The organism is Salmonella sp. 5800 (assembly GCF_046558195.1).
Lineage (GTDB): Bacteria > Pseudomonadota > Gammaproteobacteria > Enterobacterales > Enterobacteriaceae > Salmonella > Salmonella enterica.
Genome location: NZ_JBGDOX010000004.1, coordinates 243,771 through 359,113 on the forward strand (window position 1 = coordinate 243,771; position 115,343 = coordinate 359,113).

98 protein-coding genes and 1 pseudogene (2 of these 99 cut by a window edge) are annotated in these 115,343 nt (G+C 54.3%); 61 read left to right on the top strand and 38 right to left on the bottom strand.

Annotation, left to right across the window (positions count from 1 at the left end):
* On the bottom strand, positions 1 to 693 hold the beginning of the coding sequence (gene pitA / locus ACLJZ5_RS10460) for an inorganic phosphate transporter PitA (RefSeq protein ID WP_000902764.1). The gene continues 804 nt to the left of window position 1, outside the view; 693 of the gene's 1,497 nt are visible here — the first part of the coding sequence; the start codon lies at positions 691 to 693; the stop codon falls past the left edge of the window.
* Positions 694 to 923: 230 nt separating this feature from the next.
* On the opposite strand from pitA, the gene ACLJZ5_RS10465 reads away from it, so the two are divergent.
* From ACLJZ5_RS10465 to ACLJZ5_RS10480, 4 genes are all read left to right on the top strand, one after another.
* Entirely contained in the window at positions 924 to 2,120 is a 1,197-nt protein-coding gene (locus tag ACLJZ5_RS10465) for an NAD(P)/FAD-dependent oxidoreductase (protein WP_024797728.1), read from the top strand.
* Between the two features lie 305 nt (positions 2,121 to 2,425).
* A complete protein-coding gene (locus tag ACLJZ5_RS10470; RefSeq protein ID WP_410958921.1) occupies positions 2,426 to 3,493 on the top strand; it encodes an HlyD family secretion protein in 1,068 nt (355 codons plus the stop codon).
* Positions 3,490 to 6,231: a ribosome-associated ATPase/putative transporter RbbA gene (gene rbbA, locus ACLJZ5_RS10475; protein ID WP_000202924.1), complete on the top strand. Its 2,742-nt coding sequence runs from the start codon at positions 3,490 to 3,492 to the stop codon at positions 6,229 to 6,231. The genes ACLJZ5_RS10470 and rbbA overlap by 4 nt, the downstream gene beginning before the upstream one ends.
* On the top strand, positions 6,231 to 7,355 hold the full coding sequence (locus ACLJZ5_RS10480; protein ID WP_001214750.1) for an ABC transporter permease: 1,125 nt from the start codon (positions 6,231 to 6,233) through the stop codon (positions 7,353 to 7,355). Before rbbA ends, ACLJZ5_RS10480 begins: the two co-directional genes overlap by 1 nt.
* A gap of 102 nt (positions 7,356 to 7,457) precedes the next feature.
* Here ACLJZ5_RS10480 and nikR read toward each other — a convergent pair whose 3' ends face one another.
* From nikR to ACLJZ5_RS10495, 3 genes are all read right to left on the bottom strand, one after another.
* The gene (nikR, locus tag ACLJZ5_RS10485) at positions 7,458 to 7,859 is read right to left on the bottom strand and encodes a nickel-responsive transcriptional regulator NikR (protein WP_001190057.1); all 402 of its coding nucleotides are present in this window, start codon (positions 7,857 to 7,859) and stop codon (positions 7,458 to 7,460) included.
* A 91-nt stretch (positions 7,860 to 7,950) separates the two neighbouring features.
* A complete protein-coding gene (gene acpT / locus ACLJZ5_RS10490; RefSeq protein WP_000285375.1) occupies positions 7,951 to 8,529 on the bottom strand; it encodes a 4'-phosphopantetheinyl transferase AcpT in 579 nt (192 codons plus the stop codon).
* A gap of 51 nt (positions 8,530 to 8,580) precedes the next feature.
* Positions 8,581 to 9,630, bottom strand: a complete 1,050-nt coding sequence (locus ACLJZ5_RS10495) for an AI-2E family transporter (RefSeq protein WP_000179588.1) — start codon at positions 9,628 to 9,630, stop codon at positions 8,581 to 8,583.
* 89 nt (positions 9,631 to 9,719) lie between these two features.
* On the opposite strand from ACLJZ5_RS10495, the gene ACLJZ5_RS10500 reads away from it, so the two are divergent.
* On the top strand, positions 9,720 to 10,979 hold the full coding sequence (locus ACLJZ5_RS10500; protein WP_077905455.1) for an MFS transporter: 1,260 nt from the start codon (positions 9,720 to 9,722) through the stop codon (positions 10,977 to 10,979).
* A 3-nt stretch (positions 10,980 to 10,982) separates the two neighbouring features.
* Here the strand turns inward: ACLJZ5_RS10500 and ACLJZ5_RS10505 are convergent, their stop codons facing one another.
* Complete coding sequence (locus ACLJZ5_RS10505) at positions 10,983 to 11,540, bottom strand: DcrB family lipoprotein (RefSeq protein WP_001245277.1); 558 nt, start codon at positions 11,538 to 11,540, stop codon at positions 10,983 to 10,985.
* A 72-nt stretch (positions 11,541 to 11,612) separates the two neighbouring features.
* The gene (locus tag ACLJZ5_RS10510; RefSeq protein WP_001531644.1) at positions 11,613 to 12,278 is read right to left on the bottom strand and encodes a 7-cyano-7-deazaguanine/7-aminomethyl-7-deazaguanine transporter; all 666 of its coding nucleotides are present in this window, start codon (positions 12,276 to 12,278) and stop codon (positions 11,613 to 11,615) included.
* Positions 12,279 to 12,447: 169 nt separating this feature from the next.
* Here ACLJZ5_RS10510 and tusA point away from each other — a divergent pair, with 169 nt between their 5' ends.
* A complete protein-coding gene (gene tusA, locus ACLJZ5_RS10515) occupies positions 12,448 to 12,693 on the top strand; it encodes a sulfurtransferase TusA (RefSeq protein ID WP_001541054.1) in 246 nt (81 codons plus the stop codon).
* A gap of 23 nt (positions 12,694 to 12,716) precedes the next feature.
* On the opposite strand, the gene tcp is transcribed toward tusA, so the two are convergent.
* The 3 genes from tcp to ACLJZ5_RS10530 form a co-directional block, all read right to left on the bottom strand.
* Positions 12,717 to 14,360, bottom strand: a complete 1,644-nt coding sequence (gene tcp, locus ACLJZ5_RS10520; protein ID WP_023215176.1) for a methyl-accepting chemotaxis citrate transducer — start codon at positions 14,358 to 14,360, stop codon at positions 12,717 to 12,719.
* A 199-nt stretch (positions 14,361 to 14,559) separates the two neighbouring features.
* Positions 14,560 to 16,758: a Zn(II)/Cd(II)/Pb(II) translocating P-type ATPase ZntA gene (zntA, locus tag ACLJZ5_RS10525; protein ID WP_000106658.1), complete on the bottom strand. Its 2,199-nt coding sequence runs from the start codon at positions 16,756 to 16,758 to the stop codon at positions 14,560 to 14,562.
* 80 nt (positions 16,759 to 16,838) lie between these two features.
* Positions 16,839 to 17,465: a lysoplasmalogenase gene (locus ACLJZ5_RS10530; RefSeq protein ID WP_000964735.1), complete on the bottom strand. Its 627-nt coding sequence runs from the start codon at positions 17,463 to 17,465 to the stop codon at positions 16,839 to 16,841.
* 141 nt (positions 17,466 to 17,606) lie between these two features.
* On the opposite strand from ACLJZ5_RS10530, the gene ACLJZ5_RS10535 reads away from it, so the two are divergent.
* Positions 17,607 to 17,978, top strand: coding sequence for a DUF2500 domain-containing protein (locus ACLJZ5_RS10535; RefSeq protein WP_000042850.1), 372 nt, complete (start codon positions 17,607 to 17,609; stop codon positions 17,976 to 17,978).
* A gap of 21 nt (positions 17,979 to 17,999) precedes the next feature.
* Here ACLJZ5_RS10535 and ACLJZ5_RS10540 read toward each other — a convergent pair whose 3' ends face one another.
* Positions 18,000 to 18,269 carry a DUF1145 family protein gene (locus ACLJZ5_RS10540; RefSeq protein ID WP_000906762.1) on the bottom strand — a complete coding sequence of 90 codons (270 nt, stop codon included), beginning with the start codon at positions 18,267 to 18,269 and terminating at the stop codon, positions 18,000 to 18,002.
* The gene (gene rsmD / locus ACLJZ5_RS10545; RefSeq protein WP_000743275.1) at positions 18,259 to 18,855 is read right to left on the bottom strand and encodes a 16S rRNA (guanine(966)-N(2))-methyltransferase; all 597 of its coding nucleotides are present in this window, start codon (positions 18,853 to 18,855) and stop codon (positions 18,259 to 18,261) included. The genes ACLJZ5_RS10540 and rsmD overlap by 11 nt, the downstream gene beginning before the upstream one ends.
* A gap of 125 nt (positions 18,856 to 18,980) precedes the next feature.
* Between rsmD and ftsY the strand changes: the two genes are divergently transcribed.
* From ftsY to ACLJZ5_RS10580, 7 genes are all read left to right on the top strand, one after another.
* A complete protein-coding gene (gene ftsY, locus ACLJZ5_RS10550; protein WP_024797727.1) occupies positions 18,981 to 20,456 on the top strand; it encodes a signal recognition particle-docking protein FtsY in 1,476 nt (491 codons plus the stop codon).
* A gap of 2 nt (positions 20,457 to 20,458) precedes the next feature.
* The gene (gene ftsE, locus ACLJZ5_RS10555; RefSeq protein ID WP_000617729.1) at positions 20,459 to 21,127 is read left to right on the top strand and encodes a cell division ATP-binding protein FtsE; all 669 of its coding nucleotides are present in this window, start codon (positions 20,459 to 20,461) and stop codon (positions 21,125 to 21,127) included.
* On the top strand, positions 21,120 to 22,175 hold the full coding sequence (gene ftsX, locus ACLJZ5_RS10560) for a permease-like cell division protein FtsX (RefSeq protein WP_001081707.1): 1,056 nt from the start codon (positions 21,120 to 21,122) through the stop codon (positions 22,173 to 22,175). Before ftsE ends, ftsX begins: the two co-directional genes overlap by 8 nt.
* A gap of 245 nt (positions 22,176 to 22,420) precedes the next feature.
* Positions 22,421 to 23,275, top strand: coding sequence for an RNA polymerase sigma factor RpoH (gene rpoH, locus ACLJZ5_RS10565; RefSeq protein WP_000159621.1), 855 nt, complete (start codon positions 22,421 to 22,423; stop codon positions 23,273 to 23,275).
* Positions 23,276 to 23,596: 321 nt separating this feature from the next.
* Entirely contained in the window at positions 23,597 to 24,700 is a 1,104-nt protein-coding gene (livJ, locus tag ACLJZ5_RS10570; protein ID WP_220541924.1) for a branched chain amino acid ABC transporter substrate-binding protein LivJ, read from the top strand.
* A 178-nt stretch (positions 24,701 to 24,878) separates the two neighbouring features.
* Entirely contained in the window at positions 24,879 to 25,148 is a 270-nt protein-coding gene (locus ACLJZ5_RS10575; protein ID WP_001275017.1) for a DUF1778 domain-containing protein, read from the top strand.
* Between the two features lie 3 nt (positions 25,149 to 25,151).
* Positions 25,152 to 25,670 carry a GNAT family N-acetyltransferase gene (locus ACLJZ5_RS10580; RefSeq protein WP_000369560.1) on the top strand — a complete coding sequence of 173 codons (519 nt, stop codon included), beginning with the start codon at positions 25,152 to 25,154 and terminating at the stop codon, positions 25,668 to 25,670.
* Here ACLJZ5_RS10580 and panM read toward each other — a convergent pair.
* Complete coding sequence (panM, locus tag ACLJZ5_RS10585; RefSeq protein WP_000778873.1) at positions 25,667 to 26,050, bottom strand: aspartate 1-decarboxylase autocleavage activator PanM; 384 nt, start codon at positions 26,048 to 26,050, stop codon at positions 25,667 to 25,669. The genes ACLJZ5_RS10580 and panM overlap by 4 nt on opposite strands.
* Positions 26,051 to 26,471: 421 nt before the next feature.
* On the opposite strand from panM, the gene livK reads away from it, so the two are divergent.
* The 11 genes from livK to ugpQ all read left to right on the top strand — a co-directional run bounded on the left by livK (position 26,472) and on the right by ugpQ (position 36,955).
* Positions 26,472 to 27,581, top strand: coding sequence for a high-affinity branched-chain amino acid ABC transporter substrate-binding protein LivK (gene livK, locus ACLJZ5_RS10590; protein ID WP_000822977.1), 1,110 nt, complete (start codon positions 26,472 to 26,474; stop codon positions 27,579 to 27,581).
* 59 nt (positions 27,582 to 27,640) lie between these two features.
* On the top strand, positions 27,641 to 28,567 hold the full coding sequence (gene livH / locus ACLJZ5_RS10595) for a high-affinity branched-chain amino acid ABC transporter permease LivH (protein ID WP_000003007.1): 927 nt from the start codon (positions 27,641 to 27,643) through the stop codon (positions 28,565 to 28,567).
* A complete protein-coding gene (livM, locus tag ACLJZ5_RS10600) occupies positions 28,564 to 29,841 on the top strand; it encodes a branched chain amino acid ABC transporter permease LivM (protein WP_000803766.1) in 1,278 nt (425 codons plus the stop codon). Before livH ends, livM begins: the two co-directional genes overlap by 4 nt.
* Positions 29,838 to 30,605, top strand: a complete 768-nt coding sequence (gene livG, locus ACLJZ5_RS10605) for a high-affinity branched-chain amino acid ABC transporter ATP-binding protein LivG (protein WP_024797726.1) — start codon at positions 29,838 to 29,840, stop codon at positions 30,603 to 30,605. Before livM ends, livG begins: the two co-directional genes overlap by 4 nt.
* A 1-nt stretch (position 30,606) precedes the next feature.
* A complete protein-coding gene (livF, locus tag ACLJZ5_RS10610; protein ID WP_000416114.1) occupies positions 30,607 to 31,320 on the top strand; it encodes a high-affinity branched-chain amino acid ABC transporter ATP-binding protein LivF in 714 nt (237 codons plus the stop codon).
* Positions 31,321 to 31,483: 163 nt separating this feature from the next.
* Positions 31,484 to 31,762, top strand: coding sequence for a hypothetical protein (locus ACLJZ5_RS10615; protein ID WP_031617853.1), 279 nt, complete (start codon positions 31,484 to 31,486; stop codon positions 31,760 to 31,762).
* Between the two features lie 232 nt (positions 31,763 to 31,994).
* Positions 31,995 to 33,311 carry a sn-glycerol-3-phosphate ABC transporter substrate-binding protein UgpB gene (ugpB, locus tag ACLJZ5_RS10620; protein ID WP_000624747.1) on the top strand — a complete coding sequence of 439 codons (1,317 nt, stop codon included), beginning with the start codon at positions 31,995 to 31,997 and terminating at the stop codon, positions 33,309 to 33,311.
* A 104-nt stretch (positions 33,312 to 33,415) separates the two neighbouring features.
* Entirely contained in the window at positions 33,416 to 34,303 is an 888-nt protein-coding gene (gene ugpA, locus ACLJZ5_RS10625) for a sn-glycerol-3-phosphate ABC transporter permease UgpA (protein WP_000099306.1), read from the top strand.
* Complete coding sequence (gene ugpE / locus ACLJZ5_RS10630) at positions 34,300 to 35,145, top strand: sn-glycerol-3-phosphate ABC transporter permease UgpE (RefSeq protein ID WP_000572196.1); 846 nt, start codon at positions 34,300 to 34,302, stop codon at positions 35,143 to 35,145. The genes ugpA and ugpE overlap by 4 nt, the downstream gene beginning before the upstream one ends.
* A gap of 2 nt (positions 35,146 to 35,147) precedes the next feature.
* Positions 35,148 to 36,218: a sn-glycerol-3-phosphate import ATP-binding protein UgpC gene (locus ACLJZ5_RS10635; RefSeq protein ID WP_000907842.1), complete on the top strand. Its 1,071-nt coding sequence runs from the start codon at positions 35,148 to 35,150 to the stop codon at positions 36,216 to 36,218.
* The gene (gene ugpQ, locus ACLJZ5_RS10640; protein WP_024797724.1) at positions 36,215 to 36,955 is read left to right on the top strand and encodes a glycerophosphodiester phosphodiesterase; all 741 of its coding nucleotides are present in this window, start codon (positions 36,215 to 36,217) and stop codon (positions 36,953 to 36,955) included. The genes ACLJZ5_RS10635 and ugpQ overlap by 4 nt, the downstream gene beginning before the upstream one ends.
* A 12-nt stretch (positions 36,956 to 36,967) precedes the next feature.
* Here ugpQ and ACLJZ5_RS10645 read toward each other — a convergent pair whose 3' ends face one another.
* Positions 36,968 to 37,384, bottom strand: coding sequence for a DUF2756 family protein (locus tag ACLJZ5_RS10645; protein ID WP_000826041.1), 417 nt, complete (start codon positions 37,382 to 37,384; stop codon positions 36,968 to 36,970).
* Positions 37,385 to 37,509: 125 nt separating this feature from the next.
* Between ACLJZ5_RS10645 and ggt the strand changes: the two genes are divergently transcribed.
* The gene (gene ggt / locus ACLJZ5_RS10650) at positions 37,510 to 39,252 is read left to right on the top strand and encodes a gamma-glutamyltransferase (RefSeq protein ID WP_024797723.1); all 1,743 of its coding nucleotides are present in this window, start codon (positions 37,510 to 37,512) and stop codon (positions 39,250 to 39,252) included.
* Between the two features lie 44 nt (positions 39,253 to 39,296).
* Here ggt and ACLJZ5_RS10655 read toward each other — a convergent pair whose 3' ends face one another.
* From ACLJZ5_RS10655 to yhhY, 5 genes are all read right to left on the bottom strand, one after another.
* Entirely contained in the window at positions 39,297 to 40,331 is a 1,035-nt protein-coding gene (locus ACLJZ5_RS10655; RefSeq protein WP_024797722.1) for a phosphotriesterase, read from the bottom strand.
* A complete protein-coding gene (locus ACLJZ5_RS10660) occupies positions 40,328 to 41,299 on the bottom strand; it encodes a DMT family transporter (RefSeq protein WP_001038949.1) in 972 nt (323 codons plus the stop codon). The genes ACLJZ5_RS10655 and ACLJZ5_RS10660 overlap by 4 nt, the downstream gene beginning before the upstream one ends.
* Positions 41,300 to 41,352: 53 nt before the next feature.
* Positions 41,353 to 42,114, bottom strand: a complete 762-nt coding sequence (locus ACLJZ5_RS10665; RefSeq protein ID WP_001066509.1) for a glutamine amidotransferase — start codon at positions 42,112 to 42,114, stop codon at positions 41,353 to 41,355.
* Positions 42,115 to 42,129: 15 nt separating this feature from the next.
* Complete coding sequence (locus tag ACLJZ5_RS10670; protein ID WP_000667440.1) at positions 42,130 to 43,344, bottom strand: PfkB family carbohydrate kinase; 1,215 nt, start codon at positions 43,342 to 43,344, stop codon at positions 42,130 to 42,132.
* Positions 43,345 to 43,608: 264 nt separating this feature from the next.
* Positions 43,609 to 44,097 carry an N-acetyltransferase gene (yhhY, locus tag ACLJZ5_RS10675; protein ID WP_001290278.1) on the bottom strand — a complete coding sequence of 163 codons (489 nt, stop codon included), beginning with the start codon at positions 44,095 to 44,097 and terminating at the stop codon, positions 43,609 to 43,611.
* 466 nt (positions 44,098 to 44,563) lie between these two features.
* Between yhhY and ACLJZ5_RS10680 the strand changes: the two genes are divergently transcribed.
* The 5 genes from ACLJZ5_RS10680 to gntU all read left to right on the top strand — a co-directional run bounded on the left by ACLJZ5_RS10680 (position 44,564) and on the right by gntU (position 49,554).
* Positions 44,564 to 45,601 (top strand): oxidoreductase, encoded by a 1,038-nt coding sequence (locus ACLJZ5_RS10680; protein WP_023993861.1) that lies wholly within the window; start codon positions 44,564 to 44,566, stop codon positions 45,599 to 45,601.
* A 123-nt stretch (positions 45,602 to 45,724) separates the two neighbouring features.
* Positions 45,725 to 46,420, top strand: a complete 696-nt coding sequence (locus ACLJZ5_RS10685; protein WP_024797721.1) for a pirin family protein — start codon at positions 45,725 to 45,727, stop codon at positions 46,418 to 46,420.
* 129 nt (positions 46,421 to 46,549) lie between these two features.
* Positions 46,550 to 47,545 carry a gluconate operon transcriptional repressor GntR gene (gntR, locus tag ACLJZ5_RS10690; RefSeq protein ID WP_000730239.1) on the top strand — a complete coding sequence of 332 codons (996 nt, stop codon included), beginning with the start codon at positions 46,550 to 46,552 and terminating at the stop codon, positions 47,543 to 47,545.
* Positions 47,546 to 47,683: 138 nt separating this feature from the next.
* The gene (gene gntK / locus ACLJZ5_RS10695) at positions 47,684 to 48,217 is read left to right on the top strand and encodes a gluconokinase (RefSeq protein WP_000108342.1); all 534 of its coding nucleotides are present in this window, start codon (positions 47,684 to 47,686) and stop codon (positions 48,215 to 48,217) included.
* Positions 48,214 to 49,554 (top strand): gluconate transporter, encoded by a 1,341-nt coding sequence (gntU, locus tag ACLJZ5_RS10700; protein WP_000105950.1) that lies wholly within the window; start codon positions 48,214 to 48,216, stop codon positions 49,552 to 49,554. The genes gntK and gntU overlap by 4 nt, the downstream gene beginning before the upstream one ends.
* Here gntU and ACLJZ5_RS10705 read toward each other — a convergent pair.
* Positions 49,477 to 49,851: pseudogene (locus ACLJZ5_RS10705) on the bottom strand (MarC family protein); the annotation flags it as partial. The gene gntU and the pseudogene ACLJZ5_RS10705 overlap by 78 nt on opposite strands.
* A 126-nt stretch (positions 49,852 to 49,977) precedes the next feature.
* Here ACLJZ5_RS10705 and asd point away from each other — a divergent pair.
* From asd to ACLJZ5_RS10745, 8 genes are all read left to right on the top strand, one after another.
* Positions 49,978 to 51,084, top strand: coding sequence for an aspartate-semialdehyde dehydrogenase (gene asd, locus ACLJZ5_RS10710; RefSeq protein ID WP_000799939.1), 1,107 nt, complete (start codon positions 49,978 to 49,980; stop codon positions 51,082 to 51,084).
* A gap of 377 nt (positions 51,085 to 51,461) precedes the next feature.
* Positions 51,462 to 53,648: a 1,4-alpha-glucan branching enzyme gene (gene glgB, locus ACLJZ5_RS10715; protein ID WP_000098553.1), complete on the top strand. Its 2,187-nt coding sequence runs from the start codon at positions 51,462 to 51,464 to the stop codon at positions 53,646 to 53,648.
* Positions 53,645 to 55,621, top strand: coding sequence for a glycogen debranching protein GlgX (glgX, locus tag ACLJZ5_RS10720; protein ID WP_024797720.1), 1,977 nt, complete (start codon positions 53,645 to 53,647; stop codon positions 55,619 to 55,621). Before glgB ends, glgX begins: the two co-directional genes overlap by 4 nt.
* 14 nt (positions 55,622 to 55,635) lie before the next feature.
* Positions 55,636 to 56,931 carry a glucose-1-phosphate adenylyltransferase gene (gene glgC, locus ACLJZ5_RS10725; RefSeq protein ID WP_000253995.1) on the top strand — a complete coding sequence of 432 codons (1,296 nt, stop codon included), beginning with the start codon at positions 55,636 to 55,638 and terminating at the stop codon, positions 56,929 to 56,931.
* Positions 56,931 to 58,364: a glycogen synthase GlgA gene (gene glgA / locus ACLJZ5_RS10730; protein ID WP_024797719.1), complete on the top strand. Its 1,434-nt coding sequence runs from the start codon at positions 56,931 to 56,933 to the stop codon at positions 58,362 to 58,364. Before glgC ends, glgA begins: the two co-directional genes overlap by 1 nt.
* 19 nt (positions 58,365 to 58,383) lie before the next feature.
* Positions 58,384 to 60,831 carry a glycogen phosphorylase gene (glgP, locus tag ACLJZ5_RS10735; protein ID WP_410958922.1) on the top strand — a complete coding sequence of 816 codons (2,448 nt, stop codon included), beginning with the start codon at positions 58,384 to 58,386 and terminating at the stop codon, positions 60,829 to 60,831.
* Positions 60,832 to 60,960: 129 nt separating this feature from the next.
* Entirely contained in the window at positions 60,961 to 62,454 is a 1,494-nt protein-coding gene (locus ACLJZ5_RS10740; protein WP_024797718.1) for a PstS family phosphate ABC transporter substrate-binding protein, read from the top strand.
* A gap of 9 nt (positions 62,455 to 62,463) precedes the next feature.
* Positions 62,464 to 63,009 (top strand): hypothetical protein, encoded by a 546-nt coding sequence (locus ACLJZ5_RS10745; protein ID WP_024797717.1) that lies wholly within the window; start codon positions 62,464 to 62,466, stop codon positions 63,007 to 63,009.
* 46 nt (positions 63,010 to 63,055) lie between these two features.
* Here the strand turns inward: ACLJZ5_RS10745 and glpD are convergent, their stop codons facing one another.
* On the bottom strand, positions 63,056 to 64,564 hold the full coding sequence (glpD, locus tag ACLJZ5_RS10750; RefSeq protein WP_024797716.1) for a glycerol-3-phosphate dehydrogenase: 1,509 nt from the start codon (positions 64,562 to 64,564) through the stop codon (positions 63,056 to 63,058).
* Positions 64,565 to 64,762: 198 nt separating this feature from the next.
* Here glpD and glpE point away from each other — a divergent pair, with 198 nt between their 5' ends.
* From glpE to ACLJZ5_RS10765, 3 genes are all read left to right on the top strand, one after another.
* Positions 64,763 to 65,089, top strand: coding sequence for a thiosulfate sulfurtransferase GlpE (gene glpE / locus ACLJZ5_RS10755; protein WP_000434523.1), 327 nt, complete (start codon positions 64,763 to 64,765; stop codon positions 65,087 to 65,089).
* Positions 65,090 to 65,164: 75 nt separating this feature from the next.
* The gene (gene glpG, locus ACLJZ5_RS10760) at positions 65,165 to 65,995 is read left to right on the top strand and encodes a rhomboid family intramembrane serine protease GlpG (protein WP_000928702.1); all 831 of its coding nucleotides are present in this window, start codon (positions 65,165 to 65,167) and stop codon (positions 65,993 to 65,995) included.
* A 93-nt stretch (positions 65,996 to 66,088) separates the two neighbouring features.
* Positions 66,089 to 66,847 carry a DeoR/GlpR family transcriptional regulator gene (locus ACLJZ5_RS10765; RefSeq protein WP_000815084.1) on the top strand — a complete coding sequence of 253 codons (759 nt, stop codon included), beginning with the start codon at positions 66,089 to 66,091 and terminating at the stop codon, positions 66,845 to 66,847.
* Between the two features lie 67 nt (positions 66,848 to 66,914).
* Here ACLJZ5_RS10765 and malT read toward each other — a convergent pair whose 3' ends face one another.
* Positions 66,915 to 69,620 carry an HTH-type transcriptional regulator MalT gene (malT, locus tag ACLJZ5_RS10770; RefSeq protein WP_000907030.1) on the bottom strand — a complete coding sequence of 902 codons (2,706 nt, stop codon included), beginning with the start codon at positions 69,618 to 69,620 and terminating at the stop codon, positions 66,915 to 66,917.
* 593 nt (positions 69,621 to 70,213) lie between these two features.
* On the opposite strand from malT, the gene malP reads away from it, so the two are divergent.
* On the top strand, positions 70,214 to 72,607 hold the full coding sequence (malP, locus tag ACLJZ5_RS10775; RefSeq protein WP_024797715.1) for a maltodextrin phosphorylase: 2,394 nt from the start codon (positions 70,214 to 70,216) through the stop codon (positions 72,605 to 72,607).
* Positions 72,608 to 72,616: 9 nt separating this feature from the next.
* A complete protein-coding gene (gene malQ, locus ACLJZ5_RS10780) occupies positions 72,617 to 74,695 on the top strand; it encodes a 4-alpha-glucanotransferase (RefSeq protein WP_024797714.1) in 2,079 nt (692 codons plus the stop codon).
* Between the two features lie 118 nt (positions 74,696 to 74,813).
* Here malQ and gntT read toward each other — a convergent pair whose 3' ends face one another.
* The 3 genes from gntT to gntX form a co-directional block, all read right to left on the bottom strand.
* On the bottom strand, positions 74,814 to 76,130 hold the full coding sequence (gene gntT / locus ACLJZ5_RS10785; protein WP_001131741.1) for a gluconate transporter: 1,317 nt from the start codon (positions 76,128 to 76,130) through the stop codon (positions 74,814 to 74,816).
* Positions 76,131 to 76,506: 376 nt separating this feature from the next.
* Complete coding sequence (nfuA, locus tag ACLJZ5_RS10790; protein WP_000619387.1) at positions 76,507 to 77,082, bottom strand: Fe-S biogenesis protein NfuA; 576 nt, start codon at positions 77,080 to 77,082, stop codon at positions 76,507 to 76,509.
* Between the two features lie 58 nt (positions 77,083 to 77,140).
* Positions 77,141 to 77,824 carry a DNA utilization protein GntX gene (gene gntX / locus ACLJZ5_RS10795; protein ID WP_000958733.1) on the bottom strand — a complete coding sequence of 228 codons (684 nt, stop codon included), beginning with the start codon at positions 77,822 to 77,824 and terminating at the stop codon, positions 77,141 to 77,143.
* 37 nt (positions 77,825 to 77,861) lie between these two features.
* Between gntX and bioH the strand changes: the two genes are divergently transcribed.
* Positions 77,862 to 78,632 (top strand): pimeloyl-ACP methyl ester esterase BioH, encoded by a 771-nt coding sequence (gene bioH / locus ACLJZ5_RS10800; protein ID WP_000998138.1) that lies wholly within the window; start codon positions 77,862 to 77,864, stop codon positions 78,630 to 78,632.
* A gap of 35 nt (positions 78,633 to 78,667) precedes the next feature.
* Here bioH and ACLJZ5_RS10805 read toward each other — a convergent pair whose 3' ends face one another.
* From ACLJZ5_RS10805 to greB, 6 genes are all read right to left on the bottom strand, one after another.
* The gene (locus ACLJZ5_RS10805) at positions 78,668 to 79,594 is read right to left on the bottom strand and encodes an Rpn family recombination-promoting nuclease/putative transposase (RefSeq protein WP_001646535.1); all 927 of its coding nucleotides are present in this window, start codon (positions 79,592 to 79,594) and stop codon (positions 78,668 to 78,670) included.
* Between the two features lie 234 nt (positions 79,595 to 79,828).
* Entirely contained in the window at positions 79,829 to 80,065 is a 237-nt protein-coding gene (feoC, locus tag ACLJZ5_RS10810; protein WP_024797713.1) for a [Fe-S]-dependent transcriptional repressor FeoC, read from the bottom strand.
* 12 nt (positions 80,066 to 80,077) lie between these two features.
* Positions 80,078 to 82,396: a Fe(2+) transporter permease subunit FeoB gene (feoB, locus tag ACLJZ5_RS10815; RefSeq protein WP_000736973.1), complete on the bottom strand. Its 2,319-nt coding sequence runs from the start codon at positions 82,394 to 82,396 to the stop codon at positions 80,078 to 80,080.
* Between the two features lie 18 nt (positions 82,397 to 82,414).
* Entirely contained in the window at positions 82,415 to 82,642 is a 228-nt protein-coding gene (feoA, locus tag ACLJZ5_RS10820) for a ferrous iron transporter A (RefSeq protein ID WP_001160955.1), read from the bottom strand.
* A 436-nt stretch (positions 82,643 to 83,078) separates the two neighbouring features.
* The gene (locus tag ACLJZ5_RS10825; protein WP_024797712.1) at positions 83,079 to 85,409 is read right to left on the bottom strand and encodes a Tex family protein; all 2,331 of its coding nucleotides are present in this window, start codon (positions 85,407 to 85,409) and stop codon (positions 83,079 to 83,081) included.
* Positions 85,410 to 85,507: 98 nt separating this feature from the next.
* Positions 85,508 to 85,981, bottom strand: coding sequence for a transcription elongation factor GreB (gene greB / locus ACLJZ5_RS10830; RefSeq protein ID WP_000856695.1), 474 nt, complete (start codon positions 85,979 to 85,981; stop codon positions 85,508 to 85,510).
* A 225-nt stretch (positions 85,982 to 86,206) separates the two neighbouring features.
* Between greB and ompR the strand changes: the two genes are divergently transcribed.
* Positions 86,207 to 86,926: a two-component system response regulator OmpR gene (ompR, locus tag ACLJZ5_RS10835; RefSeq protein WP_001157751.1), complete on the top strand. Its 720-nt coding sequence runs from the start codon at positions 86,207 to 86,209 to the stop codon at positions 86,924 to 86,926.
* Positions 86,923 to 88,275, top strand: a complete 1,353-nt coding sequence (envZ, locus tag ACLJZ5_RS10840; protein WP_001253818.1) for a two-component system sensor histidine kinase EnvZ — start codon at positions 86,923 to 86,925, stop codon at positions 88,273 to 88,275. The genes ompR and envZ overlap by 4 nt, the downstream gene beginning before the upstream one ends.
* A gap of 74 nt (positions 88,276 to 88,349) precedes the next feature.
* Here the strand turns inward: envZ and pckA are convergent, their stop codons facing one another.
* Positions 88,350 to 89,969: a phosphoenolpyruvate carboxykinase (ATP) gene (gene pckA / locus ACLJZ5_RS10845; RefSeq protein ID WP_001265689.1), complete on the bottom strand. Its 1,620-nt coding sequence runs from the start codon at positions 89,967 to 89,969 to the stop codon at positions 88,350 to 88,352.
* Positions 89,970 to 90,348: 379 nt separating this feature from the next.
* Between pckA and ACLJZ5_RS10850 the strand changes: the two genes are divergently transcribed.
* On the top strand, positions 90,349 to 92,058 hold the full coding sequence (locus ACLJZ5_RS10850) for a DUF4153 domain-containing protein (protein ID WP_024797711.1): 1,710 nt from the start codon (positions 90,349 to 90,351) through the stop codon (positions 92,056 to 92,058).
* Positions 92,059 to 92,168: 110 nt separating this feature from the next.
* Here the strand turns inward: ACLJZ5_RS10850 and hslO are convergent, their stop codons facing one another.
* The 4 genes from hslO to igaA form a co-directional block, all read right to left on the bottom strand.
* Positions 92,169 to 93,047 (bottom strand): Hsp33 family molecular chaperone HslO, encoded by an 879-nt coding sequence (gene hslO / locus ACLJZ5_RS10855; protein WP_001135571.1) that lies wholly within the window; start codon positions 93,045 to 93,047, stop codon positions 92,169 to 92,171.
* A 24-nt stretch (positions 93,048 to 93,071) separates the two neighbouring features.
* Positions 93,072 to 93,473, bottom strand: a complete 402-nt coding sequence (hslR, locus tag ACLJZ5_RS10860; protein ID WP_024797710.1) for a ribosome-associated heat shock protein Hsp15 — start codon at positions 93,471 to 93,473, stop codon at positions 93,072 to 93,074.
* A gap of 10 nt (positions 93,474 to 93,483) precedes the next feature.
* Positions 93,484 to 94,152, bottom strand: a complete 669-nt coding sequence (gene yrfG, locus ACLJZ5_RS10865; RefSeq protein ID WP_001520508.1) for a GMP/IMP nucleotidase — start codon at positions 94,150 to 94,152, stop codon at positions 93,484 to 93,486.
* 64 nt (positions 94,153 to 94,216) lie between these two features.
* Complete coding sequence (gene igaA / locus ACLJZ5_RS10870; RefSeq protein ID WP_024798510.1) at positions 94,217 to 96,349, bottom strand: intracellular growth attenuator protein IgaA; 2,133 nt, start codon at positions 96,347 to 96,349, stop codon at positions 94,217 to 94,219.
* A gap of 322 nt (positions 96,350 to 96,671) precedes the next feature.
* Between igaA and nudE the strand changes: the two genes are divergently transcribed.
* Entirely contained in the window at positions 96,672 to 97,235 is a 564-nt protein-coding gene (nudE, locus tag ACLJZ5_RS10875; protein WP_000045725.1) for an ADP compounds hydrolase NudE, read from the top strand.
* Between the two features lie 95 nt (positions 97,236 to 97,330).
* On the opposite strand, the gene mrcA is transcribed toward nudE, so the two are convergent.
* Complete coding sequence (gene mrcA, locus ACLJZ5_RS10880; RefSeq protein WP_024798069.1) at positions 97,331 to 99,883, bottom strand: peptidoglycan glycosyltransferase/peptidoglycan DD-transpeptidase MrcA; 2,553 nt, start codon at positions 99,881 to 99,883, stop codon at positions 97,331 to 97,333.
* A gap of 120 nt (positions 99,884 to 100,003) precedes the next feature.
* Between mrcA and ACLJZ5_RS10885 the strand changes: the two genes are divergently transcribed.
* The 12 genes from ACLJZ5_RS10885 (at position 100,004) to trpS (ending at position 110,289) form a co-directional block, all read left to right on the top strand.
* On the top strand, positions 100,004 to 100,783 hold the full coding sequence (locus tag ACLJZ5_RS10885) for a hypothetical protein (protein WP_024798068.1): 780 nt from the start codon (positions 100,004 to 100,006) through the stop codon (positions 100,781 to 100,783).
* Complete coding sequence (locus ACLJZ5_RS10890; protein WP_024798067.1) at positions 100,783 to 101,322, top strand: PilN domain-containing protein; 540 nt, start codon at positions 100,783 to 100,785, stop codon at positions 101,320 to 101,322. Before ACLJZ5_RS10885 ends, ACLJZ5_RS10890 begins: the two co-directional genes overlap by 1 nt.
* The gene (locus ACLJZ5_RS10895; RefSeq protein ID WP_024798066.1) at positions 101,306 to 101,779 is read left to right on the top strand and encodes a hypothetical protein; all 474 of its coding nucleotides are present in this window, start codon (positions 101,306 to 101,308) and stop codon (positions 101,777 to 101,779) included. The genes ACLJZ5_RS10890 and ACLJZ5_RS10895 overlap by 17 nt, the downstream gene beginning before the upstream one ends.
* The gene (locus ACLJZ5_RS10900) at positions 101,769 to 102,170 is read left to right on the top strand and encodes a HofP DNA utilization family protein (protein WP_000648140.1); all 402 of its coding nucleotides are present in this window, start codon (positions 101,769 to 101,771) and stop codon (positions 102,168 to 102,170) included. The genes ACLJZ5_RS10895 and ACLJZ5_RS10900 overlap by 11 nt, the downstream gene beginning before the upstream one ends.
* On the top strand, positions 102,085 to 103,323 hold the full coding sequence (gene hofQ / locus ACLJZ5_RS10905) for a DNA uptake porin HofQ (protein WP_024798065.1): 1,239 nt from the start codon (positions 102,085 to 102,087) through the stop codon (positions 103,321 to 103,323). Before ACLJZ5_RS10900 ends, hofQ begins: the two co-directional genes overlap by 86 nt.
* A gap of 464 nt (positions 103,324 to 103,787) precedes the next feature.
* Positions 103,788 to 104,309, top strand: coding sequence for a shikimate kinase AroK (aroK, locus tag ACLJZ5_RS10910; RefSeq protein WP_000818621.1), 522 nt, complete (start codon positions 103,788 to 103,790; stop codon positions 104,307 to 104,309).
* A 56-nt stretch (positions 104,310 to 104,365) separates the two neighbouring features.
* Positions 104,366 to 105,454: a 3-dehydroquinate synthase gene (aroB, locus tag ACLJZ5_RS10915; protein WP_024798064.1), complete on the top strand. Its 1,089-nt coding sequence runs from the start codon at positions 104,366 to 104,368 to the stop codon at positions 105,452 to 105,454.
* A gap of 97 nt (positions 105,455 to 105,551) precedes the next feature.
* Positions 105,552 to 106,829 carry a cell division protein DamX gene (gene damX / locus ACLJZ5_RS10920; protein ID WP_024798063.1) on the top strand — a complete coding sequence of 426 codons (1,278 nt, stop codon included), beginning with the start codon at positions 105,552 to 105,554 and terminating at the stop codon, positions 106,827 to 106,829.
* 180 nt (positions 106,830 to 107,009) lie between these two features.
* A complete protein-coding gene (dam, locus tag ACLJZ5_RS10925) occupies positions 107,010 to 107,846 on the top strand; it encodes an adenine-specific DNA-methyltransferase (protein WP_000742132.1) in 837 nt (278 codons plus the stop codon).
* A 17-nt stretch (positions 107,847 to 107,863) separates the two neighbouring features.
* Positions 107,864 to 108,541 (top strand): ribulose-phosphate 3-epimerase, encoded by a 678-nt coding sequence (gene rpe / locus ACLJZ5_RS10930; protein ID WP_000816286.1) that lies wholly within the window; start codon positions 107,864 to 107,866, stop codon positions 108,539 to 108,541.
* Positions 108,534 to 109,292, top strand: a complete 759-nt coding sequence (gene gph / locus ACLJZ5_RS10935) for a phosphoglycolate phosphatase (RefSeq protein ID WP_000359652.1) — start codon at positions 108,534 to 108,536, stop codon at positions 109,290 to 109,292. Before rpe ends, gph begins: the two co-directional genes overlap by 8 nt.
* A complete protein-coding gene (gene trpS, locus ACLJZ5_RS10940) occupies positions 109,285 to 110,289 on the top strand; it encodes a tryptophan--tRNA ligase (protein ID WP_000165562.1) in 1,005 nt (334 codons plus the stop codon). Before gph ends, trpS begins: the two co-directional genes overlap by 8 nt.
* A 144-nt stretch (positions 110,290 to 110,433) precedes the next feature.
* Here trpS and ACLJZ5_RS10945 read toward each other — a convergent pair whose 3' ends face one another.
* Together ACLJZ5_RS10945 and ACLJZ5_RS10950 are read right to left on the bottom strand one after the other, a co-directional pair.
* Positions 110,434 to 110,604: a YhfL family protein gene (locus ACLJZ5_RS10945; protein ID WP_000472323.1), complete on the bottom strand. Its 171-nt coding sequence runs from the start codon at positions 110,602 to 110,604 to the stop codon at positions 110,434 to 110,436.
* Positions 110,605 to 110,797: 193 nt separating this feature from the next.
* Positions 110,798 to 115,343 carry the 3' portion of an autotransporter domain-containing protein gene (locus ACLJZ5_RS10950; RefSeq protein ID WP_080151943.1) on the bottom strand. 1,271 nt of this gene lie beyond the right edge of the window, so 4,546 of the gene's 5,817 nt are visible here — the last part of the coding sequence; its start codon lies beyond the right edge, outside the window; its stop codon occupies positions 110,798 to 110,800.

Sequence of the window (115,343 nt, forward strand, 5' to 3'; positions counted from 1 at the left end):
CTGACCATCGTTCGCGCCATGCGAAAACGCCACGCCGATAGCTGAGAGGATCAGCGCGATACGCGTCCAGAACGGCGGCTTTTTCTTGCCGTCTTTCTTTTCACGTTCGGCTGGCGTCAGGTGGATACGGGCGCGTTTCTTAGTACCGCTCCAGTAGCGGCGCAGCAAGAAAATCAGACCGCCGGCGAATACCAGACCGACAATAGGGGAGATAATGAGTGAACCGAAAATATTGATAACTTTCGGGATGTTAAGCGCATCCACCACTGACGTGCCGGTCATCATCGCATTGGTTAAACCGATGCCGATAATGGCGCCAATCAGCGTGTGGGAACTGGACGCCGGCAACCCGAAATACCAGGTACCGAGGTTCCAGATAATCGCCGCCAGCAACATGGAAAAGACCATAGCGAGGCCGTGCGCGGAACCCATGTTGAGCAGGAGATCCGTTGGTAGCATATGCACAATGGCATACGCCACGCTGAGACCCCCCAGCAAAACGCCAAAAAAGTTAAACACCGCCGCCATGACAACCGCCAGCTGCGAACGCATCGCACGGGTGTAAATCACGGTTGCGACTGCATTGGCTGTGTCATGGAAGCCGTTAATTGCTTCGTAGAACAGCACAAAAGCCAGAGCAAGCAATAATAAAAGCCCGGTATGTAAATCCAGGCCAGCAAACAAATGTAGCATAGGACGTTACGCCATTTTGAGGACATGAACGCGGCGCATTATCAGTGACTTTGGCGGCGCGGGCAAAGTGAAATATAGACTTTTTTTGATGTACTTCGTGCTTTGTTTGATATCACTAAAGAATTATCTTATATATTTCAGATAAATACCATTTTCAGGCGCTTTTCGCGCTGGTGCGACCACTGAGGAAACTTTACAATTCCCGCCCGAATTTGAGAGAGGAAGGCGACGTGGAAAGGTTTGATGCCGTTATTATAGGCGCTGGCGCAGCGGGCATGTTTTGCGCCGCGCAGGCAGGACAGGCGGGTAGCCGCGTGCTGCTCATCGATAATGGCAAGAAGCCAGGACGTAAAATCCTCATGTCCGGTGGTGGACGCTGCAACTTTACTAATCTTTATGTTGAGCCTGCTGCGTATTTGAGCCAGAACCCCCATTTTTGTAAATCAGCGTTAGCCCGCTATACCCAGTGGGATTTTATCGATCTGGTCGGCAGGTATGGGATAGCCTGGCATGAGAAAACGCTGGGACAGCTTTTTTGCGATGATTCCGCCCAACGCATTGTCGATATGCTGGTTGCCGAGTGCGACAAAGGCGGCGTAACGATGCGCCTGCGTAGCGAGGTATTGAGCGTCGAGCGTGATGAGTCGGGTTTCGTACTGGCGTTGAACGGCGAGACGGTGACTACGCAAAAGCTGGTGATTGCCAGCGGCGGCCTGTCGATGCCGGGGCTTGGCGCATCGCCGTTTGGCTATAAAATCGCCGAACAGTTTGGTCTCAAGGTGTTGCCGACGCGCGCCGGGCTGGTGCCCTTTACGCTACATAAGCCGCTGTTAGAACAGCTCCAGACGCTGTCTGGCGTCTCTGTGCCCTGCGTAATTACCGCCCGCAATGGCACGGTATTTCGGGAAAACCTACTTTTTACCCATCGTGGGCTGTCCGGCCCCGCTGTTTTACAGATTTCCAGCTACTGGCAACCGGGCGAGTTAGTGAGTATTAACTTATTGCCGGACCTCTTGCTGGAAGACGTTCTCAATGAACAGCGTAACGCGCACCCGAACCAGAGTCTGAAGAACACGCTGGCGATGCATCTGCCGAAACGGTTGGTGGAGTGTTTACAACAGTTGGGGCACATCCCGGATGTATCGCTCAGGCAGTTGAACGTTCGTGACCAGCAGGCGTTGGTTGACACGCTTACGGCCTGGCAAGTGCAGCCTAACGGCACCGAAGGCTATCGGACAGCGGAAGTGACGCTGGGCGGCGTGGATACAAACGAACTATCATCGCGGACTATGGAAGCGCGCCGCGTGCCGGGTCTCTATTTTATCGGCGAAGTGATGGACGTCACCGGCTGGTTGGGCGGCTATAACTTCCAGTGGGCGTGGTCGAGCGCCTGGGCCTGCGCGCAGGATTTGGCGGCAAAACGCTAAGTACCATTACAAACAATAAGCGAATAGACATCCCGGACAGAGGTGTTAGTATCGATTTATAGCAGTTATGAGTATGCGTGTTTCATTTACGGCCAGGAACGCTGATGATGACAACATTACTCCCTCTTTTCCGGGTACCTACATCATTCACTCCCTTTGACGGCGAGCGCTTCATCGGCGTCTGTTCGTCGTCTGGCCCCTTTTCTTTTTTCATTCTTATCCCGAATGGAAACCCCCGCTGAGCGCACGCCCGGCGGACTTTGTGACACGCATGGTTAGACAACAGGGATTACGGCGGGTCGATTATGGACAAAATGAAGCGTCATCTGGTGTGGTGGGGAGCGGGGATTCTTGTGGCGGTGGCCGCGATAGCCTGGTGGATGCTGCGCCCTGCGGGAATACCGGAGGGATTTGCCGCCAGCAACGGCAGAATTGAAGCCACCGAAGTGGATATTGCCACTAAGATTGCCGGGCGTATTGATACCATCCTCGTTTCGGAAGGGCAGTTCGTTCGTCAGAGCGAGGTGCTGGCGAAAATGGATACCCGCGTATTGCAGGAGCAGCGGCTGGAGGCGATTGCGCAGATTAAAGAGGCCGAGAGCGCAGTTGCCGCCGCCCGCGCCTTGCTGGAGCAACGCCAGAGTGAAATGCGCGCCGCGCAGTCGGTCGTCAAACAGCGGGAAGCTGAGCTGGACTCCGTCTCTAAACGTCACGTGCGTTCCCGTTCGCTGTCGCAGCGTGGCGCGGTATCTGTACAACAGTTAGATGACGATCGTGCGGCGGCGGAAAGCGCGCGCGCCGCCCTCGAGACCGCCAAAGCGCAGGTATCTGCGGCAAAAGCGGCGATTGAGGCGGCGCGTACCAGTATTATCCAGGCGCAAACGCGCGTGGAAGCGGCGCAGGCGACCGAGCGGCGTATTGTCGCCGACATCGACGACAGCGAATTAAAAGCGCCGCGCGATGGACGCGTGCAGTACCGCGTTGCGGAGCCGGGCGAAGTGTTATCGGCTGGCGGCCGGGTGTTGAACATGGTCGATCTCAGCGATGTTTATATGACATTTTTCCTGCCGACCGAACAGGCGGGGTTGTTGAAGATCGGCGGCGAAGCGCGACTGGTGCTGGACGCCGCGCCGGATCTGCGTATTCCGGCGACGATCAGTTTTGTCGCCAGCGTGGCGCAGTTCACACCCAAAACCGTGGAAACCCACGATGAACGGTTAAAGCTGATGTTCCGTGTCAAAGCGCGTATTCCGCCAGAGCTACTGCGACAGCATCTGGAATATGTCAAAACCGGTTTGCCGGGAATGGCCTGGGTTCGTCTGGATGAGCGCGTGCCCTGGCCTGACGCTCTAAGCGTGAGGTTGTCGCAATGACGTCGCTGACGCTGGTGCCTGTTCCTCCCGTGGCGCAGCTTGAGGGGGTGAGCCAGCATTACGGAAAAACGGTCGCGCTGAACAATATCACGCTGGACATTCCCGCCCGTAGTATGGTCGGGCTGATTGGTCCGGACGGGGTGGGTAAGTCGAGCCTGCTGTCGCTGATTTCTGGCGCGCGGGTGATTGAGCAAGGGAACGTTATCGTCCTGGGCGGCGATATGCGCGATGCGAAACATCGCCGCGACGTCTGTCCGCGCATCGCCTGGATGCCGCAGGGGCTGGGGAAAAACCTTTATCACACGTTATCGGTTTATGAGAACGTCGATTTTTTCGCTCGTCTCTTTGGTCATGACAAAGCTGAACGCGAAGCGCGTATTACCGAGCTGCTGAACAGCACCGGCCTGGCGCCGTTTCGTGACCGTCCTGCCGGGAAGCTGTCCGGTGGGATGAAACAAAAGCTGGGGCTGTGCTGTGCGCTGATTCATGACCCGGAATTGCTGATTCTTGATGAGCCTACCACCGGCGTGGACCCGCTCTCCCGCGCTCAGTTCTGGGACTTAATTGACAGTATCCGCCAACGGCAGACCAATATGAGCGTGTTGGTCGCAACGGCCTATATGGAAGAGGCGGAGCGTTTTGACTGGCTGGTGGCGATGAATGCGGGCGAGATACTGGCAACCGGCAGCGCGCAGCAACTGCGGGCAAAAACCCATAGCGCGACGCTGGAACAGGCGTTTATCGCCCTGTTGCCAGAAGCGCAGCGCCAGGCGCATAAGCCAGTGGTGATCCCGCCGTATCACGCTGAGCAGGAAGAGATTGCCATTGAGGCGAAAGATCTGACCATGCGCTTCGGTAAGTTCGTCGCGGTTGACCATGTTAATTTCCGTATTCCGCGCGGCGAGATTTTTGGCTTCCTCGGTTCAAACGGTTGCGGCAAATCGACCACTATGAAAATGCTGACCGGTCTGCTTCCCGCCAGCGAAGGCCAGGCCTGGCTATTTGGCCAGCCAGTAGACCCGAACGACATCGATACCCGTCGCCGGGTCGGGTATATGTCGCAGGCTTTTTCGCTCTATAACGAACTCACCGTGCGGCAGAATCTGGAACTTCATGCCCGCCTGTTTCATATTCCGCCAGCGGAGATCCCGGCGCGCGTCGCGCAGATGATCGAACGCTTTATGCTAACGGAGGTGGAAGATACGCTCCCCGCTTCGTTGCCGCTCGGTATCCGCCAGCGTTTATCGCTGGCGGTAGCGGTGATCCATCGCCCGGAAATGCTGATTCTTGATGAGCCAACGTCCGGCGTTGATCCGGTCGCCAGGGATATGTTCTGGCAGCTTATGGTCGATCTTTCGCGTCAGGATAAGGTGACGATTTTTATCTCGACCCATTTTATGAACGAAGCGGAACGTTGCGACCGAATGTCATTGATGCACGCCGGTAAAGTGCTCGCCAGCGGTACGCCGCAGGAATTGGTGCAACAGCGGGGCGCGGCCAATCTGGAGGCGGCGTTTATTTCCTGGCTACAGGAAGCTGCGGGAGCGGCGCCTGAAACCCCAATACCGCCATCCCAGACGCCCGCCGCGTCAGGTAAACCGTCGCGGCAGGGATTGAGCTTCCGGCGTTTGTTCAGCTACAGTCGCCGCGAAGCGCTGGAGCTACGCCGCGATCCGGTACGTTCCACGCTGGCGCTGCTGGGAACGGTAATTCTGATGTTGATTATGGGCTATGGCATCAGTATGGACGTGGAGAACCTGCGTTTTGCCGTACTCGACCGCGATCAAACCGTCAGTAGTCAGGCATGGTCGCTCAATCTGGCGGGATCGCGCTATTTTATCGAACAGCCGCCGCTCGCCAGCTATGACGAACTTGACCGGCGGATGCGTTCGGGAGAGCTGGCGGTTGCCATTGAGATCCCGCCTAATTTTGGCCGCGATATTGCTCGCGGTACGCCAGCGCAGATTGGCGTCTGGGTGGATGGCGCCATGCCCAGCCGCGCCGAGACGGTGAAGGGGTACGTTCAGGCGATGCACCAAAGCTGGCTGCAGGAGGCGGCAAGTCGTCAGCCGAACCCGGTTAAACAGACCGGGCTGCTCAACATTGAAACGCGCTATCGTTATAACCCGGATGTGAAAAGTCTGCCCGCTATCGTTCCGGCGGTCATTCCGCTGCTGCTCATGATGATCCCGTCAATGCTTAGCGCCCTGAGCGTGGTGCGGGAGAAAGAGCTGGGGTCGATGATTAATCTGTACGTAACGCCGACGACGCGCAGCGAATTTTTGCTGGGTAAACAACTGCCGTATATCGCGCTGGGTATGCTGAACTTCTTGCTACTGTGCGCGCTGTCGGTCTTTGTGTTCGGCGTGCCGCTGAAAGGCAGCTTTCTCACGCTTACCCTCGCGGCGCTACTTTACGTCATCATCGCCACCGGTCTGGGGCTGCTGATCTCTACGTTTATGAAGAGCCAAATCGCCGCTATTTTTGGGACGTCGATTATTACCCTCATTCCGGCAACACAATTTTCCGGCATGATCGATCCGGTGGCTTCGCTGGAAGGACCGGGAAGATGGATCGGCGAGATCTACCCGACCAGCCATTTTCTGACGATCGCGCGCGGGACGTTTTCCAAAGCGTTGGATCTGTCCGATCTCTGGCCGTTATTTATGCCGTTACTGATTGCCGTCCCGGTGGTGATGGGTCTGAGCATTCTGCTGCTGAAAAAACAGGAGGGGTAATGCGCGGATTACGTAATATTTATAACCTCGGCGTCAAAGAACTGCGCAGTCTGCTGGGCGACAAAGCGATGCTGGCGCTGATCGTCTTCGCCTTTACGATTTCGGTTTACTCCTCCGCTACCGTCCTGCCCGGTTCGTTGCATCTTGCCCCTATCGCCATCGCCGATATGGATCAGTCGCAGTTGTCGAACCGTATTGTGAATAGTTTTTACCGCCCGTGGTTTCTGCCGCCGGAGATGATTACGGCAACGGAAATGGATGCCGGACTGGATGCCGGACGCTATACCTTTGCGGTCAATATTCCGCCGAATTTCCAGCGTGATGTGCTGGCCGGACGTCAGCCTGATATTCAGGTTAACGTCGATGCGACGCGCATGAGCCAGGCGTTTACCGGCAACAGTTATATCCAGAATATTATTAGCGGCGAGGTCAACAGCTTTGTGGCGCGCGCGCGGGGAGATAACGTTCAGCCGGTGTCGCTGGAGATTCGGATGCGCTTTAACCCAAATCTGGACCCGGCGTGGTTTGGCGGCGTGATGGCGATTATCAACAACATTACCATGCTGGCGATAGTGCTGACCGGATCGGCGCTGATCCGCGAGCGAGAACACGGCACGGTAGAGCATCTGTTGGTGATGCCGGTCACGCCCTTTGAGATCATGATGGCGAAAGTGTGGTCGATGGGGCTGGTCGTGCTGGTGGTTTCCGGTTTGTCTTTGATGTTGATGGTGAAAGGCGTACTTGGCGTACCGATTGAAGGATCGATCCCATTGTTTATGTTGGGCGTGGCGCTGAGCCTTTTCGCCACCACTTCAATTGGGATTTTTATGGGCACCATCGCCCGTTCGATGCCGCAGCTGGGGTTATTAATGATTCTGGTACTGTTGCCGCTACAAATGCTTTCCGGCGGTTCCACGCCGCGCGAAAGTATGCCGCAGGCGGTGCAGGATATTATGCTGACCATGCCGACGACGCATTTTGTCAGCCTTGCCCAGGCGATTCTTTATCGCGGCGCAGGTTTGAGCATCGTCTGGCCGCAGTTCCTGACCCTGCTGGCGATAGGCGGCGTGTTCTTCCTGATAGCGCTGTTACGCTTCAGAAAAACGATTGGCACAATGGCGTAAACATTATTGCCGGATGGCGGCTGCGCCTCATCCGGCCTACAAACGACAGACGTGCGAGCGTAGGCCGGGCAAGCGAAGCGCCCCCGGTAAGGCGCTGGGGCGTTAGTCTTCTTTCGGCAAACACTGCAAGTGGCCGTGGCGCACGCCGCGCTGGGCGATAACATCATCGGCAAAATGCTGTACGTCGCCCATATCGCCCTTCAGAACGGCGATCTCCAGACAGTCATCGTGGTTGATATGGACGTGCAGCGTGGCGACGGATAAATCATGATGATGATGCTGGGTGGAGACGATGCGGCTGGCTAAATCCCGTTTCTCATGTTCATAAACATATGAAAGTACCGCGAAACCTTGTGTACCGTGTTCCTGGGTGGCCTCCTGCGCCAGAGCGCCGCGCAGAATATCACGGATCGCTTCGGAGCGATTGTTATAGCCGCGTCGCTGGCTCAGGCTGTCCAGCGTTTCCAGTAAATCGTCATCGAGGGTGATGGTGACACGTTGCATCTGACTTAAACCTTTTGGTATGGCGCGTCGGCGCATGGGAAGCTCCGCATTTTGTAACACACGTCCGCCGCCAGAGGGAAAAATTAATGTGTCATAACGCTTTTGTTATCGTCTGCGGCGTCAGCGTAAACGGTGTGGGGGTACAGACTGCCAGACTGAGCGTATCGAGCTGACACTGGCTGACCGACAAGGCAGAGGGCAACGTGCTGTCCACGCTGACGATTTGCCAGGCGCTGCCGCCGCGTTGTTTTACGATGGCTTCTTTACGCGTCCAGATACGCCAGAAGGCCGCCAGTTGTCGCTCCGGACGTTCCGCTTCCATTTCAGCATGTTCGCCGAGGCTGAATACCGCATTTGCCAGCGAACGCCAGTTATCGCGCGGGCGGATCACTTCAATATCGCAGCCGACTTCACCTTCGTCGCTAAGCAACAGAGCAATAGTGTCGCCGCTATGGCTGAGGTTAAACCACAGCGGCGTTCCGGCGGAAAAAGCCGGTTTACCCTGTTCGCCATACACCATCTCCGGTAACGGCGAGAGCGCACGGGAAAGCAGCACGCGCCCGGCCAGCCAGCTTGCCCGGCGAAAGCCCTGCGGCGCCTGAGCGATTAACGCGTCGGGCAATTGACCTGCGCTTAATGTTGACACTTTTCCCAGAACGACCTGGTACATATCAGGACCAACGTTGCCTATGAAGAAGAGGAGATTGTAGCATCTGTCGCCTCATCCCGGTAAACGGCTTTTCGGTCGGCCTGGCCCCAGTAAGATCGCCAGTTTGCTGCCGCCTTTAGTGGTTTCCATCCAGATTTTGCAGACGCTGGTCAAAGGAACAGACAAGAGCATCCCGACCGGGCCTAATAGCCATCCCCAGACCAATAACGAAAGAAATACCACCAGCGTGGACATTCCCAGACGATGGCCCATCATGCGTGGCTCCATAATGTTGCCAATCACCATATGGACCACCAAAAAGAGCGCGCCGACCAGTACGCACTCGTAAAAGCCGTTAAATAACAGCGCCTGAATCATGGGGGGAACGGCGGAAATCACCGAGCCGATATTAGGAACGTAATTGAGCAAAAAGGCCAGTACGCCCCACATTAGCGCAAACTGAATATCCATTAACGCCAGCCCCAGCCAGATAATCGCGCCCGTCCATAGACTGAGCAGCGTTTTCAGCGCCAGATAATGCGAGACACCTTTCAGGGCGCGGTGCAGGCCGGCAATATGGATTTGTGGATTGTTTAGCGCGAAACGTAATTTATAAGGCACGTGACGCACCTCAAACAACATAAAAACCACGGTCATCACCAGCAGCACAATGCTTGCCATCGCGCCCGATACGCCGGTCATTAATGTTGTGGTGAAGAGCATGATTTTATCGGAATCCATCCCGCGGAGCATACGTTCCGGCGACATATGTAAATTCAGGAAGGGCATTAACTCCTGAAGGTGTAAGACCTTACGCGTCAGCTCCTTGCTGTATTTAGGCAGCATAGCGATAAATTCATTAAGCGATGCAGCAAGCACACCCACCAGCGCGGTAAGCACGATCAGCATGACGACCACCACGATAGTAATCGCCAGCGGTCGCTTCACGCCCCGGCGAATAAACCAGGTCACTAATGGATTAAGAACAATGGCGAAAAAGAGCGCCAGCAAGAGTTGTACAATAATATCCGCCGCGGCATGAATCCCGGCGAGAATAATAACCAGGGAGGCCAGTTTCAGCAGAATATGCATACCCGTTTTGTCGGGTTGAGCGGTTGCCATGAAGTTTTCCTTGTTGTGTTTTTTTCTAAGTGTAGCGGCTGCCCTGATACCGATAATCTGAATCTCACTACTGATTTTCACCGCGCGCCATGATAGAAAAGAAAACATGTTGTAAAAATGCGGTGATACTCATGCCCGAACCCGTCGCTGAACCGGCGCTAAACGGATTGCGCCTCAATCTGCGTATTGTCTCCATTGTGATGTTTAACTTTGCCAGCTACCTGACCATCGGCCTGCCGCTCGCCGTCTTGCCAGGCTATGTGCATGATGCGATGGGATTCAGCGCGTTCTGGGCGGGGCTTATTATCAGCCTGCAATACTTCGCCACTCTGTTAAGCCGTCCCCATGCCGGGCGGTATGCGGATGTATTAGGGCCGAAAAAAATCGTTGTCTTTGGCTTATGCGGCTGTTTTTTAAGCGGACTCGGCTACCTGCTGGCGGATATCGCCAGCGCCTGGCCGCTGATCAGTTTGTTGCTACTGGGGCTGGGTCGCGTGATTTTGGGGATTGGGCAAAGTTTTGCCGGCACCGGTTCGACACTGTGGGGCGTCGGCGTCGTCGGGTCGTTGCATATTGGTCGGGTTATCTCCTGGAACGGTATCGTCACCTACGGCGCAATGGCGATGGGCGCGCCGCTGGGCGTGCTGTGTTATGCCTGGGGCGGGTTACAGGGGCTGGCGCTAACGGTGATGGGCGTGGCGCTGTTGGCGATACTGTTAGCCCTTCCACGTCCGTCGGTGAAGGCGAACAAAGGCAAGCCGCTGCCGTTTCGCGCGGTGCTGGGGCGTGTCTGGCTGTATGGTATGGCGTTGGCGCTGGCCTCGGCAGGGTTTGGCGTCATCGCGACGTTTATTACCTTATTTTATGATGCTAAAGGCTGGGATGGTGCCGCCTTTGCGCTCACGTTATTTAGCGTCGCGTTTGTCGGCACGCGTTTGCTGTTCCCTAACGGTATCAATCGTTTAGGCGGGTTGAATGTCGCCATGATCTGCTTTGGCGTGGAGATTATTGGTCTGTTACTGGTGGGAACGGCAGCCATGCCGTGGATGGCAAAAATCGGCGTTTTACTCACGGGGATGGGGTTTTCGCTGGTCTTTCCGGCGCTGGGCGTGGTGGCCGTCAAAGCCGTGCCGCCGCAGAACCAGGGCGCGGCGCTGGCGACCTATACCGTCTTTATGGATATGTCTTTGGGGGTTACCGGGCCGCTGGCGGGGCTGGTGATGACCTGGGCGGGCGTGCCGGTGATTTATCTGGCGGCAGCCGGGCTGGTAGCGATGGCGTTATTGCTGACCTGGCGCTTAAAAAAACGGCCTCCGTCTGCACTGCCGGAGGCCGCATCATCATCGTAAAGGTTACTTAATAACTAACGTATTGATGATGTTTTCAGCCGTGGTTTGCGCTTTTTGCTGATTGTCCGCAGGCAGCGTGACCTGAATCGTCAGCAATTGGTTATCCACTTTGCCCAGCACGATGGAAGAGTACGCCGTCTGGCCTTTCGCGGAGATAATGCTGTCCAGTTGTTGCAACGTATGGCCTTTGAGCTCAATAGACTTATTGGTGACGACCTGAAGCTGCGGGTCGCGGCTACGCTGTTGCTCAAGCAGGCGGTTCGCCAGCACCGGCAACGCTTCATCGGTATTATCGCCGACGATAACAATCACCGCTTTCTGGCCCGTCGGGTCAGAATAAACGTGCATATTATTCGCCTGGGTGCCCAGCTTACCGCTTTGATCGGTCATATCCGCCGGCAGTGAGAAACTGAGTTTGCCATCCATCAGGCTGATGGGCTGACCGGAGGCTTGGCTTTCTGCGGCGGCGCTTTCTGCCGACGCTTTTGTATCGTTGTTATCACAGGCCGCAAGCCCCATAACCAGCAGGCCAATACCGGCATATTTAACCAAATTGCGCATTGACTTCTTCCTTTCGATAAACGGCCATAACGGCTCATTCGCTCATCTTATCACAACTCGGAAAACGAACCTTTAACTTGCCGGTAATGGGGAAATTTCAGATTTATCTGCCAGCTTTTTCAGCAACATATTCAGTAGAACGCCGTACATCGGCAGGAAGAAAATAATGCTGATGAGCACCTTAAAGCAATAATCCACCAGCGCAATTTCCATCCAGTGCTCGGCCATAAAGGCATCGGGGCTTCGCCAGAACGCAATGAAGAAAAAGGCAAGGGTATCGCTGATATTGCCAAACAGCGTTGAAGCGGTCGGCGCCAGCCACCAGCGACGATTTTGGCGCAGGCGGTTAAACACATGGACATCAAGGATCTGTCCCAGCGCGTAGGCCATAAAGCTGGCGGCGGCGATACGGGCGACAAACAGATTAAAGTTCGCCAGCGCGGCGAAACCTTGCCAGGCGCCCATATAGAACAGCGATGACACCACATACGACACCAGCAGCGCGGGGATCATGACGGCGAAGATAATGCGGCGCGCCAGCGGTGCGCCAAAAATACGCACGGTAAGATCGGTGGCGAGAAAAATAAAAGGAAAACTAAACGCGCCCCAGGTCGTGTGGAAACCAAAAATAGTGATGGGGAGCTGCACCAGATAGTTACTGGAAATGATCACCAGTAAATGGAATAGCGATAGCCAGAACAACGCTTTTATGCGCTGTGATTGTGTAAACGGAGTCATATTGTGACCTTTTTGTTGGATGGGGTGAGGGAACCCAATAAAGAACCGCCGCATAATACTGTTTTGCGCTGGCATTGCAATGGCTAATTTTCACGCAATCGTTAACCTGCCTGGCTTACTGACGAAGATGGGCGTAAAATATCGCCGTTTTTCTACCATTGAGACGAAGATGAGCGATCTGTTTTCCTCCCCTGACCATACGCTTGACGCCCTGGGGCTGCGTTGCCCTGAACCGGTAATGATGGTGCGCAAAACGGTGCGCAACATGCAAACTGGCGAAACATTGCTGATTATCGCCGACGATCCGGCGACGACGCGTGATATTCCGGGGTTCTGTACCTTTATGGAACACGATTTGCTGGCGCAAGAGACGGAGGGTCTGCCGTACCGCTATTTATTGCGTAAAGCGCATTAACCGCACGGCAGATAACATTCTGATTAGAAGCTTTCCCAGTTCGCCTGTTCTGCGGCGGGCTGTGGCGTTAAACCTTTGCTTAACGGCGTCGGCGACGCTTCCCGACGAGGCTGTTTCTGGATGCGGAACGCGGCCACCGCCTGACGAAGTTCGTTAGCCTGATCTTCCAGCGCCGCCGCCGCTGCTGCGGATTCCTCTACCAGCGAGGCGTTTTGCTGCGTCACGCTGTCCATTTCCGATACCGCCTGCGCCACCTGCTCAATGCCTTTGCTTTGCTCATCGGAGGCAGAGGCGATTTCGCCCATAATATCGGTCACGCGAGTCACGGCGTTGACGATCTCTTTCATGGTTTCTCCCGCTTCGCGTACCTGCGTAGAGCCGGTATCAATGCGCGACACGGAGTTTTCAATCAGCACTTTGATCTCTTTGGCGGCCTGCGCGCTACGGCTGGCCAACGTACGTACCTCTCCGGCCACGACCGCGAATCCTCGCCCCTGTTCGCCGGCGCGGGCGGCTTCTACCGCGGCGTTCAGCGCCAGGATATTAGTCTGGAAGGCGATACCGTCAATCACGCTGGTGATGTCCACGATTTTTTCCGAGCTTTCGGCGATATCGTTCATGGTGTTCACTACGTTATCCACCACGCGTCCTCCTTTACGCGCGGTTTCTGATGCGGTTTTCGCCAGACCCGTCGCCTGTCGTGCATTATCGGTGTTTTGCCGTACCGTGGCGGTTAACTGTTCCATGCTGGCGGCGGTCTCCTCCAGCGCCGAGGCCTGCTGTTCGGTACGGGAAGAGAGGTCGCTGCTGCCAGCGGAAATTTCGCCTGCGCCAGTATAGATAGAGTCTGCGTTATCGCGCACCGCGCTGACGGTACGGATTAACGACTGCTGCATCGTTTTGAGACCGGCGGCCAGTTGACCCATTTCACTGCGTCCTTCAGCCTCTATCTCATGGGTAAGATCGCCGTCGGCGATAGTTTGAATGTGCGCCATAATCCGTTGCAGCGGGCGGAGTAGAACGCGTTGCAGCCCCAGCCAGATAAACGCCAGCACGATGAGTACGATAAGTAGAATTATCCCCAGCGTCCATTGCATCTGGGTAAAACTGCTCTGATTCTGATCGCTGGCTAATTTTATTAATTGCGCATTTTGAGAGAGCCACTGGTTATATACCTGCTCCATGTCATCCTGCGCTTTTTGCGCGTCGAGGTTGCCATAGGCGGCGTAATTATCGGCTTTAAGATAGTGGATAGACTGCTGCAAAACGTCATACATCTGCTTGAAGCTGGCTTCGGCCTGGGCATCCAACGCCGGATCTTTTCCCGCGATCGCTTCGGAGTTCACGTAGTTGTTGAAATGCTTTTCCGCTTCGTTGAGCGACGCGCCAGCGTTGGTTAACAGCGTGTTCATGGCGTCCAGCGAGGCGGGATCGCGCTGATTTTTTAACATGCGTATCGCCACGCGGTTAATGGTGACGCGGGTTTCGATCAATGTCTGAAAACTGCCGCCCAGTTCCTGTTGTTGGTAACTCAGCGCGCTCGCATTCTGGAAATTCAGCCGATCGCTGCTGACGGCGGAATAAAACAGTATTCCTGTCACCAGCAATAAGGCGCTAAATATGCCCAGCGTCGCGATAACGCCGGTGATGACTTTGATATTTTTCATAGTGCCTAACATTCCTTATTTTGTAGACGGTATGATCAATATCGGTTGGATAAAAATTAACCTTACATCAAATCACGCTATTTCTGATTAATGGTTTGATAAGTAATAGAAAATAAATAATTTTCGCGTGAATAATATGTACAAAGAAAGGAATATCGCGGGATAACCCGGCGACACGACGCCGCCGGGTGGGAGAAGATTAGTTTTTACGCAGCAAACGTAGCGCATTGGCGGTCACCAATACCGTGGCTCCCGTATCCGCCAGGATTGCCAGCCATAGCCCGGTAAAACCCAGTAGCGTCGTCACCAGGAAAATGGCTTTCAGCCCCAGCGCAATGGTGATGTTCTGCCGGATATTCGCGTGGGTAGCGCGCGCCAGCGTAATCATCTGCGCTAACCCGCGCAGACGGTTATGAGTAAGGGCGGCGTCAGCCGTTTCCAGCGCGACGTCAGTACCGCTGCCCATCGCAATTCCGATACTGGCGGCTTTCATCGCGGGCGCATCATTAATGCCGTCGCCCACCATCGCCAGCGGCGCTTGTTGGTTAAGGGCGGTGACTGCCCGCACCTTGTCTTCCGGCAGTAGCCCGGCTTTAAACGCCAGATCCAGCTCGCCGGCAATCGCTGCCGCCGCCCGTGGGTTATCGCCGGTCAGAATCACGCCGTTAACGCCTAACTGATGCAGTTCGCGGATGGCGTCGCGCGCATCGTCACGCAACGTATCCTGGAGGGCGAGGACGCCAACAACGGTCTCGTTACGTAGCACCAGAACCACCGTCTGCCCGGCGTTTTCCAGTTCGCTAATTTGCCCGGCAAACGCTGCCGCAGGCTGTTTTCCCGCCGCGCAAATCAGAATACGTTCGCCGTTAACCTGCGCTTCAATTCCGGTGCCGGCCAGCGTTCGCTGCGATTCCGCCGTCGGGATCGCCAGATCGCGTGTCTGCGCTTCGCGGACAATAGCCTGCGCCAGCGGGTGCGTAGCGCCTTGTTCTACGGCTGCCGCCAGCGCCAACAGTTCAGCCTCGCTGATACCGCTTGCCGGATGAATCGCCGTCACCCGTGGTTTACCGATGGTCAACGTACCGGTTTTATCAAAGGCAACCTGCGTGATACGGCCCAGTTGCTCCAGCGCTGCGCCGCCTTTAATCAATGCGCCGCGCCGTGCCGCCGCCGCCAGCCCGGAGGTAATGGCCGCGGGCGTGGAGATCACCAGCGCGCACGGGCAGCCGATGAGCAGCAGCGTCAGCCCTTTATAAATCCACTCCTGCCAGCCGCCATCGAACATCAGCGGCGGAATAAGCGTCACCAGCAGCGCGATGACCATAATGACTGGCGTGTAGATGCGGCTGAAACGGTCAATAAACCGCTCAATGGGCGCACGGCGCTCTTCCGCCTCTTCAATCAGCGTCAGGATACGGTCAATCGCGCTGGCGCCAGGTTCAGATAGCACCTCCAGGGTGACGAGACGGTCAACGCTGGTCGCGCCTGCCGGGACTTTGTCGCCCGTTGCGCGCTCCACTGGGATAGACTCGCCGGTGAGCGCGCTTTCATCAAAGCTGGCGAAACCGGAAACCAGTTTACCGTCGGCGGGTAAACGCCCCCCGGCGGCGACTTCGATAATATCGCCCGGTCGCAGGGTATTAATAGCGACCTCTTCCCGTACGCCGTCGCGCAGACGGGTCGCTGTTTCCGGTTTAAGCGCCATTAACGCGCTGACGCCTTTACGGGCGCGGCTGGCGGCCCATCCTTCCAGGCGCTCGCCGATGAGGAACAGCAGCAATACCATTGCCGCCTCCGCCGTCGCGCCAATAAACAGCGCGCCAATGGCGGCGACGCTCATCAGCGTTTCAATAGCGAACCAACTGCCGCTTTTCATCAGCCGCAGCGCCTGGCGGGCAATAGGATACAGACCGACCAGAGTGGTGACGATAAAGGCCAGTTGGCCGAACGGGTGGTTAAATTGCTCCAGCCCCCAGCTTATCGCCATCATAATGATCAGCGTAATAAGCGGCAGGTTCTCTTTAAGACGAGATTCAGGCGCGGCGTCGCGCGAATCTTCGCTACGCAAGGTATAACCCGCCTTCTGTACGGCGCGTTCAATTTGCGCGCGGAGGTCGGCGTCGGCATCGACCACTAACTTTTCGGTGGCGAACAGCACTTGCGCCTGGTTGACGCCGCGAATTTGGCGGACCGCATTCTCCACTTTTCGGGCGCAGGCGGCGCAGTCCATGCCGGAGATTTTCCAGGTATAGCGCGTGCCTGCCACGGCAGTAGAAACAGGCGCGCTGGACGCGCAATGTTCTTCGCAGCAGCAGCTATCGGCCTTCTGTATTGCCGGGGCTAATCTGAAGGAGGTAAAGGGCGGGACTTTTTTGCCATCGGTATCAGGGGTCGACATAACGTCCTCCGGTTGATGATAATTTTCTCATTAACCGGAGGATACACTCTGGAGTCGACTCCAGAGTCAAGCGCTATTATTTACAGGTACAGCGAGCGAACAATCAGGAAGTGTCCGGCAAAGTAGCAGGCGGCGGCAATCGCGTTATCCGCCCGGAAACGGCGGCGGTAATGGCTACCCAGCCAGACGATATTGCCGATAAACAGCAGCGTCGCGCCGGTAAAGGCCGAAAGGGCTGGCGCCGTTGGGCGGAAGAACCACAGTTCGCCCGCCAGCCAGACCATGACCAGAGTCATGGCGATAAAAGTACATACCGGCCAGCGTAGCTCCTCCAGTCGCGTCCAGATAACGGCGATAAGCAACGCGCCGACTATCAGTAACGCCAGCGGCAGCGGCCAGAAGAACGACAACGTCATTTGGCTGGCAAAGTAAATGGTGTAGAGCAGATGCGATAAGAAAAATGCCCCGACGGCGTACAGCAGGCGTTGACGCGGTAAGAGCGTTAACGCATCGCCGACCAGCGAGGCGCACAGCCCGGCCAACACAAGATAACTGATGGCGTCAAACATCGGCGCTTGCCAGGCCAGTAACAGCAACAGTAATAACGTGACGGGCTTAAAAACCCAGCGTTGCCAGGCTGGCCCGCGATAGGAGGCGTCCACATACAGCCATGCGGACAGGCAGACAGCGATAAACGACCAAAGCATCTTAATTCCTTGAATTCGTTATTTTTTCGCAAACGGTATGCTTGCGGCTCTATTATTCAGTGTAGAGGCCGTGACGGTCAGATGACAACACTATAACGGGCAGGGTATGCTTATTTCCGCATTTTCTGACAGGTTAACAGTATGAGTAAGCCACCGCTTTTCTTCATTATAATCATTGCATTAATCGTAGTTGCCGCGTCGTTCCGCTTCGTTCAGCAACGGCGGGAAAAAGCCGCTAATGAGGCGGCGCCGTTACAGCAAAAGCTGGTCGTGGTCAGCAATAAACGGGAGAAGCCGGTTAATGACCGACGCTCTCGCCAGCAGGAAGTGAGCCCGGCGGGAACCAGTATGCGCTATGAGGCAAGTTTTAAGCCGCTCAATGGCGGTCTGGAAAAAACGTTCCGTTTACAAGCGCAGCAGTACCACGCTTTGACGGTGGGCGATCAAGGTACGCTGAGCTATAAGGGAACGCGGTTCGTCGGGTTTGTTAGCCGTACCCCGGATAACGAATAAACCGTCATCCGGCAGCAAACGTTATTTTTTGTTCTTAAACTTCTTCTGCCAGACCAGCAGCTCAAACACGCCGAACAGGAAAATGCGGATTTTCTCTCCCGTCGTCATCTGCGGACCCTCTTTCGGTATCGTTGATTTCAGCAACGCCAACTGCATACCGTGCATCAGCGCCATGAACACCAACGCCACGTTGACGAAGATATTGAGCGGGCGCGGGAAGGGTTGCACCAGATTAAGAATCAAAAATGCCCACACGAAGAGCATTAATAAGCGGCCCAGATTAATCAACATCATTTTCTCCTTGCGCGTCGCGCTGATACAGACGATAAGCGACCTGTCCGGCCACCTTTTCTCGATACAATGCCCAGTTCGCCGGAACGGGCGGCAGACCGTTTTCCACCTCGCTTTCTACGTAGATTAGCGCGTCGTCGGCCAGCCATCCCTGGGTTTCCAGCAATTGTAACGTCTCTTCCAGCAGCCCTTTACGAAACGGTGGGTCGACAAAGACGACGTGATGCGGCGTTCCCGGCTGGCTGAGGAAGGCCAGAGTATTGGTATTGACGACGCGAGCATTGTTGGCTTTCAGCGTCGCCAGATTTTTTTGCAACTGCTGCGATACGGCGCGATCCATTTCCAGTAACGTTGCCTGGGCCGCATAACGTGATAGCGCTTCCAGACCCAGCGCGCCGCTGCCGGCAAAGCAATCCAGACAATGGGCGTCTACCATTACCGGAGCCAGCCAGTTAAATAACGTTTCGCGCACGCGATCGGTGGTGGGACGCAGACCCGGGCTGTCCGGAACCGGTAATTTACGGCCACGCCATTGCCCGCCAATAATGCGGATTTGGCCGCTGCCAGAGTGAGTCGGTTTTTTCATTTCTCTTGCTCGAACCGCCTGTTGCAAGTTATTCCAGGCGGTGATGTGAATTAAGTTAAGTGATAGACTATTTCATCATTTTTTTAGCTTCCATGTATATAGCGCCGCGAGGGGTGTAGTCGCAGATGGCAAAACAGAAAAAACGTGGCTTCTTTTCCTGGTTGGGCTTCGGTGATAAAGAGCAGAAGCAGGAACAGACCGAAGAACAGCAGATTGTTGAGGAACAACGACCGGTTGAGCCCCCTGTTGAAACGGCGGCAGACGTAGACGCGCAAACGCCCGCGCACAGCAAAGCAGAAACAGAAGCCTTTGCGGAAGAGGTGGTGGACGTTACTGAGAAAGTTCAGGAGAGCGAAAAACCGCAGCCGGTAGAGCCGGAGCCCGCGACGGCCATTGAGATGGCAGCGCCGCAGATCGTGGTGGAACGCGAGGAATTGCCGCTGCCGGAAGAGGTCAAAGACGAGGCTATCTCGCCGGAAGAGTGGCAGGCCGAAGCGGAAACCGTAGAGGTCATTGCCGCGGTAGAAGAAGAGGGCGAAAACGCGGCGAAATTCACTGACGAAGAGCTGGAAGCGCAGGCGCTGGCCGCTCAGGCGGCGGAAGAGGCGGTGATGGTTGTTCCGCCGGCGGAAGAAGACGCGCCGGTGGAAGCGATCGTTCAGGAGCAGGAAAAACCGACTAAAGAAGGTTTCTTTGCCCGCCTGAAACGCAGTCTGCTGAAAACCAAAGAAAATCTCGGTTCCGGATTTATCAGTCTGTTCCGCGGCAAGAAAATCGACGATGATTTGTTCGAGGAGCTGGAAGAGCAGTTGCTCATCGCTGATGTCGGGGTGGAAACCACGCGTAAGATTATCGCTAATCTGACGGAAGGCGCCAGCCGCAAACAGCTTAAAGATGCCGAGGCGCTGTATGGTCTGTTGAAAGACGAGATGGGCGAGATTCTGGCGAAGGTAGACGAACCGCTTAATATTGAAGGTAAAACGCCTTTTGTTATTCTGATGGTTGGCGTGAACGGCGTGGGTAAAACCACTACTATCGGTAAACTGGCGCGCCAGTTTGAGCAGCAGGGTAAATCAGTGATGCTGGCGGCGGGGGATACTTTCCGCGCGGCGGCGGTCGAACAGCTACAGGTCTGGGGACAGCGTAACAACATTCCGGTTATCGCCCAGCATACCGGCGCGGACTCCGCCTCGGTGATTTTTGACGCTATCCAGGCCGCGAAGGCGCGTAATGTGGATGTGTTAATTGCCGATACGGCAGGGCGTCTGCAGAACAAGTCGCACCTGATGGAAGAGCTGAAAAAAATCGTTCGCGTCATGAAAAAGCTGGACGAAGAAGCGCCACATGAAGTTATGCTGACCATTGACGCCAGCACCGGACAGAACGCGGTAAGCCAGGCCAAACTGTTCCATGAAGCGGTAGGCTTAACCGGTATTACCCTGACCAAGCTGGACGGTACGGCGAAAGGCGGGGTGATTTTCTCGGTAGCTGACCAGTTTGGCATTCCTATCCGTTACATTGGCGTGGGCGAACGTATCGAGGATTTGCGTCCGTTTAAGGCGGACGATTTTATTGAGGCACTTTTTGCCCGAGAGGATTAACAATGATTCGCTTTGAACATGTCAGCAAGGCCTATCTCGGCGGGAGACAAGCGCTGCAGGGAGTGACATTCCATATGCGGCCAGGCGAGATGGCGTTTCTGACCGGCCACTCCGGCGCGGGGAAAAGTACCCTGCTGAAGCTAATCTGTGGGATTGAGCGGCCCAGCGCCGGCAAAATCTTCTTCAGCGGGCATGATATTACGCGCCTGAAAAACCGCGAAGTGCCGTTTTTGCGCCGCCAGATTGGGATGATTTTCCAGGATCACCATCTGCTGATGGATCGCACGGTCTATGACAATGTGGCGATACCGTTAATCATTGCCGGCGCCAGCGGCGATGATATCCGTCGTCGTGTGTCGGCGGCGCTGGATAAGGTTGGACTACTGGACAAAGCGAGAAACTTCCCGATTCAACTCTCCGGAGGCGAACAGCAGCGCGTGGGCATCGCCCGCGCGGTGGTCAATAAGCCAGCGGTATTGCTGGCGGATGAACCGACCGGGAACCTGGACGACGCGTTGTCGGAAGGGATTTTACGTCTGTTTGAAGAGTTTAACCGCGTAGGGGTGACGGTACTGATGGCGACGCACGATATTGGACTTATCTCCCGTCGTTCCTATAGGCAGCTCGTCCTGAGCGATGGACATCTGCATGGAGGCCTGGCCAATGAATAGGCGCGACGCGATTAACCAAATCAGGCAGTTCGGCGGACGGCTGGATCGACTGCGTAAGTCTCGCGGCGGAACAGGCGGCGGGCGCAACGCGCCAGGACGCCAGAAGCCGACACCGAAACCGAACTCACGTAAAACGAATGTCTTTAATGAACAGGTGCGCTATGCCTGGCACGGCGCGCTGCAAGATCTGAAAAGCAAACCGCTGGCGACGTTTCTGACGGTGATGGTGATCGCCATCTCCCTGACGCTGCCCAGCGTCTGTTACATGGTCTATAAAAACGTCAACCAGGCGGCGACTCAGTATTATCCGTCGCCGCAGATCACCGTTTATCTGCAAAAAACGCTGGATGATGACGCGGCGGCACGGGTTGTTGGGCAGCTTCAGGCCGAGCAGGGCGTTGAGAAGGTCAACTACCTGTCCCGTGAGGACGCGCTGGGAGAATTCCGCAACTGGTCGGGTTTTGGCGGCGCGCTGGATATGCTGGAAGAGAACCCGCTACCGGCGGTGGCGGTGGTGATCCCCAAGCTGGACTTCCAGAGTACCGCCTCGCTTAATACGCTGCGCGACCGTATCTCGCAGATTAACGGCATTGACGAAGTCCGCATGGATGATAGCTGGTTTGCGCGCCTGGCGGCGCTCACCGGGCTGGTGGGCCGCGTGTCGGCGATGATCGGCGTGCTGATGGTCGCGGCGGTCTTCCTCGTTATCGGCAACAGCGTGCGCCTGAGCATTTTTGCCCGTCGCGATACCATTAACGTGCAAAAGCTGATTGGCGCGACCGATGGCTTTATCCTGCGTCCGTTCCTCTATGGCGGCGCGTTGCTCGGTTTTTCCGGCGCGTTTCTTTCACTGATATTGTCTGAAATTTTGGTGATGCGTTTATCATCGGCGGTGACTGAAGTGGCGCAGGTCTTCGGCACGAAGTTTGATCTCAATGGCTTATCGTTCGATGAGTGCCTGCTGCTGCTGCTGGTCTGTTCCATGATTGGCTGGATCGCCGCCTGGCTGGCCACGGTGCAACATTTACGTCACTTTACTCCCGATTGATAAAATCGTGGTATAATCTTTCCCTGCAATGGGCTTCCGTTCGCAGGGAAAGAGTCCCTGTTGTCTCTTCCCCGCGTGTCATCTTTATGTCACAAGATTTGTGCAAATTATGCACAGTGTTACATTGAACTTGTGGATAAAATCACTGTCTGATAAAAGAGTGGGTGATATTCTCGTTGCTCATCGGCTTTGGCACGGTTGTTGCTCGCTGACGGTGCCAGGCAATACTGATTGAGAGGATTTGAATGACCAAAGAAATGCAAAATTTAGCTTTAGCCCCTGTTGGCAACCTGGAATCTTATATCCGGGCGGCGAACGCGTGGCCGATGTTATCGGCTGACGAGGAGCGGGCATTGGCTGAAAGGCTGCATTACCAGGGCGATCTGGAAGCAGCTAAAACGCTGATCCTGTCTCACCTGCGCTTTGTTGTTCATATTGCTCGTAACTATGCGGGCTATGGTCTGCCGCAGGCGGATTTAATCCAGGAAGGCAACATCGGCCTGATGAAAGCCGTACGTCGTTTTAACCCGGAAGTAGGCGTGCGCCTGGTTTCCTTCGCCGTACACTGGATTAAAGCAGAAATTCACGAATACGTGCTGCGTAACTGGCGTATCGTTAAAGTCGCAACCACGAAAGCGCAGCGTAAGCTGTTCTTTAATCTGCGTAAAACCAAGCAGCGTCTGGGCTGGTTTAATCAGGATGAGGTTGAAATGGTGGCGCGCGAACTGGGTGTTTCCAGTAAAGACGTGCGTGAGATGGAGTCGCGTATGGCGGCGCAGGACATGACGTTTGACATGTCTTCGGACGATGAGTCCGACAGCCAGCCAATGGCGCCGGTGCTGTATCTGCAGGATAAATCGTCTAACTTTGCCGACGGCATTGAAGACGATAACTGGGAAGAGCAGGCCGCCAACCGACTGACCGATGCGATGCAGGGGCTCGACGAGCGTAGCCAGGATATTATCCGCGCTCGCTGGCTGGACGAAGACAATAAGTCTACGTTGCAGGAGCTGGCCGATCGTTACGGCGTCTCCGCTGAGCGTGTGCGCCAGCTTGAAAAGAACGCCATGAAAAAGCTTCGCGCTGCGATCGAAGCGTAATCTTCGCGAATTGCCAATGAACCCTCGAATGTGAATTCGGGGGTTTTGTTTTTTGTAGGCCGGATAAGGCGTTTACCCTGCCATCCGGCAACACGTAGGCCCGATGGCGCTTCGCTTATCGGGCCTACGGGCCCTTCCTCTCCCCCACCGACACAAATCTGTTATCTGAATGTAAATTTAGCTATTCCAAAGTAATAAAAATCGGGTATGTTTTAGCAGAGTATGCTGCTAAAGCACGGGTAGCTAGCCAATAATCGAAATAAAGTGCTGAACAATAACGCCACAACACACGTAACAACCAGAATAATGGGGATTATCAGGATGAATATGAAGGGTAAAACGTTATTGGCAGGATGTATCGCCCTGTCATTAAGCCATATGGCATTCGCAGAGGACATTAAAGTCGCGGTTGTCGGCGCGATGTCCGGTCCGGTGGCGCAGTATGGCGACCAGGAATTTACCGGTGCGGAGCAGGCAATTGCCGATATCAATGCGAAAGGCGGTATTAAAGGCGATAAGCTCGTCGCGGTGAAATATGACGACGCCTGCGACCCGAAACAGGCGGTAGCTGTCGCTAACAAAGTGGTGAACGACGGCATCAAGTATGTTATCGGACACTTATGCTCCTCTTCCACACAGCCAGCCTCTGATATCTACGAAGACGAAGGTATCCTGATGATAACCCCGGCGGCGACCGCGCCGGAGCTGACCGCACGCGGCTATAACCTGATTTTGCGCACGACCGGCCTGGACTCTGACCAGGGGCCAACGGCGGCAAAGTATATTCTGGAGAAGGTAAAACCGCAGCGCATCGCGATTATCCACGATAAGCAGCAGTACGGCGAAGGGCTGGCGCGCGCGGTGCAGGACGGTCTGAAGAAAGGCGGCGTTAACGTCGTATTCTTTGACGGCATCACCGCTGGCGAAAAAGATTTCTCCACTCTGGTTGCGCGCCTGAAGAAAGAGAATATCGACTTTGTCTACTACGGCGGTTATCACCCGGAAATGGGGCAGATTTTGCGCCAGTCCCGCGCCGCAGGGCTGAAAACCCAGTTTATGGGGCCGGAAGGGGTGGCGAACGTCTCGCTGTCTAACATCGCCGGAGAGTCGGCGGAAGGCTTACTGGTCACTAAACCGAAGAACTACGATCAGGTGCCAGCGAACAAACCGATTGTGGATGCCATCAAAGCCAAGAAACAAGATCCTGGCGGCGCATTCGTGTGGACCACCTACGCCGCGCTGCAATCGTTGCAGGCGGGTCTGAACCAGTCTGACGATCCGGCGGAAATTGCCAAATACCTGAAAGGCGCCACGGTCGACACCGTAATGGGACCGCTGTCGTGGGATGAGAAGGGCGATCTGAAAGGATTTGAGTTCGGCGTGTTTGACTGGCATGCGAATGGTACGGCGACAGACGCTAAGTGAGTAACAGCCCGGTGGCGCTTTGCTTACCGGGCCTACAACGAGTACTTCGTAGGCCGGATAAGCGTCAGCGCCATCCGGCTTTTTTGCGCCTGTAATCCGCCCGATGTTGAAAAAAATATCACGACGAAATACACTGTATGTACGGTGTATTACCGTACATTATCCAGGAGTCTCTTTCATGTCAGCCCTAAAAAAACAGCGTATCGATCTGCGGCTCACAGACGGCGATAAAAGCATGATTGAAGAAGCGGCCGCCATTACTAATCAATCAATCACGCAATTTATGTTGAATAGCGCAGCGGAGCGAGCCGCAGAAGTGCTTGAACAGCACCGTCGGGTTATTCTTAATGAAGCATCCTGGGCGCGAGTCATGGATGCGCTTAGTCATCCTCCCACCCCCAATGAGAAATTAAAACGCGCGGCGCAACGTCTACAAGACATGGAGTGAACCGTGGACAACCTGACAATAGAGATTCTGGCTGATAACGCAGAATACAACTGGCGGCAGTTCGACTGCGGTGAAGCATCATTAAACCTTTTTTTAACGCAGCATCTTCAGCGCCAGCATAACAACAAAATCTTGCGCGGTTATGTACTCAGAACCACTACGCCAGAACGGCGAGTGTTGGGGTATTACACCCTGTCAGGAAGCTGCTTTGAACGCGCGTCGTTGCCTTCCAGAACCCAGCAAAAGCGCATCCCTTACCAGAATATCCCCAGCGTTACGCTGGGCCGTTTAGCGGTCGATCTCTCATTACAGGGAAAAGGGTGGGGAGCCATATTGGTCACGCATGCGATGAAAGTGGTGTGGTCGGCATCACTGGCCGTTGGGATTCATGGCATCTTTGTGGAAGCGTTAAACGAAAAAGCCCAGGCCTTTTATCAGCGGCTGGGCTTTATTTCTTTATCCGGAGAAAACGAGCACGCGCTGTTTTACCCGACAAAGTCGATTGAGCAACTTTTTGGCTAGCGCTTCTCCCAGCCGTCATGCTGGGCGGTAAAACCTAACGCCTGCATAAACGCGGCCATCACGCTGCGGTCTTCAACACCGACATCCGCCATCCACCACGACGAGACGTTGGGATTATCGCGGATGACTTCTTCTACCAGGTATTGTCCGACGCCGCGACGACGGGTGATTTCACGCACGCGTAAGGAATCCAGCGCGCCCTGCGTTCCGCTCAGCGTCACTCTTACGGCGCCCAACAAACGCTCGTTAAACCGCGCGGCATAAATCCGGTGCGTTTCATCTACGCTTAATGAGGAGGCGGAATATTCCGGCCAGATTTTGCCCAGATCGATCTGATCCTGAGCGCTAAAGTGTTCTAAACGAAGGATAGTCAGCTTCATCGACGGCTTGTCCCGATTTCAAAAGATGCGATCAGTGTACCGAAACAGGCAGGCCAGATGCTTTCTCTTTTTTGTGTCATTTACCAGGGTATTAATTTTTTAACAACGATAATTACAGTTTGAAGCATTAGAGAATGGAAAACAGGCAGCATAATTCCCTGAATGCTAGTGAATTATTCCGCTTAATATGCCGTTATTTTATGCTGACAAGCGTGCTTTTTTTTGTTTATCTATAGCGAAAAGCAGAATATTATCTTTCCTTAATAGACTGAAAAATAGATATTTTAATCTTATTATGCTTTAAATGCTGCGCTAACTCATTAATGAGTCAGTAAAAAGCGCACCATTTATAAAAAGTACAGTCTGCTTTTTAACCAGCAAAAAACAAAACATATAACATCACGAATGGGGATACAGGCACATGAAACGGAAAGCGAAAACAATAATCGCAGGGATTGTTGCATTAGCAGTCTCGCAGGGGGCAATGGCAGATGATATTAAAGTCGCCATAGTCGGGGCGATGTCCGGCCCGGTAGCGCAATGGGGCGATATGGAATTTAACGGCGCGCGCCAGGCCATTAAAGACATCAACGCTAAAGGCGGGATTAAAGGCGATAAGCTGGTCGGCGTAGAGTACGATGATGCCTGCGATCCAAAACAGGCGGTGGCGGTGGCCAACAAAATCGTTAACGACGGTATTCAGTACGTTATTGGTCACTTGTGTTCTTCTTCTACTCAGCCAGCATCCGATATCTATGAAGATGAAGGTATTCTGATGATCTCCCCGGGGGCGACTAACCCGGAGCTGACCCAGCGCGGCTATCAGTACATTATGCGTACCGCCGGCCTGGACTCCTCCCAGGGGCCAACGGCCGCGAAATACATCCTGGAAACGGTGAAACCGCAGCGCATCGCTATCATTCACGATAAACAGCAATACGGCGAAGGACTGGCGCGCTCCGTGCAGGATGGCCTGAAGCAGGGCAATGCCAATATTGTCTTTTTTGATGGTATTACCGCCGGCGAAAAAGATTTCTCCGCCCTGATTGCCCGCTTGCAAAAAGAGAATATCGACTTTGTGTATTACGGCGGCTACTACCCGGAAATGGGGCAGATGCTGCGCCAGGCGCGGGCTAATGGCCTGAAAACGCAATTTATGGGGCCGGAAGGCGTGGGTAACGCGTCGCTGTCCAATATTGCGGGCGGTGCGGCGGAAGGCATGTTGGTGACGATGCCAAAACGTTATGACCAGGACCCGGCGAATAAGGCGATTGTCGAGGCGCTGAAAGCCGACAAGAAAGATCCCAGCGGTCCGTACGTCTGGATCACCTACGCCGCCGTCCAGTCGCTGACGACCGCAATGACGCGTAGCGCCAGCCATGCTCCGCTGGATCTGGTGAAAGATCTTAAAGCTAACGGGGCTGATACCGTTATTGGGCCGCTGAAATGGGATGAAAAAGGCGATCTTAAGGGATTTGAATTTGGCGTCTTCCAGTGGCACGCCGACGGCTCGTCAACCGTCGCGAAGTAATGCCAGAAGATAAGTTATCCCACCGCCCGCACGCCGGGCGGGTTTAAAAAGGTTACCTTATGTCCGAGCAGTTTCTCTATTTCTTGCAGCAGATGTTTAACGGCGTCACGCTGGGGAGCACCTACGCGCTGATTGCTATCGGTTATACGATGGTGTACGGCATTATCGGCATGATCAACTTCGCTCATGGCGAGGTGTATATGATCGGCAGCTACGTCTCTTTTATGATCATCGCCGCGCTAATGATGATGGGAATAGACACCAGTTGGCTCCTGGTGGCCGCCGGATTTATCGGCGCGATTATTATTGCCAGCGCCTACGGCTGGAGTATCGAGCGAGTCGCTTACCGGCCCGTGCGCAACTCCAAGCGCCTGATCGCCCTGATTTCCGCCATCGGGATGTCCATCTTTCTGCAAAACTACGTCAGCCTGACGGAAGGTTCGCGCGACGTGGCGTTACCCAGCCTGTTTAACGGCCAGTGGATTGTGGGCAGCAGCGAAAACTTTTCCGCGTCCATCACCACCATGCAGGCGGTTATCTGGATAGTCACCTTTCTGGCTATGCTGGCGCTCACCATTTTCATTCGCTACTCCCGGATGGGCCGCGCCTGCCGCGCCTGCGCGGAGGATCTGAAAATGGCCAGCCTGCTCGGCATTAATACCGACCGCGTCATTGCGCTAACGTTTGTTATCGGCGCGGCAATGGCGGCGGTGGCGGGCGTGCTGCTCGGTCAGTTCTATGGCGTAATTAACCCCTACATCGGTTTTATGGCCGGGATGAAAGCATTCACCGCGGCGGTGCTGGGCGGTATTGGCAGCATTCCGGGCGCGATGATCGGCGGTCTGATTTTGGGCGTCGCCGAAGCGCTCTCGTCTGCATATTTAAGTACCGAATATAAAGATGTCGTATCGTTCGCTCTGCTGATTCTGGTACTGCTGGTGATGCCGACCGGTATCCTGGGGCGTCCGGAGGTAGAGAAAGTATGAAACCGATGCATATTGCGATGGCTCTGTTCTCTGCGGCGATGTTCTTCGTTCTGGCTGGCGTCTTCATGGGCGTACAACTGGAGCTGGACGGCACCAAACTGGTGGTGGATACCGCCGCCGACATTCGCTGGCAGTGGATCTTTATCGGTACGGCAGTGGTTTTTTTCTTTCAGTTGCTGCGTCCGATGTTCCAGAAAGCGGTGAAGCACGTCTCCGGACCGAAGTTTATTCTGCCGGCGATCGATGGCTCTACCGTTAAGCAAAAGCTGTTTCTGATGGCGCTGCTGGTTATCGCCGTGGCGTGGCCGTTTATGGTGTCGCGCGGTAGCGTCGATATCGCCACCATGACCATGATTTATATCATCCTCGGTCTGGGGCTGAACGTGGTGGTGGGGCTGTCCGGCCTGCTGGTATTGGGCTACGGCGGCTTTTACGCCATCGGCGCTTATACCTTTGCGCTGCTCAACCACTATTACGGTTTGGGTTTCTGGACCTGCCTGCCGCTGGCGGGACTGGTCTCCGCCGCCGCTGGTTTCCTGCTCGGCTTCCCGGTACTGCGCCTGCGCGGCGACTATCTGGCGATTGTGACGCTCGGCTTCGGCGAAATCGTCCGTATCCTGCTGCTCAACAACACTGAAATTACCGGCGGCCCGAACGGTATCAGCCAGATCCCCAAACCGACGCTGTTTGGTCTGGAGTTTAGCCGCAGTACTCGCGAAGGCGGCTGGGATACCTTCAGCAATTTCTTTGGCGTGAAGTACGACCCATCCGACCGGGTCATTTTCCTTTATCTGGTGGCCCTGTTGCTGGTGGTCCTGTCGCTGTTTGTCATTAACCGCCTGCTGCGTATGCCGCTGGGCCGGGCGTGGGAAGCATTGCGTGAGGATGAGATCGCCTGTCGCTCATTAGGTTTAAGCCCGACGCGCATCAAGCTGACCGCTTTTACTATCAGCGCCGCGTTTGCCGGTTTCGCCGGGACGTTGTTTGCCGCCCGCCAGGGCTTTGTCAGCCCGGAATCCTTCACTTTCGCCGAATCCGCCTTCGTGCTGGCGATTGTGGTGCTGGGCGGAATGGGCTCGCAGTTTGCGGTGATCCTGGCGGCGGTTCTGCTGGTGGTGTCGCGCGAGTTGATGCGCGACTTCAACGAATACAGCATGTTGATGCTCGGTGGTTTGATGGTGTTGATGATGATCTGGCGCCCGCAGGGATTGCTGCCGATGACGCGTCCGCAGTTGAAGCTGAAAAGTGGTCAGGCGAAAGGAGAGCAGGCATGAGTCAGCCATTATTAGCGGTTAACGGCCTGATGATGCGCTTTGGCGGTTTGCTGGCGGTCAACAATGTATCGCTGGAATTGCGTGAGCGGGAAATTGTGTCGCTGATTGGCCCTAACGGCGCGGGTAAAACGACGGTGTTTAACTGCCTGACCGGTTTCTATAAGCCGACAGGCGGTACGATCACGTTGCGCGAGCGGCATCTGGAAGGGTTGCCGGGCCAGCAGATCGCCCGCATGGGCGTGGTACGCACTTTCCAGCATGTGCGCCTGTTTCGCGAAATGACGGTGATTGAAAACCTGCTGGTGGCGCAGCACCAGCAACTGAAAACGGGCCTCTTTTCCGGCCTGTTGAAAACGCCCGCTTTCCGCCGTGCGCAAAGCGAAGCGCTGGACCGCGCGGCGACCTGGCTTGAGCGTATTGGCCTGCTGGAACATGCCAACCGCCAGGCCAGTAATCTGGCCTACGGCGACCAGCGCCGGCTGGAGATTGCCCGCTGCATGGTGACGCAGCCAGAAATTCTGATGCTCGACGAACCGGCGGCCGGCCTTAACCCGAAAGAGACCAAAGAGCTGGATGAGCTGATTGCCGAACTACGTAACCATCACAACACTACTATCTTGCTGATTGAACACGATATGAAGCTGGTGATGGGCATTTCCGATCGCATTTACGTGGTGAATCAGGGCACGCCGCTGGCGAACGGCACGCCGGAAGAGGTTCGCAACAACCCGGACGTCATCCGCGCTTATCTGGGTGAGGCATAAGATGGAAAAAACGATGTTAACGTTTGAAAAAGTTAGCGCCCACTACGGCAAGATTCAGGCGCTGCACGACGTCAGTCTGCACATCAACCAGGGGGAAATCGTTACCCTGATTGGCGCTAACGGCGCGGGGAAAACGACGCTGCTTGGCACCTTGTGCGGCGATCCGCGCGCCTCCAGCGGACGGGTGGTGTTTGACGGTAAAGACATCACCGACTGGCAGACGGCGAAAATCATGCGTGAAGCGGTGGCGATAGTACCGGAAGGGCGGCGCGTCTTCTCGCGGATGACGGTGGAAGAGAATCTGGCGATGGGCGGTTTTTTTGCCGAGCGCGATCGGTTTCAGGAACGTATCAAATGGGTGTACGAGCTGTTTCCGCGCCTGCATGAACGCCGTATCCAGCGAGCGGGTACCATGTCCGGCGGCGAACAGCAGATGCTGGCGATTGGCCGCGCGCTGATGAGCCAGCCGAGGCTATTGCTGCTGGATGAACCGTCGCTGGGGCTGGCGCCGATCATCATCCAGCAGATCTTCGACACCATTGAGCAGTTGCGCGAGCAGGGTATGACCATCTTCCTTGTCGAGCAAAACGCCAACCAGGCGCTGAAGCTCGCCGACCGCGGTTATGTGCTGGAAAACGGCCACGTAGTGCTATCCGATACCGGTGATGCACTGCTGGCGAACGAAGCGGTGCGCAGCGCCTATCTGGGCGGATAAGGCGCAGTTTACAGCTGCCATCTGGCAAACGCGCCCGGTGGCGCTACCGCTTACCGGACCTGGCGGATTACTCGGCATTCGGCAAATCAGTAGAACATTTTTCGTACCAATATGTTATAGTTGAGAATAATTATCAACTATAACCACCGAAGAAGGAGCAAGGATGATACGTTCAGGCGCCTGCATAATGGGAACGCTGTTGTTCGCGGCTTCGTTCAGTGTTAACGCCTTAACCTCAAACGATTTTGATCCCCGCGATCCTGCTATCTGGCAAGAAGAAACCGCAACGCCTTATCCACTGGCCGCAACGACCTGCGAAGTGCGTCATCATCTGGATTGTGCAACGTGGGAGGATGAAAAATCCGACATTCAGCGTGAACGCGAGCGGCGAGATCAGCGGCGCTTACAAAATCTGTACAAAAAGTATTCTCATCGTGATTAACTGCTGACGCCAGCCAAATAACGCATGTCTGGTCGGCATTACGCTGTCAGACGTGCCGTAGCTCCCACTTTTCTTTTCCGGCGCTTTCACTGCCTTGCCATCTCTCTGTCGCCTTACTATCTTTTTTTTGTAATAAAAAAGTTATTTTTCTGTCATTCGAGCATGTCATGTTACCCCCGCGAACATAAAACGCGTGATATCGCGCATCCCGGCACAAAAAGAGAGATAACCGATGATATCGTTACGACATACAGCTTTAGGACTGGCGCTGAGTCTGGCATTTACGGGTCAGGCGTTGGCCGTCACCACTATTCCATTCTGGCATTCAATGGAAGGGGAGTTAGGCAAAGAAGTTGATTCACTGGCGCAACGTTTCAACCAGGCCAATCCGGATTACAAAATCGTTCCGGTCTATAAGGGGAACTATGAACAGAACCTGAGCGCCGGGATCGCGGCATTCCGTACCGGCAACGCGCCGGCAATATTGCAGGTTTATGAGGTTGGGACAGCGACCATGATGGCCTCGAAAGCCATTAAGCCGGTTTATGAAGTGTTTAAAGACGCCGGTATTAACTTTGACGAGTCCCAATTTGTACCAACCGTTGCAGGCTACTACACCGATGCTAAAAGCGGGCATCTGCTCTCCCAGCCCTTTAACAGCTCCACGCCGGTACTGTACTACAACAAAGACGCCTTTAAGAAAGCCGGTTTAGATCCGGAACAGCCGCCGAAAACCTGGCAGGAGCTGGCTGACTATACCGCGAAATTGAGAGCGGCAGGCATGAAATGCGGTTACGCCAGCGGCTGGCAAGGCTGGATCCAACTGGAAAACTTCAGCGCCTGGAACGGTCTCCCCTTCGCCAGTAAAAACAATGGCTTTGACGGTACAGATGCGGTGCTGGAGTTTAATAAGCCAGAGCAGGTGAAACATATCGCGCTGCTGGAAGAGATGAATAAAAAAGGCGATTTTAGCTATGTTGGGCGTAAGGACGAGTCTACCGAGAAGTTTTATAACGGTGACTGCGCGATGACAACCGCGTCCTCCGGTTCGCTCGCCAATATCCGCCAGTATGCCAAATTTAACTATGGCGTGGGTATGATGCCGTACGACGCTGATATCAAGGGCGCGCCGCAAAACGCCATTATCGGCGGAGCCAGCCTATGGGTCATGCAGGGTAAAGATAAAGAAACCTATACCGGCGTCGCCAAATTCCTCGACTTCCTGGCAAAACCGGAAAACGCTGCTGAATGGCATCAAAAAACTGGCTACCTGCCGATTACCACCGCCGCCTACGAGCTGACCCGCGAGCAGGGTTATTACGATAAAAACCCCGGTGCGGATATCGCCACTCGCCAGATGTTGAATAAGCCGCCGTTACCCTTCACCAAAGGCTTGCGTCTGGGCAATATGCCGCAGATTCGTACTATCGTGGACGAAGAGCTGGAAAGCGTCTGGACCGGGAAGAAAACCCCACAACAGGCGTTGGATACCGCAGTGGATCGCGGGAATCAGTTACTGCGTCGTTTTGAGAAAGCGAGCAAATCTTAAGTGTATAAGTGCCTGATGGCGCTGCGCTTATCAGGCCTACAGCGTTTGTAGGCCGGATAAGGTGCTTGCACCGCCATCCGGCACCTTCCAGGAAAAGAACCTTCATGTCATCATCCCGTCCGGTGTTCCGCTCGCGCTGGCTGCCGTATTTACTGGTTGCCCCGCAGTTGGTTATCACCGTTATTTTCTTTATCTGGCCTGCGGGCGAAGCGCTGTGGTATTCGCTGCAAAGCGTCGATCCGTTTGGTTTTTCCAGCCAATTTGTCGGGCTGGAGAATTTTGTCGCGCTTTTTCACGACAGTTATTATCTCGACGCCTTCTGGACGACGATTAAATTCAGCGCGCTGGTCACGTTTAGCGGCCTGCTGGTCTCGTTGTTTTTCGCCGCCCTGGTGGATTACGTGGTGCGCGGCAGCCGTTTTTATCAGACGCTGATGCTGCTGCCTTATGCCGTCGCGCCCGCCGTCGCCGCCGTATTGTGGATTTTCCTGTTTAACCCGGGGCGGGGATTAATCACCCATTTCCTCGGCGAATTCGGCTATAACTGGAACCACGCGCAAAACAGCGGTCAGGCGATGTTCCTGGTGGTATTTGCGTCAGTCTGGAAGCAGATTAGTTACAACTTTTTATTCTTCTTTGCCGCGCTGCAATCCATTCCCCGCTCGCTGGTGGAAGCGGCGGCCATTGACGGCGCCGGGCCGATTCGTCGTTTCTTCCGGCTTTCTTTGCCGCTTATTGCGCCGGTCAGTTTCTTCCTGCTGGTGGTCAACCTGGTGTATGCCTTTTTCGACACCTTCCCGGTGATCGACGCCGCGACCGCCGGCGGGCCGGTACAAGCCACCACGACGCTGATTTATAAGATATATCGCGAAGGGTTTACCGGCCTGGATCTCTCGGCGTCCGCCGCGCAGTCGGTGGTGTTGATGTTCCTCGTCATCATTCTGACGGTGGTGCAGTTCCGCTATGTGGAAAGTAAGGTGCGTTACCAATGATAGAGAATCGTCGCGGGCTGACAATATTCAGCCATACCATGCTGATTCTGGGGATCGCGGTCATTTTGTTTCCGCTGTATGTCGCGTTTGTCGCGGCGACGCTGGACGACCGCGCGGTGTTTGAGACGCCGATGACGCTGCTTCCCGGCACGCAGTTACTGGAGAATATCAAAACTATTTGGGTCAACGGCGTCGGTGTTAATAGCGCGCCATTCTGGCTGATGATGCTTAACAGTTTCATTATGGCGTTCAGCATTACGGTAGGCAAAATCACGGTATCTATGCTTTCCGCATTCGCCATCGTCTGGTTTCGTTTTCCCCTGCGTAACCTGTTCTTCTGGATGATTTTTATCACCCTGATGCTGCCGGTTGAAGTGCGTATCTTCCCGACGGTGGAAGTGATCGCCAACCTGAAAATGCTCGACAGCTATGCTGGTCTGACGCTACCGCTGATGGCGTCCGCTACCGCCACTTTCCTGTTTCGTCAGTTCTTCATGACGCTTCCGGATGAACTGGTGGAGGCGGCCCGTATTGACGGCGCGTCGCCGATGCGCTTTTTCCGCGACATCGTGTTGCCGCTGTCAAAAACCAACCTGGCGGCGTTATTCGTCATCACCTTTATCTACGGTTGGAACCAGTATCTGTGGCCGCTGTTGATTATCACCGACGTGAATCTTGGCACTGCCGTAGCGGGTATCAAAGGGATGATCGCCACTGGCGAAGGTACCACGCAATGGAACCAGGTGATGGCGGCAATGCTGCTCACCCTTATCCCTCCGGTCGTAATTGTGTTAGCCATGCAACGGGCGTTTGTGCGTGGTTTAGTGGACAGTGAGAAATAAAAATGGCTGGTTTAAAACTACAGGCAGTAACCAAAAGCTGGGACGGCAAAACCCAGGTCATTCAACCGTTAACGCTGGACGTGGCGGATGGCGAATTTATCGTGATGGTCGGGCCGTCCGGCTGCGGCAAATCAACGTTGTTGCGGATGGTGGCCGGTCTGGAACGCGTGACCAGCGGCGATATCTGGATTGATCGCAAACGTGTCACCGAGATGGAGCCCAAAGATCGCGGCATCGCGATGGTATTTCAGAACTATGCTCTCTATCCCCATATGAGCGTAGAGGAGAACATGGCGTGGGGACTAAAAATTCGCGGTATGAGTAAAGCGCATATTGAAGAACGCGTGCGGGAGGCGGCGCGCATTCTGGAGCTGGACGGCCTGCTTAAACGCCGTCCACGCGAGCTTTCCGGCGGTCAACGGCAGCGCGTGGCAATGGGGCGCGCGATCGTCCGCGAGCCGGCAGTCTTTTTATTCGACGAACCGCTTTCTAACCTCGACGCCAAGCTGCGCGTGCAGATGCGTCTGGAGTTACAACATCTGCATCGTCGTCTTCGTACCACCTCGCTCTATGTTACTCACGATCAGGTAGAGGCGATGACGCTGGCCCAGCGGGTGATGGTGATGAATAAAGGCGTCGCAGAACAGATTGGCACGCCGGTAGAGGTATATGAAAAACCGGCCAGTCGCTTCGTGGCGAGCTTTATTGGCAGCCCGGCGATGAACCTGTTGGACGGCGTTATCAGCGCTTCCGGCGACCGTTTCGAATTGCCTGGCGGTCTGGCGTTGCCGATTGGTGCGGGCTATCGGGGTCATGCCGGACGTAAAATGACGCTGGGTATCCGCCCGGAGCATATTGCGTTAAGCTCGCAGGCGGAAGGCGGCGTGCCGCTAACGGTAGACACGCTGGAGATTCTGGGCGCGGATAATCTGGCGCATGGGCGCTGGGGCGATCAGAAACTGGTGGTGCGGTTGGCGCATCAGCAGCGCCCGGCGGCGGGCAGTACGCTATGGCTGCATCTGCCGGAACATCAGCGGCATCTTTTTGATGGCGAAACAGGACAACGTGTATGAGTAACTGGCCTTATCCCCACATTGTCGCCCATCGCGGCGGCGGTAAACTGGCGCCGGAAAACACTCTGGCGGCGATTGACGTGGGCGCGCGATACGGGCACACCATGATTGAGTTTGATGCCAAGCTGTCGAAAGACGGCGAAATTTTCCTGCTGCATGACGATAACCTGGAGCGCACCAGCAACGGTTGGGGCGTGGCGGGCGAGTTGAACTGGCAGGATTTATTGCGTGTGGACGCTGGCGGTTGGTTTAGCGGCGAATTTAAAGGCGAGCCGCTGCCGCTGCTCTCGCAGGTGGCGGAGCGCTGCCGTAAACACGGCATGATGGCGAATATTGAGATCAAACCGACAACGGGGAGCGGAAGGCTAACAGGACGCGTCGTGGCGTTGGCCGCCCGCGAACTGTGGGCCGGGATGACGCCGCCGCTGCTTTCTTCCTTTGAGATAGAGGCGCTGGAAGCGGCGCAGGCGGCAGCACCTGAACTGCCGCGCGGGTTACTGCTGGATAAATGGCGTGAAGACTGGCATGAACTGACGACCCGTCTGGGCTGTGTTTCCCTCCATCTCAACCATAAATTACTCGATGAGACGCGAGTGCAAGAGATTAAGGCCGCGGGTCTGCGGATTCTGGTGTATACCGTCAATCAGCCCCAGCGGGCGGCAGAGCTGCTGCGCTGGGGCGTGGATTGTATCTGCACCGATCGTATTGATGACATCGGCCCTCACTTTCAGTTTTAAGGGCTGTCAGTTTTAAGGGCTGATGGTTTTCAGCGGGATGTCAGGCTGCGGCGTCCCGCTGTCCTGCTGCAACATTGGCTGGGAATGGTTTAGCATCCGGTCCGGATTTCCGCTGCCGCTGAGCATTCCGCCCTGCGTATTGGGCAGCGTTTGCTGACCGAGCATACCGTTGCCCGGCTGTCCCTGCTGAACCCGCTGCGTATTGGCATTCAACTGCGACTGTAGATTTTGCTGCTGGCTGCGCGCCTGCGTTTGCATCTGTTGTTTCAACATACCCTGCTGCTGAATCTGCTGCGTTTGCATCTGCGTCTGCATACGCTGCTGGCTGGGGATCTGATAACCTGGCTGATTAGGATTATTCATAGTGTTAATTGGCTGGGCCAATACAGCAAAGGGTAACAAAGCCGTAATAAGTAGTAAGCGTTTCATTGTCGTCTCCTCCCGATGAGGCCTCTTTTTAAGTGTACCTCTATTTCGCCATGATGATGATTTTTTAAGCGTTGTGGACCAGGATTAAACGGGACATACACCCATTTATCTGGAGAAAAACAACGATGAAACCAACGTTTATGCGCTGGGTGGCGATCGCCGCTCTGCTGGCCGGGGGGACGTTTAGCGCGGTGGCCAATCCTCCCGTCGCGCCGCCAGTCTCCTATGGTGTTGAAGAAGATGTCTTTCATCCTGTGCGGGCGACGCAAGGGATGGTGGCCTCGGTGGATGCAATGGCGACGCAGGTTGGCGTGGATATCTTAAAGCAGGGCGGTAATGCTGTGGATGCCGCCGTCGCCGTGGGCTATGCGCTGGCTGTCACGCATCCGCAAGCCGGGAATCTGGGCGGCGGGGGATTTATGCTGCTGCGCACTAAAGATGGCGCTACCACGGCGATTGATTTTCGTGAAATGGCGCCGGCCGGCGCTACGCGCGATATGTTCCTCGACGATCAGGGTAACGCCGATGCGAAAAAGTCGCTGACGTCGCATCTGGCATCCGGTACGCCGGGTACCGTGGCGGGGTTCTCGCTGGCGCTGGAGAAATACGGCACGATGCCGCTGAATAAAGTGGTGCGTCCGGCGATGAAGCTGGCGGAAGAGGGTTTTGTGGTTAACGATGCGCTGGCCGACGACTTAAAAACTTACGGCAGCGAAGTGATCCCTAATCATGAGAACAGCAAAGCTATTTTCTGGAAAGACGGCAAGCCGCTGAAAAAAGGCGATAAGCTGATCCAGAAGAATCTGGCGAAAAGCCTGGAAATGATTGCCGAAAACGGCCCGGCTGCGTTTTATAAAGGGGCGATTGCCGACCAGATTGCCGGGGAAATGCAGAAGAACGGCGGTCTGATGACCAAAGAGGATTTAGCCAGCTATAAAGCCGTTGAGCGTACGCCAATCAGCGGTGACTATCGCGGGTATCAGGTCTTCTCCATGCCGCCGCCGTCCTCGGGCGGTATTCACATCGTACAGATCCTGAATATCCTCGAAAATTTCGACATGAAGAAGTACGGCTTTGGCAGCGCCGATGCCATGCAAATCATGGCGGAAGCGGAAAAATACGCCTACGCTGACCGTTCAGAGTATCTGGGTGACCCGGACTTTGTGAAAGTGCCGTGGCAGGCGCTGACCAACAAAGCCTATGCGAAAACGCTGGCCGATCAAATTGATATCAACAAGGCCAAACCTTCCAGCCAGATAAAACCGGGCAAGCTCGCCCCGTATGAAAGCAACCAGACCACCCACTTCTCGGTGGTGGATAAAGACGGCAATGCCGTGGCGGTGACCTATACCCTGAACACCACCTTCGGCACAGGAATTGTGGCGGGAAATACCGGTATTCTGCTGAATAATCAAATGGATGATTTTTCTGCTAAACCCGGTGTACCTAATGTTTATGGCCTGGTGGGCGGCGATGCTAACGCGGTCGGTCCGAAGAAGCGTCCGCTGTCGTCGATGTCGCCGACTATCGTCGTTAAAGAGGGCAAAACCTGGCTGGTGACCGGCAGCCCTGGCGGGAGTCGAATCATCACTACCGTGCTGCAAATGGTAGTGAACAGCATTGATTTTGGCATGAACGTCGCCGAAGCGACCAACGCGCCGCGTTTCCATCATCAATGGTTGCCGGACGAACTGCGGGTAGAAAAGGGCTTCAGCCCCGATACGCTGAAGTTGCTGGAACAGAAAGGGCAGAAAGTCGCGCTGAAAGAAGCGATGGGCAGCACCCAAAGTATTATGGTTGGACCGGATGGCGAACTGTATGGCGCGTCTGACCCGCGTTCCGTGGATGATTTAACGGCGGGATACTGATTTTTAATTCCAGGCCCGGTGTCAGACACCGGGCTATTTGCAGATTATGCCGTGAGTAATCGGGCTGGATTATCAATACAAAGCTTGCGCAGAGTATCGTTGTCTACTCCGCGAGCAGCCAGATAGGCGAGGAAGACATTCGGGACAAACCCCCAGCCATTTCCGCCATTTTTCGCCCACATCTGTTTGAGAAAAACATCATGGCTTAAAACGATTTGGTCGGCGTAACCCAGTGCAATCAGATTCGCTACTGCATCTGCGGTCTCCTGAACGCCCGGCGCGACACCTTCTTTTGGAAAGGTGATGTCCAGACCAATCATGTCAAATTCAAGCCATACGCCACGGTCGAGCATTTTACGTTGATAGACGACATCTTTTCCTGAAGGGTCCGAATGCGCCAGCGAGACTTTTGCCGGAGAGACGTTCATTTCTTCCAGCACGATATCCAGCACCTCATCACCCAGTCGCAGCCACCCTGGCATATGGATATTCATCGCCGTGTGGGGGTTGTTACATTGTGCCAGAGACGCTGCCCGCAGGCTGTTACGCTCCGCTTGGGTAAACGCGGGAGATACGCCGATTTCACCGATCATGCCAGCGCGAATATCCGTCTCGCCAATACCCTGATTCAGTTCTTTATCAATGAGTGAGGCTAACAGCTCAACAGGTTTATGGATCCGGGTACTTTCAAATTTCTCCAGATAAGGTCCGGATGACGCAACGATATTCAAACCCGTTTTTAAGGCAACTTCTCGCAGCGCTGAGGCGTCCCGTCCAATGGATTCTGATCCGGTGGCGTCGACAATCGTCCTGCCGCCCAAAGACATAAAGTTATTGATTTCGAAGATAACATCATCAATCTCTTTGCGGTCCATGTTATCGGCGCAGCAGTATGGGTCGTGTTTCAGCCCCCACTGCAGGTCAGCACTGACTTTCTTTCCCACCAGTTGCTGAGAAAAAGCATAATGTGGCTCGTCTACGACCGAAGACAGATCGTTAAACAGATGTTCATGCGGTAGCGTCAGCCCCATATTCGTATGCGCCACCGGGCCTGTTACGGTTTGCAGGAAACCTTTCATTCTGACACCTCCATTCTTTGCGCCATTTTGGATGCTCTGTATTCAGGGATGGTGGTCACAATCGCACCGACTAACGCGAACAGCGTACCGATGATGGTGACCAGGTAGACCGTATTGCCTAATGAAGGGATCAATTCATCAATTAGCACTGAGCCAAGCAGTTGGCCTGCTGTTGACGCTACGCCCAGCATCAATAGCCCTAAGCCTCTCACCAGAATCGCCATTAGCCCGATGGACAGCAGACCCAGCGGACCACCGAGATACATCCACCATGTATCGGGTAACTGGATGGTGACATGGCCTAATGCGATACGTATCGCCAGCGCCGCGCCCAGGACACAAAAGCCGACGATGAAGTTCCATGTAATGGACACCAGCATGGAGCCCGTTGCCTCGGCGACTTTCGCATTTCCCGCAGGCTGCCAGCCAGCGAGTAACCCTGCCAAAAAGGGGAGGATAGCGAGCAGGATAAACGAGGTTGAGTGCCACTGTGGCGACACGACAAAAATGGTGGCGATAACGGCGAACAATGCGCCAGTAATGCGCCATGGCGTAAAATATTTCTTCTCCTCCACACCGATGCCAAAACGGTCGCACAGCAGGCCGGAAAGAAGCAGGGCAGAAATTAATGCCGTTTGAAAGGTGGCAACGCCCAGCGCACTGGCGGATGCGCCTTCAGAAAATACGACCATAGCCCCGCATAATCCTGCAAACCAATTCCATAGCGGGATTTTTCTCTTTTTAATCAGAGTAGGGATTGAGGCGAATTGCTGGCGTGTTTCTTTGCGCGCAATAATAATAAAAAACATGACGACCAGACCGCTGGCAAACGAGATTACTGCGCAAGCATTACCGTCTTGTAACCAGTGTCCTAACTGCCCATTAACGGCAGACTGCATCGGGGAAAGCATACCGGCTAAGATGGTGGCAAGCATCAGCAAGGGGGTTGAGTACTTATTCTTGTTCATACATCAATCCTTATATTTTATAAAAGGAGTAACTTTCGTTACTCCATTGTTTTTTATTTTCTGGCGATGAATTGAAGCGTGTTGACCCACAGGTCGGTATAAAATGGCCATGACATAAACTGCTGGGTTCCCCAGTGTGGGGAGCAGTCACTCATAAAGCAGGCGGTTTTACCCTGTTGGTATTCACCGAACACTAACAATGGGTCATTATTTATTGTTAATACGACATCGGCATCGTCTCTGGCGACGGCCTGGTTATATCCAAGAAATACCGGATAATCTGAGAACCCGTTAACAACAGGATGTTCAGGTGAGACAGCCTCAGCACAGATACCCTCGGGCTTTTCTACCCGGTCATCGCCATCAAGCATAATAACTGGCAGAACCTCAGCAAGAACGGTGTTCTTATAATTGGCTTTTGCCTCAATACCCATAAATGACAGATAACCGCCAATCATGAGTAGTCCACCGCCATTTTTGACGTACTCTTTAATGGACTCCAGAGCGTTTGGTTTTATTTTTAGCTGATAAAATGTCTCGTTTTGCAACAGGAAGGTATTACTACCAATGTCGCTAATAACAATCACATCGTAACGGTTTAATTCGTCAATACTCTCTGGAAAGGCAATTTGTACCGTGTGGGCAGGCATGTAATCAATATCAACGCCGCCTTTCCTCAAGCATTCCAGTAACCATGTAGCGCCTTCTTCATATTTACTGGAGGTGAAACTGTCATAACCTTTTGAATGAATCATATGAATATGCCAGGATTCTCCAATAAAGAGCACCTTTAGTTTTTTCTGCGTATTGTTCATAGTCTGCTCCTTGATTTAGTGAGTAGAGATAGTTTGTTTGTAATGTGAACCCTGAATACGATGAAGAACGGAGTCGTTTTCCGGCATATCAGAGGCATTAGGCGTTTCAACCGCAAGTGAGGCAAATGCGCTGGCGTAGCACAATGCGGATGCCAGTGACTTTCCTTTTGCAAGGCCAGATGCGAGGGCGCCATTGAAAGCGTCACCCGCTCCCGCAGTATTTTTTACAACTGCCGGAAATGCCGGAGAATAGATGAATTGAGTGCCATCATAAGCAAGCGAACCTTTGCTACCTAATGTAATAATGGTATTTTTGACGCCTTTCTGGTGAATAATTTTGGCCGCGCATTTGGCTGATTCGATATCATTAACCGCCATATTGGCCAGCAGGCCTGCTTCCGTTTCATTTGGCGTAATATAGTCAATGTTATCAATGATGGTGTTAACCATGTCATTGTATGGCGCTGGATTGATAATGACCGGTATGTCATTTTTTTGTGCGAGACGAATTGTTTGCTGCAGCGCTTCGTAATTCGTCTCCAGTTGGACAAGAACAATATCTGAATGAACAATGGCTTCTTTCTGAATGGTGATTTCATCAGGGGAAATTGTCATGTTGGCGCCAGGGTAGATAGCGATGACGTTATCTCCGGTATCTCCATTCACCATGATGGTTGCTGTACCTGTTTGTGTTTCTTTGGTCTGGTAGATAACACTTTTATGGATTTTTGATGAGTTTATAAAATTAATGGCGTAATCGCTAAAATGGTCTGAGCCGACTTTAGTAATAAAATGCACATCAGAATCGGCATAGCTTGCTGCTAATGCCTGATTACATCCCTTACCGCCGGGTGAAAAAATAAATTTATCGGCCAGCAATGATTCTCCCGTTGAGGGTAATCTCGGTAGATAACTGATGATATCAACATTGAACGAGCCAATAACACATACATTATTTTTCATGGCAGAGAGACCTTTTTTTATTTTCTGCGCTGATTCATATTTTTCCAGCACATAAGCAATTTCATTTTTTGCGACGTTATCAAGAGAATCAAGGGTAATAAATGCACCACCATGACAGCGAGTAAGATATCCCTGTCCGGCAAGTTCATTGAGATCTGAACGAATAGTTTCCTTTGTTACCTTGAGACTTTTCGCCAGATTTGAAACTTTTACAACTCCCGAAATACTGAGTTCCTTCAATATTCTATGATGGCGTTCAAATTTCATTTTTTACCTCACCGTGGTTAAATTAGTCCCGGGAGGAGTATATTGTTGTGATTGTCACCATAAAGTGATGGCAGAAACCAAAAAAAAACAAAAATGTAATATTAATATTGCTAAAATTACGGAAAAAACGGTGATAAAGATTAAAGTGGTAATAACCATGAAATTCAGATGGTTATTGTTTTGATATAGGGGAAGTAGGTTGCAATAACAGGAATGTGATGAAGGTTTGTGACGTTTCGCCCCACAGGGTGGGGCGGGGAAGCGCTATTTCACGCGCGCCATAAAGTACGCATCAACGTACTCACCGTTGCGCAGGCCGTATTTCTTACCAGTGCCTTCGATTTCAAAGCCGTACTTCTTATACACCGCCACCGCGGGCTCGTTATCAACAAACACCGTTAACTCGATACGGTCAACGCGCAGCCAGTTGTCACACATGTCGATCATCGTGCGGATCAGCGCGCTGGCAATGCCGCGATTGTGCCACCGGGCATCCACGCAGATACCAAAATCGGCCACGTGGCTGCGGCGAGGACGTTGGGTGACCTGAATAGAAAGATGGCCAACGACAATATCGTCAATGCAGGCAACCAGTTGTTTAACCCCGGCTTGCTCGGTTAGCCGCGCCTGCCACATTTCGAGGGAAGGATGAGGAACCTGTAGCGTGTTGTGGTACACCTCCGGCTGGGCGTGGATCTGACGAATGGCGTCGTAATCTTTCGGTTCAGCGTGGCGTATCACTATTTCACTCATTCCTTATCTCCTGCAGGGGTAATTGTGTATTTACACTCGCTGAGAAAGAAAATTCCGTCAACCGCATTTTTTTGCAAAAAGAAGTAGACAAGTGCGAATGAGAATGATTATTATTGCCTTGCGTTCAGGGGAACCCCTACGGAGAACCTGAAAGCACGACATTGCTCACATTGCTTCCAGTATTATTTTAGCCAGCTTTTGCTGGCTTTTTTTTGGGTTTTGTTTCAGCCTGGCTTACTTGTCATTTTGTCCCCGGGAAGTGCTCGTGCTCCTCACGTACATTTAGTACGCTCCGGGCCCTGCGCGCTTGCCTTGAACAAACTGACCGCGACGCCGACGGCTGATCTTGAGGCATCTGCTTTTGTAGGCCCGAAAAGGCTTCTCCGCATCCGGCAAAGAATCCAACATTCAGTCTCCTCACGCTTTGCGCTATGGTGTAAACAATCATCTTCAAAAGGATCGTCTCATGACCTTACACTGCGCATTTATTGGATTCGGCAAAAGTACCACCCGTTACCATCTCCCCTACGTTCTGAATCGGAAAGATACCTGGCATGTCGCGCATATTTTCCGTCGTCACGCTAAATCGGAAGAGCAGGCGCCGCAGTATTCGCATATTCACTTCACCAGCGATCTGGATGAGGTGTTGGGCGATCCGCAGGTAAAACTGGTGATCGTCTGTACACATGCTGATAGCCATTTCGAATACGCCAAACGCGCGCTGGAAGCGGGTAAAAATGTGCTGGTTGAGAAACCTTTCACGCCGACGCTGGCGGAGGCAAAAGTGTTGTTCGACCTGGCGCGAAGCAAAGGACTGACCGTCACGCCGTATCAGAATCGGCGTTTTGATTCCTGTTTTCTCACGGCTAAAAAAGCGATTGAGAGCGGGAAACTGGGCAAGATTGTCGAAATTGAAAGCCATTTCGATTATTACCGCCCGGTAGCAGAAACCAAACCGGGCCTGCCGCAGGACGGCGCTTTCTACGGACTTGGCGTCCACACCATGGATCAAATTATTTCGCTATTTGGCCGCCCGGATCATGTCGCGTATGACATTCGTAGCCTGCGTAATAAAGCGAATCCGGATGACACCTTTGAAGCGCAACTGTTTTATGGCGATTTGAAGGCTATCGTTAAAACCAGCCATCTGGTGAAAATCGACTATCCGAAGTTTATTGTTCACGGCACCAAAGGTTCGTTTGTGAAATACGGTATCGATCAACAAGAAACCAGCCTGAAAGCGAACATTATGCCTGGCGAACCCGGTTTCGCCGCTGACGAATCCGTCGGCGTGCTGGAATATGTTAACGATGACGGCGTGACCGTGAAAGAAGAGGTGAAACCGGAAACGGGTGACTATGGTCGCGTCTATGATGCGCTGTACCAGACGTTGACCGTCGGTACGCCTAATTACGTCAAGGAATCTGAAGTTCTTACCAACCTGGAAATCCTCGAACGTGCCTTCGAACAGGCAACGCCTGCGACGATAACCCTGGCTAAATAGCCCTTACAGACTCCTCTGCGCTTATTCATATTTTTTGAACAGAGGAGTCAATTTTCACCCTCTATGATCCCGGACGGAATGAGTCCACACTTATTCCATCGAAAACATCTGGGGGTGAACACAATGATCTACTTACGCAAAGCAAACGACCGCGGTCATGCGAATCTTGGCTGGCTTGACTCCTGGCATACTTTTTCTTTTGCCGATTATTACGACCCGAACTTTATGGGGTTCTCGGCGCTGCGCGTGATTAACGATGACGTGATCGACGCAGGCCAGGGGTTCGGCACGCATCCGCATAAAGACATGGAAATTTTGACCTATGTGCTGGAAGGTGCCGTAGAACACCAGGACAGTATGGGCAATAAAGAACAGGTTCCGGCCGGTGAATTCCAGATTATGAGCGCCGGGACCGGCGTTCGCCACTCCGAGTACAACCCGAGCAAAACGGATCGTCTGCGGCTGTACCAGATCTGGATCATTCCGCAAGAAACCGGCATCACGCCGCGCTACGAACAGCGTCGCTTCGACGCCGCGCAGGGCAAGCAACTGGTGCTTTCGCCAGATGCTCGCGATGGTTCGCTGAAGGTCCACCAGGATATGGAGCTGTACCGCTGGGCGCTGCTCAAAGATGAGCAGTCGGTGCATCAGATTGCCGCTGAGCGCCGCGTCTGGATCCAGGTGGTAAAAGGTAACGTGACCATTAACGGTACTAAAGCCACCACCAGCGACGGCCTGGCGATTTGGGATGAGCAGGCAATCTCGATTCATGCCGACAGCGACAGCGAAGTGTTGTTGTTTGACTTGCCGCCAGTCTAACGTGCTGTAACCTTTTGTAGGCCGGATAAGACGCGAAAGCGTTGCCATCCGGCTTTTCATCGTTTGTCATTAATTCCGCACGTCCGTGGTAAACTGGGCAAATCTATCCCTTTTATACCTTTCAGGACGATGAAAAAGAAAAGACCCGTACTTCAGGATGTGGCCGACCGTGTGGGCGTGACCAAAATGACGGTCAGCCGTTTTTTGCGTAATCCGGAGCAGGTCTCCGTCGCGCTGCGGGGTAAAATTGCGGCTGCGCTTGATGAGCTCGGGTACATTCCTAATCGCGCTCCTGACATTCTTTCCAACGCCACCAGCCGCGCCATTGGCGTTCTGCTGCCGTCTTTAACCAACCAGGTCTTTGCGGAAGTGTTACGCGGCATTGAGGCCGTCACCGATGCCCACGGGTATCAGACCATGCTGGCGCACTACGGCTATAAACCGGAGATGGAGCAGGAGCGCCTGGAATCGATGCTCTCCTGGAATATCGACGGCCTGATCCTCACTGAGCGTACCCATACGCCGCGCACCTTAAAAATGATCGAAGTCGCCGGGATTCCGGTGGTGGAACTGATGGACAGCCAGTCGCCGTGTCTCGATATTGCCGTTGGTTTTGACAACTTCGAGGCCGCCCGTCAGATGACCGCCGCGATTATCGCGCGTGGTCATCGTCATATCGCCTATCTGGGGGCGCGCCTCGACGAACGTACTATCATCAAGCAGAAGGGCTATGAACAGGCGATGCGGGACGCAGGCCTGGTTCCTTACAGTGTGATGATGGAGCAATCTTCATCCTACTCTTCCGGTATCGAACTCATGCGCCAGGCGCGACGCGAATACCCACAGCTTGACGGTATTTTTTGCACCAACGATGACCTGGCGGTGGGGGCGGCCTTCGAATGCCAGCGCCTGGGGCTAAAAATCCCGGACGACATGGCGATCGCCGGGTTCCACGGTCATGATATCGGCCAGGTGATGGAACCGCGTCTGGCAAGCGTCCTGACGCCGCGCGAGCGAATGGGCAGCATTGGCGCGGAACGCCTGTTGGCTCGCATTCGCGGCGAAACGGTCACGCCAAAAATGTTAGATTTAGGTTTCACCTTGTCACCGGGCGGATCTATTTAGTCTGACAACTTTGAAGTAGCTCACACTTATTCACTTTTGGCACGAATGGTCATTGCGTCGTGAATGGTGCGGTTGGACAATGTTACCGATAACAGTTACCCGTAACAAATTTTGCAACTTGTAGAGTGGGGGCCCGCTTTGAGCACGACTAATCATGATCACCACGTTTACGTTCTGATGGGCGTATCAGGCAGCGGTAAATCCGCTGTCGCAAGCGCCGTGGCGCATCAGCTTCATGCCGCGTTTCTGGACGGCGATTTTCTGCATCCGCGCTGCAATATTGAAAAAATGGCTTCCGGCGAGCCGTTGAATGATGATGACCGCAAACCGTGGTTACAGGCGCTGAACGACGCCGCTTTCGCGATGCAGCGTACCAATAAAATCTCGCTGATCGTCTGTTCCGCACTGAAAAAACATTATCGTGACCTGCTGCGCGAGGGAAACCCGAACCTCTCCTTTATCTACCTGAAAGGTGATTTCGACGTCATTGAAAGCCGTCTGAAAGCGCGCAAAGGTCATTTCTTCAAAACCCAGATGCTGGTGACGCAGTTTGAAACGCTGCAAGAGCCGGGTGCCGACGAACGCGATGTTCTGGTGGTGGATATCGACCAGCCGCTGGAAGGCGTCGTGGCGAGCACCATTGAGGTCATCAATAAAGGCAGTACGCTGTGAGTACATTAACACTGGTTTTAACCGCCGTCGGTTCCGTCTTACTGCTGCTGTTTCTCGTGATGAAGGCGCGTATGCACGCCTTCGTCGCGTTAATGGTCGTCTCAATGGGCGCGGGGCTTTTTTCAGGGATGCCGCTTGATAAAATCGCCGCGACCATGGAAAAAGGGATGGGCGGCACGCTGGGCTTCCTGGCGATTGTGGTCGCGCTGGGGGCGATGTTCGGTAAAATTCTGCATGAAACCGGCGCGGTCGATCAGATAGCCGTGAAAATGCTTAAATCCTTTGGCCATAACCGCGCGCACTATGCGATTGGCCTGGCCGGCTTGATTTGCGCGCTCCCGCTGTTCTTTGAAGTGGCGATTGTGCTGCTGATAAGTGTGGCGTTCTCAATGGCGCGTCATACCGGCACAAACCTGGTGAAGCTGGTCATTCCGCTGTTTGCGGGCGTGGCGGCAGCCGCGGCGTTTTTGTTGCCTGGGCCTGCGCCGATGCTGCTGGCTTCCCAGATGCATGCTGATTTCGGCTGGATGATCCTGATTGGGCTGTGCGCCGCCATTCCTGGCATGATTATCGCCGGGCCGCTGTGGGGGAATTTTATCAGCCGTTACGTTGAGCTGCGTATTCCTGACGACATTACCGAGCCGCATCTGGGCGAAGGCAAAATGCCTTCTTTCGGCTTCAGCCTGTCGCTGATCCTGCTGCCGTTGGTGCTGGTAGGACTGAAAACGATCGCCGCGCGTTTTGTGCCGGAAGGTTCCACCGCTTACGAATGGTTTGAGTTTATCGGCCACCCCTTCACTGCGATTCTGGTCGCTTGTCTGGTAGCGATTTACGGCCTGGCGATGCGTCAGGGGATGCCGAAAGACAAAGTGATGGAAATCTGTGGCCACGCGCTGCAACCGGCGGGCATTATTCTGCTGGTGATTGGCGCAGGCGGGGTGTTCAAACAGGTACTGGTTGACTCCGGCGTCGGCCCGGCGCTGGGCGAAGCGTTAACCGGCATGGGACTGCCGATTGCCATTACCTGCTTTGTGCTGGCGGCGGCGGTGCGCATCATTCAGGGCTCCGCGACCGTGGCGTGTTTAACCGCGGTCGGTCTGGTGATGCCGGTCATTGAGCAACTGAATTTCTCCGGCGCGCAGATGGCGGCGCTCTCTATCTGTATCGCCGGCGGTTCAATTGTGGTTTCTCATGTTAACGACGCCGGCTTCTGGCTGTTCGGTAAATTTACCGGCGCGACCGAAGCGCAGACGCTGAAGACCTGGACGATGATGGAAACTATCCTCGGCACGGTCGGCGCGATTGTCGGAATGATTGCTTTCCAACTGCTGAGCTGAGTCTTGTTGCCCGGTGGCGCTGTGCTTACCGGGCCTGGAAACGGGCACATATCGACACCGTAAGCCGGGTAAGGCGTAATCGCTACCCGGTTTTTTTATTGAGGTGTGCATGGCAATCGCCCAACGACATTTTGCCTCGCCATGTTTCAGTACGCGCATAAAAGCAGGAAAATTTCTACGCTGATCCATAATTAGGATCAATAAAACAGCGACGGAAATGATTCCCTTCCTAACGCAAATTCCCTGATAATCGCCACTGGACTTTCTGCTTGCGCGGTAAGGCAGGATAAGTCGCATTACTGATGGCTTCGCTATCATTGATTAATTTCACTTGCGACTTTGGCTGCTTTTTGTATGGTGAAGGATGCGCCACAGGATACTGGCGCGCATACACAGCACATCTCTTTGCAGGAAAAAAACGCTATGAAAAATGTTGGTTTTATCGGCTGGCGCGGAATGGTCGGCTCTGTTCTCATGCAACGCATGGTAGAGGAGCGCGATTTCGACGCTATTCGCCCTGTTTTCTTTTCTACCTCCCAGTTTGGACAGGCGGCGCCCACCTTCGGCGACACCTCCACCGGCACGCTACAGGACGCTTTTGATCTGGATGCGCTAAAAGCGCTCGATATCATCGTAACCTGCCAGGGCGGCGATTATACCAACGAAATTTATCCAAAGCTGCGCGAAAGCGGATGGCAGGGTTACTGGATTGACGCGGCTTCTACGCTGCGCATGAAAGATGATGCCATTATTATTCTCGACCCGGTCAACCAGGACGTGATTACCGACGGCCTGAACAATGGCGTGAAGACCTTTGTGGGTGGTAACTGTACCGTTAGCCTGATGTTGATGTCGCTGGGCGGTCTCTTTGCCCATAATCTCGTTGACTGGGTATCCGTCGCGACCTATCAGGCCGCCTCCGGCGGCGGCGCGCGCCATATGCGCGAGCTGTTAACCCAAATGGGTCAGTTGTATGGCCATGTTGCCGATGAACTGGCGACGCCGTCTTCCGCAATTCTTGATATTGAACGCAAAGTTACGGCATTGACCCGCAGCGGCGAGCTGCCGGTTGATAACTTTGGCGTACCGCTGGCGGGAAGCCTGATCCCCTGGATCGACAAACAGCTCGATAACGGCCAAAGCCGCGAAGAGTGGAAAGGCCAGGCGGAAACCAACAAGATCCTCAATACTGCCTCTGTGATCCCGGTCGATGGTTTGTGTGTGCGCGTCGGCGCGCTGCGCTGTCACAGCCAGGCGTTCACCATCAAGCTGAAAAAAGAGGTATCCATTGCGACGGTGGAAGAACTGCTGGCGGCACATAATCCGTGGGCGAAAGTGGTGCCGAACGATCGTGATATCACTATGCGCGAATTAACCCCGGCGGCGGTGACCGGCACGTTGACTACGCCGGTTGGTCGTCTGCGTAAGCTGAACATGGGGCCAGAGTTCTTGTCGGCGTTTACCGTAGGCGACCAGTTGTTATGGGGCGCCGCCGAGCCGCTGCGTCGAATGCTGCGCCAGTTGGCGTAGTAGCTATTGCAGCGCTTATCGGGCCTGCGTGTGGTTCTGTAGGCCGGATAAGGCGCGTCAGCGCCGCCATCCGGCAATATCCGCCAGATAAGGCGTAGTCGGCAAGCAGACGTCAGATTGATATGTAGGGTGCATTGTCACCCTTTTTTTTGCGTAATACAGGAGTAAACGCAGATGTTTCATTTTTATCAGGAGTTAAGCAGAGCATTGGCTATTCTTTAAGGGTAGCTTAATCCCACGGGTATTAAGCCTAACCTGAAGGTAGGACGACGCAGATAGGATGCACAGTGTGCTGCGCCGTTCAGGTCAAAGAAGTGTCACTACCTGATGTTGAATTCAGTGAGATGGAGTGACGCCACAAAACAGGATGACAAACCATGTCCAGTCGTATCGATAGAGACGTGATTAATGCGCTAATTGCAGGACATTTTGCGGACCCTTTTTCCGTACTCGGAATGCACCAGACCCAAGCCGGACTAGAAGTCCGCGCCCTATTACCTGACGCCACCGACGTATGGGTGATTGAACCCAAAACCGGACGTAAAGTCGGCAAACTGGAATGTCTCGACGCTCGCGGTTTTTTCTGCGGCGTTTTACCCCGACGTAAAAATTTCTTTCGCTATCAGCTCGCCGTGACCTGGCACGGACAGCAGAACCTCATCGACGATCCTTACCGTTTTGGTCCATTAATACAGGAAATGGATGCCTGGCTATTGTCGGAAGGCACCCACCTGCGTCCTTATGAAACGCTGGGCGCGCACGCCGATACGATGGATGGCGTCACCGGCACCCGTTTCTCCGTCTGGGCGCCTAATGCCCGTCGCGTTTCGGTTGTCGGGCAATTCAACTATTGGGATGGGCGTCGCCACCCGATGCGTCTGCGCAAAGAGAGCGGTATTTGGGAGCTGTTTATCCCCGGCGCGCATAATGGACAACTGTATAAATTCGAGCTGCTTGATGCGAATGGTAATCTGCGCATTAAAGCCGATCCCTATGCTTTTGAGGCGCAGATGCGTCCGGAAACGGCGTCGATGATTTGCGGACTGCCGGAGAAAGTGACGCCAAGCGAAGAACGACAAAAAGCCAATCAGTTTGATGCGCCGATCTCGATTTATGAGGTGCATTTAGGTTCATGGCGCCGCCATACGGATAACAATTTCTGGCTGAGCTATCGTGAGCTGGCGGATCAGCTTGTGCCTTACGCCAAATGGATGGGCTTTACGCACCTTGAACTCTTGCCGGTCAACGAACATCCGTTTGACGGCAGTTGGGGCTACCAGCCGACCGGCCTCTACGCGCCGACCCGCCGCTTTGGTACGCGGGACGACTTCCGCTATTTCATCAATGCGGCCCATGCGGCGGGCCTTAACGTCATTCTCGACTGGGTGCCGGGCCATTTCCCGTCCGATGAATTTAGCCTCGCGGAGTTTGACGGCACCCACCTCTATGAGCACAGCGATCCGCGCGAGGGCTATCACCAGGACTGGAATACGCTGATCTACAACTATGGTCGTCGTGAAGTCAGTAATTATCTGGTGGGCAACGCCCTGTACTGGATGGAGCGTTTTGGGATTGATGCGCTGCGTGTCGATGCGGTGGCCTCTATGATCTACCGCGACTACAGCCGCAAAGAGGGCGAGTGGATACCGAACGAGTTCGGCGGTCGTGAAAACCTGGAAGCCATTGAGTTTCTGCGTAATACCAACCGCATTATTGGCGAGCAGGTGCCCGGCGCGGTCAGCATGGCGGAAGAGTCGACAGACTTCTCTGGCGTGACGCGTCCACCGGAAACGGGCGGCCTGGGGTTCTGGTACAAGTGGAACCTGGGCTGGATGCACGACACGCTGGACTATATGAAGCTGGACCCAGTGTACCGCCAGTATCATCACGACAAGCTGACCTTTGGTATGTTGTACAACCATACCGAAAACTTTGTTCTGCCGCTGTCGCACGATGAGGTGGTTCACGGCAAGAAATCCATTCTCGATCGTATGCCGGGCGATGCGTGGCAAAAATTCGCCAACCTGCGCGCCTACTATGGCTGGATGTGGGCCTTTCCCGGCAAGAAACTGCTGTTTATGGGGAATGAGTTTGCCCAGGGACGCGAGTGGAACCATGACGCCAGCCTCGACTGGCACCTGCTGGAGGGGGGCGATAACTGGCACCACGGGGTTCAGCGTCTGGTACGCGATCTCAACCACACCTATCGCCACCATAAAGCGTTGCATGAGCTGGATTTCGATGCTTACGGCTTTGAGTGGTTGGTGGTCGATGACAATGAACGCTCGGTACTGATTTTTGTACGCCGTGATAAAGCCGGTAACGAGATCATCGTCGCCAGCAACTTTACGCCCGTTCCTCGCCACGACTACCGCTTTGGCATCAACCAGCCGGGACGCTGGCGTGAAATTCTCAATACTGATTCGATGCATTATCACGGTAGCAACACCGGCAACGGCGGCGTGGTGCACAGCGATGAGATCGAAAGCCATGGCCGTCAGCACTCTCTTAGCCTGACGTTACCGCCGTTGGCGACGATCTGGCTGATGCGGGAGGGGGAATGACGCAGCTTGCGATCGGCGAAGCAACGCCGCATGGCGCAACGTATGACGGTCATGGCGTGAATTTCACGCTCTTTTCCGCCCATGCGGAGCGCGTAGAGCTGTGCGTTTTTGATTCCCGAGGGAATGAGCGTCGCTATGACCTGCCAGGACGTCGCGGCGATGTCTGGCATGGTTATCTGGCAGGCGCCAGGCCAGGTTTGCGCTATGGCTATCGCGTACATGGCCCGTGGCAGCCAGCGGAGGGGCATCGGTTTAATCCGGCGAAGTTACTGCTTGATCCTTATGCGCGCCGGGTCGAGGGCGAACTAAAAGATCATCCGCTGTTGCACGGCGGACACGATGAACCGGACTACCGCGATAACGCGGAGGTGGCGCCGAAAAGCGTGGTAATCAGCGACCATTATGACTGGGAAGATGACGCCGCGCCGCGCACGCCGTGGGGAAAAACGGTCATCTATGAAGCGCATGTCAAAGGGCTTACCTACCTGCATCCGGAGCTCCCCCAGGAGATACGCGGCACCTATAAAGCGCTCGGTCATCCGGTCATGGTGGCGTACTTCAAACAGCTTGGCATTACGGCGCTGGAACTGTTGCCGGTGGCGCAGTTTGCCAGCGAGCCGCGCCTGCAACGTATGGGGCTGACCAATTATTGGGGTTACAACCCGATGGCGATGTTCGCGCTGCATCCCGCCTGGGCCAGTTCGCCCGAGACGGCGCTGGACGAGTTTCGCGACGCGGTGAAAGCGCTGCATCGCGCGGGGATTGAGGTCATTCTGGACATCGTATTAAACCATAGCGCCGAGCTGGATCTGGACGGTCCAACCTTCTCCCTGCGCGGAATTGATAACCGTAGCTATTATTGGATAAGGGACGATGGCGATTATCACAACTGGACGGGGTGCGGCAACACGCTCAATTTAAGCCATCCTGGCGTGGTGGAATACGCGTGCGAGTGTTTGCGCTATTGGGTGGAAACCTGTCATGTCGATGGTTTTCGTTTTGATTTGGCGTCCGTCATGGGGCGCACGCCGACGTTTCGCCAGGATGCGCCGCTGTTCGCCGCGATTAAAGCGTGTCCTGTGTTATCAACGGTCAAGCTGATTGCTGAACCGTGGGATATTGGCGAGGGCGGCTATCAGGTCGGGAATTTTCCGCCACCGTTTGCCGAGTGGAACGATCATTTTCGCGATGCGGCCCGCCGATTCTGGTTGCCGCGTAACCTGACGACGGGGGAATTTGCCTGTCGTTTCGCCGCTTCCAGCGATGTGTTTAAACGCAATGGCCGCACACCCGGCGCCTCTGTCAATCTGCTCACGGCGCATGACGGTTTTACGCTCCGGGACTGCGTCTGTTTCAATCAGAAACACAATGAGGCGAACGGTGAGGAAAATCGCGACGGCACCAACAGCAATTACAGCGACAATCATGGTAAAGAAGGATTAGGCGGTCCGCTTGATTTAATGGAGCGGCGGCGCGACAGCATTCATGCCCTGCTGGCGACGCTACTGCTCTCTCAGGGAACGCCGATGCTGCTGGCAGGCGATGAACACGGCCATAGCCAGCACGGCAACAATAACGCCTACTGTCAGGATAACGCCTTAACCTGGCTGGACTGGCAGCAGGCAAATCGTGGGTTAACCACGTTTACCGCCGCGCTGATTCGTTTGCGTCAGCAGATACCGGCTTTAACCGGCAATAGCTGGTGGGAAGAAGGCGATGGCAACGTGCGTTGGCTGAATAAAAACGCGCAACCCTTGAGTGCGGATGAGTGGCAAAACGGGCCTAAGCTGATGCAAATTCTGTTGTCGGACCGTTTTCTGATTGCGATAAATGCCACGCTTGAGGTGACAGATATAGTTTTACCCGAAGGGGAATGGCGCGCCGTTCCCCCATTCGCTGGAGAGGATAATCCGGTGATAACGGCGGTCTGGCAGGGACCTGCGCATGGACTGTGTGTGTTCCAGAGAGGATAAAAAAGGAGTTAATCATGGTGAGTTTAGAGAAGAACGATCGTGTAATGTTGGCGCGCCAGCTGCCACTGAAATCTGTTGCCCTAATCCTGGCTGGCGGCCGCGGCACGCGTCTAAAAGATTTAACGAACAAACGCGCCAAACCAGCCGTCCACTTTGGTGGGAAGTTCCGCATCATCGATTTCGCCTTATCTAATTGTCTGAACTCCGGGATTCGCCGTATCGGCGTGATCACTCAGTATCAGTCCCACACGCTGGTGCAGCACATTCAGCGCGGCTGGTCACTGTTTAGCGAAGAGATGAACGAATTTGTCGATCTGCTGCCAGCTCAACAGCGTATGAAGGGCGAAAACTGGTATCGCGGCACGGCAGACGCGGTGACCCAGAACCTGGATATTATTCGTCGCTATAAAGCGGAATATGTCGTCATCCTGGCAGGCGATCATATCTATAAGCAGGACTACTCGCGTATGTTGATCGATCACGTTGAAAAGGGCGCGCGTTGCACGGTGGCCTGTATGCCGGTGCCGATCAAAGAAGCGACGGCGTTCGGCGTGATGGCGGTCGATGAAAGCGACAAGATTATTGATTTTGTCGAAAAACCGGCGAATCCCCCCGCAATGCCTGGTGACGCCAGCAAATCGCTGGCCAGTATGGGCATTTACGTTTTTGACGCCGATTACCTGTATGAATTGCTGGCGGCAGACGATAAAGATGACGCGTCCAGCCACGATTTCGGTAAAGACATTATCCCCAAAATCACCCGCGAAGGTATGGCTTACGCGCATCCTTTCCCGCTCTCCTGCGTGCAGTCCGATCCACAAGCCGAACCGTACTGGCGCGATGTAGGTACGCTGGAAGCTTACTGGAAGGCGAACCTGGATTTAGCCTCAGTGACGCCGGAGCTGGATATGTATGACCAGAACTGGCCTATCCGTACGCATATGGAATCGCTACCGCCTGCGAAATTCGTGCAGGACCGCTCCGGTAGCCACGGTATGACGCTGAACTCGCTGGTCTCCGGCGGCTGCATTATCTCCGGTTCGGTGGTGGTGCAATCTGTGCTCTTCCCACGGGTGAGAATAAATTCTTTTTGTAATATTGATTCGGCAGTGTTGTTACCTGAGGTTTGGGTAGGGCGCTCCTGCCGTTTACGTCGCTGTGTTATTGACCGTGCCTGTATTATCCCGGAAGGCATGGTGATTGGTGAAAATGCGGAAGAGGACGCTCGTCGTTTCTACCGTTCAGAAGAAGGTATTGTACTGGTCACGCGTGAAATGCTGCGCAAACTGCAGGTCAAACAGGAGCGATAATGCAGGTTTTACATGTATGTTCAGAGATGTTCCCCCTGCTGAAGACTGGGGGGCTGGCGGATGTGATAGGCGCGTTGCCTGCGGCACAAATTGCGGATGGTGTTGATGTTCGCGTTCTGCTTCCTGGGTTTCCCGATATCCGTCGGGGGATACCCGATGCGCATGTGGTGAGGCGCCGCGATACTTTCGCAGGTAAGATATCGCTGCTGTTCGGGCATTATAACGGCGTGGGTATTTATCTGATCGACGCGCCGCATCTGTACGAGCGTCCAGGCAGTCCCTATCACGATACGAATTTATATGCCTATACCGATAACGTGCTGCGCTTTGCCCTGTTAGGGTGGGTCGGCTGTGAAATGGCCTGCGGACTTGATCCATTCTGGCGCCCCGACGTGGTGCACGCCCATGACTGGCACGCCGGGCTGGCGCCCGCCTATCTGGCGGCGCGCGGGCGGCCGGCGAAATCGGTCTTTACCGTACACAACCTGGCCTATCAAGGCATGTTTTATGCAAAGCATATGGATGACATCGAACTGCCGTGGTCATTCTTTAATATGCATGGGCTGGAGTTCAACGGACAACTCTCCTTTTTGAAGGCCGGTTTGTACTATGCCGACCATATTACGGCGGTGAGCCCGACCTATGCGCGTGAAATTACCGAACCGCAGTTTGCTTATGGTATGGAAGGCCTGCTGCGCCAGCGTCATCTGGAAGGGCGCTTGTCCGGCATACTGAACGGCGTGGATGAGAAGATCTGGAACCCGGAATCCGATCTGCTGCTGGCGTCGCGCTACACGCGCGATACCCTGGAAGAGAAGGCGGAAAACAAGCGTCAGCTACAAATTGCGATGGGGTTGAAGGTTAACGACAAAGTGCCGCTGTTTGCCGTGGTAAGCCGTCTGACCAACCAGAAAGGTCTGGATCTGGTGCTGGAGGCGTTACCGGGGCTGCTGGAGCAGGGCGGGCAGTTGGCGCTACTCGGCGCGGGCGATCCGGTGCTTCAGGAGGGGTTCCTCGCGGCGGCGGCGGAACACCCAGGGCAGGTTGGCGTACAGATCGGCTATCACGAAGCTTTCTCGCATCGCATTATGGGCGGCGCGGACGTTATTCTGGTGCCCAGTCGTTTCGAACCGTGCGGCTTAACGCAGTTATATGGCTTAAAGTATGGCACGCTGCCTCTGGTGCGGCGTACCGGGGGGTTGGCCGATACGGTCTCCGACAGTTCGCTGGAAAATTTGGCGGACGGTATCGCCAGCGGTTTTGTCTTCGAAGACAGTAACGCCTGGTCGTTGCTACGCGCGATTCGGCGTGCTTTTGTGTTGTGGTCACGGCCTTCGCTTTGGCGGTTTGTACAACGGCAGGCGATGGCGATGGATTTTAGCTGGCAAGTTGCCGCGAAATCATACCGCGAGCTGTACTATCGCTTGAAATAGTCATCCAGGAATCATTTATATGAATGCTCCGTTTACTTATGCATCGCCCACTCTCAGCGTTGAGGCGCTTAAGCATTCTATTGCCTATAAGCTGATGTTTACGATTGGTAAAGACCCGGTCATTGCCAATAAACACGAATGGCTGAACGCCACGTTGTTCGCGGTGCGCGATCGTCTGGTGGAGCGCTGGCTGCGTTCTAATCGAGCCCAATTATCGCAGGAAACCCGGCAGGTTTATTACCTGTCGATGGAGTTTTTGATTGGTCGTACTCTCTCTAACGCGCTGCTCTCGCTGGGCATTTATGACGACGTTAAAGGCGCGCTGGAGGCCATGGGCTTAGATCTCGAAGAGCTGATCGATGAAGAGAATGACCCAGGGCTTGGCAACGGCGGCTTAGGACGGCTGGCGGCTTGCTTCCTGGACTCGCTGGCGACGCTAGGATTACCGGGTCGCGGGTATGGCATTCGCTACGACTACGGCATGTTTAAGCAGAATATTGTCGACGGGCGGCAAAAAGAATCTCCGGATTACTGGCTGGAATATGGCAACCCGTGGGAGTTCAAGCGCCACAATACGCGCTATAAGGTGCTTTTTGGCGGGCGCATTCAGCAGGAAGGTAAAAAAGCACGCTGGATTGAGACGGAAGAGATTCTGGCCGTCGCGTATGATCAGATCATCCCCGGTTACGACACCGACGCCACTAACACACTGCGGCTGTGGAATGCGCAGGCCAGTAGTGAAATCAACCTCGGTAAATTCAACCAGGGCGACTACTTTGCGGCGGTGGAAGATAAAAACCACTCTGAGAACGTTTCACGGGTGCTCTACCCGGACGATTCCACCTATTCCGGACGAGAGCTACGCCTGCGCCAGGAGTATTTTCTGGTCTCGGCGACAGTGCAGGATATCCTGCACCGTCATTATCAACTGCATAAAACCTATGAGAATCTGGCGGATAAAATCGCCATTCACCTCAACGATACGCATCCGGTGCTGTCAATTCCGGAGCTGATGCGTCTGCTGATTGATGAACATAAATTTAGCTGGGACGACGCGTTTGAGGTGTGCTGTCAGGTCTTCTCTTATACCAACCATACGCTGATGAGCGAGGCGCTGGAAACCTGGCCTGTCGATATGCTGGGGAAAATTCTGCCCCGTCACCTGCAGATTATCTTCGAGATTAACGACTATTTCCTGAAAACGTTGCAAGAGCAATATCCCAACGATACCAGCCTGCTTGGACGCGCGTCGATTATTGATGAGTCGAACGGTCGCCGGGTACGGATGGCCTGGCTGGCGGTGGTGGTCAGCCATAAAGTCAACGGCGTTTCTGAACTCCATTCCAACCTGATGGTGCAGTCGCTGTTCGCGGATTTTGCGAAGATTTTTCCGACCCGTTTTTGTCACGTCACTAACGGCGTTACGCCGCGCCGCTGGCTGGCGCTGGCAAACCCGCCGCTGTCTGACGTGCTGGATGAGAATATTGGCCGTACCTGGCGTACCGATCTTAGTCAGCTCAGCGAGCTGAAGCAGCATTGTGATTATCCGCTGGTCAATCATGCGGTGCGTCAGGCGAAGCTGGAAAATAAAAAACGGCTGGCGGTAGTGATAGCGCAACAACTGAATGTGGTGGTGAACCCTAAAGCGTTATTTGACGTGCAGATTAAGCGTATTCACGAATACAAGCGGCAGTTGATGAACGTACTGCATGTCATTACCCGCTATAACCGCATTAAAGAAAATCCGGAGGCCGACTGGGTGCCGCGGGTGAATATTTTTGCCGGTAAGGCGGCTTCCGCCTATTACATGGCAAAACACATTATTCATCTGATCAACGACGTAGCGAAAGTGATTAACAACGATCCGCAGATTGGCGACAAGCTGAAAGTAGTGTTTATCCCGAACTACAGCGTTAGCCTGGCGCAGGTGATCATTCCCGCTGCCGACCTGTCTGAGCAGATTTCGCTGGCAGGGACAGAAGCTTCCGGCACCAGTAATATGAAATTTGCTCTGAATGGCGCGCTCACCATTGGTACGCTGGATGGCGCGAACGTTGAGATGCAGGAGCATGTCGGCGAGGAGAATATCTTTATCTTCGGTAATACTGCCGAAGAGGTGGAAGCGTTGCGCAGGCAGGGTTATAAGCCTCGCGACTATTATGAAAAAGATGAAGAGCTACATCAGGTACTGACGCAGATTGGTAGCGGCGTCTTTAATCCGGAAGAGCCAGGCCGTTACCGCGATCTGGTAGATTCGCTGATTAACTTTGGCGATCACTATCAGGTGCTGGCGGACTACCGCAGCTACGTGGACTGCCAGGATAAGGTGGATGAGTTGTATCGTCGCCCGGAAGAATGGACGACGAAAGCGATGCTCAACATTGCCAATATGGGCTACTTCTCATCGGACAGAACCATCAAAGAGTATGCCGAAAATATCTGGCATATTGATCCGGTGCGGTTGTAAATCGCGTTCTCTCACGACGGGGCCTGCGGGCCCCGTTTTTTATGCGTGTATTTCGGAAAAGTGCGGGGGAAGGGGGAGATATCTGCAGGTTTATACTTTGCGCTGATACAGGGATGGGTGAAGCAAAATATGAAGATGCAAAGGAGCTTAATATCATTGGTGATGGCGTTTATCGGCGTGCCGCTGCTGGTGAACATTATTACGATTATCGTGGGGGGAATGTGGGCGTGCATTAGCGTTCTTGAAAATAGTATCCCCGTCGCGCAATCTATTGAGAAGGCGACCATTATCCCGGTAGCGCTTCTGGGCGCAGGGTTAATTTTTCTTTGTGGCCGAATATGGGGAAAGGGAAATGCATCAGAGGTAAATCCAGAATGGCGTGATTGCTGCCTGCTTATGCCCGCTCTGGTGGTGCTGATGGGGTGGGTCATCCTGATGTTTCTCACCGATCTTAATATTCGCGCGATAGGGCGTAAACCCATCGCCCAGGTGGTGCAAACGCTTTGGCTAGTACCCAGCGTAATATCCTTTTTCAACGGCTGGGTATGGGCAGTGTTGCTCATCCCGGTTGGCTCGCAGCTCTGTTTTGCATTAGGGTATGGTAGTGCGCGTTGGGGAGTGCTACGCGGCGGTGCGGGCTACACTTGTCGTAACCTGCTGGTGATTTGCCTGCTGTTTTTCGGGAGCTGTGCCGTATACCAGTCACATATTTATGCCGTGAAGTATCCCGCTCCCGAGAGCAGTGAATATCTTTATTTCCGCGATTATCAGGCGCACACATGGGGCAACAAGCTAACCGGGCTGCGCGATGAACCGACACTTTTGCTCACTCAAAATTGGCCGCGGCTCGATGGCGCAACGGCTGGCTTGCCGTTATACGCCTCGGCTTTTTATGCGCTTACGCGCTTTCCGGATGATATCTGCCCTGAAGACTACCTTGAAAACCAGGGAACCATTGAAGCCTATCAAAATATCCTTAACGGTAATGCCGATCTTATTTTTGTCGCCCAGCCTTCCACTGCTCAAAAGCAATTGGCCGAGGCCAGTGGCGTAAAACTGGTTTACACCCCCTTTGCACGTGAAGCGTTTGTGTTTATCGTCAACCAAAACAATCCCGTGTCATCGTTGAGTGATGTACAAATTCGCGGCATTTTTAGCGGAAGAATCACCCACTGGAATGAGGTAGGCGGAGAGGCAATCGACATTAAGCCCTGGCAGCGACCAGAAAACTCTGGCAGCCAAACGGCGATGCTGGCGAAGGTAATGAAAGAAACAAAGCTGATGCCAGCGCAAACAACATCAGTGGCAACCGCGATGGGGGAAATGGTGGATATCGTGGCTGAGTATCGCAATACGCACAACGCCATTGGCTATACCTTTCGTTATTACGCTACGCAGATGCACAGCAATAAAGAGATTAAATTACTGGCGATAAACGATGTTGCCCCGACGGTTGAAAATATTCGTAACGGCAGTTACCCGTACACGGTTGATGTTTATATGGTCACCCGTGAACACCCCACAGCGGAAACACAAAAGCTGGTGGACTGGTTTCTAAGCCCGCAGGGACAGCAGTTGGTGCAGGATGTGGGATATGTGCCGCTGTATCCGGCCGCGAAATAAAGGGACTAAATGGAAGAGGTTAAACTATATGTGGAACGGGTTGGCGTAGACCCGATCAGCGGCGCTGGTATTCGTATTGCACGGCGTGAATCCACTTCGTGGCATAAAGATATTGTTGCTGAGCTGATTAATCAGGTCCTCCGGTGTGGTGCAACATTAATCATCATCGCTGTGCTGACCGCCTGCGATGATCGCCAGGTAAGCTATTTTCCTGATTATGCCGCCATACCCGAGCAGTCCGGTATCTGGACCTGGCTACCTGTGTTCTTTCCATCGTCCGCCAGTGAAATAGAGATGACGTTTAACCTGGACAGCAATCTTTTTTATGCTGACTTTAGCGTGGCCGACGGTGATAAACGCGCGCATTTTGAAAGCGTGCTGGGGGAGGAGAGCGTGGTTCATTATGCCAACTTTCCTCATAAAAGTTGGTGTAAAACGGGGAAAACTCTCTGGAATAGCGAAGCGCGGGCAAAACCCTTCTTTATTACCCAAATAAGTGTCGATCGCTACCGTATCACTAATCATATGCCCGGCTGTACAAAACCCGGCGAGTGAATGCGGTATGTGGCGAAAAGGGCGGTATAAACCGCCCCGGATTTTATTACGACGCCAGTGAAAGTTGGTGTTTCTCAACATACGCCGCCAGCCACTGGGTGATGCGGGACTGCTGCTCGGCGGTCAGCCACATGCCTTCTTTGGTGCGACGCCAGATAGCGTCTTCAGTACGGCGCACCCATTCGTGATCCACCAGGTACTTGAGTTCTGCTTCGTAAAACTCATGACCGAAATCTTCGCCTAAATCAAGCAGTGACGTGGCTTCGCCGAGAATCCACTCCGTGTTGCTGCCGTAAGTGCGCGAATAGTGGCGCGCCAGCGATTCCGTCAGGAACGGATAACGACGACGCAGCTTCGCCGCGTAATCTTCGCGGCTGCCGTCGATGTCGCCGCCGGGCAGTACGCACGTTTTGGTCCATGCCGGGCCGATGCCTGGATAATAAGACGCCAGTTTTTCCATCGCATGTTCGGCCAGCTTACGGTAGGTCGTGAGCTTACCGCCAAACACGGAAAGCAGCGGCGCTTTGCCGTTTTCATCATGAATATCAAGGGTATAATCGCGAGTGATCGCCTGCGGTGAGTCGGACTCATCATCGCACAGCGGACGGACGCCGGAGTACGTCCAGACGATGTCATCGCGCCCCAGTTGTTTCTGGAAGTGCGCGTTATAGACCTTCAACAGGTAATTAATTTCGCTCTCTTCAATTTTTACCGCTTTCGGATCGCCTTTATATTCGACATCGGTTGTGCCAATGATCGAAAACTCTTCCATCCACGGAATGACAAAGACGATACGCTTATCTTCGTTTTGCAGAATATACGCCTGCTTCTGATTATGGACGCGCGGCACGACGATATGGCTGCCTTTGATCAGGCGGATGCCATATGGCGACGGCAGGTGCATCCCTTCGTCGAAGAACTGTTTGACCCACGGTCCGGTGGCGTTAACCAGTCCGCGCGCCTGCCAGACATATTTTTTACCGGTGTCGATATCTTCCGCTTCGACAATCCACAGGCCATTTTCCCGACGAGCGGCGGTTGCGCGAGTACGGGTAAGGACTTCGCCGCCTTTACGCACCACCATCTGTGCGTTAGCCAGCACCAGACGTGCATCGTCTACCCAGCAGTCGGAATATTCGAATCCGCGCACGATTTCAGGTTTGAGCACCGAATCTGCGCCAAACCGCACACCGGTGGAACCGGGTAAGCTGGTACGTTTGCCGAGGTGATCGTACATAAACAGACCGATACGGATCATCCAGGCTGGACGTAAATGCGGGCGGTGCGGCAGACGAAAACGCATCGGGAAGGCGATGTGCGGCGCCATTTTCAACAGCACTTCACGTTCTGCCAGCGCTTCGCTGACCAGACGGAACTCGTAGTGTTCAAGGTAGCGTAAGCCGCCGTGGATAAGTTTCGAACTGGCGGAAGAGGTCGCGTAGGCCAAATCCTGCGCTTCCAGCATGAGTACGGACAAACCGCGTCCGGCGCCATCAGCCGCGATGCCTGCACCGTTAATGCCCCCGCCTATCACGATCAGATCTTTGGTTTCCATGCTGCCCTCTTGCACTTTCGTTAAAGTTCAAAAATGTTCGTTATCGAACATAATAGCAAAGAAATGCGCTATTGGTAACATCGAAAAAACATTTTAGAGTGATATGTATAACATTATGGCGTTAAGCTACTCCGTCAACGTACACTGGGCGATAAAATGCCTTAATTGGCTTCACCGGCAACAATGAAAGAGCGATTCATGGAACAATTTGAATGTATCACTGTAGAAGAGGCGTATCAGAAACTGCACCAGGGCGCGGCGGTGCTGGTCGATATTCGCGATCCACAAAGTTATGCCATGGGTCATGCGCCGCAGGCGTTTCACTTGACTAACGATACTCTGGGCGCGTTTATGCGTGAGCATGGTTTCGATACCGCCGTGATGGTAATGTGCTATCACGGCAACAGTAGTAAAGGCGCCGCGCAGTATCTGCTCCAGCAAGGCTATGATGCGGTTTACAGCATTGACGGCGGGTTTGAGGCCTGGCATCGCCGTTTCCCTGCCGATGTCGCGAATGGCGCGTAATCCCATAAAGATGCAGCCTCCGACGAGAAGGGTATATATACTGTCTTCTTTTGTATGGACTAAGCGACAGCAATAATGTTGATGATTACTTCCTTTGCGAATCCTCGCGTGGCGCAGGCATTTGTTGATTACATGGCCACCCAGGGCGTCATTCTTACTATTCAGCAACATAATCAAAGCGATATCTGGTTGGCAGATGAATCGCAGGCCGAACGTGTGCGGGTCGAGCTGGCGCGGTTTATAGAAAATCCCGGCGATCCGCGTTATCTGGCGGCTAGCTGGCAGTCCGGGCAGACGAACAGCGGACTGCGCTACCGCCGTTTTCCCTTTCTCGCCACGCTGCGTGAACGAGCCGGCCCTGTTACCTGGATCGTGATGCTCGCCTGCGTGCTGGTCTATATCGCGATGAGTCTCATCGGCGATCAGACGGTGATGGTGTGGCTGGCGTGGCCGTTCGATCCGGTTTTAAAATTTGAAGTCTGGCGCTACTTCACCCATATCTTTATGCACTTCTCACTGATGCATATTCTTTTTAACCTGCTGTGGTGGTGGTATCTCGGCGGGGCGGTAGAGAAGCGCCTGGGCAGCGGTAAATTAATCGTCATTACGGTAATAAGCGCGCTGCTAAGCGGCTATGTACAGCAGAAATTTAGCGGCCCGTGGTTTGGCGGGCTGTCTGGCGTCGTCTATGCGCTGATGGGTTACGTGTGGCTGCGCGGAGAGCGCGATCCGCAAAGTGGAATTTACCTCCAGCGCGGCTTAATTATTTTTGCATTATTGTGGATAGTCGCTGGTTGGTTTGACTGGTTTGGCATGTCTATGGCGAACGGCGCGCACATCGCCGGGCTTATCGTCGGTTTAGCGATGGCCTTTGTTGATACGCTGAATGCGCGAAAACGAACGTGAGGCGTATCCGGCCTGTGGTCGAGATATTTTTCCAGGCCGGGTAGGGCGAATGCCGCTATCCGGCGCAAGGTTGGTTACTTTCAGAGATTATTCATGAAACAAACACAACGGCATGACGCGATCATTGAACTGGTGAAAAAACAGGGGTACGTCAGTACGGAAGAGCTGGTGGAGCATTTTTCTGTCAGCCCGCAAACCATTCGTCGGGATCTTAACGATCTGGCGGAACAGAATATGATTTTGCGCCACCACGGCGGCGCGGCGTTGCCCTCCAGCTCGGTGAACACGCCGTGGCACGATCGTAAGGCGACGCAAACGGAAGAAAAAGAGCGCATCGCTCGCAAAGTCGCGGCCCAGATCCCCAATGGTTCAACGCTGTTTATTGATATCGGCACGACGCCGGAAGCCGTAGCGCACGCCCTGTTAGGGCACAGTAATTTGCGGATCGTGACCAACAATTTGAACGTAGCGAACACGCTAATGGCGAAAGAGGATTTTCGTATTATCCTCGCCGGCGGTGAACTCCGCAGCCGCGACGGCGGCATTATTGGCGAAGCGACGCAGGACTTTATCGCCCAGTTCCGTCTCGATTTCGGCATTCTCGGTATTAGCGGTATTGATAGCGACGGCTCGTTGCTGGAATTTGACTACCATGAGGTACGCACCAAGCGCGCGATTATCGAAAATTCGCGCCATGTGATGCTGGTGGTGGATCACTCTAAATTTGGCCGTAACGCGATGGTAAACATGGGCAGCATTAGTATGGTCGATGCGGTCTACACCGATACCCTGCCGCCGCCGGGCGTGATGCAGGTGATTGCCGACCACCATATTCAATTAGAGCTGTGCTAAAGAGACTGTCTTATCAGGCCTACACTCTGCGCGTGATCGTAGGCCTGATAAGCTCATCAGGCACACGTCAAACCCCGTACCCCATCATCTTCAGCAACTGCTGCGCGTGCTGTACCGCGTCCTGACGGTGCGCGACGCCGAGTTTCTGGTAGAGGTTGCGGATATGCGTCTTAATGGTGGTCGCGGCCACCGCCAGTTCGCCGGCAATCTGTTCGTTGCTGTAACCGGAATAGATAAGCCCTAACACCTGCCATTCACGCTGGGTGAGCGGGCTGGTGCGAATAAGCTCCGGGACATCCGGATGGTTAAGCAGGCGCTCGACGAAGCCTTCGTCAAAATGGGCGAATTTATGCCGGTGATGTTGGTTAATCTCTCGCAGGATGCGCTGCGCGCGATGCTGCTCCATCTCCGGCAGCGTATTGAGCTGGATAAGCTGACGCAATTGTTGCGCCATGGCTTCGCCTTCAATCACAAAATGGCTGATAAATCCGGTGCGGTTGGCGAGCTGTAAGGCATCAAGCAATACGCGCTGGGCGTCGTTTTTCCGCCCGGATTGCCAGTAAAGCTGATTGAGTAACAGCAGATTGCGGTTTAAATCGCTCATTAAGCGCAGGCTACGGGCATTCTCATTTAACTCTTCCAGCACGATTTCCGCAGGCTCGAATTCGCCCAGCAGGATCTGCGCGCGGGCGATATTCCGCCATTGCCCTTGCAGAAAATGGTTATTGGCAAACGCCGGTTTGGGCGTATGACGTAACCAGTTGGCGGCGGATTTTTTGTCGCCGGTTAACTGCCAGTAAATGACACGCACCTTATCGGCGTTAGAGATCCAGTCGCAGTGATAACGACCATTGCCTAATAAATTTTCCAGTCGGTTAAGCTGACTACGGGCATTATCCAGATCGCCGCGCGCCAGCGAGCACTGCACCAGTAACGTCAGGCACTGCAACTGTTGTTGCGGCTGGAAGGTGGACAGCACAGCGATACCGCTGCGCGCCGAGGCCTCCGCTTCGTCAAGGCGCGCCCACGCCCACAGCAATTGCGCGCGGATACGTACCAGAAACTCATGCATCGGCAGTTGTTCCAGATGTTGCTCTTTGATCAACTGGAAGGCTCTCTCCTGCGTTTCCCATGCGGCCTGCAGGAATCCCTGGGCGAACTGAATTTCGCTTTGTTGAATTAAGCTCCACAGCGCGTAATGCCAGACGTCATGATGGCGCGCCATTTGTTCGGTTTGCTGCATCAGCGATAAAGACTGGCTGAGATCGCCTTTACAGTGCAGCACTTCACCGTGAACGGAGGTCGCGACAATGCGGCTATAAAACCAGGCGAGAGGAAGCTCATCCAGCGCCAGTTTCGCCAGCCGCTCTGCCTCTTCCGGATTGCCGTCGTTGATGGCGACCTGAGCGCGCAGCGCGTTAAATTCAGCATGTAGCGTGCCGTCCATGACCCCTTTGATCTCTTGCTCGGCGCGCGCCAGCAACGTATTCACTTCGCTGTAGCGGTGTTGGCTTTGCATCAGCCAGGCCTGTAACAACACCAGCCGCGGATTTTCCAGCAGGCTTTCCCACGGCAGCGCTTTTAATGACTCTTCCAGCAGCGCCAGTTCACTGTGATTAAACAGCCCCCACGCATGATTAAGCAGGATATCGCGCAGCATTTGCGCGTCACCCGCCGCCAGCGCATGATGTATAGCTTCGCTGGGAAAACCTTGTTCCATCCAGCTTTCTGCGGCCGCGCGGTGGATCTCCGGCAGTTCCGCCGCCAGTTCCCACTGGCAACGCTGGCGCAGAAAGCTACCAAACAACGGGTGATAGCTAAACCACTCGCCCGTGTCGTCCATGCGTTGTAGGAATAACCCCTGGCGCTCAATCTCCTCCAGCCGCATCTGGCCGTTTTCTTCGCCGGTCACGCGTACGATCAACGCGTCATTCATTGAGCGTAAGATCGCGCTTTTAAGTAAAAAATGTCGGGTGCTGACATCCACGTTATCCAGTACTTCGTCCACCAGATAATCAGAAAGGTGGCTGGCATTAATCCCGGCAAGACGGCGGGCGGAGTGATGCGCAGAGGTATGGTTCTGGCGCGCGGAGAGGGCGATCAACTGTAGCGCAGTGGCCCAACCGGCCACATCGTCGCACATGCGGCTGCTCTCAGCGGCTTCAATGGGCGACGAAAGACGACGGTCAAAAAATTGCTTTGCTTCCTGATGGTTAAAAGCCAACTGCTGGCTACCGATTTCCAACAGCTGATCGCGCACGCGCAGATTAGCGATGCCCAGTTGCGGCAAATTACGCGATAACACCACCAGGGTGAAATTTTCCGGCTGATGCCGTAAGAAAAAGCGCATCGCGTCGTGAATCACCGGATTGGTAATCAAATGGTAGTCGTCAATCACCAGATAAAGCGGGCGATGCCATTGCGCCAGTTCAATAAAGAGCTGCGCGAAGAGGGACGTCAGGCTGGCGTACTGACGTTTTTGCGCCATCGCTTCGCTGGTAGAGCAGTGTCCGCCGGTGGCCTGTTGGATTGCGGCAATTAAGTAACTGGCGAACCGCTCTTGCTGGTTATCGCCTTCGTCGAGAGAGTACCAGCCTAATTCATTTTTGCCCGCCGCCCACTGTGAGACAAGCGTGGTTTTCCCATAGCCAGCAGGACTGGTTACCAGGGCGAGCCTGAAATTGTTCGCGCCGGAAAGTTTAGCCAACAGCCGCTCACGAACCACGGTATGGTCGAGACGAACCGGACGACTTAATTTAGACGGAATCAACATAGCAATCACTTCACTGTGGGAAATGGGGGGAACTGCGATTTTTTTTGCGCTTCGTAATTAATAGATATAAGGTCGGCCAGAAAGCATTTTAATGCAAGCTAAGCAGACTTTTTATGTGTCTGAATTTGCACTCTGTCACAATTCTAAATAACGGTATTAAAAAAGTATTCGGCGCGGTTGAAACGAGCGTCAGCGCTGGGCTGAGGTCATATTTCCGTTATTGTAAATAATGTCCTGGACATCATCCGGATTTAACACAATGGCGATACCAGGCGTTTAATTAATTATGTTTAGTTAGTGAATCTCCCGCCGCTGAATATTTCAGGTAAGAAACTATTTTGGCGTTCATATAATCTTCGAAAATATCCCTTCGCGATTTACTGTTATTTCTGTTTATTCATTTGATTATGCGTAACACTGGGTGTCGTTGACAGGAATCGGCGCGTTTATACAGGGGTAAGTGGCGGCGATCACACTTTTATGCTCATCCCCGCTCCTCCTCCCTCCCTAATCATTGCCGGGAGGAGGAAGGTCAACATCGAGCCTGGCAAACTAGCGATAACGTTGTTTTATTACCCGAGGACGGATTTCCTATGTCACAGCCAACCTTCAATAAAGATCAATTCCAGGCCGCCCTGACGCGTCAGTGGCAGCGTTTCGGTTTACTGTCGGCGTCCGACATGACGCCTCGTCAGTGGTGGCAGGCCGTTAGCGGCGCGCTGGCGGAATTACTGAGCGCGCAACCGGTAGCGCAGCCGACGAAAGGCCAGCGTCATGTGAACTACATTTCGATGGAGTTTTTGATTGGCCGCCTGACGGGAAATAACCTGTTAAATCTGGGGTGGTACCAGGACGTTAGCGATGTGCTGAAAGCGCACGATATTAATCTGACCGATCTGCTGGAAGAGGAAGTCGATCCGGCGCTCGGCAACGGTGGTTTGGGTCGTCTGGCCGCCTGTTTCCTCGATTCGATGGCCACCGTCGGGCAGTCCGCTACGGGCTATGGTCTGAACTACCAGTATGGGCTGTTCCGTCAGTCATTTGTTGAAGGCAAGCAGATGGAAGCGCCGGATGACTGGCATCGCGGCAGCTATCCGTGGTTCCGCCACAACGAGGCGCTGGACGTCCAGGTTGGGATCGGCGGTAAAGTCACCAAAGAAGGGAGCTGGGAGCCAGGTTTTGTGATTACAGGCCAGGCCTGGGATCTGCCGGTGTTAGGCTATCGTAACGGTGTCGCGCAACCGCTGCGTTTGTGGCAGGCGACCCACGCGCATCCGTTTGATCTGACCAAATTCAACGACGGCGCTTTCCTGCGGGCGGAACAGCAGGGTATCGATGCGGAAAAATTGACGAAGGTGCTTTATCCCAACGATAACCACACGGCGGGCAAAAAACTGCGCCTGATGCAGCAATACTTCCAGTGCGCCTGCTCGGTAGCGGATATTCTGCGTCGCCATCATCTGGCCGGACGCAAACTGCATGAGCTGGCGGATTATGAGGTCATTCAGCTAAATGATACCCACCCGACTATTGCCATTCCGGAACTGCTGCGCGTGCTGATTGACGAGCACCAACTGAGCTGGGATGACGCCTGGGCTATCACCAGCAAAACCTTCGCCTACACCAACCACACTCTGATGCCGGAAGCGCTGGAGTGCTGGGATGAGAAGCTGGTGAAAGCGCTGCTGCCGCGTCATATGCAGATTATCAAGCAGATTAACGATCGCTTTAAGACGCTGGTCGATAACACCTGGCCTGGTGATAAGCAGGTATGGGCAAAACTGGCGGTGGTGCATGACCGTCAGGTGCGCATGGCCAATATGTGCGTGGTCAGCGGCTTTGCGGTCAACGGTGTGGCGGCGCTGCACTCCGATCTGGTGGTGAAAGATCTGTTCCCGGAATATCACCAACTTTGGCCGAACAAATTCCACAATGTCACCAACGGCATTACGCCGCGTCGCTGGATCAAACAGTGCAATCCGCAGCTTGCGGCGTTGCTGGATAAAACGCTGAAAAAAGAGTGGGCTAACGATCTCGACCAGTTGATCAACCTCGAAAAATACGCTGACGACGCCACATTCCGTCAGCAGTATCGCGACATCAAGCGGGCGAACAAAGAACGGCTGGTGAAATTTATCCAGGCCCGTACCGGGATTGAGATTTCGAGCCATGCGATTTTTGATATTCAGATCAAACGTCTGCACGAGTACAAGCGTCAGCATCTGAATCTGTTGCATATTCTGGCGCTGTACAACGAGATTCGCGAAAACCCGCAGGCTGATCGCGTACCGCGCGTATTCCTGTTTGGCGCGAAGGCGGCGCCGGGCTATTACCTGGCGAAGAACATCATTTTTGCTATCAATAAGGTTGCGGAAGCCATTAATAACGACCCGGCGGTGGGTGATAAGCTGAAGGTGGTTTTCCTGCCGGATTACTGCGTCTCGGCGGCGGAAATGCTCATTCCGGCGGCGGATATTTCAGAGCAAATTTCTACCGCCGGGAAAGAGGCGTCCGGCACCGGCAACATGAAACTGGCGCTGAACGGGGCGTTGACTGTGGGAACGCTGGACGGCGCTAACGTTGAAATCGCTGAGAAGGTGGGTGAAGAGAATATCTTTATCTTTGGCCATACTGTGGAAGAGGTCAAGGCGCTCAAAGCCAAAGGCTACGATCCGGTGAAATGGCGTAAAAAAGACAAAGTGCTGGATGCGGTGCTAAAAGAGCTGGAAAGCGGTCAATACAGCGATGGCGATAAACATGCCTTTGACCAGATGCTGCATAGCCTCGGCAAACAGGGGGGCGATCCGTACCTGGTCATGGCGGACTTCGCCGCTTATGTCGAGGCGCAAAAGCAGGTGGATGCGCTGTATCGCGACCAGGAAGCGTGGACGCGCGCCGCGATCCTCAATACCGCGCGCTGCGGTATGTTCAGTTCCGATCGCTCTATTCGCGATTATCAGGCCCGTATCTGGCAGGCAAAACGCTAAGGGAGCGCGATGGAAAATAAACGTCTCGATAGTGCCGCGCTGGCGGCGGGGATCAGCCCCAGTTACATCAATGCTCATGGCAAACCGCAGTCTATTGGCGCTGAAACCAAGAGACGTTTGCTGGCGGCGATGCACGGCACGACAACAGGACCACAGGCGGTCGTGCCGAATGTGAAGGTTTATACCGCGGGTAAAAAAATGGCGTTGCCGGTAGAGGGGCGCGGTGAGTTTGCCTGGCTGCTGACTACGGAAGAGGGCATGCATTACAAAGGGCGCGTGACGGGCGGTAAAAAACTTAACCTTCCGGCTACATTGCCGGAGGGCTACCACACCCTGACGTTGACCCAGGATGAACAGCGTACGCACTGCCGGATTATCGTCGCCCCGCCGCGATGCTATGAGCCGCAGGCGCTGCTGGAAGGGAAAAAACTCTGGGGGGCCTGCGTCCAGCTTTATACTCTGCGTTCAGAAAAAAACTGGGGTATTGGCGATTTCGGCGATTTGAAGTCGATGCTGGTCGATGTGGCGACACGCGGCGGCGCGTTTATCGGCCTGAACCCGATCCACGCGCTTTATCCGGCGAATCCGGAGAGCGCCAGTCCCTACAGCCCCTCGTCTCGTCGCTGGCTGAACGTGATATATATCGACGTCAACGCCGTCGAAGATTTCCGCCTGAGCGAAGAGGCGCAGGCATGGTGGCAAATGCCCGCCACACAGCAAAAGCTGCGACAGGCACGCGATGCGCAATGGGTGGATTACGCTACCGTTACCGCGCTGAAAATCACGGCGCTGCGGATGGCGTGGACGCGGTTTGCCGCTCGCGACGATGCGCAAATGGCGGAGTTTCGTCACTTTATCGCCCGCGAAGGCGAGAGCCTTTACTGGCAGGCGGCATTCGACGCGCTGCATGCGTATCAGGTAAAAGAGGATGAGCAGCGCTGGGGCTGGCCAGCCTGGCCGGAGGCGTACCAGTCGGTAGAGTCTCCCGCTGTAAAACAATTCTGTGAAGCGCACCGCGAAGAGGTGGAGTTTTACCTCTGGCTTCAGTGGCTGGCCTGGCGCCAATTCGCCGCCTGCTGGGATACCTGCCAGAGTTTTAAACTACCGATTGGTCTGTACCGCGATCTGGCGGTTGGCGTAGCGGAAGGCGGCGCGGAAACCTGGTGCGACCGGGAGCTGTACTGCCTGAAAGCATCTGTCGGCGCGCCGCCGGATATCCTCGGCCCGCTCGGTCAGAACTGGGGGCTGCCGCCAATGGACCCGCATATCATTGTCGCCCGGGCGTATGAGCCCTTTATCGACCTGCTGCGCGCCAATATGCAAAACTGCGGCGCGTTGCGCATTGACCATGTCATGTCGTTGCTGCGTCTGTGGTGGATACCGTATGGCGAAACCGCGGATCGCGGGGCATATGTTCAGTATCCGGTTGACGATCTGTTGGCTATTCTGGCGCTGGAGAGCCAACGTCACCGCTGTATGGTGATAGGCGAAGATCTGGGGACTGTGCCAGTTGAGATTGTCGGCAAGCTGCGCGATAGCGGGGTCTATTCTTATAAAGTGCTGTGGTTTGAAAATGACCTTGAGAAAAACTTCCGCGCGCCAGGCGCATATCCGCAACAATCGATGGCTGTCGCCTCGACGCACGATCTCCCCACGCTGCGCGGCTATTGGGAATGCGGTGACCTGACGTTGGGCAAAGCTCTGGGGCTTTATCCGGATGAAGTGATTCTGCGCGGGCTGTATGAGGATCGCGAGCGGGCGAAACAGGGGCTATTGGACGCGCTACATAAATATGGCTGTCTGCCAAAACGCGCCGGGCATAAGGCATCGTTAATGTCGATGACGCCAACGCTAAATCGTGGACTTCAGCGCTATATCGCCGACAGTAACAGCGGTCTGTTGGGGCTTCAGCCGGAGGACTGGCTGGATATGGCCGATCCGGTTAACGTACCGGGCACCAGCGATCAGTATAAAAACTGGCGGCGGAAGCTCACCGCCACGCTGGAGCAGATGTTTGCCGATGAGGGCGTAAACAAGCTGATTAAGGATTTGGATAAACGCCGAAAAGCGGCCGCGAAGAAGAAGTAATAAAGCCGGGGATTTCCCCGGCTTTATGATGGTGAGAGCACTTAGGCCTGATAAGCGCAGCGCCATCAGGCAATCCTGGCGCACATTGCTGCCTTATCCGGCCTACAAGCCGCCTCGCTTAAACCACCATACCCAGTAGCAGACAGCCGATCAGGCCGCAGACGGAGATGATCGTTTCCAGCATCGACCAGGATTTAATGGTCTCGCCGATAGTCAAATTGAAATACTCTTTGAACAGCCAGAAGCCTGGATCGTTAACGTGAGAGAAAATCACGCTCCCGGAACCGACCGCGATAACCATCAGTTCAGGGCTAACGCCGGTAGTGGCGATCAGCGGCGCCGCAATGCCGCCTGCGGTAATCGCCGCGACAGTCGCGGAGCCCAGCGCGATACGCAGCACCGCCGCGATAGACCACGCCATCAACAGCGGAGAGACATTGGTTTCATGCATCATTGAAGCGATGTATTTATCCACGCCGCTATCGACCAGCACCTGCTTGAACGCGCCGCCGCCGCCGATGATCAGCAGCATCATGGCGATAATTTTGATGGAAGAGACCAGCGTATCGTTAATCTGATCCATGGAACGTCCGCGGTTCAGGCCAAAGGTGAACATCGCAATCAGTACGGCAATCAACGTAGCCATGACCGGGTCGCCCAGGAACTCGGCAACGGGCAGGAAAGCGTGGCCTTTTGGCAGAATCATCTCGGCAACCGCACGCATCGCCATCAGAATCACCGGAACCAGCGACGTCCAGACGCTGACGCCAAAGCCCGGCATCTCTTCTTCCGTAAAAGTTTTCGCGCTGTACAGGCCTTCCGGGATCGGCTTATCGATGCCTTTCAGAAAACGGGCGTAAACCGGGCCGGCAAGGATCACGGTCGGGATCGCCAGAATCGTACCAAACAGCAACGTTTTACCCATATCAGCATGGAAAATCGTGGCAATCGCGGTTGGGCCCGGGTGCGGCGGTAGGAAGCCGTGTGTGACGGAGAGCGCCGCGGCCATCGGCACGCCGACGTACAGTAACGGGATATTCGCCGCTGCGGCAATGGTGAATACCAGCGGCAGCATCAGAACAAAGCCCACTTCATAGAACAGAGCGAAGCCGACGGTAAAGCCGGTTAACACTACGGCCCACTGAATATGCTTTTTACCAAATTTCGCGATCAGGGTAGTGGCGATACGTTGAGCGCCGCCGCAGTCGGCAAGCATTTTGCCCAGCATGGCGCCGAACCCCATAATCAGGGCCAGACTGCCAAGCGTACCGCCGACACCGGCTTTGATGGAGCCGATGACTTTATCCAGCGGCATTCCCTGCATCAACCCGACAGCGAGCGCTACCAGGACAAGGGCGATAAATCCGTTCATTTTGAAGCGGATCATCAGAAGAAGTAACAAGATAACACCGATAGCAACGATGACTAATGGCATGATTTACCTGGCCTTTACTTTGTTATGGGTAACGTCATTGTTTCGACGACAAATTCCTGTTGTTCCCGACGGGAACAGAGTCGCAATAGCACCAATACTGATTACCGTTGAAACGAATGAGCGTAGTCAGATGTTATATGGATGTTAGGTGCCCATAAGAATGATACGGGTAACATATGGGTGTTGAAAATGACCCTGGCAGGCAAAATTTAAATTATGAGACACAGGTCATGTTATCGGCGAAAGAAGAAGGACCATCGTTCTGAGATGTGGCTGATGGCGCAGAATGGCGGCGTAGACGCCTTATTCGGCCTACGGTGGCGCAGACAAGGCCCGACAGGCGCAAGCGCCATCGGGCATGGATGCGGGGAAAATCTTAGTAGTATGAGTGCTCGCCGCGCTGGTGTTCGGTCAGATCGCGAACCCCTTTCAGTTCCGGGAATTCATTCAGCAACTGTTTCTCGATCCCTTCTTTCAGCGTGACGTCAACCATCGAGCAACCGTTACAACCGCCGCCAAACTGCAGAATTGCATAGCCTTCATCGGTAATTTCCATCAGCGAGACGCGACCGCCGTGGCCCGCCAACTGCGGGTTAATCTGCGATTGCAGAGCATATTCCACGCGCTCCATCAGCGGCGCGTCATCGGCCACTTTGCGCATCTTCGCGTTTGGCGCTTTCAATGTGAGTTGAGAACCTAGCTGGTCGGTCACGAAATCAATTTCCGCGTCTTCCAGATAGGGCGCGCTCAGCTCGTCGACATAAGCGGTCAACAGGTCAAATTTCAGTGCAGTATCGGTGGCTTCTACGGCGTCGGGCGGACAATAAGAAACGCCGCACTCTGCGTTAGGAGTGCCGGGATTAATGACAAATACGCGGATTTGCGTCCCTTCTTCCTGATTTGCCAGCAGTTTGGCAAAGTGCGCTTGTGCAGCATCGGAAATACGGATCATAGTAATGGCCTAATAGTTGACTATTTTAGTTGGTTATAATACGCCCATCATCGAGGCTCTACAAGGTTCGACACAGGCACCATACCTGGACAGTCGCTGCGCCGTTGCGCAAAAGCAGTTGCGCGATTTCCGCGACGGTACTTCCGGTAGTGACGACATCATCCACAATAACCATATGGAGACCCTGTACCGGCAATTCAAGGCGAAACGCGTTTTTCAAATTGCGCTTACGTAACCTGGCGCTGAGATGATGTTGTGTTGCGGTCGCCCGTACCCGCGTGATGGTTTGGCTGTCCCACGCGCAGCCAAGCCAGCGCGCTAACGGTTGACATAACAGATCGCTTTGGTTAAATCCCCGCCGCCAGTGTCGGCGCGACCAGAGCGGAACGCTGACGATTCTATCGGGAAGCTGCAAGCCAGTGCTGCGGCGCGCCATGAGTACTTCCTGCAACAGTAGACGCGCCAGAGCGGCGGCAATTTCGCTGCGGCGGGTAAATTTAAGCTGATGCACCAGTAAACTCAAGGGCGGCGTATAGTCACTGACGCTCACCAGACGCTGCCAGGGCGGTGGTTTTTGCAGGCAGCGACCGCAGGGGAGCGAAGGATGCGCGGCAGGTAATCCGCATTGCGGACACAGGCTGACGCGCTGACGAACGGCGCGCGCGCATACGGAACAAATCCCCCAGTGGCTTAACGCCAGCGGCATTCGGCATAGCCAGCATAATCCCGGTACTGTTAGCATAGGTGCATCCTTGTTAGACAAAAGAGAACAGTAACTGATGAATGACATCTGGTGGCAGACCTACGGCGAGGGAAATTGTCATCTTGTGCTGCTGCACGGATGGGGATTGAACGCGGAGGTATGGCATTGCATTCGCGAGGAACTCGGCTCGCATTTTACGCTGCATCTGGTCGACTTGCCGGGCTATGGCCGTAGTTCGGGGTTTGGCGCTATGACGTTTGAAGAGATGACGGCGCAGGTAGCGAAAAACGCGCCGGACCAGGCTATCTGGCTTGGCTGGAGCCTGGGTGGCCTGGTGGCGAGTCAGATGGCGCTCACCCACCCTGAACGCGTCCAGGCGCTGGTGACTGTCGCCTCTTCGCCATGCTTTAGCGCGCGTGAGGGGTGGCCGGGAATAAAACCAGAAATCCTCGGCGGATTCCAGCAGCAGCTTAGCGACGATTTTCAGCGCACGGTGGAGCGTTTTCTGGCGCTGCAAACGTTAGGGACGGAGACGGCGCGTCAGGATGCCCGCACCTTAAAAAGCGTGGTGCTGGCGCAGCCTATGCCGGATGTAGACGTGCTCAATGGCGGACTGGAAATCTTAAAAACGGTCGATCTACGAGAAGCGCTTAAAAATGTGAACATGCCGTTTTTGCGTTTGTATGGTTATCTGGACGGTCTGGTGCCGCGTAAAATCGTGCCTTTGCTCGATACGTTATGGCCGCACAGTACATCACAGATAATGGCGAAGGCGGCCCATGCGCCGTTTATCTCGCATCCGGCGGCGTTTTGTCAGGCGCTGATGACGCTAAAATCATCGCTGTAACCAGGGCGTTGCCGGGCCCGGACCATTCTGCAAGGTTAATGGCTTTCAGACGCCAGATCGGCAGGCGCCAGCCCGGTAACCCTAAGCACGGTATCGCGATCGAAACCATCGTTTAGCATGGAGCGGGCAATGCGCAATGCGGCGAGCCGTTGGCCTTCCTGTTTGCCTTGCTGTAGCCCTTTCTGTAACCCGTTACGATGCCCTTCCTGACGTAATCTTTCTGCGATAGTCATGATCTTCTCCTTATGCTGTGGGATACGCATAGCCACCTGGCGGATAAACGTATTGAAGCGCGCGGCGTCGCCAGTGTGCATCATGTAATTAAACAGACTTTGAAGCTGGGTGTCATTAGCGTATCCCTTAACCAGCAGGGCGACCAGCTGTTCGACAAGCCCCATCAGATCACGCTGGCGGATGTGTTTTTGTATGAGTTCCAGCAGCGCGACCCGTCGGTGCCGCATAATCTCGTCGTCCGGCACGACCGTAATATCGACCAGAGGAAAGGCGGTGGCGTATAGCTTACGCGCCATCACCGGGTCGGCAAATTCATCCAGCCAGCATAATGAGAACGGATACGGGCTGCGGTTTCCGTGATAAAACAGCATTGGCACCACTAACGGCAACGTCTTATGCCCGGCCTCCAGGTGCCGTTGCATTGCAGCCATTGCGTAACGCATCAGCCGAAATGCCATATGCGCGTCTGGCGTACTCTGATGTTCAATAACCACGTAAATGTAACCTTCACCTTCACTTGTTTCCAGCGACCAAAGAATATCGGAATAATGGGGGCGTAAATCCTCTTCAATAAAGCTACCGGACTCCAGCCGTAACGTATTCAGATTACAGATTTGACGTAATGTCGTCGGGAGATGAATTTCCAAAAAATCCCGTGCAGTATCGGGGTGGCATAGAAACTGTTTGAATACCGCGTCATGCGGCGTGGATGTTGTTGAGGTCGCCATATCGATCCGTCATCGGTGAAGTTCAATGGCGTGACACTACGCGCAGACCGGGCTGATTGCAGTAGAGGATTAGCGCGCTTGCGAGGCGCGTGGGGAGATAAATGCGCACGGCGGTAACGCTTTCATCTTTGTGGAAGGCATGACGCAAAATTGCCCGGCAGCGTGACGCGTACCGGGCAACATAACGCGGGATAAAGGCCGGATAAGACGCGTTACGTCACTACCCGGCGAAGGCTAACGCAAGGCCCACCATTCGCGCAGGCAGGTTTTACCTTCCGGACAACTTTTACAGCTGCCTGAAAGGCAGCCGTCCGGTTCTTCCGGGATACGTACCGCTTTACCCATGATCTCCAGTTGATTCAGCATGGCGTCGATCATGGGCTGCGGAGCGTGCAGCGTATGGCTGATCTGCGTTGCCTCCATACGCCCCCGTAGCGCCAGTAGATCGCGAACCTGTATCAATGAAGCCATTTTTTACATCCCTTAGTGACAATTGCCCGCAGTGCCCGAACAACAGGAACTGACGTTTTTGCGGGTTGCCAGCAGTTCAATGTCTACACGGCTGCGGGCGCGGCGCAACAGGCTTAACACCACAACGTTAAAGACAATCACTGCCAGAATACAGATCAGGCTGTATGTCGGGTGTTGACTGAAGCTGGTAACCTGGTAGAACAGCGTGGCGAGCGAATAGGCGATATTCAGCCCCCACAGGATGGAGAAGCCCATCCAGCCGCGACTGGACTCGCGGGCGATAGCGCCCATTACCGAGATACACGGTACGTAAAGCAGGACGAAAATCAGGTAACTGTACGCCGCCGCGGCGCTGCCGAATTTTTGATCCATCACGCCCATCGCGCCGGTTGCCATTTCGCCGTCACCTTTACTCGCTTCGATCGGGTTAGCCAGTACGCTCAGGCTAAAGGTGTCTTTCAGGCTTTGCCAGGTATCGTCAACCGCGCCCAGCAGTTCATCGCCGAGGTGGAAGTCGGCAGGATTAAACGCTTCGTCCTGAATATTTTCGGCGGTGTAGAGCGTGTTCAGCGTACCGACGACAACTTCTTTCGCCATGGCGCCCGTAAACAGGCCCACGGTAGCTTGCCAGTTATCCTCATGGACGCCGATCGGTTTAAAGACTGGCGTGATAACCCGGCTTACAGAGGCGAGGGCGGAGTCATTAATGTTATCGACGATTTTGCCGCTCAGCGAGAAACTGTTAAACGCGCTCAGGAAAATACTCACGATGATAATGACTTTACCGGCGCGTAGTACAAAACCTTTCAGGCGTTGCCAGGTCTGGATGATCAGGCTCTTGATATGCGGGACGTGGTAAACCGGCAGCTCCATCACAAACGGAGAGGCTTCGCCGCGCATAATGGTATGCTTCAGCATCAGGCCGGTTAATACCGCCATGACAATACCCAGCACGTACAGCGAGAAGACCGCCAGCGCGCCGTTTTGCCCGAAGAAGGCGGCGGCAAAGACGGCGAAAATCGCCAGGCGCGCGCCACAGGACATAAACGGCGCCATCATGATGGTCATCAAACGTTCGCGCGGAGCGTCAAGCGTGCGGGCGCCCATCACGGAAGGTACGTTACAGCCGAAGCCGACAATCAGCGGCACGAAGGATTTACCCGGTAGTCCCAGCGCCTGCATCAGGCGATCCATGACGAAGGCCGCGCGCGCCATATAACCGGAGTCTTCAAGGAAGGAGAGGAACAGGTACATCATCCCGATTTGCGGCACCAGCGGCAGGACGGTATTGATCCCGCCGCCAAGACCTTGCGCCAGGAAGATGGTTAACCAATCCGGGAAGTGCAACGTGTAGCCAATCCATTGAATGCCATGAATAAAGATGGCGACGGAACCGGCATCAAACAGGGGTTGCAACGCGCCGCCGATGTTAATGGCGAGCAGGAACATCAGGTACATCACGAACAAAAAAATCGGTAAGCCGAGGAAGCGGTTCAGGATAATTTTATCGACCGCCCTGGTGAAGCGGCTGGGTTCGGCTGTCAGGGTATTGCTGACCACGTCGCAAATAGCGGCGATACACTGGTAACGGGCGTCGGCGATATGCAGCGCCGGGTCGTCCATTTCGTCCTTCAGACGGGCAAGGGAGGTGTCCAGGTTTTGCGCCGCCTCGCCTGCGTAAGCCCGGCTGTAGATATCGCCCTCCAGCATTTGCAGACCCAGCCAGCGGCGCTGTTGTAAAGGCATCTCCTGGGCCATCGCGTCGGCCAGGAAATCCGCTTCGCGCAGCAGCGGCTGGGCATAATGCACCAGTTCGACGTTGTCGTTAGCGTTGTGACGGTCAATGGCCAGTTTCAGCGCCTCGATACCGCGACCGCGAGTCGATACCAGCGGTACGACAGGACAACCCAGACGCGTGGACAGAGCGTCGACATCAATACGAACCTGCTGTTTTTCAGCGATATCCAGCATATTGAGCGCGACAATACAGGGGATACCCAGCTCCAGCAGCTGCAGCGTCAAATAGAGGTTGCGCTCCAGATTGGAGGCGTCCACAACGTTTATCAACAGATCGGCGTCGCCGCTCAGGATGTAGTGGCAGGCGATCTGTTCGTCGAGAGAGGTTTGTGACGAGATGGTCGTCAGAGAATAGGTGCCGGGTAAATCTACCAGCGTGACCTGGTGGTCAGTTGTCGCGAACTGGCCCTCTTTACGCTCGACGGTGACGCCCGCCCAGTTCCCCACGCGCTGACGCGCGCCGGTGAGTTGGTTAAATAAGGTGGTCTTGCCGGAATTAGGATTACCAATTAAACCAATGGTTAATTTTTTCATTTTTATAGACTCACTGTATTAACAGGAAACCGCTTCCACTTCTATTAACGCCAAATCCTTTTTACGCAAAACCAGACTCACGCGTCGTGTTTCGATATGGATCGGATCGCCTAAGGGCGCGACGCGGACAACATTAAATGAAGAGCCGGGCAACATGCCGAGCGAAAGCAGTTTTTGACGATACGCCGGGCTGATTTCACGCGCAAAGCCGGTGATTTTCCACGCAGTGTCAGGAGTGAATTGCATACGACCTACTTGTTTCTTACTAACTGGATGTATACCTCATGCGGCGCTCAGGGGGGCGGCAGGAGACCCGATGTTTAGCCAACGAAGGAAAGAGTAAATAATCAACAACACAATGATAATGAGAATGGTTTCTATCTTCAACGATTAAAATGTGACGGAATGTACAAATAAGCGATAATTTGCGCCGATGTTGATATGGCTCAACATTTATTTGTCTTTTTGCAAATACCCCTAATGTGCAAATATTCACCGTTTTTAATGTTTAATTAAGGTTTCATCTGTTAATAAAGTGATAATTAATAGTGCGGATAGCAGAAGAAAATTAATTAACAGATTCTAATGGGTAAGATTTAATTGTTAATTAAAAAAGAAAGGGTTGGACGTATTGCAAAATCGCAGGCCGGATAAGAAGTCACCCGGTCTGCGTATTACCCGATTAGCGTTTTTTTCCCATTGCCGCTGCCAGCGCGTCCATCATGGCGCTGTTACCGGCTGGCTGGGCGTCACGACCGCGCGGTTTCGCCGCTTTTGATGCCGGGCGGTTGCCCTGAGCGCGATCGGCGCCGCCGCCGCGGCGAGCGGCGGTTTCGCCGGGCTGTTCGTCCAGACGCATCGTTAGCGCAATACGCTTACGTTGCAGATCCACTTCCAGCACTTTCACCTTCACGATGTCGCCAGCTTTTACCACGGTGTGTGGATCGTCGACGAACTTATTCGAGAGCGAGGAGATATGCACCAGGCCATCCTGATGAACGCCGATATCGACAAACGCGCCGAAGTTAGTGACGTTAGTGACCGCCCCTTCCAGAATCATCCCCGGCAGCAGGTCGTTCATGGTTTCGACGCCATCGGCGAATTGCGCGGTTTTAAATTCAGGACGTGGGTCGCGGCCCGGTTTTTCCAGCTCTTTGATGATATCGCTCACGGTCGGCACGCCGAATTTATCGTCGGTAAAATCAGCGGCCTTGAGGTGACGCAATTCGTTGCTGTTGCCCATCAGATCTTTTAGCGCTTGCTGCGTCGCCGCCAGAATGCGTTCGACAACCGGATAGGCTTCCGGGTGGACGGTGGAGGCATCCAGCGGGTTATCGCCGTGGTTAATACGCAGGAAGCCCGCGCACTGCTCAAACGCTTTCGGCCCCAGACGGCTCACCTTCAACAGTTGCTGGCGATTCTGGAACTGACCGTTCTCATCGCGCCAGGCGACGATGTTTTGCGCCATCATGCGCGTTAAGCCCGCGACGCGGGTCAGCAGCGGTACGGAGGCGGTATTCAAATCGACGCCGACGGCGTTTACGCAGTCTTCGACCACCGCATCCAGCTTACGCGCCAGCTGCGTCTGGCTGACATCGTGTTGATATTGGCCGACGCCGATCGATTTCGGATCGATTTTCACCAGTTCCGCCAGCGGATCCTGTAGACGACGCGCGATAGAGACCGCGCCGCGCAGGGAGACGTCGAGATCCGGAAACTCCTGCGCCGCCAGCTCAGAAGCGGAATACACGGACGCCCCCGCTTCGCTGACGATCACTTTCTGCGCCGTCACGTTCGGGAACTGTTTCTGTACGTCGAGATAGAAGCGTTCGGTTTCACGCGAGGCCGTACCGTTGCCAATCGCGACCAGTTCGACGTGGTATTTTTCGCACAGCGCGGCGATCACGGTAGCCGCTTTGGCCGCCTGACCGGTATGCGGATAAATGGTATCCGTCGCCACCAGCTTGCCGGTGCCGTCAACGACAGCGACTTTTACGCCGGTACGCAGGCCAGGATCAAGGCCCATCGTGGCGCGCAGGCCTGCGGGGGCTGCCATCAGCAGGTCGTGCAGGTTACGGGCAAACACGTTAATCGCTTCATCTTCCGCACGTTCGCGCACGGTGCCCATCAGTTCGGTTTCGAGGTGCATTAAGACTTTGATACGCCACGTCCAGCTCACTACGCCTTTGCGCCAGCTATCCGCCGGGGCGTTATTTAGCCGCAGGCCGAGATGGTCCATGATGATTTGCTCGCAGTAGCTTTCTTTCGGCGGCTCATCAAACTGTGGGTCGGCATTGAGCGAAAGTTGCAGAATGCCTTCGTTACGACCACGGAACATGGCCAGCGCACGGTGAGACGGGACGTTAGCAATGGGCTCATGATGGTCGAAATAGTCGCGGAATTTTGCCCCTTCTTCCTCTTTGTCGCTCACGACCGTGGCGACCAGATGGGCGTTCTTCCACAGGTAATCACGCACTTTCGCCAGCAATGCGGCGTCTTCGGCAAAGCGCTCCATCAGAATGTAGCGTGCGCCGTCGAGCGCGGCTTTCGTGTCCGCCACGCCTTTGTCGCCATCAATGTACTTTGCCGCTTCCACGTCAGGATCGTGGGACGGTTCGTTCCAGAGCAGATCGGCCAGCGGCTCAAGGCCGGCTTCAATGGCGATTTGTCCACGGGTGCGGCGTTTAGGTTTATAGGGCAGGTAGAGGTCTTCGAGCTCGGTCTTACTTAACGTAGCGTTGATAGCGCCAGCCAGCTCATCGGTCAGTTTGCCTTGTTCGGAAATGGACTTGAGGATGGCCTGACGCCTGTCTTCAAGCTCACGCAGATAGCCCAGACGCGTTTCCAGGTTACGCAACTGCGTGTCATCCAGACCGCCGGTGATTTCTTTACGATAACGTGCGATAAACGGCACGGTGTTCCCTTCGTCAAGCAGGCGAACGGCAGCTTCAACCTGCCCGGCATTTGCCTGGATTTCACCCGCAATAATGCGGCAGAAAGAATCATTCATCATGGGTTAGCTTCGTCTTCAGGATAAAAATCAGGGGATAGTTATACGGATTGGCTGGCAAAAATGCCAGCCATCAGCGGGGGCTTAGGATTCTTCTTGTCTTATTTGACGTATTCGATCGCATTGACGTACCAGTTTGCTTCGCCGACAGGGGTGTTGACCACCGCCAGATCGCCCACTTCTTTTTTCAGTAGCGCCCGCGCCATCGGCGAGTCGATAGAGATGTAATCCTTACGTCCGAAAATTTCATCGTAGCCGACAATGCGGAACTTCAGCGTATCGCCGTCATCATTTTCAATTTCCACCCAGGCGCCGAAGAAGACTTTGCCCTCCTGCTGCGGGGAATAATCCACGATTTTGAGATTTTCCATGCATTTGGTCAGATATCTGACGCGTCTGTCGATCTCACGCAGGCGCTTTTTATTATACTGATAGTCGGCATTCTCGCTGCGGTCGCCCAGACTCGCAGCCCAGGTCACTTTTTTGGTGACCTCCGGGCGCTCTTCACGCCAGAGATAATTGAGCTCTTGTTTGAGTGTTTCGTACCCTTCGCGGGTGATCAGGGGCGTTTTCATCTCGTTGATTTACCTTTGCTGTCGATATTGCGCACACGGGGTATAACGTGATCGTCCCGACAGAATAAATAATGGGGTTGCCGATTAATTGTATATTTAAGCTGCTGTTAAATATGCTTTGTAACAATTTAGCCTGAAATTCATACCAGAATTTGCTGGTGACTCACGTGAGCTTTTTTAAGAATACACACTTACATTTGTTGCGAACCTTTGGGAGTACAGACAATGCAAGAGAATTATAAGATTCTGGTGGTTGATGACGATATGCGTCTGCGGGCGCTACTGGAACGTTATCTGACCGAGCAGGGCTTCCAGGTTCGAAGCGTCGCTAACGCCGAGCAGATGGATCGTCTGCTGACCCGTGAATCTTTCCATCTCATGGTACTGGATTTAATGCTGCCAGGTGAAGATGGTCTGTCGATTTGTCGTCGCCTGCGTAGTCAAAGTAATCCAATGCCGATCATTATGGTCACGGCGAAGGGTGAAGAGGTTGACCGTATCGTCGGGCTGGAAATCGGCGCCGATGACTACATTCCTAAACCGTTTAACCCGCGCGAGCTGTTGGCGCGTATCCGCGCCGTGCTACGTCGTCAGGCAAACGAACTGCCCGGCGCGCCGTCGCAGGAAGAGGCCGTTATCGCGTTCGGTAAGTTTAAACTGAACCTCGGTACGCGCGAGATGTTCCGTGAAGATGAACCGATGCCGCTGACCAGCGGGGAGTTTGCGGTACTGAAAGCGCTGGTAAGCCACCCGCGCGAGCCGCTCTCTCGCGATAAGCTGATGAATCTGGCCCGTGGCCGCGAGTATTCCGCGATGGAACGCTCCATCGACGTCCAGATCTCCCGCCTGCGCCGTATGGTGGAAGAAGATCCGGCGCATCCGCGTTATATTCAGACCGTCTGGGGCCTGGGCTACGTCTTCGTACCGGACGGTTCTAAAGCATGAGGCGAATGCGCTTCTCGCCGCGAAGTTCATTTGCCCGCACGCTGTTGCTCATCGTCACCTTGCTGTTCGTCAGCCTGGTGACGACCTACCTGGTGGTGCTGAACTTCGCGATTTTGCCGAGCCTCCAGCAGTTTAATAAGGTTCTGGCTTACGAAGTCCGTATGCTGATGACCGATAAGCTGCAACTGGAGGACGGCACGCAGTTAGTCGTGCCGCCTGCGTTTCGTCGGGAAATCTATCGCGAGCTGGGGATCTCTCTCTACACCAACGAAGCCGCCGAAGAGGCCGGGCTGCGTTGGGCGCAACACTACGAATTCTTAAGCCACCAGATGGCGCAGCAATTAGGCGGCCCGACGGAAGTGCGCGTTGAGGTCAACAAAAGCTCGCCTGTCGTGTGGCTCAAAACCTGGCTGTCGCCCAATATCTGGGTGCGCGTGCCGCTGACCGAGATTCATCAGGGCGATTTTTCTCCGCTTTTCCGTTACACGCTGGCGATCATGCTCCTGGCGATAGGCGGCGCGTGGCTGTTTATTCGTATACAGAATCGACCGTTAGTGGATCTTGAACATGCCGCCTTGCAGGTAGGGAAGGGAATTATTCCGCCGCCGCTGCGTGAATATGGCGCCTCTGAGGTGCGCTCTGTTACCCGGGCGTTTAACCATATGGCTGCCGGCGTGAAACAATTGGCCGATGACCGTACGCTATTGATGGCGGGCGTCAGCCACGACTTGCGCACGCCGCTGACTCGTATTCGTCTGGCGACGGAGATGATGGGCGAGGAAGACGGTTATCTCGCGGAGTCGATCAATAAAGACATCGAAGAGTGTAACGCCATTATCGAACAGTTTATTGACTATCTGCGTACCGGTCAGGAAATGCCAATGGAGATGGCGGATCTCAATTCCGTGCTGGGCGAGGTGATTGCGGCGGAAAGCGGCTATGAGCGTGAGATTAACACTGCGCTTCAGGCAGGGAGCATCCAGGTGAAAATGCACCCGCTCTCGATTAAGCGCGCGGTGGCGAATATGGTGGTCAATGCTGCCCGCTATGGCAACGGCTGGATTAAGGTCAGCAGCGGCACCGAGTCGCATCGCGCCTGGTTCCAGGTAGAAGATGACGGGCCGGGCATTAAGCCGGAGCAGCGTAAACATCTGTTCCAGCCTTTTGTGCGTGGCGACAGCGCCCGTAGCACCAGCGGCACAGGGCTGGGGCTGGCGATTGTGCAGCGCATTATCGATAACCATAACGGGATGCTGGAGATTGGCACCAGCGAGCGTGGCGGATTGTCGATTCGCGCCTGGCTACCGGTTCCTGTGGCTCGCGTCCAAGGGACGACAAAAGAGGCATAAGAAAGGGAGGTATTATCCTCCCTTTCTTCTTAACGCTGGATGACGCTGTTCAAAGCCGCCATCCGGCCTGTTCCTTACAGCTTCGGTCCGGCGCTAACCAGCGCTTCGCCTGCTGGGGTATCCGTATACTTCTCGAAGTTCTCAATGAACAGTTTCGCCAGCGCGGTGGCTTTTTCCTGCCATTGTTCCGGCGACGCGTAGGTGTTACGCGGGTCGAGAATGTGGGTATCCACGCCCGGCAGTTCAGTCGGGATCGCCAGATCGAACAGCGGCAGACGGAAGGTTTCCGCGTTATCAAGAGAACCGTTCAGAATGGCGTCGATAATTGCGCGCGTATCTTTGATGGAGATACGTTTGCCGGTGCCATTCCAGCCGGTGTTAACCAGATAAGCCTGCGCGCCTGCTGCCTGCATACGTTTCACCAGCACCTCAGCATACTGCGTCGGGTGCAGCGTCAGGAACGCGGCGCCGAAGCAGGCGGAGAAGGTGGGGGTCGGTTCGGTGACGCCGCGTTCGGTGCCGGCCAGTTTAGCGGTGAAACCCGACAGGAAGTGGTACTGCGTCTGGTTAGCGGTTAAACGGGAAACCGGCGGCAACACGCCGAAAGCATCCGCCGTCAGGAAGATAACCTTCGTGGCGTGACCTGCTTTGGACACAGGCTTAACGATGTTATCGATATGATAGATCGGGTAAGAGACACGGGTGTTTTCGGTTTTGGAACCATCGTCGAAATCAACGGTGCCGTCTTCGCGCACGGTGACGTTTTCCAGCAGCGCATCACGGCGAATCGCATGATAAATTTCTGGCTCCGCTTCTTTCGACAGTTTGATGGTTTTGGCGTAGCAGCCGCCTTCAAAGTTGAACACGCCGTCGTCATCCCAACCGTGCTCATCATCGCCAATCAGACGACGTTTCGGGTCGGTGGACAGAGTGGTTTTTCCGGTACCGGAAAGGCCGAAGAAGACCGCGACATCGCCTTTTTCACCCACGTTGGCGGAACAGTGCATTGAGGCGATACCTTTGAGCGGCAGCAGGTAGTTCATTACCGAGAACATCCCTTTTTTCATTTCGCCGCCGTACCAGGTGCCGCCAATAAGCTGAATACGTTCAGTCAGGTTGAACGCCACGAAGTTTTCCGAGTTCAGCCCTTGCTCTTTCCACTGCGGGTTGGTGCACTTCGCGCCGTTCATGACAATAAAGTCAGGTTTGAAGCCTACCAGCTCTTCGTCCGTTGGGCGAATGAACATATTTTTAACGAAGTGGGCCTGCCAGGCGACTTCCGTAATAAAGCGCACGGAAAGACGCGTGTCGGCATTTGCGCCGCAGAACGCATCAACAATGAATAAGCGTTTACCGGAAAGCTGATGCGTCACCAGACCTTTCAGGTGTTGCCAGGTTTCCTGGGAAAGCGGCTTATTATCGTTTTTACCTTTACCCTTATCGGACCACCACAGCGTATCACGCGTGGTGTCGTCGCGAACAATATACTTATCCTTAGGCGAACGACCGGTAAAAATACCGGTATCAACGGCAACAGCGCCCAGGTTAGTTAACACGCCACGCTCATAGCCTTCCAGACCAGGATTAAGTTCTTCCTGATAAAGGGTGTCGTAGCTGGGATTGTAAACGATATCCTGGACGTCGTTGATACCATAAGCCTTGAGATCTTGCGGGGTTAAATTGTTAACGCGCATATCACTGCTCCTTAGCCAATATATATTACCGAAAATAGTAAGGTTTTTTGAGGTTGGTTAACCGCGACAAGGCTCATAGATTTACGTATCTGGACAAAATCACGATTGACGAAAAACACTGTGACTCCTGTCACGCAGCGGCGGTTATTATGGCAGGAAACCTACTTTTGTTGTGGAAAATGTTCTGAAAACGTTAAAAGGAAGTGTTTTTGACCGACATAATGTGACTGTAATCGCATTCATGTAAGAAAGTTACGTAACACCAACATTAACAATATCGATTCACCTCTCTGCGTTTTTTTCTGAATTATGCATGACGACGCCTGGCGGTGAACAGATGATGCAATAATGCGACTTTCTCATCATTCTGGATAACGACATGGAAAGTGTAGCGCTTTCACGTACTACTCGCTGGGGGATGTTGCTCACCGGTTTGCTGCAGGGCGTCTTGTGCTACCTGCTGATGGCCTGGCTGGTACCACAAAATAGCGACTGGCTGTTCTATGGTATGCCTGCGACGATAGCGTTGTCGTCAATGCTATTGCTTACCGTGGTCTCTTTTAAACAGCGCGCGCTGTGGGGCTGGCTGGGGCTGATCTTTGTGGTCGTGCTGGCAATGAGCGGCTGGCTGAAATGGCAGGTTGAGACGGTGGAGAAATGGCGCCTGGCCGAGCTCCTCTGGCTGTATGGTCTCCGGCTTGTGTTGATGGCGATGCTGGTATTACCCTGGATGCAATATCAGCTACATTCGCAAACCGGTTCGGCGCGTTATCCCCAGTTTTATCTGCGGTTATGGCATAACGTACTGACATTGTTTATCGTCCTGGTCGCTAACGGACTGTTCTGGCTGGTGCTTCTGCTCTGGAGCGCGCTATTCAGGCTGGTGGGCATCCGCTTTTTCAGCACCCTTTTCTTTGAAACTGAAGCCTTTATTTATGTGACCATCGGCTTGATTACGGCGCTGGCGGTCATTCTCGCCCGCACGCAGTCGCGCCTTGTGGCGGCGGTGCAAAAGCTGCTGACGCTGATCGCGACGGGTTTACTGCCGGTGGTGTCGCTGCTGGCATTGCTGTTTATTGTGACGTTACCCTTTACCGGACTGGAGGCGATTTCTGCGCGTGTTTCCGCTGCGGGGCTGCTATCCACGCTGACGCTGATGCTGCTGCTCCTCGTGGCGATTGTCAACGAACCGCAAAAGCGCGTATTACCCTATCCGCGCGTACTACGCGGCATGATTAGCGCTTCGCTGTGCGTTGCCCCGATATATATGCTGCTGGCGGGCTGGGCGTTATGGGTGCGCATTCAGCAATACGGCTGGACGCCGGATCGTCTGTATGGCGCGCTGACGGTGTCTGTCTTGCTGGTATGGTCCTTCGGTTATCTGATCGGTCTGTTACGCCGCGGACGCGACCCTGGTGAGTGGCAAGGCAAGGTGATACTGAGCGTCTCTTTGTTAACGCTGGTGATATTGCTGTTGCTGGCCTCACCTGTACTTGATGTCTGGCGTATTAGCGTCAACAGCCATATGGCGCGTTACCATAGCGGTAAAATTACTGCGGATCAGATCAGCCTGTATATGCTGGATCACAGCGGCAAACCTGGCCAGGAAGCGCTGAAATCGTTGCGGGATGACGAGGCGTTTACGCAGAACAGAAAGCGCAATCGTAAACTGATGACGTTTTTGCAGAGAAATAAGGTCTCTCCGACGGCGGACGATTTAGCGCGGGTGGTGATGATTGCGCCCGGTAGCCAGAAGCCGGACGCCGCATTTTGGGCGTTTGTCAAAGAGCAGAGTTATTCGGGCGCTTCCTGCCTTGAACCGGATGCCTGCGTGCTGGTGAGTCAGGATCTTAACGGCGACGGTCAGCCTGAGCAGGTGCTGTATAACTTTATTGTTGCCGAGAGCCAGGTCTACGGCTTAAAAGAGGGGAAATGGACGCAGAAAGCGTTAGCCCGACTGCCGGACGGGTTTTCTAAGACGCAACTGTTGCACGCGATTGCCGGGCATCAGTTAGACTCAGCTCCCAAAGCCTGGCGCGATATCATTGTTGATGGTAAGCGGTTGGATGTGGATTACTACAACGAGTAAGCTTTTTGCCGGATGGCGGCATAAATGCCTTATCCGGCCTACGGAGCGGGATGCTGTAGGCCAGATAAGCGCAGTGCCATCAGGCAATGATGTTGTCGCCTGAAAGGCGATTAATGAACCTGTGGATCGGCAGGAGAGGCGTTGTTACGGATCTCCGCGATATCCATCGCATTGAACAGATAATGATTGCCGCAGTAATCGCAGTGCATATCGATTTCGCCTTCTTCCGCCAGAATGCTGTCCACTTCCTCATCCGGCAATGTTTTCAGCGCGCCCGCGCAACGTTCGCGTGAACAGGTGCATTTGAATTCAACATCTTGCGGATCGTAGAGCGTGACTTCTTCTTCGTGATACAAACGCCACAGCACGTCATTTGCCGGTAACGTCAGCAGCTCTTCGCTTTTAATGGTTTCCGTCAACATAGCCAGATGGTCGAAATCCTCCGCCTGCGCGTTCTGTGCCGGCATCACCTGGAGCAACATTCCACCTGCCGCCGGTTTACCGTCGACATCGCCGGTACGGATAAACAGGCGCGTCGGCAACTGCTCGGAGCGCAGGAAGTAATCTTCCAGGCACGCCGCCAGAGTATCGCCTTCCAGACCCACCACGCCCTGATAGCGCTCACCCTCTTCCGGCGTAATGGTGATCACCAGATAGCCGTTGCCAACCAGCGTTTTGAGATCCGCATTGTCAGGGATGTCGCCCTGAACGCGAGCCACGCCGCGCATCTGCTGCTGATTATTGCCATTGATCACCGCCAGGCTTAACGGCCCGTCGCCCTGGAGCTGTACCGTAATGTCACCGGCAAACTTCAGCGTTGCGGTCAGCAGGCTAGTGGCGACCAGCAGTTCGGCCAGCACGGTTTTCACCGGCTGCGGGTAGGTATGATTGTCGAGGATCTGTTGCAAGGTTTCCGAAACGGTCACCAGTTCGCCGCGAACGGCAAAGTTTTCAAACAGATAACGATGTAATTGGTCATGTTGCGGCATAATCATCTCTCTTGCGGGTGACAGTTATTCGCTGTCGCCGTGTTTAAATCGTAACAGGTCGCGGCGCTCTTTCTTGTCCGGTCGCCTGTCCGGATGCGGCATGGTCAGGGCGTTAAGCTTGCGCGCCTGCGCCATTTTTTCGCGTTTTTCCACGCTTTCCGCCGTCTCTTCATACAGAGCGACGGCTTCGCTGGCCGGACGGCGCTGTTCGGTGATGGCTTTAACGATCACCGTCCGTTCGTCATTTCCCTGACGCAGGGTAAGGGTTGCGTTCAGCTCGACGATTTTGCTCGGCTTACTGCGCTGGCCGTTGTAATGCACCTTACCGCCTTCAATCATCTCGCGGGCCAGCGCGCGGGTTTTATAAAAACGCGCGGCCCACAGCCATTTATCCAGTCTGACCTCAACGGAGTACTTTTCTTTCATGGCGTCTCCTTCACATCAGTGAGGGGATCAGACGGCGGTAGTCGTTCAGGGACGGATGGCGCGTATAGTGCTTTTCCGCCAGGCCGGAATCAGGATTCGTCACGCCAAGACAGTAGCGAATACCAAACCGGGCGGCGGCGTCGAGAATCGGTTCGCTGTCATCGATAAACAGCGTTTTCTCTGCGCTTATTCCCGTTTCCTCAGTGACAGCGCGCCATAACCGCTGATCCTCTTTGGGATAACCAAATGTGTGGGTGGAAAGTAATAAATCAAGGTGTGAGGCCAGACCGGTATGCTCCAGCTTCACCGCCAGGTTATGTGGATGCGCATTGGTGAGCAGAATCCGACGTTTTCCGCTGGCTTTTAACGCATTCAGAAACGGTACGGTATCGTCGCGCAAAACGGCGCGCGGCCCTTGCGCCGTCGTCATAGCGCAAATATCCAGACCCAGACGCTCGCTCCAGTAATCCAGACAGTACCAGTTTAGCGTATGCTGTACGGCATGATACTGCTGGCGAATATATTCCTGCGCGTCCTGCGGCGAAATACCCTGCTGCGCGCCGTAGGTTTCCGGTACCAGCTTTTGCCAGAAATAGTTATCGAACGCGAGATCGAGCAGCGTGCCGTCCATATCCAGCAAAACGGTATCCACGTTTTGCCAGTCAATATCAATATGCATGGGGAACTCCAGGGTAACGCAATTTGCGCGACAGGGTAGCATACCCTGTCGCACGGCGGCGCTATCAGATGAGATTTTCCGGAGAGACGGTTAACCTGGGATTGAGGCAGCTTTCATAGTATTCCTGGATGTCCGCCATACGGGTACGGTGGCGTTGATAACGTCTGAACGCCTGAATGCCGTTGTAGACCGCGCTCACTATCATTGCCAGCATCAGCAGCGTGGTACCGAGGTAACGCCACCAGCCGGATTTATCGGGGATACGATGTAGGCTGATATGCTGCGTGCCGTTGGCATCGGTATACACGCTGGTGACAATGCCCTCGGCGCTAAATGGCGTCTGCATGAGCGTTTGCGCCAGACGCTGGAAGGCGCTCCACTGTTCCTGCGCGGGATAGTCATACAGCGGCGTTGACGGCCAGGCCTGATCAACCAGTTCGCTGCCTTCATCGCTGGCGATCAGGAATCCGCCGGGAGCGGGGCTATTCAGCGACTGGGCGGCACGCGCGGTCTCGCGAGAAATAAACGGCGCCGTTGAGGTCGTGACCAGATTTTCCAGCGACTCTGCGCTTACGGGGCGTAGCAGTACGTTGACGCCGTCCAGTTTGCCGGCGTTCGCGCGTTTCACCAGCGCGTTCCAGTCCTTACTGTTACCGAGATTAACCAGCGCATTTTTCAGGCGCACGCACTCGTCTTCCGCCGCGCACAAATCAGCGGTTTTCAGAACAATATCGCCAAAGTCATCTAATAATACCATGCCCGATTTTTGGATCGCGGAGCGTAAAGATGCGCTGACGCGCGAGTCGTCTTCGGGTTTTGGATGGAGCTGACGATTTACCGCCTGGCTTAGCGCCATCGCTTTATTCACCAGGTCTGATTCCGGCAGCGGTAGCGCAGGCGCGTCATTCCAGATGATTTGCGAGCAATCGAACGGCATAAACGGTGAGTTAGACTGGCCGCTCCAGGTCGCGCCGGAATGAATATTACACATTCCTTTACCGCTCAGGTGCAGCGTATCGCCCACCCGAACGCCAGCTTTTTCAAGCTGTTTTACCGTTGTCGCTTCAATGGTTTGCGCGCCTTTCATCCACGATAGCGTGAACTTGATTGGCATATCCAGCGGGATCCAGAACAGCAGCATAAACAACACCAGCAGCGAACCGATAGCAATAACAGTGCTGCGTAACCAGTGCTGCAACGGGAAGTTTTTCACTTCATCATGCAGGGATAAAAACTGGCCCTGGCGCGCGACATGGCGATCAAGGTAAATATCAATATCCGTTTGTTGCCCAAGATCCTGCGTAATGTAGGGTTGCCAGTGGGCAGGGTAAATAAGGTCGATGATGCCCAGCGAAATATTGTTAATCTGCTCCTGATTATTCTCCCCAAACAGCCCCCAGCGGCGGGGCGTTCCCCGCAGACAGTGAATTTCCCGCAGCGCGCTTTTCGACGGCGGCGCAAAAAGTCCCCAAAGTCCGGCTGCCAGCAGCAGGATCGCGCCGCCTATCATCCACGGTACAAAAACGTCTGGTGTTATCAGACAGAAAAAGAATAACAAAAAGGAGGCGACGATTAACAACGCTTCGCGCAAGCCAGCCGGGCGGCTGAGCGCATATTCTTCGTGGGTCTCCTGACGGATATTCAACAGCTCAATCTGCTCGCTCTCTTCGCCGCGAATCGACGCCTGCGTAGAGGCGGTATTCTGTAGCGCGTAGCCGCGTGACTCCTGCATATACTCTTGCAGCGTATGGCCGTTTAAAGAGATCACCAGCGGCAGCGTATCCGTGAGGATCAGCTCAACGTTGTTTTCATCATTGATGTACTGTTCCCAGAAAGGCGGCAGATGGACTTCGACGGAGTCGAGGTAGTAGCGCCATTTATTAGGATCGTCAGTGGTAATGCCGTAGCGGGTGATGGAGTGGGTCAGTATCACGACACTGTTGCTTTCCGCGTTCAGCGTCAGCGAGATGGGCGCAGCACTGGCGCCTGTCGGCCCCGGAACTTGCTGGATCTGGCTAAGGTTATCGAGATAGTTTTCTACCGCGCTGCGCTCTTCGGGCAACAGTTTACGCGTTTGCGCGTCCTGAAAGGCGCTGATCCACGGTAAGCTTCCTCGTCTGGACTTTACCCGGAACCGCCATATTGCCAGTAGAGAGCAGGCCAGCAAAGCAGCTATAAAAATCAGAATGGTGCTCATGCTTTCCCCATCTTACTAAGTCTGTCAGGCGTGGTCAGTCGCACCCTGTCCAATAAACATTTTTCTGTGGTTGGCTATCGGCAAGCGTGGAGTTGAACTTGAGCATTGTAAAGCGCATCCCAGTGAAGGCAAATCATAGCAATACCACCAAAAACGGAATATCAGCAAATTCCTGGAGTTATTTCAACCTATTGACTTTTAATTTGAAATAAGAATTAATTTTTATTACGTTACATAAATGTAAATAAACGGCAATTCGCATTGCCGAAACCGTGCGGTATGTCGCACAATGACCACAGATTACACTGCAAAGATTCTCACAATGAGCAAATCATTACAAAAACCCACCATTCTGAAAGTGGAAACCGTCGCACAATCCCGACTGTTTAACGTAGAAAGCGTGGATCTGGAGTTCAGCAACGGCGTGCGTCGCGTGTATGAACGTATGCGACCATCAACCCGTGAGGCGGTAATGATTGTGCCGATCGTTGATGAGCATCTGATTCTTATTCGTGAGTATGCGGTGGGAACCGAATCCTATGAGCTGGGCTTCTCGAAAGGATTGATCGACCCGGGCGAGACCGTTTTTGAAGCGGCGAACCGGGAGCTCAAAGAAGAGGTCGGGTTTGGTGCGCATAACCTGACCTTCTTAAAAAAACTCAGCATGGCGCCCTCTTATTTTTCCAGCAAAATGAATATCGTGGTGGCGGAAGATCTCTATCCGGAGTCGCTGGAAGGCGACGAGCCTGAGCCATTGCCGCAGGTACGCTGGCCGCTGGCGCATTTAATGGATCTGCTGGAAGACCCCGATTTTAACGAGGCCCGCAACGTCAGCGCGCTGTTTCTGGTACGCGAGTGGTTGAAAGCGCAGGGCCGAATTGCCTGATGGCGCGGCGTTGATCAAGCCAACGGAAAGTTCGTCTCCCCGTTCGCCGTCATCCGGCAAACACAATAAAAAAGGCGCCGGAGCGCCTTTTTTGATCAGAACAGTTCGTGTGTTTCACCATTATCAATAATGGTGGTTCCCACCTCGTGTACCGCCTGTTGTGTCGGCTGCGTGCCTTCGATGAAATACTCTTCACGGCTGTTACCGCCGCTCGCCAGTTGTCCGGTACTGCGGTCGATATTCACCGTGACAATGCCCGGCGGCGGCGTTAGCGGCTGTTCCGGCACGCCTTCCAGCACGGCTTTCATATAGGCGTCCCATGCAGGTTGCGCGCTCTTCGCGCCGCCCTCATAGCCGGAGATTTGATCTTTGATCGCGCCGGAAGCGGTAGTGCGGCCTAAATCACGGCGGTGATCGTCAAAGCCGATCCATACGGAAGTGACGACGCCAGGACCATAGCCGGAGAACCATGCGTCTTTCGAGCTGTTGGTTGTACCGGTTTTGCCGCCGATATCGCGACGTTTAAGGTCGCGCGCCGCACGCCAGCCGGTACCCATCCAGCCGGGTTCGCCGAAGATATTGGTGTTCAGCGCGCTTTTGATCAGAAACGCCAGCGGCGTATTGATCACATGCGGCGCGTACTCCTGCGTGCCGTTTTGCGCGACCAGCGCCTGGTTTGCCTGTTCCAGCTCAGGCATCGGTACGGCGCTGTTTTGCTGCTCTTGCGAAACCGCGACCTCTTCCACATTGGTGTTTTCCAGCACGTCGGATTTCTGCGTATTGCCGTAAATGACCGGGATATCGCACTCCGGGCAGGCGATTTTCGGTTTCGCTTCGAAGATCACGCCGCCCTGATCGTTCTCAATCTTGCTGATGAAATACGGGTCGATCAGGAAACCGCCGTTCGCCATCACCGCATAACCGCGCGCAACCTGCATCGGCGTGAAGGAGGCGGAGCCCAGCGCCAGCGATTCGGTATGCACGATATTTTGCGCCGGGAAGCCGAAGCGTTGCAGATACTCCGCCGCATAGTCGACGCCCATGGCGCGCATGGCGCGTACCATCACCACGTTTTTCGACTGCCCCAGCCCCTGGCGTAAACGAATCGGTCCGGCGTACTGCGGCGGGGAGTTTTTCGGACGCCAGTCTGAACCTGCCCCGGCGTCCCAGCGGGAAATCGGCACATCGTTGAGCATACTGGCGAGTGTCAGCCCTTTATCCATTGCGGCGGTGTAGAGGAATGGTTTGATGTTCGAGCCCACCTGACGCAAAGCTTGCGTCGCGCGGTTAAATTTACTCTGATTAAAATCGAAACCGCCGACCAGCGCCAGTACCGCGCCTGTTTGCGGGTTAAGCGAAACCAGCGCGGAGTTCACTTCCGGTACCTGCGCCAGCCACCAGTCGTTATCCACCTGACGAACCCAGATTTGCTGACCTGTCTGGACGACATCGGTAACTTTACGCGGCGTCGGCCCCTGCTGTGTATCCGAGCGGTAAGGCCGCGCCCAACGCATTCCTTCCATACGTAGCGAAACGGACGTACCGTCGGCAAGCGCAGCGGTCGCCTCTTGCGGATTAGCGCTGGTGACCACGGCGGGAAGCAGCGGTCCGTAGGTCGGCAACGCTTTCAACGTATCGGTAATTTTTTTACTGTCCCACGCCGTTTCGCCCACTTTCCATAGCACATTCGCCGGGCCGCGATAACCGTGGCGCATGTCATAGTCCAGCACGTTATTACGCACCGCCTGTTGCGCGGCCTGCTGCACTTTGCGGGTGATGGTCGTGTAAATACGATAACCATCTTCGTAGGCGCTTTCGCCATAACGGTTATACATTTCCTGGCGCACCATTTCCGACAGATAAGGCGCGGAGAAGGCGATTTCCGGCGCGTGATAATTTGCGTCGATAGGTTCGCTACGGGCCTGATCGTACTGCGCCTGAGTGATATATCCCTCGCTTAACATTCGCGAAAGCACTACGTTACGGCGCGCCACCGCCCGATCCATCGAGTAGAGCGGGTTAAAGGTAGAAGGCGCTTTAGGTAGCCCGGCGATAACCGCCATTTCGCTTAGGCTAAGCTGGTCGACCGTCTTACCAAAGTAGACCTGTGCCGCCGCGCCAACGCCATAGGCGCGGTAGCCGAGATAGATCTTGTTCAGATAGAGTTCGAGGATCTCATTTTTATTCAGCAACTGCTCAATACGAATCGCCAGAAACGCTTCCTTGATCTTGCGCATCAGCGTGCGTTCGGGGCTAAGGAAGAAGTTTCGCGCCAGTTGCTGGGTAATGGTACTTGCTCCCTGCGATGCGTGACCAGAGAAGAGCGCGACGCTGGCCGCACGGAAAATACCTACTGGGTCAATGCCGTGATGCTCATAAAAGCGGCTATCTTCGGTGGCGATAAAGGCGTTGATCATTTCCGGCGGAATTTGATCGAGCGTAACGGGAATACGACGTTTTTCGCCATATTGCGCGATAAGTTCGCCATCCGCGCTGTAAACCTGCATCGGAATTTGCAAACGCACATCTTTCAATGTCGCGACGTCAGGTAGCTGTGGCTCAATATAGCGATAAAGGCCATAAATCGAGCCTGCTCCCAGCAGGATGCAACATACTGCAAGGATCAATAAATACTTTACGAACTTCACTGGAGATTTCCCATTTAGTGTCATTTGGGCAGTTTATAAACAAACGCGCGGTAGTATAAAGGCAAGCCAGACGCATTGATATACCCGTTAACGCGACGGGTGATAAGGAGATCGACCGTTATGGCTTTTAAAACCTGGCAAATAGGATTGCATATTCAGCAGCATGAAGCGCTGGCCATCGCCGTTATTCGCGGCGCATCGGGCTGGTCTCTGCAACGTTGGTGGCGACTGCCGCTGATGAACGCCTCGACGGCAGAGGGTACGATTCCTGACCCGCAATCGCTGGCTCACGTACTGCGACCCTGGAGCCGCGAGCTGCCGCTGCGTCACCGTATTTATCTCTCTTTTCCCGCAAATCGGACATTGCAACGCGCTTTTCCACATCCGCCGATGCGGCTGCGGGAACGTGAGCAAATCGCATGGCTTTCACAAACGATGGCGCGTGAGCTGGATATGGATCCGGACTTATTGCGTTTCGACTTTCAGGACGATGCGTTAAGCCCCGCGTTCAACGTTACCGCCGTGCAAAGCAAAGAAATTTCAGCGCTGTTAACGCTGGCGCAAACGCTCAATGTGCGCATCGCTGCTGTAACGCCCGATGCCTGTGCGTTACAGCGCTTGCTGCCGTTTATACCTTCGGGGCGGCAATGTCTGGTCTGGCGCGATGAGAGCCAGTGGCTGTGGGCGACGCGCTATGCGTGGGGGCGTAAATCGGCGCGAGAGGCGACGACGCTGCATGACCTTGCCGCGACGTTATCCGTCGTGCCGGAACATATTTCATTATGCGCCGAAGGCGAATTCGACCCCTGGCGCGCCGTTACCGTCCGCCAACCGCCGGTTCCGCCGGATGGTTATCGCTTTGCGATTGCGCTGGGTTTAGCCATGGGGGAGATACGCTGATGGCGCATTCTGTCAATTTGCTCCCCTGGCGGCGCCAACATTATGTAGCGCGTCTGCGGCTGTGGTGCGTGGTATGGGGCGCGTCCCTGCTGCTGATAACAAGCCTCGCGACGATCGCCCGGTTGGTTTTTTGGCAGGAGGGGAGGATTAACGAGCTGCTACTGACGGCGGAAAACGGACGCACGACGGCACTTGCGGCGAACATACCGCAGTTGCAGCAGCGTCAGCGACAGCAACAGGCGCGATTACAACGTCAGGCGCAGCGTGAACTGACGCAAGCCTGGCAATCTATGTTGATTGACCTTGCCAACCTGTTGCCAGAGCAGGCATGGCTGACAAGCCTCAATTATCAGCAAGAGACGCTAGAGCTGGAAGGGCTGGCGAGAACGTTTGACGCCCTGCTCACGCTTGAGACATCGCTTCGTCACTATGTCAGTTTTACGCTAAACCGCACGGGCGCCACGCGGCAGGATGCGCAAGGGCGCTGGCAGTTCCATTATCAGTTAACGAGGAGCGCCGCCCGTGAACGCGCTCTTTGATATCTGGTACGGGATGTCGCGCCGTGGTCGGGTTTTTTGTTGGTGTGCAGGCGTGCTGTGTCTGACGCTGACGGTCGCGTTATCTGTGGGCTATCCCGGCTGGAAGACGTTGGATACGCAACAAACGCGGTTAAGCCAGCAGCGCGAGGCCGCCCGGCAACAGTGGCGTCATCTGCGCCGTCTGAGCGTCGCGGCTGAACCGCTTTTCGGGCGCACCGTTGAAAATCCGCGTCCTTTTTCGCCGTTAGATTTCCAGGCGCCTCCCCTACGTTTGCTGCACTGGCAGCCATCGGCGCAGGGGGGAGAAATGGCGCTGAAAACGTCCTGGGATGCGGTGCCGTCGCTGTTTGTCCGGTTGGCCGAAAGCGAGATGATCGTAAGTCGGTTTTCATTGCGTAAAGAGGGGGCGGAATTATTGATGACTCTGCAACTGGAGCGCTTGGCGAATGAAGGCTAGCCGCAGTGTATTGCTCTGTTTTTGTTTGCTGACGTTGACGGGAATGCGCGATCCCTTCCGCCCGCCGGAAGATCGCTGCCGGATAGCGGAACTCTCGCAGTGGCGGTATCAGGGCGCGGTGCGTAAAGGCGAGCGATGGACAGGCATTCTTAAAGACAGTCAGCAAAAATGGCGACGAGTGGAAGAAGGGCAGACGCTGGAAAACGGTTGGACGATTGTCCGCCTGACGGCGGAAGCCTTAACGTTAACGACCGGTAAAAATTGTGCGCCGCCGCAGTGGCGGTGGCTACGTCAGGGAGCGGACAATGAAGCGATGGATAGCCATAATACTGATAGCCTTGATGCCCGCCGCGCAGGCGGGAAAAGCGGCGAAAGTGACGCTGGTGGTTGACGACGTCCCTGTGGTGCAGGTTTTGCAGACTTTAGCCGAGCAAGAGCGGCAGAATCTGGTGGTGTCGCCGGACGTCAGCGGGACATTATCGCTACATCTGACGGATGTGCCGTGGAAACAGGCGCTACAGACGGTGGTCAATAGCGCGGGGCTGGTGCTGCGTCAGGAGGGGAATATTCTCCATGTTCATTCACAGGCCTGGCAGAAAGAAAACAGTGCGCGGCAGGATGCCGAGCGGTTAAGGCTTCAGGCTAATTTACCGCTGGAAAACCGCAGCATTAGCCTGCAATACGCCGATGCCGCCGAACTGGCGAAAGCGGGCGAGAAACTCCTGAGCGCGAAGGGAACCATCATGGTAGATAAGCGCACCAACCGCCTGCTGTTGCGCGATAACCGCGCGGTCCTGGCGGAGCTGGAAAAATGGGTATCGCAAATGGATCTGCCGGTGGCGCAGGTGGAGCTGGCGGCGCATATCGTCACCATTAACGAAAAGAGTCTACGGGAACTGGGCGTAAAGTGGACGCTGGCTGACGCGACGCAAGCGGGCGCGGTGGGTGACGTGACGACGCTTTCCAGTGATTTATCCGTCGCCGCCGCCACCTCACGCGTCGGGTTTAACATCGGGCGCATTAACGGACGCTTGCTGGATCTGGAACTGTCAGCGCTGGAGCAAAAGCAGCAGTTGGATATTATCGCCAGCCCCCGGCTGCTGGCTTCCCATCTGCAGCCAGCCAGTATCAAGCAAGGCAGCGAAATTCCTTATCAGGTTTCCAGCGGCGAAAGCGGCGCGACCTCCGTTGAATTTAAAGAAGCGGTGCTGGGAATGGAGGTGACGCCCACCGTTTTGCAAAAAGGGCGCATCCGCCTGAAGTTACATATCAGCCAGAATGTTCCCGGTCAGGTACTACAACAGGCTGACGGCGAAGTGCTGGCGATAGATAAACAGGAAATTGAAACGCAGGTAGAGGTAAAAAGCGGCGAGACGCTGGCGCTGGGCGGCATTTTTTCGCGAAAAAATAAATCGGGTAGCGATAGCGTGCCGCTGTTGGGGAATATTCCCTGGCTTGGTCAGCTCTTCCGCCATGACGGCAAAGAGGACGAGCGACGCGAATTAGTGGTGTTTATCACCCCCAGACTGGTGGCGACAGAATAATTTATGCATAAAAAAGCGCTGTTTTTGCACTGAACGCATCTGCGGGATTTGACGTGCGGATGTATTTAGCATACAAGGAGTACCGATTTGAGAGTCGTGCTTTTCGTTGCTGACGCATTGATTAATGCGCTTTGCCTTGCCGAAGGTGTGCATAAGACCGATGATAAACGGCTGAATGTCCGCTGATGCAGACGTATTGGTTCTGCGGATTTCGCACAATTGTTTGAAAGTAGAGCAATTTGTAGGCCGGATATGTTGTTCTGGTCGCCATCCGGCAACGCTAACTCGGGTTTTGCAACAATCAGGCTTGGTGATTTATTCAGTTGCCAAACCCGCTTGAGTATTGAGATAATTTTCAGTCTGACTCTCGCAATATCTTATGAGGTTTCAGTTCATGTCCTGCTGCGCTGGGTGTCTGTGAAGCGGGTTTACCATTAACGAATAGTCTTAGTAGTACCGAAAAAATGGCAGAGAAACGCAATATCTTTCTGGTTGGGCCTATGGGTGCCGGAAAAAGCACTATTGGGCGCCAGTTAGCTCAACAACTCAATATGGAATTTTACGATTCTGATCAAGAGATTGAGAAACGAACCGGAGCTGATGTGGGCTGGGTCTTCGATGTTGAAGGTGAAGACGGCTTCCGTAATCGTGAAGAAAAAGTTATCAACGAATTGACGGAAAAACAGGGTATTGTGCTGGCAACCGGCGGTGGCTCTGTAAAATCGCGTGAAACGCGTAACCGTCTCTCCGCGCGTGGCGTCGTGGTCTACCTTGAAACGACCATCGAAAAACAACTGGCGCGCACGCAGCGTGATAAAAAACGCCCGCTGTTGCAGGTTGAAGCGCCGCCTCGCGAAGTTCTGGAAGCGCTGGCTAACGAACGCAATCCGCTGTACGAAGAGATTGCCGACGTCACCATTCGCACCGACGATCAAAGCGCTAAGGTTGTGGCAAACCAGATTATTCATATGCTGGAAAGCAACTAATTCAAGCAGAATACGCTGGGTAAGCGGGCACAAGTAACTAAGGTGGATGTCGCGTCATGGAGAGGATTACAGTCACTCTCGGGGAACGTAGTTACCCGATCACCATCGCGGCTGGTTTGTTTAACGAACCAGCTTCATTCTTGCCGCTGAAATCAGGCGATCAGGTCATGTTAGTGACCAACGAAACCCTGGCGCCGCTTTATCTGGACAAGGTTCGCGGCGTACTCGAACGGGCGGGCGTTAACGTAGACAGCGTGATTCTTCCTGACGGCGAGCAGTATAAGAGCCTGACGGTGCTGGATACGGTGTTTACGGCGTTACTGAAAAAACCGCATGGTCGTGATACCACGCTGGTCGCGCTTGGCGGCGGCGTGATTGGCGATCTTACCGGTTTTGCGGCGGCCAGCTACCAGCGAGGCGTTCGTTTCATCCAGGTGCCAACTACCTTACTGTCGCAGGTTGATTCTTCCGTGGGCGGGAAGACCGCCGTCAACCATCCCCTTGGCAAAAACATGATTGGCGCGTTTTACCAACCCGCTTCTGTGATCGTCGATCTTGATTGCCTGAAAACGCTTCCCGCACGCGAACTGGCATCGGGACTGGCAGAGGTGATCAAATACGGCATTATACTCGACGCAGACTTCTTCACCTGGCTTGAGGATAATCTGGATGCGCTATTGCGTCTGGACGGCCCGGCGATGGCGTACTGTATTCGTCGTTGTTGCGAGCTGAAAGCCGAAGTTGTTGCCGCCGACGAGCGTGAAGCGGGCTTACGTGCTTTACTGAATCTTGGACATACCTTTGGCCACGCCATTGAAGCGGAAATGGGATATGGCAATTGGTTACATGGTGAAGCCGTTGCCGCAGGTATAGTGATGGCTGCGCGCGCATCCGAGCGTTTGGGGCAGTTCAGTTCTGCTGATACGCAGCGCATCATCGCTCTACTCGAACGGGCCGGGTTGCCAGTCAATGGCCCTTGCGAGATGTCCGCGCAGGACTATTTGCCGCACATGCTGCGAGATAAAAAAGTGTTAGCGGGGGAGCTGCGTTTAGTGCTTCCGCTGGCCATAGGGAAAAGTGAAGTGCGCGGCGGAGTGTCGCACGAAGTCGTTCTTAGCGCGATTGCTGACTGTCAGCAGGCGTAACAACAAGAAAGGTCAGACTGATATTGCGTAGATGTCAGTCTTTTAGCTTCAGGTTATGTGCAATGTCGTAAGCATTAACCTTTGAGTGGGGTGTTAAATGGATGAATTCAAACCAGAAGACGAGCTGAAACCCGATCCCAGCGATCGTCGTACTGGTCGTTCTCGTCAATCTTCAGAACGCGATAATGAGCCGCAGATCAACTTTGATGACGTTGATCTGGATGCCGACGATCGCCGTCCGACGCGTACGCGTAAAGCGCGTAGTGAAGAACCTGAAGTTGAAGAAGAGTACGAATCCGATGAAGACGATACGGTGGACGAAGAGCGTGTTGAACGCCGCCCACGTAAGCGTAAAAAGACGGCCCATAAGCCAGCCTCTCGTCAGTACATGATGATGGGCGTTGGCGTACTGGTGCTGCTGCTATTGATTATCGGTATCGGCTCCGCGCTGAAAGCCCCCTCAACGTCTTCCAGCGAGCCGTCGGCCTCTGGCGAAAAGAGTATCGATCTTTCCGGTAACGCCGCCGATCAGGCGAATGCGACCCAGCCTGCGCCGGGCGCCACCTCCGCAGAACAAACCGCGGGCAATACGTCGCAGGATATTTCGTTGCCGCCGATTTCTTCAACGCCGACGCAGGGACAATCGCCTGTGGTCGCTGACGGTCAGCAGCGCGTGGAAGTGCAGGGCGATCTGAATAATGCGCTGACGCAGAATCCAGAGCAGATGAACAATGTTGCGGTGAACTCTACGTTGCCGACAGAGCCTGCAACCGTCGCGCCAGTTCGCAATGGCAGCACGACGCGTCAGGCGGCGGTTAGCGAACCTGGTGAGCGTCATACCACGCGTCCGGAACGTAAACAGGCCGTCATTGAACCTAAGAAACCGCAGACCACGGCGAAAACCACCACTGCGGAACCGAAGAAACCGGTCGCGCCAGTGAAACGCACGGAACCGGCAGCGCCAGCCGCGACGCCGAAAGCGACCACCACGACGGCTGCGCCGACAGCGACGGCAAGCACTGCGCCGGTACAAACCGCGAAGCCAGCGCAAGCCTCGACAACGCCTGTCGCAGGCGGCGGGAAAAGCGCCGGCAACGTTGGCGCGTTAAAGAGCGCGCCATCCAGCCACTACACATTGCAGCTCAGTAGTTCTTCAAATTACGACAACCTGAACGGTTGGGCGAAGAAAGAGAACCTGAAAAATTATGTGGTATACGAGACGACGCGTAATGGACAACCGTGGTATGTGCTGGTAACGGGGATGTATGCTTCGAAAGAAGATGCTAAACGTGCGGTGTCCACCTTACCTGCCGATGTGCAGGCGAAAAACCCGTGGGCAAAACCGTTGCATCAGGTTCAGGCCGATCTGAAATAATCCAGGCTGTGTCCTGCAATTGCCTGTGAGTGTCGCTGACAGCTATTTTTGTTCAGGACAGGCGCGAGGGGCGCATTTGCTATCGCCAAATGCGCCGTAAAGCAACGCGGCACAGCCTAAAGCGCAGGATGCTGTCGGAGCTTTCTCCACAGCCGGAGAAGGTGTAATTAGTTAGTCAGCATGAAAAAAAATCGCGCTTTTTTGAAGTGGGCAGGGGGAAAATACCCTCTGCTTGATGATATCAAACGACATTTGCCAAAAGGCGAGTGCCTTGTCGAACCTTTTGTGGGTGCCGGATCGGTGTTTCTTAACACCGACTTTTCTCGTTATATCCTCGCCGATATCAACAGCGACCTTATTAGCCTCTATAACATCGTGAAGTTACGTACTGACGAGTACGTACAGGCTTCGCGCGAGCTGTTTATGCCTGAAACTAACCAGGCTGAGGTCTATTACCAACTCCGTGAGGAGTTCAACACCTGCCAGGACCCCTTTCGTCGGGCGGTACTGTTTTTATATCTGAACCGCTACGGTTATAACGGACTCTGTCGCTATAACTTGCGCGGGGAATTTAATGTACCGTTTGGTCGTTATAAAAGACCTTACTTCCCGGAAGCGGAGTTGTACCACTTTGCAGAAAAAGCGCAGAATGCGTTCTTTTACTGTGAGTCATACGCAGACAGTATGGCGCGTGCGGACAAGTCGTCGGTGGTCTATTGCGATCCGCCTTATGCGCCGTTGTCCGCCACGGCTAACTTCACAGCGTATCACACCAATAGTTTTAGCCTGACGCAACAAGCGCATCTGGCGGAAATCGCTGAGAATCTGGTCAGTAACCGGATACCGGTGCTCATTTCCAACCATGATACGGCGCTCACACGCGAGTGGTATCAACTCGCAAAATTGCATGTCGTCAAAGTTAGACGCAGTATAAGCAGCAACGGCGGCACACGTAAAAAGGTGGACGAACTGCTGGCTCTGTACCAACCAGGAGTCGCAACGCCTGCAAGAAAATAATTCTCAAGGAGAAGCGGATGAAACAGTATTTGATTGCCCCCTCAATTCTGTCGGCTGATTTTGCTCGCCTGGGTGAAGACACCGCCAAAGCGCTGGCTGCCGGTGCTGATGTTGTACACTTTGACGTCATGGATAATCACTATGTGCCGAACCTGACTATCGGCCCGATGGTGCTGAAATCCCTGCGTCAGTACGGTATTACCGCGCCTATTGATGTCCACCTGATGGTCAAGCCAGTCGACCGTATCGTGCCCGACTTTGCCGCCGCTGGCGCGAGCATCATTACTTTTCACCCGGAAGCCTCCGAACATGTTGACCGCACGCTACAGTTGATTAAAGAACACGGCTGTAAAGCGGGGCTGGTATTCAACCCGGCAACGTCGCTCAGTTATCTCGATTACGTCATGGACAAACTGGATGTGATCCTGCTGATGTCCGTGAACCCAGGCTTCGGCGGCCAGTCTTTTATTCCGCAGACGCTGGATAAACTGCGCGAAGTGCGACGCCGCATTGATGCGTCCGGTTACGACATTCGCCTGGAAGTGGATGGCGGCGTGAAGGTGAACAATATCGGCGAGATCGCCGCAGCAGGCGCGGACATGTTTGTTGCGGGGTCGGCAATTTTCGATAAGCCCGACTACAAAAAAGTGATTGATGAAATGCGCAGTGAGCTGGCAAAGGTAAGTCATGGATAAGTTGCAGAATATTCGGGGCGTCGCCTTTGATCTTGACGGCACGCTGGTGGATAGCGCGCCGGGTCTTGCCGCGGCGGTGGATATGGCGCTGTATGCGCTGGAACTGCCGGTCGCGGGCGAGGAGCGCGTGATTACCTGGATTGGTAACGGCGCAGACGTATTGATGGAACGCGCGCTGACCTGGGCTCGCGAGGAGCGCGCCACGCTGCGTAAGACGATGGGGAAACCGCCCGTTGATGAAGATATTCCTGCCGAGGAACAGGTACGCATTCTGCGTAAATTGTTCGACAGGTATTATGGCGAAGTGGCGGAAGAAGGCACCTTTTTATTTCCGCATGTCGCCGACACGCTGGGCGCGCTGCACGCCAGCGGATTGTCATTAGGTTTGGTGACCAACAAACCGACGCCGTTCGTCGCGCCGTTGCTGGAATCGCTTGATATCGCCAAATACTTTAGTGTGGTTATCGGCGGCGATGATGTGCAAAATAAGAAGCCGCATCCGGAGCCGCTGTTGCTGGTGGCAAGCCGGCTGGGCATGATGCCGGAGCAGATGCTTTTTGTCGGCGATTCGCGTAATGATATTCAGGCTGCAAAAGCGGCGGGCTGCCCTTCGGTTGGCCTGACATACGGCTACAATTATGGCGAAGCGATCGCTCTTAGCGAGCCGGACGTCATTTATGACAGTTTTAACGATCTTTTGCCCGCACTTGGGCTTCCGCATAGCGATAACCAGGAAATAAAAAATGACTAAGCCCATCGTTTTTAGTGGCGCACAGCCCTCAGGTGAATTGACCATTGGCAACTATATGGGGGCATTGCGTCAGTGGGTAAACATGCAGGATGACTATCATTGCATCTACTGCATCGTAGACCAACATGCTATTACCGTGCGTCAGGACGCGCAGCAGCTACGTAAAGCGACGCTGGATACGCTGGCGCTGTACCTGGCATGTGGTATTGATCCTGAAAAGAGCACTATTTTCGTTCAGTCCCATGTGCCGGAACATGCGCAGCTTGGCTGGGCGCTGAACTGCTATACCTATTTCGGCGAGCTGAGCCGTATGACGCAGTTTAAAGATAAATCTGCGCGCTATGCGGAAAACATTAACGCCGGCCTGTTTGATTACCCGGTGCTGATGGCGGCAGACATCCTGTTGTACCAAACCAATCTGGTGCCGGTAGGCGAAGATCAGAAGCAGCATCTGGAACTGAGCCGCGATATCGCCCAGCGTTTCAACGGGCTGTATGGCGATATTTTCAAAGTACCGGAACCGTTTATTCCAAAATCCGGCGCGCGCGTGATGTCGCTGCTGGAGCCGACAAAGAAAATGTCCAAATCGGACGATAACCGTAATAACGTGATCGGCCTGCTGGAAGATCCGAAATCGGTAGTGAAGAAAATCAAACGAGCGGTCACTGACTCCGACGAGCCGCCGGTAGTGCGTTATGATGTGAAAGAGAAAGCGGGTGTCTCTAACCTGCTGGATATTCTTTCCGCCGTGACCGGTCAGAGCATTCCTGAACTGGAAAAACAGTTTGAAGGTAAAATGTATGGCCATTTGAAAGGCGAAGTGGCGGAGGCGGTTTCCGGAATGTTGTCTGAGTTGCAGGAGCGCTATCATCGTTTCCGCAACGACGAAGCGTTCTTGCAGAAGGTGATGAAAGACGGGGCGGAAAAAGCCAGCGCACGTGCGGCCGAAACGCTGAAAGCCGTTTACGAAGCCATTGGCTTTGTGGCGAAACCGTAAGGGGTATTGCGTGCCCGATGGCGCGAGCTTATCGGGCCTACAAACGAGCGTAAGTTGGACAAGGCATCTGCGCCGTACCGTTTATCAGACCTGTAAAAAAACCGGGAAAATCCCGGTTTTTTTGTATCTGCGCAGTCGTTTCTATTATTGATCGGCAGCCGGGCCGCAACCACCAATAATTTTAGAAATAGAAATTGCAGGGTGCAGCAAATAATCGTAGCTGCAGTTGTTTTTTTTGTTTTCGATATGACCAGTACAGGCGGTGAGCGTTGCCAGAACCCCTGCCACAACGGCAATTTTTACAAATTTGAACATGTCAAAATCCTTGTTGATAAAACGAACACTAATGGTGGAATAAATATAAGATCTATTTAGCGTATAGTACGATAGCAATTAATAAACCATGCAGGTAGTCCAAATAAGGACTTCATCTTTACCTGGAAATCTGATTTAAAAAAGGCCGCTTAATAATAAGCGGCCTGTATTAGTGTTATATAATGTCGTTTATTTAACGAAATGTTTTCTTAACGTTAAGCATAAAGCCTTTATCGCTGATACCGTCTTCCTTCCACTGGTACGCATCCAGATGTAGCGCAGTATCATTGCTGCTATATTTCACGCCGATGGTTGCCAGGCCATTAACTCCGCCGCCTTTTTGACCGTCATCTATGCCGAACGATTGACCCGCCGCACCCTGTAATGACGCTGTACGCTGGCTCTTGCTGTAGCTCAGGTTCGGGCCACCTTCCAGGGTAGCGGTGGCGCTCCAGCCGTCTTTCCCGGCGTAATCCAGCTTCAGGCCGACAAGAGAGTCCACCGCCGTTTCGTTGCCAGAGTTCATGGACAGGTTAAAATCTCCGGCGCTGCGCTCTTTGTAGCCATCTTCCTTGGTGTGACGGAATTTCACCCCGGCATACGGCGTGACTTTCAGCGTATCACTCATCAGAGTGAAGGTTTTTGCCCCTTCGCTGCGGAACTCAAGGTACTGCTGACGTACGTCGGAATCCGCCACCTTGTTGGTGTCGCCATACGAGACGGAGCGACTGCTGTCCAGGTTATGCACGTCATAACGCAGGCTGTTATTCCACGCCAGACCTTCATCAAACGCCATGCTGTGCTTCAGGCCGAAGAACTGACTGTAGCCGCCGGTCAGGCCGTTATCGCCCGCGGTTTTCGAACCGTCGCCATCCAGACGCGCAATACCGTACTCCAGCGTCAGATTCTGGCTTGTGGTCAAATCCAGCTTCTGGCGCAGCGCCAGCATGTCGTACTGAGTGTCGTTGCCCAGTTCAGCGCGCGGGTCGCCTTTCGCCACTACGTTAAACGCCAGGCCGTCTTTAATCTGCGGGGCCGCGTCGGCCAGCATGTTAAAGCGGTTACTGAGGATGCGCGCTTCGCGGAACACGGTGGTGGCCTGAGCGCCGCTGACCTGTTTCAGAGCGTTGTTCAGTTCGGCGGTGGTGCCAACGTTGAGGCTGGTATACAGCTCGTTGTTGGTGTAACCGGCGTCGAGCGCACTCGCCACGCCGGAGACGCTGGCGTCGGTTGCGACATCGGCATAGGCGTTTTTGGTCATGGTGACGTCAACGTTGCCGTCGCTGTCCTGGCTTCCCTGCGCGTTCCACACCACGGTGGTGGACTGGATAGCGCCGGCGTCAGACAGGTTGCTGCCTTCGACCACGTTGTCGAAGCTGACGGTGGTGTCGGCGGTGCCTGCGGCAAAGCCGGTGTTGATTTCCACGCCGTTCATGCTGGCGTTGCTGACCTTGAGCTTACCGGCGCTGCCGTCGGCGCCGGTGCCGACCACGTAGCCGGACAGGTTGTTGGACGCGTTGGTTGAGCCGCCTGCGGTGGCGCTGGAGACTGCGTTACTCTCAGGTTCAACAGGTGTGTCCGGCAACGTATAGTTGGCATAATGCACCTCGTCGCTGTTGCCGTTATTGCCGTTTGTCCCTTCGACGTTAACGCTGTCACCCTGTTTAATGAGGCCGGAACTCGTCACGTTATCGTCAATGACGACCGTACCGTTATTGACCACATGACCTGCGCCAGCGACGCTAAATGCGTAAGAGTTACTGGCATAAATATTAATCGTGCCGTTGTTCTCAATGACCGCGGCAGCGGTGGCATTTTTATCCAGCGCCATCGCCACCATGCCCGTATCGGTGGTGCCTTTTGTACCCAGATTAATCGTACCGTTGTTGACCAGTTGCGCATTCTTGCCGCCATACATGCCATACGCGTTATTACCGCTAATGTTCATGGTGCCGTCGTTTTCCGCCACATAATTGTTATAGGCGGAGAAATCGACTGCGCGGCCATTATCCGCATCGTAGTTGATGACGCCGTTTGACTGGTTCCAGAAGAAACCGTGTTTGTCCGGAGCGTTGCCTGCCCCACCGCCTGCATAAGCCAGCACCGCCGTGGAGGCATTTACCGTTCCATCGTTGATGAATGTTGCGCCTGCGCCCCAATAGTTAATCGCCCCTTTATTGGAATTGGCCGTTATCTCCATCGTCCCTGTGTTGTACAACGTTCCGTTGTTTGCATTCAGGTGAATGGCATTTTTATTGTTATCAAGGATTAACGTACCGGTATTAAAGAATTGTGCGAAATCATTGATTTCCAGCATGGACGCATTTTGAGCATCGGTTGCAGAACCAAGAGAGAACGTACCGTCGTTGATAATTGCGCTGTCAGTGCCGGTCACTTTTGCGCCGGAAGTCATCGTGCCGTCTGCGCCATTCGTTAACGTACCATTGTTGGTCAAACTGCGGCTATCAATGGTGCCGTTGTTTACGATTTTACCGCCATTTTGCGTCAGTGTGCCGTTTATGGTGCCATCATTGATGAGATTACCGGATATTATAGTGTTGTTATTAATAACGCCGCTGTCGTTATTGATAAGCGTGCCGTTATTCCGGATCGTAATTGTCTCCCCGCTGGTTTCTCCGGCATTGTTTACGTTTCCTGTCACCACGGCTCTATTATCAAGCGTTGTGCTTGTGCCTGCGGCGGCAAGGGTGTCACCATCAACATAAGCGACAGAAACATTGCTGTCGGTCGGGTTGTACTGGTCACTATTCTGGCAGTTACTGTCAAAGCACACGGTGCCGTAGTTAACCACGGTGCTGTTGCTGTCAGTCAGGAAAGGCTTACCATAATCTGCGTCAATATTAATAATGCCGGTGGTATCGTTGATGACGGTCCCACCATTGAGCGCTGCCATGCCTACCAGTTGGTTGTCATCGGTTTGCATGACGCCCTCATCGGCGGTGAGGTTAATGATGCCCTGGTTAATGGCGGTGCCGCCGTTGAGCGCCATCATCCCGAACCCGGCGTTATTGACGTTAATGGTACCGGTATTGGTGGCTGTGGCGTCGCCATCACCGTCTGTTGAGCCTGCTACCATGCCTGTACTGGTGAGATAGAGCTGCAATGGTGACCAGTAACTTGTACTGGTAATGTTGTTTTCGTCATCCAGCGTCGGGACAAAGCCGTCCAGATAAATATCGCCTTCGTTTAACGCCGTTCCTTTAGTGGCGCTAACGCCATACACGCCTGCACCCTGTAAATGAATGGTTGCGCCTTTATCGTTAATGACGTCGCCACCGCCTTTTCCTGTCGCCAGCATTGCGTAGAAGGTGTGGGAGTACCATTTCACCGGGTATGTGGCCATGCCGCCACTTCCTGATGGATGTTGGTTGGATATGATAGTGATATCGCCGCCAGACTGGTTATGAATCATTGCACCCGCGCCCTCGGCGCGGGTAACGGCGGTACGGTCATCGCCGCTGCTGTTACTGGTTGCATAGATGAGAATATTTCCGCTATTGCTGATATCTGCGCCATTGTTGGTGCGCATAATCGAGTACACGCCGAAGCTTGTGATATCGGCCTGGCTTACAATAGATGAATCTTCGCCGTCCGCGATTAATAGCGCATTGTCGGTGTAAGCGCTGGTGTTAATATAATCGGCATTAATATCAATAGCGGAATCGTCATCCAGTATCAGGGAACCGCCGTTGTTGACTTGCGCCAGTATGACGTTGCCGCCCATTACTGAGGACGTATCCACCGTAGAGTGGCCGCTCAGCGTGACTTCGCTGTTGCCGTCGATATTGATACCCATGACGGTGATGTCGTCATTGTCCGGACTGTCGTTATGAGTAATGTTGATACCGCCACTGATATCTACGTTGTTGCCATCACCCGTCACGTTTAAACCGGTAACGTCCAGATACTGCCCGCTGACGGTGGATTGGTCGTTAACATCAATATTAAGCCCACCATCAAGCGTGATATCATTGTTGGTACCGCTGACGGCGACACCGGTTAGCGGGGTATCGCTGGCGATCAGAGAATCCTGTTCGTACTCAGCGCTCATATTCACATTGCCTGTGATAGCAACGGTATTGCTGTCGCCGCTCACGTTTACGCCCGTCGCGCCCCGGAATACGTCATCGCTGTCCTGCGCGGAAATAACGTTAATATCGCCATCCAGCGTCACCTGTGACGTATTACCGCTCACCAGCGCACCTGTACCATTCAGGCTAACGTCGATATTCCCTTTGTTTTTGAGGGTGTTTTGTTCCCCTGCGACCACAAAACCCACGGAATTATCATCGCGCACGGTGGCGTTGCCGGTATTTTTTGCTTCATTTCCGGTGCCGTAGGTGATGATGCCCATCGCGCCGTCGGTGACCAGCAGATCGCCCGCCTGGGTCAGGCTGCCGTTGTCGCCATTGATAACTACGGCGGCAGAGTCCGCGCCATCCACGGTGATATCGCCGGTATTGGCGATATGGGCGTCGTCGCCGTCAATGCGCGTACCGACGGCGCCGCCAGAGATAGTCTGATTACCTTCGTTGATAACGAGCGCGTTGTCGCCATCGATATATAGCGCCGTAGAGTCCGCGCCGCTGACGATGGTGCTCCCGGCGTTATCGATAACCACGTTGTCGCCGGTAATATGGCCGCCGGTGCCGCCGTCGGTGATGGTCATATCACCGTCGTTGTTGACGCGGGCGTTATTGCCGTCAATGACGGTGCCA

Bases quoted from the DNA above. Each gene is read 5' to 3' on its own strand.
- ACLJZ5_RS10470 (WP_410958921.1), top strand. From the start codon at position 2,426: ATGGACAAAATGAAGCGTCATCTGGTGTGGTGGGGAGCGGGGATTCTT.
- rbbA (WP_000202924.1), top strand. From the start codon at position 3,490: ATGACGTCGCTGACGCTGGTGCCTGTTCCTCCCGTGGCGCAGCTTGAG.
- ACLJZ5_RS10480 (WP_001214750.1), top strand. From the start codon at position 6,231: ATGCGCGGATTACGTAATATTTATAACCTCGGCGTCAAAGAACTGCGC.
- nikR (WP_001190057.1), bottom strand. From the start codon at position 7,859: ATGCAACGTGTCACCATCACCCTCGATGACGATTTACTGGAAACGCTG.
- acpT (WP_000285375.1), bottom strand. From the start codon at position 8,529: ATGTACCAGGTCGTTCTGGGAAAAGTGTCAACATTAAGCGCAGGTCAA.
- ACLJZ5_RS10495 (WP_000179588.1), bottom strand. From the start codon at position 9,630: ATGGCAACCGCTCAACCCGACAAAACGGGTATGCATATTCTGCTGAAA.
- ACLJZ5_RS10500 (WP_077905455.1), top strand. From the start codon at position 9,720: ATGATAGAAAAGAAAACATGTTGTAAAAATGCGGTGATACTCATGCCC.
- ACLJZ5_RS10505 (WP_001245277.1), bottom strand. From the start codon at position 11,540: ATGCGCAATTTGGTTAAATATGCCGGTATTGGCCTGCTGGTTATGGGG.
- ACLJZ5_RS10510 (WP_001531644.1), bottom strand. From the start codon at position 12,278: ATGACTCCGTTTACACAATCACAGCGCATAAAAGCGTTGTTCTGGCTA.
- tusA (WP_001541054.1), top strand. From the start codon at position 12,448: ATGAGCGATCTGTTTTCCTCCCCTGACCATACGCTTGACGCCCTGGGG.
- tcp (WP_023215176.1), bottom strand. From the start codon at position 14,360: ATGAAAAATATCAAAGTCATCACCGGCGTTATCGCGACGCTGGGCATA.
- zntA (WP_000106658.1), bottom strand. From the start codon at position 16,758: ATGTCGACCCCTGATACCGATGGCAAAAAAGTCCCGCCCTTTACCTCC.
- ACLJZ5_RS10530 (WP_000964735.1), bottom strand. From the start codon at position 17,465: ATGCTTTGGTCGTTTATCGCTGTCTGCCTGTCCGCATGGCTGTATGTG.
- ACLJZ5_RS10535 (WP_000042850.1), top strand. From the start codon at position 17,607: ATGAGTAAGCCACCGCTTTTCTTCATTATAATCATTGCATTAATCGTA.
- ACLJZ5_RS10540 (WP_000906762.1), bottom strand. From the start codon at position 18,269: ATGTTGATTAATCTGGGCCGCTTATTAATGCTCTTCGTGTGGGCATTT.
- rsmD (WP_000743275.1), bottom strand. From the start codon at position 18,855: ATGAAAAAACCGACTCACTCTGGCAGCGGCCAAATCCGCATTATTGGC.
- ftsY (WP_024797727.1), top strand. From the start codon at position 18,981: ATGGCAAAACAGAAAAAACGTGGCTTCTTTTCCTGGTTGGGCTTCGGT.
- ftsE (WP_000617729.1), top strand. From the start codon at position 20,459: ATGATTCGCTTTGAACATGTCAGCAAGGCCTATCTCGGCGGGAGACAA.
- ftsX (WP_001081707.1), top strand. From the start codon at position 21,120: ATGAATAGGCGCGACGCGATTAACCAAATCAGGCAGTTCGGCGGACGG.
- rpoH (WP_000159621.1), top strand. From the start codon at position 22,421: ATGACCAAAGAAATGCAAAATTTAGCTTTAGCCCCTGTTGGCAACCTG.
- livJ (WP_220541924.1), top strand. From the start codon at position 23,597: ATGAATATGAAGGGTAAAACGTTATTGGCAGGATGTATCGCCCTGTCA.
- ACLJZ5_RS10575 (WP_001275017.1), top strand. From the start codon at position 24,879: ATGTCAGCCCTAAAAAAACAGCGTATCGATCTGCGGCTCACAGACGGC.
- panM (WP_000778873.1), bottom strand. From the start codon at position 26,050: ATGAAGCTGACTATCCTTCGTTTAGAACACTTTAGCGCTCAGGATCAG.
- livK (WP_000822977.1), top strand. From the start codon at position 26,472: ATGAAACGGAAAGCGAAAACAATAATCGCAGGGATTGTTGCATTAGCA.
- livH (WP_000003007.1), top strand. From the start codon at position 27,641: ATGTCCGAGCAGTTTCTCTATTTCTTGCAGCAGATGTTTAACGGCGTC.
- livM (WP_000803766.1), top strand. From the start codon at position 28,564: ATGAAACCGATGCATATTGCGATGGCTCTGTTCTCTGCGGCGATGTTC.
- livG (WP_024797726.1), top strand. From the start codon at position 29,838: ATGAGTCAGCCATTATTAGCGGTTAACGGCCTGATGATGCGCTTTGGC.
- livF (WP_000416114.1), top strand. From the start codon at position 30,607: ATGGAAAAAACGATGTTAACGTTTGAAAAAGTTAGCGCCCACTACGGC.
- ACLJZ5_RS10615 (WP_031617853.1), top strand. From the start codon at position 31,484: ATGATACGTTCAGGCGCCTGCATAATGGGAACGCTGTTGTTCGCGGCT.
- ugpB (WP_000624747.1), top strand. From the start codon at position 31,995: ATGATATCGTTACGACATACAGCTTTAGGACTGGCGCTGAGTCTGGCA.
- ugpA (WP_000099306.1), top strand. From the start codon at position 33,416: ATGTCATCATCCCGTCCGGTGTTCCGCTCGCGCTGGCTGCCGTATTTA.
- ugpE (WP_000572196.1), top strand. From the start codon at position 34,300: ATGATAGAGAATCGTCGCGGGCTGACAATATTCAGCCATACCATGCTG.
- ACLJZ5_RS10635 (WP_000907842.1), top strand. From the start codon at position 35,148: ATGGCTGGTTTAAAACTACAGGCAGTAACCAAAAGCTGGGACGGCAAA.
- ugpQ (WP_024797724.1), top strand. From the start codon at position 36,215: ATGAGTAACTGGCCTTATCCCCACATTGTCGCCCATCGCGGCGGCGGT.
- ACLJZ5_RS10645 (WP_000826041.1), bottom strand. From the start codon at position 37,384: ATGAAACGCTTACTACTTATTACGGCTTTGTTACCCTTTGCTGTATTG.
- ggt (WP_024797723.1), top strand. From the start codon at position 37,510: ATGAAACCAACGTTTATGCGCTGGGTGGCGATCGCCGCTCTGCTGGCC.
- ACLJZ5_RS10655 (WP_024797722.1), bottom strand. From the start codon at position 40,331: ATGAAAGGTTTCCTGCAAACCGTAACAGGCCCGGTGGCGCATACGAAT.
- ACLJZ5_RS10660 (WP_001038949.1), bottom strand. From the start codon at position 41,299: ATGAACAAGAATAAGTACTCAACCCCCTTGCTGATGCTTGCCACCATC.
- ACLJZ5_RS10665 (WP_001066509.1), bottom strand. From the start codon at position 42,114: ATGAACAATACGCAGAAAAAACTAAAGGTGCTCTTTATTGGAGAATCC.
- ACLJZ5_RS10670 (WP_000667440.1), bottom strand. From the start codon at position 43,344: ATGAAATTTGAACGCCATCATAGAATATTGAAGGAACTCAGTATTTCG.
- yhhY (WP_001290278.1), bottom strand. From the start codon at position 44,097: ATGAGTGAAATAGTGATACGCCACGCTGAACCGAAAGATTACGACGCC.
- ACLJZ5_RS10680 (WP_023993861.1), top strand. From the start codon at position 44,564: ATGACCTTACACTGCGCATTTATTGGATTCGGCAAAAGTACCACCCGT.
- ACLJZ5_RS10685 (WP_024797721.1), top strand. From the start codon at position 45,725: ATGATCTACTTACGCAAAGCAAACGACCGCGGTCATGCGAATCTTGGC.
- gntR (WP_000730239.1), top strand. From the start codon at position 46,550: ATGAAAAAGAAAAGACCCGTACTTCAGGATGTGGCCGACCGTGTGGGC.
- asd (WP_000799939.1), top strand. From the start codon at position 49,978: ATGAAAAATGTTGGTTTTATCGGCTGGCGCGGAATGGTCGGCTCTGTT.
- glgB (WP_000098553.1), top strand. From the start codon at position 51,462: ATGTCCAGTCGTATCGATAGAGACGTGATTAATGCGCTAATTGCAGGA.
- glgX (WP_024797720.1), top strand. From the start codon at position 53,645: ATGACGCAGCTTGCGATCGGCGAAGCAACGCCGCATGGCGCAACGTAT.
- glgC (WP_000253995.1), top strand. From the start codon at position 55,636: ATGGTGAGTTTAGAGAAGAACGATCGTGTAATGTTGGCGCGCCAGCTG.
- glgA (WP_024797719.1), top strand. From the start codon at position 56,931: ATGCAGGTTTTACATGTATGTTCAGAGATGTTCCCCCTGCTGAAGACT.
- glgP (WP_410958922.1), top strand. From the start codon at position 58,384: ATGAATGCTCCGTTTACTTATGCATCGCCCACTCTCAGCGTTGAGGCG.
- ACLJZ5_RS10740 (WP_024797718.1), top strand. From the start codon at position 60,961: ATGAAGATGCAAAGGAGCTTAATATCATTGGTGATGGCGTTTATCGGC.
- ACLJZ5_RS10745 (WP_024797717.1), top strand. From the start codon at position 62,464: ATGGAAGAGGTTAAACTATATGTGGAACGGGTTGGCGTAGACCCGATC.
- glpD (WP_024797716.1), bottom strand. From the start codon at position 64,564: ATGGAAACCAAAGATCTGATCGTGATAGGCGGGGGCATTAACGGTGCA.
- glpE (WP_000434523.1), top strand. From the start codon at position 64,763: ATGGAACAATTTGAATGTATCACTGTAGAAGAGGCGTATCAGAAACTG.
- glpG (WP_000928702.1), top strand. From the start codon at position 65,165: ATGTTGATGATTACTTCCTTTGCGAATCCTCGCGTGGCGCAGGCATTT.
- ACLJZ5_RS10765 (WP_000815084.1), top strand. From the start codon at position 66,089: ATGAAACAAACACAACGGCATGACGCGATCATTGAACTGGTGAAAAAA.
- malT (WP_000907030.1), bottom strand. From the start codon at position 69,620: ATGTTGATTCCGTCTAAATTAAGTCGTCCGGTTCGTCTCGACCATACC.
- malP (WP_024797715.1), top strand. From the start codon at position 70,214: ATGTCACAGCCAACCTTCAATAAAGATCAATTCCAGGCCGCCCTGACG.
- malQ (WP_024797714.1), top strand. From the start codon at position 72,617: ATGGAAAATAAACGTCTCGATAGTGCCGCGCTGGCGGCGGGGATCAGC.
- gntT (WP_001131741.1), bottom strand. From the start codon at position 76,130: ATGCCATTAGTCATCGTTGCTATCGGTGTTATCTTGTTACTTCTTCTG.
- nfuA (WP_000619387.1), bottom strand. From the start codon at position 77,082: ATGATCCGTATTTCCGATGCTGCACAAGCGCACTTTGCCAAACTGCTG.
- gntX (WP_000958733.1), bottom strand. From the start codon at position 77,824: ATGCTAACAGTACCGGGATTATGCTGGCTATGCCGAATGCCGCTGGCG.
- bioH (WP_000998138.1), top strand. From the start codon at position 77,862: ATGAATGACATCTGGTGGCAGACCTACGGCGAGGGAAATTGTCATCTT.
- ACLJZ5_RS10805 (WP_001646535.1), bottom strand. From the start codon at position 79,594: ATGGCGACCTCAACAACATCCACGCCGCATGACGCGGTATTCAAACAG.
- feoC (WP_024797713.1), bottom strand. From the start codon at position 80,065: ATGGCTTCATTGATACAGGTTCGCGATCTACTGGCGCTACGGGGGCGT.
- feoB (WP_000736973.1), bottom strand. From the start codon at position 82,396: ATGAAAAAATTAACCATTGGTTTAATTGGTAATCCTAATTCCGGCAAG.
- feoA (WP_001160955.1), bottom strand. From the start codon at position 82,642: ATGCAATTCACTCCTGACACTGCGTGGAAAATCACCGGCTTTGCGCGT.
- ACLJZ5_RS10825 (WP_024797712.1), bottom strand. From the start codon at position 85,409: ATGATGAATGATTCTTTCTGCCGCATTATTGCGGGTGAAATCCAGGCA.
- greB (WP_000856695.1), bottom strand. From the start codon at position 85,981: ATGAAAACGCCCCTGATCACCCGCGAAGGGTACGAAACACTCAAACAA.
- ompR (WP_001157751.1), top strand. From the start codon at position 86,207: ATGCAAGAGAATTATAAGATTCTGGTGGTTGATGACGATATGCGTCTG.
- envZ (WP_001253818.1), top strand. From the start codon at position 86,923: ATGAGGCGAATGCGCTTCTCGCCGCGAAGTTCATTTGCCCGCACGCTG.
- pckA (WP_001265689.1), bottom strand. From the start codon at position 89,969: ATGCGCGTTAACAATTTAACCCCGCAAGATCTCAAGGCTTATGGTATC.
- ACLJZ5_RS10850 (WP_024797711.1), top strand. From the start codon at position 90,349: ATGGAAAGTGTAGCGCTTTCACGTACTACTCGCTGGGGGATGTTGCTC.
- hslO (WP_001135571.1), bottom strand. From the start codon at position 93,047: ATGCCGCAACATGACCAATTACATCGTTATCTGTTTGAAAACTTTGCC.
- hslR (WP_024797710.1), bottom strand. From the start codon at position 93,473: ATGAAAGAAAAGTACTCCGTTGAGGTCAGACTGGATAAATGGCTGTGG.
- yrfG (WP_001520508.1), bottom strand. From the start codon at position 94,152: ATGCATATTGATATTGACTGGCAAAACGTGGATACCGTTTTGCTGGAT.
- igaA (WP_024798510.1), bottom strand. From the start codon at position 96,349: ATGAGCACCATTCTGATTTTTATAGCTGCTTTGCTGGCCTGCTCTCTA.
- nudE (WP_000045725.1), top strand. From the start codon at position 96,672: ATGAGCAAATCATTACAAAAACCCACCATTCTGAAAGTGGAAACCGTC.
- ACLJZ5_RS10885 (WP_024798068.1), top strand. From the start codon at position 100,004: ATGGCTTTTAAAACCTGGCAAATAGGATTGCATATTCAGCAGCATGAA.
- ACLJZ5_RS10890 (WP_024798067.1), top strand. From the start codon at position 100,783: ATGGCGCATTCTGTCAATTTGCTCCCCTGGCGGCGCCAACATTATGTA.
- ACLJZ5_RS10900 (WP_000648140.1), top strand. From the start codon at position 101,769: ATGAAGGCTAGCCGCAGTGTATTGCTCTGTTTTTGTTTGCTGACGTTG.
- hofQ (WP_024798065.1), top strand. From the start codon at position 102,085: ATGAAGCGATGGATAGCCATAATACTGATAGCCTTGATGCCCGCCGCG.
- aroK (WP_000818621.1), top strand. From the start codon at position 103,788: ATGGCAGAGAAACGCAATATCTTTCTGGTTGGGCCTATGGGTGCCGGA.
- aroB (WP_024798064.1), top strand. From the start codon at position 104,366: ATGGAGAGGATTACAGTCACTCTCGGGGAACGTAGTTACCCGATCACC.
- damX (WP_024798063.1), top strand. From the start codon at position 105,552: ATGGATGAATTCAAACCAGAAGACGAGCTGAAACCCGATCCCAGCGAT.
- dam (WP_000742132.1), top strand. From the start codon at position 107,010: ATGAAAAAAAATCGCGCTTTTTTGAAGTGGGCAGGGGGAAAATACCCT.
- rpe (WP_000816286.1), top strand. From the start codon at position 107,864: ATGAAACAGTATTTGATTGCCCCCTCAATTCTGTCGGCTGATTTTGCT.
- gph (WP_000359652.1), top strand. From the start codon at position 108,534: ATGGATAAGTTGCAGAATATTCGGGGCGTCGCCTTTGATCTTGACGGC.
- trpS (WP_000165562.1), top strand. From the start codon at position 109,285: ATGACTAAGCCCATCGTTTTTAGTGGCGCACAGCCCTCAGGTGAATTG.
- ACLJZ5_RS10945 (WP_000472323.1), bottom strand. From the start codon at position 110,604: ATGTTCAAATTTGTAAAAATTGCCGTTGTGGCAGGGGTTCTGGCAACG.